At 63.8% G+C, this 112,302-nt stretch carries 109 protein-coding genes and 1 riboswitch (2 of these 110 only partly in view); of the genes, 49 read left to right on the forward strand and 60 right to left on the reverse strand.

What is annotated here, in order from left to right; genetic code table 11:
* Nucleotides 1-894 carry the 3' portion of an aspartate aminotransferase family protein gene (locus tag HTY61_RS02345; RefSeq protein ID WP_175275283.1) on the forward strand. Its footprint begins 492 nt before the window's first position, so 894 of the gene's 1,386 nt are visible here — the last part of the coding sequence; its start codon lies off the left edge, out of view; it ends in the stop codon at nt 892-894.
* A gap of 9 nt (nt 895-903) precedes the next feature.
* On the opposite strand, the gene HTY61_RS02350 is transcribed toward HTY61_RS02345, so the two are convergent.
* A complete protein-coding gene (locus HTY61_RS02350; protein ID WP_175275284.1) occupies nt 904-1,467 on the reverse strand; it encodes a DUF922 domain-containing protein in 564 nt (187 codons plus the stop codon).
* Nucleotides 1,468-1,954: 487 nt separating this feature from the next.
* On the opposite strand from HTY61_RS02350, the gene HTY61_RS02355 reads away from it, so the two are divergent.
* Nucleotides 1,955-3,418 (forward strand): cobyric acid synthase, encoded by a 1,464-nt coding sequence (locus HTY61_RS02355; RefSeq protein ID WP_175275285.1) that lies wholly within the window; start codon nt 1,955-1,957, stop codon nt 3,416-3,418.
* On the opposite strand, the gene HTY61_RS02360 is transcribed toward HTY61_RS02355, so the two are convergent.
* Nucleotides 3,415-4,272, reverse strand: coding sequence for a GGDEF domain-containing protein (locus tag HTY61_RS02360; protein ID WP_175275286.1), 858 nt, complete (start codon nt 4,270-4,272; stop codon nt 3,415-3,417). The genes HTY61_RS02355 and HTY61_RS02360 overlap by 4 nt on opposite strands.
* A gap of 149 nt (nt 4,273-4,421) precedes the next feature.
* A riboswitch (cobalamin riboswitch) is annotated at nt 4,422-4,648 on the forward strand.
* A 106-nt stretch (nt 4,649-4,754) separates the two neighbouring features.
* Here HTY61_RS02360 and cobU point away from each other — a divergent pair.
* Complete coding sequence (gene cobU, locus HTY61_RS02365) at nt 4,755-5,294, forward strand: bifunctional adenosylcobinamide kinase/adenosylcobinamide-phosphate guanylyltransferase (RefSeq protein WP_175275287.1); 540 nt, start codon at nt 4,755-4,757, stop codon at nt 5,292-5,294.
* A gap of 3 nt (nt 5,295-5,297) precedes the next feature.
* Nucleotides 5,298-6,353, forward strand: a complete 1,056-nt coding sequence (gene cobW, locus HTY61_RS02370; protein ID WP_175275288.1) for a cobalamin biosynthesis protein CobW — start codon at nt 5,298-5,300, stop codon at nt 6,351-6,353.
* A 19-nt stretch (nt 6,354-6,372) separates the two neighbouring features.
* On the opposite strand, the gene HTY61_RS02375 is transcribed toward cobW, so the two are convergent.
* Nucleotides 6,373-6,759: a DUF1761 domain-containing protein gene (locus HTY61_RS02375; RefSeq protein WP_175275289.1), complete on the reverse strand. Its 387-nt coding sequence runs from the start codon at nt 6,757-6,759 to the stop codon at nt 6,373-6,375.
* A 100-nt stretch (nt 6,760-6,859) separates the two neighbouring features.
* Between HTY61_RS02375 and cobN the strand changes: the two genes are divergently transcribed.
* The 5 genes from cobN to HTY61_RS02400 all read left to right on the forward strand — a co-directional run bounded on the left by cobN (nt 6,860) and on the right by HTY61_RS02400 (nt 14,139).
* The gene (cobN, locus tag HTY61_RS02380; protein ID WP_175275290.1) at nt 6,860-10,555 is read left to right on the forward strand and encodes a cobaltochelatase subunit CobN; all 3,696 of its coding nucleotides are present in this window, start codon (nt 6,860-6,862) and stop codon (nt 10,553-10,555) included.
* Complete coding sequence (locus HTY61_RS02385) at nt 10,548-10,967, forward strand: GNAT family N-acetyltransferase (protein ID WP_175275291.1); 420 nt, start codon at nt 10,548-10,550, stop codon at nt 10,965-10,967. Before cobN ends, HTY61_RS02385 begins: the two co-directional genes overlap by 8 nt.
* Before the next feature lie 12 nt (nt 10,968-10,979).
* Nucleotides 10,980-11,606, forward strand: a complete 627-nt coding sequence (cobO, locus tag HTY61_RS02390; RefSeq protein WP_175275292.1) for a cob(I)yrinic acid a,c-diamide adenosyltransferase — start codon at nt 10,980-10,982, stop codon at nt 11,604-11,606.
* 151 nt (nt 11,607-11,757) lie between these two features.
* Nucleotides 11,758-13,026, forward strand: a complete 1,269-nt coding sequence (locus HTY61_RS02395) for an NAD(P)/FAD-dependent oxidoreductase (protein WP_246272898.1) — start codon at nt 11,758-11,760, stop codon at nt 13,024-13,026.
* Between the two features lie 147 nt (nt 13,027-13,173).
* Nucleotides 13,174-14,139 carry a hypothetical protein gene (locus HTY61_RS02400; RefSeq protein ID WP_210268621.1) on the forward strand — a complete coding sequence of 322 codons (966 nt, stop codon included), beginning with the start codon at nt 13,174-13,176 and terminating at the stop codon, nt 14,137-14,139.
* Here HTY61_RS02400 and HTY61_RS02405 read toward each other — a convergent pair.
* Complete coding sequence (locus HTY61_RS02405; RefSeq protein ID WP_175275294.1) at nt 14,136-14,921, reverse strand: TSUP family transporter; 786 nt, start codon at nt 14,919-14,921, stop codon at nt 14,136-14,138. The genes HTY61_RS02400 and HTY61_RS02405 overlap by 4 nt on opposite strands.
* A gap of 89 nt (nt 14,922-15,010) precedes the next feature.
* Here HTY61_RS02405 and HTY61_RS02410 point away from each other — a divergent pair, with 89 nt between their 5' ends.
* The 8 genes from HTY61_RS02410 to cobM all read left to right on the forward strand — a co-directional run bounded on the left by HTY61_RS02410 (nt 15,011) and on the right by cobM (nt 22,237).
* Nucleotides 15,011-15,439 carry a tellurite resistance TerB family protein gene (locus tag HTY61_RS02410; protein ID WP_175275295.1) on the forward strand — a complete coding sequence of 143 codons (429 nt, stop codon included), beginning with the start codon at nt 15,011-15,013 and terminating at the stop codon, nt 15,437-15,439.
* A 251-nt stretch (nt 15,440-15,690) separates the two neighbouring features.
* Nucleotides 15,691-15,939: a DUF6732 family protein gene (locus tag HTY61_RS02415; protein WP_175275296.1), complete on the forward strand. Its 249-nt coding sequence runs from the start codon at nt 15,691-15,693 to the stop codon at nt 15,937-15,939.
* A 3-nt stretch (nt 15,940-15,942) separates the two neighbouring features.
* Nucleotides 15,943-17,073, forward strand: a complete 1,131-nt coding sequence (locus tag HTY61_RS02420) for a sirohydrochlorin chelatase (RefSeq protein WP_175275297.1) — start codon at nt 15,943-15,945, stop codon at nt 17,071-17,073.
* Nucleotides 17,074-17,076: 3 nt separating this feature from the next.
* A complete protein-coding gene (locus tag HTY61_RS02425) occupies nt 17,077-17,706 on the forward strand; it encodes a precorrin-8X methylmutase (RefSeq protein ID WP_175275298.1) in 630 nt (209 codons plus the stop codon).
* A complete protein-coding gene (gene cbiE / locus HTY61_RS02430) occupies nt 17,703-18,905 on the forward strand; it encodes a precorrin-6y C5,15-methyltransferase (decarboxylating) subunit CbiE (RefSeq protein ID WP_175275299.1) in 1,203 nt (400 codons plus the stop codon). The genes HTY61_RS02425 and cbiE overlap by 4 nt, the downstream gene beginning before the upstream one ends.
* Nucleotides 18,887-19,642, forward strand: coding sequence for a precorrin-2 C(20)-methyltransferase (gene cobI / locus HTY61_RS02435; protein ID WP_197945354.1), 756 nt, complete (start codon nt 18,887-18,889; stop codon nt 19,640-19,642). Before cbiE ends, cobI begins: the two co-directional genes overlap by 19 nt.
* The gene (gene cobJ, locus HTY61_RS02440; protein WP_175275300.1) at nt 19,632-21,467 is read left to right on the forward strand and encodes a precorrin-3B C(17)-methyltransferase; all 1,836 of its coding nucleotides are present in this window, start codon (nt 19,632-19,634) and stop codon (nt 21,465-21,467) included. Before cobI ends, cobJ begins: the two co-directional genes overlap by 11 nt.
* On the forward strand, nt 21,464-22,237 hold the full coding sequence (gene cobM / locus HTY61_RS02445; RefSeq protein ID WP_175275301.1) for a precorrin-4 C(11)-methyltransferase: 774 nt from the start codon (nt 21,464-21,466) through the stop codon (nt 22,235-22,237). Before cobJ ends, cobM begins: the two co-directional genes overlap by 4 nt.
* A gap of 13 nt (nt 22,238-22,250) precedes the next feature.
* On the opposite strand, the gene HTY61_RS02450 is transcribed toward cobM, so the two are convergent.
* From HTY61_RS02450 to HTY61_RS02465, 4 genes are all read right to left on the reverse strand, one after another.
* The gene (locus HTY61_RS02450) at nt 22,251-23,144 is read right to left on the reverse strand and encodes a DMT family transporter (protein WP_175275302.1); all 894 of its coding nucleotides are present in this window, start codon (nt 23,142-23,144) and stop codon (nt 22,251-22,253) included.
* Between the two features lie 19 nt (nt 23,145-23,163).
* On the reverse strand, nt 23,164-24,363 hold the full coding sequence (locus tag HTY61_RS02455) for a multidrug effflux MFS transporter (protein WP_175275303.1): 1,200 nt from the start codon (nt 24,361-24,363) through the stop codon (nt 23,164-23,166).
* A 202-nt stretch (nt 24,364-24,565) separates the two neighbouring features.
* Nucleotides 24,566-25,240, reverse strand: a complete 675-nt coding sequence (locus HTY61_RS02460) for a cobalt-precorrin-6A reductase (RefSeq protein WP_175275304.1) — start codon at nt 25,238-25,240, stop codon at nt 24,566-24,568.
* A complete protein-coding gene (locus tag HTY61_RS02465) occupies nt 25,237-26,358 on the reverse strand; it encodes a cobalt-precorrin-5B (C(1))-methyltransferase (protein ID WP_175275305.1) in 1,122 nt (373 codons plus the stop codon). Before HTY61_RS02465 ends, HTY61_RS02460 begins: the two co-directional genes overlap by 4 nt.
* 53 nt (nt 26,359-26,411) lie before the next feature.
* Between HTY61_RS02465 and cobA the strand changes: the two genes are divergently transcribed.
* The 4 genes from cobA to cbiB are packed head-to-tail and all read left to right on the forward strand — an operon-like array spanning nt 26,412 to nt 30,557.
* Entirely contained in the window at nt 26,412-27,260 is an 849-nt protein-coding gene (cobA, locus tag HTY61_RS02470; RefSeq protein ID WP_175275306.1) for a uroporphyrinogen-III C-methyltransferase, read from the forward strand.
* The gene (locus HTY61_RS02475) at nt 27,257-28,558 is read left to right on the forward strand and encodes a cobyrinic acid a,c-diamide synthase CobB (RefSeq protein ID WP_175275307.1); all 1,302 of its coding nucleotides are present in this window, start codon (nt 27,257-27,259) and stop codon (nt 28,556-28,558) included. The genes cobA and HTY61_RS02475 overlap by 4 nt, the downstream gene beginning before the upstream one ends.
* Nucleotides 28,555-29,607, forward strand: a complete 1,053-nt coding sequence (cobD, locus tag HTY61_RS02480; RefSeq protein WP_246272899.1) for a threonine-phosphate decarboxylase CobD — start codon at nt 28,555-28,557, stop codon at nt 29,605-29,607. Before HTY61_RS02475 ends, cobD begins: the two co-directional genes overlap by 4 nt.
* Nucleotides 29,574-30,557 carry an adenosylcobinamide-phosphate synthase CbiB gene (gene cbiB / locus HTY61_RS02485; protein WP_175275308.1) on the forward strand — a complete coding sequence of 328 codons (984 nt, stop codon included), beginning with the start codon at nt 29,574-29,576 and terminating at the stop codon, nt 30,555-30,557. Before cobD ends, cbiB begins: the two co-directional genes overlap by 34 nt.
* A gap of 3 nt (nt 30,558-30,560) precedes the next feature.
* On the opposite strand, the gene HTY61_RS02490 is transcribed toward cbiB, so the two are convergent.
* The 6 genes from HTY61_RS02490 to HTY61_RS02515 all read right to left on the reverse strand — a co-directional run bounded on the left by HTY61_RS02490 (nt 30,561) and on the right by HTY61_RS02515 (nt 39,666).
* The gene (locus HTY61_RS02490) at nt 30,561-32,186 is read right to left on the reverse strand and encodes an ABC transporter ATP-binding protein (protein ID WP_175275309.1); all 1,626 of its coding nucleotides are present in this window, start codon (nt 32,184-32,186) and stop codon (nt 30,561-30,563) included.
* Nucleotides 32,183-33,055 (reverse strand): ABC transporter permease, encoded by an 873-nt coding sequence (locus HTY61_RS02495; RefSeq protein ID WP_175275310.1) that lies wholly within the window; start codon nt 33,053-33,055, stop codon nt 32,183-32,185. Before HTY61_RS02495 ends, HTY61_RS02490 begins: the two co-directional genes overlap by 4 nt.
* Before the next feature lie 16 nt (nt 33,056-33,071).
* Nucleotides 33,072-34,016: an ABC transporter permease gene (locus HTY61_RS02500; protein ID WP_175275311.1), complete on the reverse strand. Its 945-nt coding sequence runs from the start codon at nt 34,014-34,016 to the stop codon at nt 33,072-33,074.
* A 77-nt stretch (nt 34,017-34,093) separates the two neighbouring features.
* On the reverse strand, nt 34,094-35,578 hold the full coding sequence (locus HTY61_RS02505; protein ID WP_175275312.1) for an ABC transporter substrate-binding protein: 1,485 nt from the start codon (nt 35,576-35,578) through the stop codon (nt 34,094-34,096).
* Between the two features lie 128 nt (nt 35,579-35,706).
* Nucleotides 35,707-38,040 (reverse strand): methyl-accepting chemotaxis protein, encoded by a 2,334-nt coding sequence (locus HTY61_RS02510; protein ID WP_210268622.1) that lies wholly within the window; start codon nt 38,038-38,040, stop codon nt 35,707-35,709.
* 366 nt (nt 38,041-38,406) lie between these two features.
* Complete coding sequence (locus HTY61_RS02515) at nt 38,407-39,666, reverse strand: acetylornithine deacetylase/succinyl-diaminopimelate desuccinylase family protein (RefSeq protein WP_428978272.1); 1,260 nt, start codon at nt 39,664-39,666, stop codon at nt 38,407-38,409.
* 237 nt (nt 39,667-39,903) lie between these two features.
* Between HTY61_RS02515 and HTY61_RS02520 the strand changes: the two genes are divergently transcribed.
* Entirely contained in the window at nt 39,904-40,731 is an 828-nt protein-coding gene (locus HTY61_RS02520; RefSeq protein WP_175275314.1) for a hypothetical protein, read from the forward strand.
* 251 nt (nt 40,732-40,982) lie between these two features.
* Nucleotides 40,983-41,414, forward strand: a complete 432-nt coding sequence (locus HTY61_RS02525) for a L,D-transpeptidase (RefSeq protein ID WP_175275315.1) — start codon at nt 40,983-40,985, stop codon at nt 41,412-41,414.
* Nucleotides 41,415-41,480: 66 nt separating this feature from the next.
* On the opposite strand, the gene HTY61_RS02530 is transcribed toward HTY61_RS02525, so the two are convergent.
* From HTY61_RS02530 to HTY61_RS02550, 5 genes are read right to left on the reverse strand one after another with little or no spacing between them, the layout of a single operon-like run.
* On the reverse strand, nt 41,481-42,407 hold the full coding sequence (locus tag HTY61_RS02530) for a lipid A biosynthesis lauroyl acyltransferase (RefSeq protein ID WP_175275316.1): 927 nt from the start codon (nt 42,405-42,407) through the stop codon (nt 41,481-41,483).
* 11 nt (nt 42,408-42,418) lie between these two features.
* Complete coding sequence (locus HTY61_RS02535; protein WP_175275317.1) at nt 42,419-43,447, reverse strand: zinc-binding dehydrogenase; 1,029 nt, start codon at nt 43,445-43,447, stop codon at nt 42,419-42,421.
* Nucleotides 43,448-43,483: 36 nt separating this feature from the next.
* Complete coding sequence (locus HTY61_RS02540) at nt 43,484-44,764, reverse strand: beta-ketoacyl-ACP synthase (RefSeq protein WP_428978273.1); 1,281 nt, start codon at nt 44,762-44,764, stop codon at nt 43,484-43,486.
* 2 nt (nt 44,765-44,766) lie between these two features.
* Nucleotides 44,767-45,963 (reverse strand): beta-ketoacyl-ACP synthase, encoded by a 1,197-nt coding sequence (locus HTY61_RS02545; RefSeq protein ID WP_175275319.1) that lies wholly within the window; start codon nt 45,961-45,963, stop codon nt 44,767-44,769.
* Between the two features lie 34 nt (nt 45,964-45,997).
* Entirely contained in the window at nt 45,998-46,279 is a 282-nt protein-coding gene (locus HTY61_RS02550) for an acyl carrier protein (RefSeq protein ID WP_175275320.1), read from the reverse strand.
* Nucleotides 46,280-46,491: 212 nt separating this feature from the next.
* Between HTY61_RS02550 and HTY61_RS02555 the strand changes: the two genes are divergently transcribed.
* Nucleotides 46,492-47,490: an aldose epimerase family protein gene (locus HTY61_RS02555; protein ID WP_175275321.1), complete on the forward strand. Its 999-nt coding sequence runs from the start codon at nt 46,492-46,494 to the stop codon at nt 47,488-47,490.
* Here the strand turns inward: HTY61_RS02555 and HTY61_RS02560 are convergent.
* Nucleotides 47,469-48,428: a sugar kinase gene (locus tag HTY61_RS02560; RefSeq protein ID WP_175275322.1), complete on the reverse strand. Its 960-nt coding sequence runs from the start codon at nt 48,426-48,428 to the stop codon at nt 47,469-47,471. The two genes, HTY61_RS02555 and HTY61_RS02560, sit on opposite strands and share 22 nt — an antisense overlap.
* A 163-nt stretch (nt 48,429-48,591) precedes the next feature.
* On the opposite strand from HTY61_RS02560, the gene phnX reads away from it, so the two are divergent.
* The gene (gene phnX / locus HTY61_RS02565) at nt 48,592-49,425 is read left to right on the forward strand and encodes a phosphonoacetaldehyde hydrolase (protein WP_175275323.1); all 834 of its coding nucleotides are present in this window, start codon (nt 48,592-48,594) and stop codon (nt 49,423-49,425) included.
* Between the two features lie 130 nt (nt 49,426-49,555).
* Nucleotides 49,556-50,263, forward strand: a complete 708-nt coding sequence (locus tag HTY61_RS02570; protein ID WP_175275324.1) for a DUF1045 domain-containing protein — start codon at nt 49,556-49,558, stop codon at nt 50,261-50,263.
* A 3-nt stretch (nt 50,264-50,266) separates the two neighbouring features.
* Here HTY61_RS02570 and HTY61_RS02575 read toward each other — a convergent pair whose 3' ends face one another.
* Nucleotides 50,267-50,464, reverse strand: coding sequence for a hypothetical protein (locus tag HTY61_RS02575; protein WP_197945355.1), 198 nt, complete (start codon nt 50,462-50,464; stop codon nt 50,267-50,269).
* Nucleotides 50,465-50,499: 35 nt separating this feature from the next.
* A complete protein-coding gene (locus tag HTY61_RS02580) occupies nt 50,500-51,654 on the reverse strand; it encodes an aromatic ring-hydroxylating oxygenase subunit alpha (protein ID WP_175275326.1) in 1,155 nt (384 codons plus the stop codon).
* Between the two features lie 205 nt (nt 51,655-51,859).
* Here HTY61_RS02580 and HTY61_RS02585 point away from each other — a divergent pair, with 205 nt between their 5' ends.
* Entirely contained in the window at nt 51,860-53,527 is a 1,668-nt protein-coding gene (locus HTY61_RS02585; RefSeq protein WP_175275327.1) for an ABC transporter permease, read from the forward strand.
* Between the two features lie 48 nt (nt 53,528-53,575).
* On the opposite strand, the gene HTY61_RS02590 is transcribed toward HTY61_RS02585, so the two are convergent.
* The gene (locus tag HTY61_RS02590; protein WP_175275328.1) at nt 53,576-54,598 is read right to left on the reverse strand and encodes a Fe(3+) ABC transporter substrate-binding protein; all 1,023 of its coding nucleotides are present in this window, start codon (nt 54,596-54,598) and stop codon (nt 53,576-53,578) included.
* 160 nt (nt 54,599-54,758) lie between these two features.
* Here HTY61_RS02590 and rirA point away from each other — a divergent pair, with 160 nt between their 5' ends.
* The 4 genes from rirA (at nt 54,759) to glpK (ending at nt 59,576) form a co-directional block, all read left to right on the forward strand.
* Nucleotides 54,759-55,220, forward strand: a complete 462-nt coding sequence (rirA, locus tag HTY61_RS02595; RefSeq protein ID WP_175275329.1) for an iron-responsive transcriptional regulator RirA — start codon at nt 54,759-54,761, stop codon at nt 55,218-55,220.
* Between the two features lie 374 nt (nt 55,221-55,594).
* Nucleotides 55,595-56,374 (forward strand): DUF7507 domain-containing protein, encoded by a 780-nt coding sequence (locus HTY61_RS02600; protein ID WP_175275330.1) that lies wholly within the window; start codon nt 55,595-55,597, stop codon nt 56,372-56,374.
* A 46-nt stretch (nt 56,375-56,420) separates the two neighbouring features.
* Nucleotides 56,421-57,968: a hypothetical protein gene (locus HTY61_RS02605; RefSeq protein ID WP_175275331.1), complete on the forward strand. Its 1,548-nt coding sequence runs from the start codon at nt 56,421-56,423 to the stop codon at nt 57,966-57,968.
* Between the two features lie 111 nt (nt 57,969-58,079).
* Nucleotides 58,080-59,576 (forward strand): glycerol kinase GlpK, encoded by a 1,497-nt coding sequence (glpK, locus tag HTY61_RS02610; RefSeq protein ID WP_175275332.1) that lies wholly within the window; start codon nt 58,080-58,082, stop codon nt 59,574-59,576.
* A gap of 86 nt (nt 59,577-59,662) precedes the next feature.
* Here glpK and HTY61_RS02615 read toward each other — a convergent pair whose 3' ends face one another.
* The 13 genes from HTY61_RS02615 to HTY61_RS02675 all read right to left on the reverse strand — a co-directional run bounded on the left by HTY61_RS02615 (nt 59,663) and on the right by HTY61_RS02675 (nt 67,617).
* Nucleotides 59,663-60,094: a MarR family winged helix-turn-helix transcriptional regulator gene (locus HTY61_RS02615; RefSeq protein ID WP_246272900.1), complete on the reverse strand. Its 432-nt coding sequence runs from the start codon at nt 60,092-60,094 to the stop codon at nt 59,663-59,665.
* A complete protein-coding gene (ureG, locus tag HTY61_RS02620) occupies nt 60,091-60,705 on the reverse strand; it encodes an urease accessory protein UreG (protein WP_175275333.1) in 615 nt (204 codons plus the stop codon). The genes HTY61_RS02615 and ureG overlap by 4 nt, the downstream gene beginning before the upstream one ends.
* Nucleotides 60,702-61,361 carry an urease accessory protein UreF gene (locus HTY61_RS02625; RefSeq protein ID WP_175275334.1) on the reverse strand — a complete coding sequence of 220 codons (660 nt, stop codon included), beginning with the start codon at nt 61,359-61,361 and terminating at the stop codon, nt 60,702-60,704. Before HTY61_RS02625 ends, ureG begins: the two co-directional genes overlap by 4 nt.
* Entirely contained in the window at nt 61,361-61,708 is a 348-nt protein-coding gene (locus HTY61_RS02630; RefSeq protein WP_175275335.1) for an SMR family transporter, read from the reverse strand. Before HTY61_RS02630 ends, HTY61_RS02625 begins: the two co-directional genes overlap by 1 nt.
* A 26-nt stretch (nt 61,709-61,734) precedes the next feature.
* Entirely contained in the window at nt 61,735-62,109 is a 375-nt protein-coding gene (locus HTY61_RS02635; protein WP_343045208.1) for an urease accessory protein UreE, read from the reverse strand.
* A 181-nt stretch (nt 62,110-62,290) separates the two neighbouring features.
* Nucleotides 62,291-62,467: a hypothetical protein gene (locus HTY61_RS02640; protein ID WP_175275337.1), complete on the reverse strand. Its 177-nt coding sequence runs from the start codon at nt 62,465-62,467 to the stop codon at nt 62,291-62,293.
* Between the two features lie 370 nt (nt 62,468-62,837).
* Nucleotides 62,838-63,314 (reverse strand): baeRF12 domain-containing protein, encoded by a 477-nt coding sequence (locus HTY61_RS02645; protein ID WP_175275338.1) that lies wholly within the window; start codon nt 63,312-63,314, stop codon nt 62,838-62,840.
* A gap of 166 nt (nt 63,315-63,480) precedes the next feature.
* A complete protein-coding gene (locus HTY61_RS02650) occupies nt 63,481-64,023 on the reverse strand; it encodes a peroxiredoxin (RefSeq protein WP_175275339.1) in 543 nt (180 codons plus the stop codon).
* A 177-nt stretch (nt 64,024-64,200) separates the two neighbouring features.
* Entirely contained in the window at nt 64,201-65,913 is a 1,713-nt protein-coding gene (ureC, locus tag HTY61_RS02655) for an urease subunit alpha (RefSeq protein ID WP_175275340.1), read from the reverse strand.
* Between the two features lie 15 nt (nt 65,914-65,928).
* Nucleotides 65,929-66,342: a lysozyme inhibitor LprI family protein gene (locus tag HTY61_RS02660; RefSeq protein ID WP_175275341.1), complete on the reverse strand. Its 414-nt coding sequence runs from the start codon at nt 66,340-66,342 to the stop codon at nt 65,929-65,931.
* Complete coding sequence (locus HTY61_RS02665; protein ID WP_175275342.1) at nt 66,339-66,644, reverse strand: urease subunit beta; 306 nt, start codon at nt 66,642-66,644, stop codon at nt 66,339-66,341. The genes HTY61_RS02660 and HTY61_RS02665 overlap by 4 nt, the downstream gene beginning before the upstream one ends.
* Nucleotides 66,645-66,653: 9 nt before the next feature.
* Nucleotides 66,654-67,241: a HupE/UreJ family protein gene (locus tag HTY61_RS02670; protein ID WP_175275343.1), complete on the reverse strand. Its 588-nt coding sequence runs from the start codon at nt 67,239-67,241 to the stop codon at nt 66,654-66,656.
* 73 nt (nt 67,242-67,314) lie between these two features.
* Nucleotides 67,315-67,617 carry an urease subunit gamma gene (locus HTY61_RS02675; RefSeq protein ID WP_175275344.1) on the reverse strand — a complete coding sequence of 101 codons (303 nt, stop codon included), beginning with the start codon at nt 67,615-67,617 and terminating at the stop codon, nt 67,315-67,317.
* A 249-nt stretch (nt 67,618-67,866) separates the two neighbouring features.
* Here HTY61_RS02675 and xylB point away from each other — a divergent pair, with 249 nt between their 5' ends.
* Entirely contained in the window at nt 67,867-69,321 is a 1,455-nt protein-coding gene (xylB, locus tag HTY61_RS02680) for a xylulokinase (protein WP_175275345.1), read from the forward strand.
* Nucleotides 69,318-70,631, forward strand: a complete 1,314-nt coding sequence (xylA, locus tag HTY61_RS02685) for a xylose isomerase (protein WP_175275346.1) — start codon at nt 69,318-69,320, stop codon at nt 70,629-70,631. Before xylB ends, xylA begins: the two co-directional genes overlap by 4 nt.
* A gap of 55 nt (nt 70,632-70,686) precedes the next feature.
* Here the strand turns inward: xylA and HTY61_RS02690 are convergent, their stop codons facing one another.
* Nucleotides 70,687-71,088, reverse strand: coding sequence for a DUF2177 family protein (locus HTY61_RS02690; protein ID WP_175275347.1), 402 nt, complete (start codon nt 71,086-71,088; stop codon nt 70,687-70,689).
* 129 nt (nt 71,089-71,217) lie between these two features.
* Here HTY61_RS02690 and HTY61_RS02695 point away from each other — a divergent pair, with 129 nt between their 5' ends.
* The gene (locus HTY61_RS02695) at nt 71,218-72,543 is read left to right on the forward strand and encodes an FAD-dependent oxidoreductase (RefSeq protein WP_197945356.1); all 1,326 of its coding nucleotides are present in this window, start codon (nt 71,218-71,220) and stop codon (nt 72,541-72,543) included.
* Nucleotides 72,543-73,337, forward strand: a complete 795-nt coding sequence (locus HTY61_RS02700; RefSeq protein WP_246272997.1) for a DUF1365 domain-containing protein — start codon at nt 72,543-72,545, stop codon at nt 73,335-73,337. The genes HTY61_RS02695 and HTY61_RS02700 overlap by 1 nt, the downstream gene beginning before the upstream one ends.
* Before the next feature lie 8 nt (nt 73,338-73,345).
* Here HTY61_RS02700 and HTY61_RS02705 read toward each other — a convergent pair whose 3' ends face one another.
* The 7 genes from HTY61_RS02705 to HTY61_RS02735 form a co-directional block, all read right to left on the reverse strand.
* Nucleotides 73,346-74,122, reverse strand: coding sequence for an SDR family NAD(P)-dependent oxidoreductase (locus HTY61_RS02705; RefSeq protein ID WP_246272901.1), 777 nt, complete (start codon nt 74,120-74,122; stop codon nt 73,346-73,348).
* Between the two features lie 2 nt (nt 74,123-74,124).
* Nucleotides 74,125-74,793, reverse strand: a complete 669-nt coding sequence (locus tag HTY61_RS02710) for a ChrR family anti-sigma-E factor (protein WP_175275350.1) — start codon at nt 74,791-74,793, stop codon at nt 74,125-74,127.
* The gene (locus HTY61_RS02715) at nt 74,790-75,377 is read right to left on the reverse strand and encodes a sigma-70 family RNA polymerase sigma factor (RefSeq protein WP_175275351.1); all 588 of its coding nucleotides are present in this window, start codon (nt 75,375-75,377) and stop codon (nt 74,790-74,792) included. Before HTY61_RS02715 ends, HTY61_RS02710 begins: the two co-directional genes overlap by 4 nt.
* Before the next feature lie 66 nt (nt 75,378-75,443).
* On the reverse strand, nt 75,444-76,583 hold the full coding sequence (locus tag HTY61_RS02720; protein ID WP_175275352.1) for a metal ABC transporter permease: 1,140 nt from the start codon (nt 76,581-76,583) through the stop codon (nt 75,444-75,446).
* Between the two features lie 2 nt (nt 76,584-76,585).
* Complete coding sequence (locus tag HTY61_RS02725) at nt 76,586-77,716, reverse strand: metal ABC transporter permease (RefSeq protein WP_175275353.1); 1,131 nt, start codon at nt 77,714-77,716, stop codon at nt 76,586-76,588.
* Nucleotides 77,716-78,522 carry a metal ABC transporter ATP-binding protein gene (locus HTY61_RS02730; protein WP_175275354.1) on the reverse strand — a complete coding sequence of 269 codons (807 nt, stop codon included), beginning with the start codon at nt 78,520-78,522 and terminating at the stop codon, nt 77,716-77,718. Before HTY61_RS02730 ends, HTY61_RS02725 begins: the two co-directional genes overlap by 1 nt.
* 10 nt (nt 78,523-78,532) lie before the next feature.
* On the reverse strand, nt 78,533-79,516 hold the full coding sequence (locus HTY61_RS02735) for a metal ABC transporter solute-binding protein, Zn/Mn family (RefSeq protein ID WP_175275355.1): 984 nt from the start codon (nt 79,514-79,516) through the stop codon (nt 78,533-78,535).
* Nucleotides 79,517-79,670: 154 nt separating this feature from the next.
* Here HTY61_RS02735 and HTY61_RS02740 point away from each other — a divergent pair, with 154 nt between their 5' ends.
* A complete protein-coding gene (locus tag HTY61_RS02740) occupies nt 79,671-80,429 on the forward strand; it encodes a hydroxypyruvate isomerase family protein (protein WP_175275356.1) in 759 nt (252 codons plus the stop codon).
* On the opposite strand, the gene HTY61_RS02745 is transcribed toward HTY61_RS02740, so the two are convergent.
* The 5 genes from HTY61_RS02745 to paaG are packed head-to-tail and all read right to left on the reverse strand — an operon-like array spanning nt 80,417 to nt 85,604.
* Nucleotides 80,417-82,384: a 3-hydroxyacyl-CoA dehydrogenase NAD-binding domain-containing protein gene (locus tag HTY61_RS02745; protein ID WP_175275357.1), complete on the reverse strand. Its 1,968-nt coding sequence runs from the start codon at nt 82,382-82,384 to the stop codon at nt 80,417-80,419. The genes HTY61_RS02740 and HTY61_RS02745 overlap by 13 nt on opposite strands.
* Nucleotides 82,381-83,010 carry a TetR/AcrR family transcriptional regulator gene (locus tag HTY61_RS02750; RefSeq protein WP_175275358.1) on the reverse strand — a complete coding sequence of 210 codons (630 nt, stop codon included), beginning with the start codon at nt 83,008-83,010 and terminating at the stop codon, nt 82,381-82,383. Before HTY61_RS02750 ends, HTY61_RS02745 begins: the two co-directional genes overlap by 4 nt.
* Nucleotides 83,011-83,017: 7 nt before the next feature.
* Nucleotides 83,018-84,328: a phenylacetate--CoA ligase PaaK gene (gene paaK / locus HTY61_RS02755; protein ID WP_175275359.1), complete on the reverse strand. Its 1,311-nt coding sequence runs from the start codon at nt 84,326-84,328 to the stop codon at nt 83,018-83,020.
* A 44-nt stretch (nt 84,329-84,372) separates the two neighbouring features.
* Nucleotides 84,373-84,807 (reverse strand): hydroxyphenylacetyl-CoA thioesterase PaaI, encoded by a 435-nt coding sequence (gene paaI / locus HTY61_RS02760; protein ID WP_175275360.1) that lies wholly within the window; start codon nt 84,805-84,807, stop codon nt 84,373-84,375.
* A 5-nt stretch (nt 84,808-84,812) separates the two neighbouring features.
* Nucleotides 84,813-85,604 carry a 2-(1,2-epoxy-1,2-dihydrophenyl)acetyl-CoA isomerase PaaG gene (gene paaG, locus HTY61_RS02765; protein WP_175275361.1) on the reverse strand — a complete coding sequence of 264 codons (792 nt, stop codon included), beginning with the start codon at nt 85,602-85,604 and terminating at the stop codon, nt 84,813-84,815.
* Between the two features lie 121 nt (nt 85,605-85,725).
* On the opposite strand from paaG, the gene paaZ reads away from it, so the two are divergent.
* The gene (gene paaZ, locus HTY61_RS02770; protein WP_175275362.1) at nt 85,726-87,765 is read left to right on the forward strand and encodes a phenylacetic acid degradation bifunctional protein PaaZ; all 2,040 of its coding nucleotides are present in this window, start codon (nt 85,726-85,728) and stop codon (nt 87,763-87,765) included.
* A gap of 76 nt (nt 87,766-87,841) precedes the next feature.
* On the forward strand, nt 87,842-88,717 hold the full coding sequence (locus tag HTY61_RS02775; RefSeq protein ID WP_175275363.1) for a PaaX family transcriptional regulator: 876 nt from the start codon (nt 87,842-87,844) through the stop codon (nt 88,715-88,717).
* On the opposite strand, the gene HTY61_RS02780 is transcribed toward HTY61_RS02775, so the two are convergent.
* Nucleotides 88,702-89,118, reverse strand: a complete 417-nt coding sequence (locus HTY61_RS02780) for a PaaI family thioesterase (protein ID WP_175275364.1) — start codon at nt 89,116-89,118, stop codon at nt 88,702-88,704. The two genes, HTY61_RS02775 and HTY61_RS02780, sit on opposite strands and share 16 nt — an antisense overlap.
* A 94-nt stretch (nt 89,119-89,212) precedes the next feature.
* On the opposite strand from HTY61_RS02780, the gene paaA reads away from it, so the two are divergent.
* From paaA to HTY61_RS02810, 6 genes are all read left to right on the forward strand, one after another.
* Entirely contained in the window at nt 89,213-90,208 is a 996-nt protein-coding gene (paaA, locus tag HTY61_RS02785; protein WP_175275365.1) for a 1,2-phenylacetyl-CoA epoxidase subunit PaaA, read from the forward strand.
* A 4-nt stretch (nt 90,209-90,212) separates the two neighbouring features.
* On the forward strand, nt 90,213-90,500 hold the full coding sequence (gene paaB / locus HTY61_RS02790; protein ID WP_175275366.1) for a 1,2-phenylacetyl-CoA epoxidase subunit PaaB: 288 nt from the start codon (nt 90,213-90,215) through the stop codon (nt 90,498-90,500).
* 9 nt (nt 90,501-90,509) lie between these two features.
* On the forward strand, nt 90,510-91,265 hold the full coding sequence (gene paaC, locus HTY61_RS02795) for a 1,2-phenylacetyl-CoA epoxidase subunit PaaC (RefSeq protein WP_246272902.1): 756 nt from the start codon (nt 90,510-90,512) through the stop codon (nt 91,263-91,265).
* Nucleotides 91,259-91,768: a 1,2-phenylacetyl-CoA epoxidase subunit PaaD gene (gene paaD, locus HTY61_RS02800; RefSeq protein WP_175275368.1), complete on the forward strand. Its 510-nt coding sequence runs from the start codon at nt 91,259-91,261 to the stop codon at nt 91,766-91,768. The genes paaC and paaD overlap by 7 nt, the downstream gene beginning before the upstream one ends.
* Before the next feature lie 12 nt (nt 91,769-91,780).
* The gene (gene paaE / locus HTY61_RS02805; protein WP_175275369.1) at nt 91,781-92,857 is read left to right on the forward strand and encodes a 1,2-phenylacetyl-CoA epoxidase subunit PaaE; all 1,077 of its coding nucleotides are present in this window, start codon (nt 91,781-91,783) and stop codon (nt 92,855-92,857) included.
* A 286-nt stretch (nt 92,858-93,143) separates the two neighbouring features.
* Nucleotides 93,144-95,702, forward strand: coding sequence for a bifunctional diguanylate cyclase/phosphodiesterase (locus tag HTY61_RS02810; RefSeq protein WP_246272903.1), 2,559 nt, complete (start codon nt 93,144-93,146; stop codon nt 95,700-95,702).
* A gap of 12 nt (nt 95,703-95,714) precedes the next feature.
* On the opposite strand, the gene minE is transcribed toward HTY61_RS02810, so the two are convergent.
* From minE to minC, 3 genes are read right to left on the reverse strand one after another with little or no spacing between them, the layout of a single operon-like run.
* The gene (minE, locus tag HTY61_RS02815) at nt 95,715-95,981 is read right to left on the reverse strand and encodes a cell division topological specificity factor MinE (protein WP_175275371.1); all 267 of its coding nucleotides are present in this window, start codon (nt 95,979-95,981) and stop codon (nt 95,715-95,717) included.
* Complete coding sequence (gene minD / locus HTY61_RS02820; protein ID WP_175275372.1) at nt 95,978-96,793, reverse strand: septum site-determining protein MinD; 816 nt, start codon at nt 96,791-96,793, stop codon at nt 95,978-95,980. Before minD ends, minE begins: the two co-directional genes overlap by 4 nt.
* Before the next feature lie 35 nt (nt 96,794-96,828).
* Entirely contained in the window at nt 96,829-97,563 is a 735-nt protein-coding gene (minC, locus tag HTY61_RS02825; RefSeq protein WP_175275373.1) for a septum site-determining protein MinC, read from the reverse strand.
* Between the two features lie 180 nt (nt 97,564-97,743).
* On the opposite strand from minC, the gene hmgA reads away from it, so the two are divergent.
* Complete coding sequence (gene hmgA, locus HTY61_RS02830) at nt 97,744-99,099, forward strand: homogentisate 1,2-dioxygenase (RefSeq protein ID WP_175275374.1); 1,356 nt, start codon at nt 97,744-97,746, stop codon at nt 99,097-99,099.
* A gap of 182 nt (nt 99,100-99,281) precedes the next feature.
* A complete protein-coding gene (locus HTY61_RS02835) occupies nt 99,282-100,442 on the forward strand; it encodes a WD40/YVTN/BNR-like repeat-containing protein (protein ID WP_175275375.1) in 1,161 nt (386 codons plus the stop codon).
* 27 nt (nt 100,443-100,469) lie between these two features.
* On the opposite strand, the gene HTY61_RS02840 is transcribed toward HTY61_RS02835, so the two are convergent.
* Together HTY61_RS02840 and HTY61_RS02845 are read right to left on the reverse strand one after the other, a co-directional pair.
* On the reverse strand, nt 100,470-101,483 hold the full coding sequence (locus HTY61_RS02840; protein WP_175275376.1) for a zinc-binding alcohol dehydrogenase family protein: 1,014 nt from the start codon (nt 101,481-101,483) through the stop codon (nt 100,470-100,472).
* A 42-nt stretch (nt 101,484-101,525) separates the two neighbouring features.
* Nucleotides 101,526-102,341, reverse strand: coding sequence for an SDR family NAD(P)-dependent oxidoreductase (locus HTY61_RS02845; protein ID WP_175275377.1), 816 nt, complete (start codon nt 102,339-102,341; stop codon nt 101,526-101,528).
* A gap of 96 nt (nt 102,342-102,437) precedes the next feature.
* Between HTY61_RS02845 and HTY61_RS02850 the strand changes: the two genes are divergently transcribed.
* Complete coding sequence (locus HTY61_RS02850; protein ID WP_175275378.1) at nt 102,438-102,836, forward strand: winged helix-turn-helix transcriptional regulator; 399 nt, start codon at nt 102,438-102,440, stop codon at nt 102,834-102,836.
* Here the strand turns inward: HTY61_RS02850 and HTY61_RS02855 are convergent.
* The 5 genes from HTY61_RS02855 to HTY61_RS02875 all read right to left on the reverse strand — a co-directional run bounded on the left by HTY61_RS02855 (nt 102,833) and on the right by HTY61_RS02875 (nt 110,063).
* Nucleotides 102,833-103,945, reverse strand: coding sequence for an alanine/ornithine racemase family PLP-dependent enzyme (locus HTY61_RS02855; protein WP_175275379.1), 1,113 nt, complete (start codon nt 103,943-103,945; stop codon nt 102,833-102,835). The genes HTY61_RS02850 and HTY61_RS02855 overlap by 4 nt on opposite strands.
* Nucleotides 103,942-105,141: an N-acetyltransferase DgcN family protein gene (locus HTY61_RS02860; protein ID WP_175275380.1), complete on the reverse strand. Its 1,200-nt coding sequence runs from the start codon at nt 105,139-105,141 to the stop codon at nt 103,942-103,944. Before HTY61_RS02860 ends, HTY61_RS02855 begins: the two co-directional genes overlap by 4 nt.
* Before the next feature lie 626 nt (nt 105,142-105,767).
* Nucleotides 105,768-107,420, reverse strand: coding sequence for an FG-GAP repeat domain-containing protein (locus tag HTY61_RS02865; RefSeq protein ID WP_175275381.1), 1,653 nt, complete (start codon nt 107,418-107,420; stop codon nt 105,768-105,770).
* The gene (locus tag HTY61_RS02870; protein WP_175275382.1) at nt 107,417-108,838 is read right to left on the reverse strand and encodes a di-heme oxidoredictase family protein; all 1,422 of its coding nucleotides are present in this window, start codon (nt 108,836-108,838) and stop codon (nt 107,417-107,419) included. Before HTY61_RS02870 ends, HTY61_RS02865 begins: the two co-directional genes overlap by 4 nt.
* Before the next feature lies 1 nt (nt 108,839).
* Entirely contained in the window at nt 108,840-110,063 is a 1,224-nt protein-coding gene (locus tag HTY61_RS02875; RefSeq protein WP_175275383.1) for an ROK family transcriptional regulator, read from the reverse strand.
* Between the two features lie 208 nt (nt 110,064-110,271).
* Here HTY61_RS02875 and xylF point away from each other — a divergent pair, with 208 nt between their 5' ends.
* Both xylF and HTY61_RS02885 read left to right on the forward strand, forming a co-directional pair.
* Nucleotides 110,272-111,306 carry a D-xylose ABC transporter substrate-binding protein gene (xylF, locus tag HTY61_RS02880; protein WP_175275384.1) on the forward strand — a complete coding sequence of 345 codons (1,035 nt, stop codon included), beginning with the start codon at nt 110,272-110,274 and terminating at the stop codon, nt 111,304-111,306.
* Between the two features lie 86 nt (nt 111,307-111,392).
* A protein-coding gene (locus HTY61_RS02885) for a sugar ABC transporter permease (RefSeq protein ID WP_175275385.1) crosses the window boundary here: on the forward strand, nt 111,393-112,302 show its 5' portion. The gene runs 392 nt beyond the window's last position; 910 of the gene's 1,302 nt are visible here — the first part of the coding sequence; its start codon is at nt 111,393-111,395; its stop codon lies off the right edge, out of view.

Genomic DNA, 112,302 nt, shown 5'->3' on the forward strand with positions numbered 1-112,302 from the left:
GGCGGCATGGCGGCGATGCGCGAGCAGCTATACGGCGCCGTGCCGAACATACGCCACGTCATGTGCCCCTACGCATTCGAACTGGCCAATCCCGGCGAGAGCGACCACGATTTCGGCCTGCGTGCGGCGAAGGCGGTCGAGGACGCGATCCTCGAGGCCGGGCCGGAGAATGTCGCCGCCTTCATCGGCGAGCCGATCCAGGGCGCGGGCGGCGTGAAGATCCCGCCGGAGAGCTACTGGCCGGAAATCCAGCGCATCTGCGACAAGCACGACGTGCTGCTGATGCTCGACGAGGTGATCACGGGTTACGGACGCACCGGCGAATGGTTCGCCGCCCAGTCCATGAACATCAAGCCGGATACGATCACCACTGCCAAGGGGCTGACATCGGGCTACCAGCCGCTGTCGGCGCTGCTCGTCGGAGACCGGATCGCCAGCACGCTGGTGGAAAAGGGAGGCGAGTTCTATCACGGCTACACCTATTCCGGACATCCGGTGGCCTGCGCCGTGGCGCTGAAGAACCTGGAGATCATCGAGCGCGAGGGCCTGATCGGGCGCGTGCGCGACGAGACCGGACCCTATCTGCACGAAGCCCTGCAGGCGGGACTCGGCGACCATCCGATGGTCGGCGAGATCCGGACCTTCGGCCTGCTTGCGGCGATCGAGGTGGTGAAGGACCGGGACACGCGCGAGCGCTTCCAGCCCGAAGGCTCGGCGCCGGTCGTCATCCGCGATCACGCGATCGCCAACGGCCTGATGATGCGTGCCGTCATGGACACGATGATCATGTCGCCACCGCTGATCTGGACGAAGGAAACCATCGACATGGCCGTGGACAGGATCCGAAAGGCCTTCGACACGGCGGAGAAGGAACTGCGCCAGGGGCGCCGCTAGAAGGGGGCGTCAGCCGAACAGCTCGGCAAGGCGCTGCTGTTCCTCCTCGTCGAAGGCGAGCTGCTCGCGATTGTGCTCGACCCGGTTGCGCTTCAGCACGCGCTCGGCGGCCTTGTCGAGATCGTCGCATGTTTCCTTCGCGGGAAGGGCCATCAGCTCCTCGCCGATCTTGCGGGCATATTTTTCGGCGATGGCGACATGGACCGCCTCGTGTTCGCGTGCGTAGGCGGAGAGGAACTTCCAGGCGGTGCGCAGTTCGGGATCGGTGGAGGCGCGGGTTCGCCAGCGCGGCAAGGTCACGTTCGCCTCGATGCGGAATTTCGCATCGCGGAAGCGGCACTTGCCGTCACTCTTGTCATAGGAGATGGCGACCGGAACGAACTTTATGGCTGCGGAGGCGAGGGCGTGGCCCTTCAGCGGACCCTTCTCGGCGATCTCGCGATCGAGATCGGCGCCGGTTGTGCCGTTGATGTTGTAATAGGTCGTGGTGATGCGCGGCGCGGTCGATGCGCAGGCGGCCAGGCCGAGCGCGGCGGCGAAAAGAGCGATATGCGTCCAGTGGCGCTTTTGCATGAGTGTGCGGGCCCGGCGGATTTCCTCACTTCATATTCTCGTAGGCCCATATGACGGCGAGTGCCAGTCCCAATTCCTGCCGGGAGCGGTGCCGGGGCATGGCGAGGGCCGGAACGGGCCGTTTTCCGTGCCGGCGCGGGCGCGCAAGGAACGGACGGATTCCGTATTACCCCTGCGTCAGGCGAAAATCGGCATTGTTAATTGAAAAAACTGCGAAATTTAGGTTTGCTTAATGTCTCACTAACCTCGTGGTAACTCCTCCCGCCTATTGTCCATCGCGAGGCGAGCGAGACAACGCCTCCATCTCCGGAGAAGGTACTGCGTACCGGAGTTCGAATTATCCGTCGCTTTTCATGGCGGGCTCCAGTTTCCGGCACAGCCGGAGAACCGCAAGCAGCGCCCGCGCTGCCTGCGGTTTTGGCGTTTGCGGCGCCGTCAGGCGCAATACGGCTTTCCCAAAGGCGATACATGCGGTAGCGGATGGCTCATGTCGAAGGCCATCATGCTGCAGGGAACCGGCTCGGATGTGGGCAAGACCGTGCTCGTCGCGGGCTTGTGCCGGCTGCTCGCCAACCGCGGCCTGACCGTCAGGCCGTTCAAGCCCCAGAACATGTCGAACAATGCCGCGGTCGCCGACGATGGCGGCGAGATCGGCCGGGCGCAATGGCTGCAGGCGCTTGCCTGCCGCACCGCGCCAACGGTGCACATGAACCCGGTCCTGCTCAAGCCGCAAAGCGAGAGCGGCAGCCAGGTCGTGATGCACGGAAAGGTGCGGGGGCAGGCGGGCGGCCGCGACTACCAGAAAATGAAGCCGGACCTGCTGGCCGGCGTGATGGAGAGCTACCGGAGGCTCAGCGCCGAGGCGGACATCGTGGTGGTCGAGGGCGCGGGATCGCCGGCCGAGATCAACCTGCGCGAGGGCGATATTGCCAATATGGGCTTTGCCACGCGGGCGAAGGTTCCGGTGCTCCTGGTCGGCGACATCGACCGCGGCGGCGTGATCGCCTCCCTGGTCGGCACGCACGCCGTGCTCGACGAGACCGACCGTGCGGCGGTGCATGGCTTCATCATCAACAAGTTTCGCGGCGACGTCAGCCTGTTCGACGACGGGCTGGCGGCGATCACGCGTTTCACCGGCTGGCGGTCATTTGGCGTCCTGCCCTGGCTCGGGGACGCGGCGCGGCTGCCGGCGGAGGATTCGGTCGTGCTCGAACGGCTGGCTGCAGGGCAGGACGGCGGGGTCAGGATCGCCGTACCGATGCCGGACCGGATCGCCAATTTTGACGATCTCGACCCGCTGGCGCAGGAGGAGGGGGTGGAGATCGTGTTCGTGAGGCCCGGAGAACGCCTTCCCGAGGATGCGGTGGCGATCGTCATACCCGGTTCCAAATCGACGATTTCCGATCTCGTCCGGTTCCGCGAGAATGGCTGGGACCGCCAGATCCGCGCTCACGTGGCGCGCGGCGGCCATGTCGTCGGTATCTGCGGCGGCTACCAGATGCTGGGCCGCACCGTGCGCGATCCGCTGGGGATCGAGGGCGGCCCGCGCGAGACCGAGGGGCTCGGCCTGCTCGACACCGAGACCGAAATGGCGCCGGAAAAGCGTTTGGAGAACGTGACCGCGCATTCGCCCGTCTTTGGCGTCGACGTGTCCGGATACGAAATTCACCTTGGCGTCACCCGCGGGCCGGACTGCGCCCGACCGGCGCTTGTCGCCGGCGGTGTGCCCGACGGGGCGGTGGCCGTCGGCGGCCGGGTGTTCGGCACCTATCTGCACGGCCTGTTCGACAGCGGGGCGTTTCGTGCGGCCTGGCTGCAGAGCATCGGCGCAGAGTCGTCCGGGAGCGACCATCGCGCAGCCGTCGATGCTGCGCTGGACGCGATCGCCGAGGACATGCAGCGCCATGTCGATATCGAAGGGTTGCTGGAAGTCGCCGGCAAAGCGGGCTAGGCGATGCCGCGGTTCGTGTCTTCCGTCAGCGTCTCAGCACCCGGCTTCGGATTCCGCGGAACGGTGGGCAGGCCGTTGAACTCGCATGTGTTGCGACCGGCGTCCTTGGCCCGGTAGAGCGCGAAGTCCGCACTCCGGTATACGGACGGATAGGCCGCGCCGCGAGGGTAAAGGGCGCCGCCGAGAGACGCGGTGACGCGGATGACGCGGCCCTCGTAGTGACTCGTGCATTCCTCCAGCGCGGACCGGATGCGCTCGGCAGCCCTGACTGCGCCGCTCGCACCGGCGCCGATCAGCAGCACAGCGAATTCCTCGCCGCCAAGCCGCGCCACGTAGTCGCGCTCGAACACGTTGCCCGCAATGCAGACACTCACCATGCGCAGAACGTGATCGCCGGCGGCGTGACCATAGGTGTCGTTGATCGACTTGAAATGATCGATGTCGATGATGATCAGCGCATCTTCGGGGGAGGCGTCATCGCCGGAATCCCGGGCGCGACCGGCAATGATCTCCTCGAACGCGGCCCGGTTGAGAAGGCCGGTCAGGGAGTCGTGGCGTGCCATGTCCTTCAACTGCTCATTGAAGGATACCATGCGAAGCGACATGCGGAAGAACAGTGCAACGATCGGCGCGGACACCAGTATGGCAATGCCGAAGGCGAATGCCCTGACGGACGGCCCGTATGTCTTCGCCAGATCGGGAAAAAAGACCGCAAAAAGCGGGTCGGTCAGGATGACCGCGATGAAAGCGATCACGAGGCACCAAGCGATCGACCTGCGAATCGCTTCCGCCACGCTACGCACTATGAAGATGCGCTCGAGCATATCTGCCAGTCTGGGGTTTCGACTGAGCATTCTTACGCGCTCAACGCCAGATTGCGTACAGCCGAATGCCGTTCCGAAGAGAATCGTATAGGATGTGGTTAAGGTTCGGTGTTGCCGTCCCTTATCCGCACAGGGTTTTAAAACGCGTTAACGCGATTGACTTCCGTCGCCGGCCAAGCCTATGCCTGAGGCGTCATGGTTCCCGTGCCGCGACAACGGCCGGGACGAAAAGGGAATGTGACGGGCGGACCCAACCAGGGCGCCCAAATCACGGCCGACCCCGCGACTGTAGAATGGCGCGGCACCGCAGCTCCGGACGACACGGAGCGCCACTGGAGACATCCGGGAAGGCAGGTGCCGGACGAACGCCATGAGCCAGGAGACCTGCCATGACAGCGAGCCGATGGGGCGGGGTGCCCCCGAACGGACCGGATCTCGAGCCGGATGCGGCGTCAATCGAGAGACCCGGCATCTGAACGGGGCGACCGCCAAGCGAATGCAGGAGTCGTCCGATGCCAAGCGAAACCAGCCATCCCGCCGCGACGGGCGTGACGCTGATCCTCGGCGGCGCGCGATCCGGCAAGTCGGCATTCGGCGAGGGAATGATCGCCGCCAGCGGGCTGGAACCGGTCTATATTGCCACGGGGCAGGTGCATGACGAGGAAATGCGCGCGCGCATCGACCATCACAGGGCACGGCGCGGACCCGAATGGACGACCGTCGAGGAGCCGGACGACCTTGAAGGTGCGCTGGCGCGCGCGACCGGGCAGGAGCGGGCGGTGCTGGTCGACTGCCTGACGCTCTGGGTTACCAATCTCATGATGGCCGAAGCAGATATAGCGGCACGAAGCGCGAGGCTGTGCGCGGCGCTGAAAGACGCGAAGGGACCCGTGGTGCTGATCTCCAACGAGGTCGGACTCGGCATCGTGCCCGACAACAGGATGGCGCGCGAATTCCGCGATCATGCCGGACGCCTGCACCAGGATGTCGCCGGCGTTGCAGACACGGTCTATTTCGTTGCGGCAGGATTGCCGCTGAAGATGAAGGGATAACACATGCAGTCCAAGATTCCCGCCACCGTCATCACCGGCTTTCTCGGCGCCGGCAAGACGACGATGATCCGCAACCTGCTGGAGAACGCGCAGGGGCGCAGGATCGCGCTCATCATCAACGAGTTCGGCGATCTCGGCGTCGATGGCGAGGTACTGAAGGGATGCGGAATCGAGAGCTGCGGCGAGGAGGACATCGTCGAGCTCAACAATGGCTGCATATGCTGCACGGTGGCAGACGATTTCATTCCGACGATGGAACGGTTGCTGGAGCGCGAGGAGCGGCCGGATCACATCGTGATCGAGACGTCGGGGCTGGCACTGCCGCAACCGCTGGTGGCGGCCTTCAACTGGCCGGGCATCAAGACGGCCGTGACGGTGGACGGCGTTGTCACCGTGGTCGACGCGGCGGCTGTGGCGGAAGGCCGCTTCGCCGACGATCACGACCGGCTGGAGGCGCAGCGCGCCGCCGACGAGGCGCTGGACCACGAAAGCCCACTGGAGGAACTGTTCGAGGACCAGATCCGCGCCGCGGACATGGTGGTGCTGAACAAGGCGGACCTGATCGACGCGGCGCGACTGGAGGCGGTGCGCAACAATGTCGCCGGGCAGACCGACCGGCCGCTGAAGATCGTCCACTCCACCCACGGGCGGTTGCCGGCGGACGTGCTGCTCGGGCTGGATTCGGCGACCGAGGACCAGATCGCGCTGCGCAAGTCGCACCACGAGATGGAGCATGAGAACGGTGAGGACCACGATCACCACCACGACGAGTTCGAGAGCTTCGTCGCGGAGACGGGCGCGATTGCGGACACCGACGGTTTCGTCGCCGGGCTCAAGGACATCATCGCGCGGCACGACGTGCTGCGACTGAAGGGTTTCTGCGACGTGCCCGGCAAGCCGATGCGACTGGTGGTGCAGGCCGTCGGCCAGCGCATCGAGACCTATTTCGACCGGCCGTGGCGGTCGGACGAGACGCGCACGACCCGGCTGGTAGTGATCGGCATGCACGACATCGATCAAGCTGCCATCCGCGAGGCGATCGCGGCGGCGTCCCGCTGAGCCGATGGCGGAACCGGTGTCAGAAAATCGCGTGGGCGACGTACATGATTATGGCGGCGACGATCCAGTAGCCGGCCTCGATTGCAATCACGGCGCCGGGCTTCTTCGTGAACATGCCGCCGGAGGCGGCGAGCACGCAGAACGCGGCGAAGGCGAGGACAAGGACCAGAAGGCCGCCGCCGGACAGGGCCACGCCGACGAACCAGGCCAGAAGCAGGAGGCCGACGAACTGGGCCGCCATCGCGCCGAATGGCATGGATTGGGCGGTGCCGAGCTCGATACCGTGGCCCGAGGCCCACGTCCTGCCGAACAGCATCGGCGAGTACCAGAGCCAGCCGGCAAGAAACGCGACAACCGCACCTGCGATGACTGCGAGCCAGCTGACGCCCATCGAGATTTCTTCCATTTTCCCTCTCTATTCAACCCCTTGGTTGAATCAACGCTTAGTCCGGGTATCGTGCGCCAGCAACTCACAAACACGTTACCTGACAGCGGGAGATGAACTGATGCACCTGCTGCTGGCACAGAAGGGGACGGTATCGGACGGTGACGGCGAGGCGATCGATCTCGGCCAGACGCCCGGCGACATCTGCTTCCTTTCGGCTGCGGACACGGAACTGGCAAGCCTTGCCGGTGCGTATCGGGGCGAGGGGCCGTCGCTGCGGCTGGTCAACCTGCTTCAACTGAAACATCCCATGTCCGTCGACACATGGGTGGAGCGAACGGGCCGGCACGCAAAGCTCATTGTCATCCGGATTCTCGGCGGGGCCGGATACTGGCCCTACGGGCTGGAGGCGATCCACGCCGCCGCGGCGGAGCACGGCATCCGGCTTGCCGTTCTGCCGGGCGACGACAAGCCCGATCCGGGCCTTGCCGCCTTCTGCACACTGCCGACCGAGACCTGTGACAGGCTGTGGCGTTTCCTGGTCGAAGGCGGAGCGGAGAATGCGCGCGGCTTTCTCGACGCCTGCGGCGACGTGCTGGCTGGACGCGAGATCGAGGGCGCGGCGGCGCCGCTGCTGAAGGCGGGGGTGTTCGGCACCCCGACAGAGGGCGCGGCCGGTACCGCGGCAATCGTGTTCTACCGGGCGCTGCTGCAATCCGGACAGATGGCGCCGGTGGAGGCGCTGGCCAGGGCGCTCTCCAAGCGCGGTCTCGGCGTGCTGCCGGTTTTCGTGTCCAGCCTGAAGGACCCGGTTTCCGCGGCAACGGTGGAGGCGCTGTTCGACAAGCACCAGCCGGACGTGGCGATCAACCTCACCGGCTTCGCGGTGTCCGCGCCCGGCGCGAACCGCACGCCCACCGTGCTGGAGAAGGGCGGAGCGGTCGTGCTGCAGGCGGTCCTTGCCGGTTCGCCGCGGGAGGCCTGGGATGCTTCCCCGCAGGGCCTCAACGCGCGCGACCTCGCCATGAACGTGGCACTGCCGGAAGTCGACGGCCGGGTGCTGTCGCGGGCAATCTCGTTCAAGAGCGCGAACGCGTGGGACGAGGCGACCGAGTGCAACGTCGTGGCGCACGAGCCGGTGGGCGACCGGACGGAATTCGTGGCCGAGCTGGCGGCGCGATGGGTGCGGCTGAGGCGCAAGCCGGTCGCGGACAGACGGGTCGCCATCGTCCTCGCCAACTACCCGAACCGGGACGGCCGGCTGGCCAACGGGGTTGGGCTGGACACGCCCGCCGGCACCGTCGAGGTGCTGCGCGCGATGGCAAGGGAGGGATTCCCGGTCGGCGAGATTCCTGCCGATGGCGACGCATTGATCGAGCACATGAAGAAGGGACCGACCAATGCGGCTTCGGATGCGCGCGAAATCCGCGAAGCCATTTCCCTGAATCAATACAGGGACTTCCTCGCGACGCTTCCGAAAGCGATTCAGGAGCAGGTCGCGGAACGCTGGGGGGCGCCGGAGAACGATCCGTTCTTTCGCGACGGCGTGTTCGCGCTGCCGCTGTCGCGATTCGGCGATACGCTGGTCGGCATCCAGCCGGCGCGCGGCTACAACATCGATCCGAAGGAAAGCTACCACTCGCCGGACCTGGTGCCGCCGCATGGCTACATCGCCTTCTACGCTTACATGCGAACGGTGGCGGAGGTGGATGCGGTCGTCCACATGGGCAAGCACGGCAACCTGGAATGGCTGCCCGGCAAGGCGCTGGCGCTGTCGGAGACCTGCTGGCCGGAGGCGGTGTTCGGCCCGTTGCCGCATGTCTATCCGTTCATCGTCAACGATCCGGGCGAGGGTACGCAGGCCAAGCGCCGCACCAGCGCCGTCATCATCGATCACCTGACGCCGCCACTGACACGAGCGGAAAGCTACGGGCCGCTGAAGGATCTCGAGGCGCTGGTCGATGAGTATTACGAGGCGTCGGGCGGCGATCCGCGCCGGCTCAAGGTGCTCAAGAGGAGGATTCTCGACCTCGTGCGCGACATCGGACTCGACCATGACGCGGGGATCGCGGAGGACGACGAAACCGATGCCGCGCTGGAAAAGCTGGATGCCTATCTGTGCGACCTGAAGGAAATGCAGATCCGAGACGGGCTGCATATTTTTGGGCTCGCGCCGGAGGGGCGGCTGCTGACCGATCTCGTCACCGCGCTGGCGCGGGTGCCGCGCGGCCTCGGCGATGGCGCGGACAACAGCCTGCAACGGGCGATTGCCGACGATCTCTCGCTGGGTTTCGACCCGCTCGATTGTGCCATGGGCGAGACGTGGAACGGGCCGAGGCCGGAGATGCTCCGGGCGGTTTCCGCCGACCCGTGGCGGACGGCTGGCGACACGGTGGAGCGGATCGAGCTGCTGGCGGCTCAACTCGTCGGCGGCGAGGCGGAATGCCCGTCGGAGTGGGCGCGCACGCGGACGGTTCTGGACGGGATCGACGCGGTATTGCGCCCGTCGGTGGAAGCCTGTGGCGAAGCGGAAATCGACGGGCTGATGGCGGCGCTGGGCGGACGGTTCGTCGAGCCGGGGCCGTCGGGCGCGCCGACGCGCGGACGCCCGGACGTGCTGCCGACGGGGCGCAACTTCTACTCCGTCGACAGCCGCGCCGTGCCGACCGAGACGGCTTGGGAACTGGGACGCAAATCGGCCGAACTGCTGGTCACGCGCCATGTGCAGGATCATGGCGAATGGCCCGTCTCGTTCGGGCTGACGGCATGGGGTACGTCGAACATGCGCACCGGCGGCGACGACATCGCCCAGGCGATGGCGCTGATCGGCGCGAAACCGGTCTGGGACGGCATCTCGCGCCGGGTGACCGGTTTCGAGATCATGCCGGTCGCCAAGCTGGGAAGGCCGCGTGTCGACGTGACGCTCAGGATCTCCGGCTTCTTCCGCGATGCTTTCCCCGAGCAGATCGCCCTGTTCGACCGGGCGGTGCGGGCGGTCGGCGCGCTGGAGGAAGACGAGACGGACAACCCGATCGCGGCGCGAATTCGCGCCGAGGCGGCTCGGTTGGTCGAACAGGGCGAGGACCCCGAGACAGCGGCGCGGCGGGCCGGCTACCGCGTTTTCGGTTCCAAGCCCGGTTCCTACGGGGCGGGGCTGCAGGCGCTGATCGACGAGAAGGGCTGGGCCGACAGGGCGGACCTGGCGGAGGCCTATCTCGTGTGGGGCGGCTATGCCTATGGCGCGCAGGCGGAGGGCAGCGCCGAGCGCGGGCTGTTCGAGGAACGGCTGAAAGGCATTCAGGCAGTGGTTCAGAACCAGGACAACCGCGAGCACGACCTGCTGGATTCCGACGACTACTACCAGTTCGAGGGCGGGATGACGGCTGCGGTCGAGACGCTGAAGGGCGAAATGCCGGTGGTCTATCACAATGACCATTCGCGGCCCGAACGCCCGGTGATCCGCACGCTGGAGGAGGAGATCGGCCGGGTGGTGCGGGCGCGGGTGGTCAACCCGAAATGGATCGCCGGGGTGATGCGGCACGGCTACAAGGGCGCCTTCGAGATGGCGGCGACCGTGGACTACATGTTCGCCTTTGCCGCAACGACGGGAGCGGTGCGCGATCACCATTTCGAGGCGGTTTACCAGGCCTTTCTCGTGGACGAGACGGTGCGTGGCTTCATCGCCGAGAAAAACCCGGACGCGCTGCGCGAAATGGCCGACCGCCTGCGCGAGGCGATCGAGCGGGGACTGTGGACGCCGAAGAGCAATTCGGCGATGTTCGAGTTGAACGAGATGGCGGGAGCCGAACATGGGTGATGTCACAATCGAGGCCGGGACGGGCACGGCGCTGAACGAAACGCTGGAAGCTCTCCTGAATTCCCATGCGGAAGATGCCGGGCTCCCGTTTGTCGTCGACAATTTCTACTGGAAGGCGACGGAAAGCAGCGGAGACGTCATCGGCGGCCTTTCGGCCAAGACGATGCTCGGCTGGCTCTATGTCGAGCTTCTGGCGCTCGCCCCGAATGCGCGTGGCAGTGGTGTCGGCGCAAAGCTGTTGGAAAGGGCAGAAGCCCATGCGCGGGACCTGGGGCTGGCGGGCGTCTATCTCGATACCTACGAGTTCCAGGCGCCGGGATTTTATGCCAAGTGCGGTTACACGGAAATCGGCCGGTTGCCTGCGGCGGATGGTGCGCCGCAGCGCATCTGGTATGCCAAACCACTGGCCTGAAGGAGACGGGCGATGAACGACGAGACGAAGCCGGCAATCGACAGCGAGCGCCATGCCGCCAAGATGGCCAAGAAGAAGGCCGCGCGCGACAAGATCATGGCCACCAAGACCGACGAGAAGGGCCTGATCATTGTCCATACCGGCAAGGGCAAGGGCAAGTCGACCGCGGCCTTCGGGATGATCTTCCGGCATATCGCGCATGGCCGGAAATGCGCCGTGGTGCAGTTCATCAAGGGCGGCATGGAGACCGGGGAGCGCAACCTGATCAAGGAGCGCTTCGCCGACATCTGCTCCTTCTACACGATGGGCGAGGGGTTCACCTGGGAAACGCAAAACCGCGAACGCGATATCGCGATGGCGCAGGCGGCATGGGAAAAGGCCAAGGAACTGATCCGCGACGAGACCAACACCATGGTCCTGCTCGACGAGATCAACATCGCGATCCGCTACGACTATCTGGATGTCAACGAGGTGGTCGAGTTCCTGAAAACCGAAAAGCCTTACATGACGCACGTGGTGCTGACAGGCCGCAACGCGGCGGAGGAACTGATCGAGGTGGCCGACCTCGTGACCGAAATGGAACTGGTCAAGCATCCCTTCCGCTCCGGTATCAAGGCGCAGATCGGCGTCGAATACTGAGACTGCAGGCCAGGTCCCGTTTCGTCCGGCCGCGGTCGCGCGCGGCTGCCTTGTTTGCCGGTAGCAAACGCGTTTTTCCGGTTGCAATCGAGCGACCGGGATTCCAGTCTCGCCCTGCCTGATCAACTGCCGCAGGGAAGGAAAGGCGAAGGTGTCAGACCGGAAAGATGTACTCGTCCTTGGCGCGGGCATGGCGGGGGTCGCAACAGCGATTCATCTGCTCAAGCGCGGCTGCGCCGTCACGCTGGTCGACCGGCGCGGGCCGGGCGAGGAAACCAGTTTCGGCAATGCCGGAATAATCCAGCGCGAAGGCATTCATCCCTACCTGTTTCCGCGCGACCTGCGGTCGGTCGTGGAGGTGGCGCTGAAGTTGCGCACCGATGCCGACTACCAGATATCGTCGCTTCCGGCGGTGGCGCCGTTCCTGTGGCGCTATTTCCTGGCATCGAACCGGGAAACCGCACGGCGGACGCTTGCCGCGAACATACCGATATTCGCGCACTGCCTGGAGGCACACCAGGCGTTGATGGAGGAGGCCGGTTCGTCCGACCTCGTGGCAAAGCGCGGCTGGATCCGGCTTTTCCGCAACGGGGACCCGATTCCCGAGGCGGAGGCGGAAGCCCGCGAACTGCGCGACCTGGGACTCGACGCGGGCATGGTTTCCATGGAGGAACTTGCCTCTCTCGAGCCGGACCTGGATACCACTCGCCTGGAAGGTGCGTTGCACTACCGCGATCCGTGGACCTGCCGCGACCCGGGCGCCCTGGTCAAGTCCTACGCGGCATTGTTCGAGAAGCTGGGCGGGACATTCATCCGCGCCGAGATCACCGGCATCACGAGGCGCGCGGGCAAGTGGGTGGTGACGACCAACGGACCCGAACTTTCCACGGAACTCGTCGCGGTCACGCTCGGGCCCTGGTCGAAACGGTTGCTGGACGAGGCGGGTCTCAAGCTGCCTATGGGCGTCAAGCGCGGCTATCATCAGCATTTCGCACCGTCCGGGAATGCCCGGCTCACGCGGCCCGTGCTCGACACTGAATACGGTTTCGTCCTGGCGCCGATGGAGCGCGGCATCAGGCTGACAAGCGGCGCGGAATTCGCGCGCCAGGATGCGCCGAAGACGCCGAACCAGTTGCGCCGCATCCTGCCGAAGGCGCGCGAACTCTTCCCGCTAGGCGACAGCGTCGACGAGGAACCCTGGCTCGGCGCGCGGCCGGTCTTCCCGGACATGCTGCCGGTCATAGGCGAGGCGCCGGGCATGCCCGGCCTGTGGCTGCATTTCGGCCATGCCCATCATGGTTTCACGCTGGGTCCGGCGACGGGCCAACTGACGGCGCAGCTGATGACGGGCGAGACGCCATATTGCGATCCGGCACCCTATAGCGCGCTGCGTTTCATGCGAGGTCAGGGCGGCAGGTGAGGCCGTTTCCCGGCGCAGAGGCGCCACGGCATGAATGCGCGAAATTGCGGGGGAAATCTTAACCGGACGGTGACCGTGGTCGCGTACCGTCGATTCCAGCGAACCTCATTCGCCGGGACCCTAGCGGACATGAACTTTGTATCTCGAATGAAGAGATCCGGTCTCGAAACGGCGAGCGAGGCCACGCTGGTGTTCGGCGAGTTCCCGCGACTGGACCCCGAGGTTCTGATAACCGGTCTCGCTCCCTTCCTGAATGGCACACCGGTCATTCCGCTCAACGATGAAGCGGCCGACGGAACGGGCTGTATCAAGCTGCAAACACGCGGATGCATCGTCACCGTCACTGCAGGCAGGCGCATCAGGAAAGTATCGGCCTGTTTCGAGGCGCTCGACTGGCCGATGCTGCACAGGACATTTCCCGATGCCGAGAGCGTCCTGCGCGCCCATGACGCGCAGGTGGTCTTGCGCGTCGAGACCGAATACGACGCAGTGGCCAAGGGACTTGGCATGCGATCCGCGAATACAAGCTACGGTCGAAATCTCCTGGCCGGCCAGGCAACCGCCGCCATATGCAGCATCGCCATGCCGGCTGCGATCCACTGGAAGGGCTGCGAGATGCTGTACAGGCCCGACATGTTCCTGAGGGCCATGGAGGCGGAACCTGTCGCCTTGTTCGTGCGCGTGACGCCATTTTCCTCCAACCGGCAAATTGAGGGCGTGCGTGCCATCGGAGCGTCGACGCGCGGTGCGTTCGATCTGCTCGGAAAGGAAGTCGTGCTCGAGGAAGCGCCTGTTCCGGTCGACTGGGTCATGCGCACCCTGCACGGTTTCATTGCCCACTGTCAGAACAATGGTGGCTATCCGGCGCACCAGGCGACCTATGCGACGCCGGATGGCGACGCGATCGTCGTCAGGCATCTCACGTCCACACCGGATATCCCGGAAGACCATATCTCGCTGGAGGTACGCCGGGCGGTCGAACCGGGCTACGAGGCCGCTTCTTCGCGCGGTTTCGATGTCCAGCCCAAGGTGGCCAGGCCGGCGTGGGACGGAAAGGAACGTCGCACAAGGCCGGCCACCGCCAAACCGTTCGGCCGGCGCGGGCTGCGCTAGAATCCGATCCAGACTCGCAGCGGGTGGGCGGGATCGCTCGCCAGTTTCGCGGCGAGCGCCAGACAGACGATCACCAGCAACGGCCTAATCACCCGGGCGCCGCCTTTCATGGCGACGCGGGAACCGAGATTCGCGCCGGCGAATTGCGCCGCGCCCATGAGCAGGCCGGCTTTCCAGTAGACCGCTCCCGCGACGGCAAACAGGACGAGGCCTCCGACATTGGAGGCGAGGTTCAGGAGTTTCGTGTGCGCCGTCGCCTTCAGCAATCCGAAGCCGGCGAGCGCGACAAAGGCGAGCATGAAGAAGGAGCCTGTCCCGGGTCCGAACAGGCCGTCATAGTAGCCGATCAATGGCGGTATCGTCATGGAGAACAGGGCCGGGCGCATTCGCTCGGCGCGGTCGATATCGTCGAGGCCGGGGCGCAACAGGAAATAGGCCGCAATGGCGACAAGCAACAGAGGCAGCACCGCGCCGAAGATTTCGCCCGGCAGGATTGTTGCGGTCAGCGCGCCAAGGATCGAGCCGGCGAAGGCGAGAACGGCCGGGAGAATCTGCTGAGCGAGCCGGACATGACCGTTGCGGGCGTAGCTCCATGTGGCCGACGCCGCGCCGAACATGCCCTGAAGCTTGTTGGTGCCGAGCGCGGTAACGGGCGGCGCCCCGGCGAGCAGCAGCGCCGGGATGGTGATCAGGCCGCCGCCGCCGGCAATCGAATCGACAAAGCCGGCCGCGAATGCGGCGATGACCAGAAGGGCGACGATGTCGGGGGCGAGTTCGAACATTATGCGTATCCTCGGCCGCTAGATCACAGGGACGCGATTTGCGCAAGCGCCGACTCGCTATAGTGTCGGGAGAAACGGAGACGAATTCGATGGTCTTTGCCTGGCTGGATGCCCTGAAATCGCGGCTGGAGAATGAGCGGATGGCCCGGATCGTCGCCGACGATCCGGCCATGACTGCCGAACTGCTGCTGTTGTTCCGTGTCATTCTCGCCGATGGTGCGGTGGAACAGAGCGAACTCGACACGTTCAAGCGGATATGTCGCGACGGGTTCGGCCTCGATCCGGATGCCATGGAAGGTGTCTACCGGTACCTGCAGGACTTCGCCTACGAGACCTCGGCCGAACAGGCCGCGGCGGTGTTCAAGAACTTTCCGCAGGAGCGCCGGCAGGCCTTGCTGGATCACATGATCGCCATCGTGCAGGCGGACAAGGAAATCGACATTCGCGAGGAGCGCTTCCTGACGCGCGTTGCCGACATGCTCGGATTCGACATAAAGCAGGTCTCGAAGTCCGGGTGAGGCCGCGGCGGATACGACCGTCGCATTTTCTCTCCGCAACGTCGCGCTGTGAATTGACCGGGCGCAGCCGGATGCCTAGTGTGCCAGCCGTTATCGGCAGTGCCCCGAACAGTCCGGGGCCGGAAAGGTGTCAATTGCAGCCGACCCAACCAGGGGGCGTCGCAATCGAACTGCCGCAAGGTCCGGACGCCCGCCCGCGGGCGCGCGGCGCATTGGCGATAACCACAATGCGGACCTTGAGGACGAAGACCATGAAAACTGCCATCCGGGTGCCGGCTTTCGGTGCATTCCTGCTGATTTCGTCTCCAGCCCATGCCCATTTCGGCCATGTCGGCGAGGTGGCGGGCCATAGCCATTGGATCGGCCTGGCTGCTGCCGGTGCGGCGACAGCGATCGCGATCGCGGTCTCCGCGCTCGGAAGGAAGAAGGACGCGCAAGCCGAGGATGTCGAGACCGATTCCGAGGACAGCGCGGGCGACGAAACGCCTGCAGAGGCGTAGGACATGGCTATCGGATCAACCGGCGGGACGCGCTACGGAATCATGGTGTGCGGCCACGGCAGCCGCAACCAGAACGCAGTCGGGGAGTTCTCGAAGCTCGCCACCAGGCTGCGCGAGCGCTTTCCGCAATGGCCGGTGGAGTACGGCTATCTCGAATTCGCCAATCCCGTCCTGCACAAGGGGCTGGACGCGTTGAAGGCAAAGGGCGTGGACCGCATCCTCGCCGTGCCGGGCATGCTTTTTGCGGCCGGGCATGCAAAGAACGACATCCCGTCGGTGCTGAACAGCTACCAGGCGAAAAATCCCGACGTCAGAATCGATTACGGGCGAGAGCTCGGAATCGACCTTAAGATGATCCGTGCCGCCGGCGAGCGGGTGCGCGAGGCGCTTGCCGCCTGCGAGACCGACGTGCCGATGGAAGAGACCATGCTGGTCGTGGTCGGGCGCGGCGCATCGGACCCGGACGCCAATTCCAATGTCGCCAAGGTCATGCGCATGCTGTGGGAAGGCATGGGTTTCGGCTGGGGCGAGACGGCCTATTCTGGCGTGACGTTCCCGCTGGTCAAGCCGGCGCTGGAGCATGCCGCCAAGCTCGGCTACCGGCGCATCGTGGTGTTTCCCTATTTCCTGTTCACCGGCGTGCTGGTCAAACGCATCTATGCGCAGACCGACGAGGTGGCGGAGGCGCATCCGGATATCGAGTTCGTCAAGGCGCCCTATCTCAACGACCATGACTTGGTGATCGAGGCATTCGTCGACCGCGTGGGGGAGATCCTCGAAGGCGCGAACAACATGAACTGCCAGATGTGCAAGTATCGCGAGCAGGTGCTCGGCTTCGAAGCGGAGGTCGGGCAGGCGCAGGAAAGCCATCACCACCATGTCGAGGGCGTCGGCGGCGCTCCGGAAAACTGCCCCTGCAACGGCGATTGCGACGGGCGGTGCCGTGACGAGGACTTCTGCAGGGAGCATGGCATCGAATGGACGCCGGTGCATTCGCACGCGCACGACCACGAACATCATCACGGTCATGACCATGACCATGACCATGACCACGGTCATCATCACCACCACCATCCCTATCCGCATGCCGATCACCCGCTCGGGCCGAAGAGCATGGAGAAGGGCAAGGGCTGAGCGATGCTGGACTATGTCCGCGAGCCGGAGGCCATCTACGCCCGGTCGTTCGAGCTGATCGGCGAAATGCCGGAACTGCAAGCCTTGCCGCAGGCTGTCCGGCCGGTGGCGACGCGGATCGTGCATGCCTGCGGGATTCCGGAAATACTCGGCGATCTCCGGTTCTCGGACGACATCGCGGCGGCGGTGCCGGCGGCGCTGGAGGCGGGTGCGGATATTTACTGTGACGTGGATACGCTTCGCCACGGCGTGATGAAGCGGCTGTTGCCGGCCGGTTGCGCGTTGCACTGCGCGATCGGGAACACGGAAACGGCGGTACATGCAAAGGCCAACCGGATGACGCGGGCGGCGGCGCAGATCGACCTGTGGGGCGAGCGGCTGGACGGCCAGATCGTCGCCATCGGCAACGCGCCGACGGCGCTGTTCCGCCTGCTGGAGTATGTCGACGCGGGCGGGGCGAAACCGGCGGCGGTCATCGCGCTTCCCGTCGGTTTCGTGGGAGCGGCGGAATCCAAGGCCGAGCTGGCGGGCAATCCGCGCGGCATTCCCTTCATCACGCTTCTCGGGCGATGGGGCGGGGTCGGCATGACGCAGGCCGCCGTCAACGGGCTGGCCGGAGGGCTGAACACGTGACCGAACCCTGGCTGCATATCATCGGCATCGGCGAGGACGGCATGGCCGGGCTTTCGGCGGAAGCGCGCCGGCTGGTCGAGGAGGCCGAGGTGATCGTCGGCGGCGACCGGCATCACAACCTGGCGCCGAACGTGACGGCGGAGCGCATTGCCTGGCCGTCTCCGTTCGACGCCATGATCGGCGAGATCAGGCGCCAAAAGGGCAGGCGGGTGGTCGTGCTGGTTACGGGCGATCCGCTCTGGTACTCGGTCGGTGCGAAGATACTCAAGGGCATACCGCGCGAGGAAATCGTCTTTCACCCGCAATTGTCGGCCTTCCAGTTCGCATCCTGCCGGATGGGCTGGTCGCTCGCCGATGTCGAGACGCTGACGGTGCACGGACGCGCGGCGGAGCAGATCGTGCCCTGGTTCGCGCCCGGCGTGCGGATGCTGCTGCTGACGAAGGATGCGACTTCGCCGGCCACCGTGGCGAAACTGCTTGTCGACCGCGGCTACGGACCGTCGAAGCTGACCGTGCTGGCGGCGCTGGGCGGGCCGCAGGAGGCCCGGTTCGAGGGCGTGGCGGAAAGCTGGGACCAGGCGGTGCCGGACTTCCACGTGCTGGCGGTCGAATGCGTCGCCGGCCCGAACGCGCAGCTGCTGCCGCGCACGGGGCTGCCGGACGATGCCTTTGTCCATGACGGCAAGATCACCAAGCGCACGGCACGCGCGCTGGCGCTGGCCAAGCTGGTGCCGGTGCGCGACGGCGTGTTGTGGGACATCGGCTGCGGCTGCGGCTCGGTCGCCATCGAGTGGATGCGGGCCGGGCGCGAGGCGCTGGCCATCGGTATCGAGCCGCAGGAAAAGCGCCGCGCGCTGGCGGAAGAAAACGCGCTCAGGCTCGGTACGCCCAAACTGAAGCTGGTGGACGGGACCGCGCCGGAGGCGCTAGGCGGTTTGCCGGAGCCGGATGCGGTGTTCATCGGCGGCGGGATTTCGCGAGTCACCATAGGGGCTTGCATCGATGCGCTGAAGCCGCACGGCAGGCTGGTCGCGCATGCCGTGACGCTGGAGAGCGAGGCGGTTTTGCTGGACATGTATGCCGAGCACGGCGGCGAGTTGCAGCGCATTTCCGTGGAGACGGCAGAACCGGTCGGTCCTTTCAAGGGGTGGAAGCCGTCGATGCCGGTGACCCAATGGGCATGGGTGAAGAAATCGTGACGGGAAAGCTCCACGGGCTGGGCGTCGGGCCGGGCGACCCGGAACTCCTGACGCTCAAGGCACATCGCATCCTGACATCGGCGCCGGTGATCGCCTATCCCGCGCCGGACAGCGGGGGAAGCTTCGCGCGGGCGATCGTCTCCGGATTCCTCAGGCCGGAGCAGACGGAGATCCCGATCATCGTGCCGATGCGGACGGAGCGTTTTCCGGCTGCAGAGGTGTACGACAAGGCAGCGGCCGAGATCGCGGCTCATCTTGATGCCGGTCGCGACGTTGCCGTGCTGTGCGAGGGCGACCCCTTCTTCTACGGATCCTTCATGTACCTGTTCGAGCGGCTGGGCCGGCGGTATCCGACCGAAATCGTGCCGGGCGTTTCCTCGATCATGGCCTCGGCGGCGGCGCTGGGCCGGCCGCTGGCGGCGCGCAACGACGTGCTGACCGTTATCCCCGGCCCACTGCCGGACGGGGAAATGGAAGTGCTGATCGGAGGGGCCGGCGCGGTGGCGATCATGAAGGTCGGCCGGCATTTCGCTCGCATTAGGGCGCTGATCGAGCGGCTCGGCCTGCTGGATGCAGCGGGCTATTGCGAGCGGGTCAGCCTCGCGGAGGAGCGCGTGGTGCCGCTTGCAGCGGTACCCGGCGATACCGCGCCCTATTTTTCCACGATCCTGATCTACAAGGGCGCGGAGGCGTGGATCCACGCGCTTCCCGCCGGAAAGACCGACAATGCCTCCTGAACGCCTGTCCCCGGCAATCGTGATACTGAGCGACGCGGCGATGCCTGTTGCCGAGACGATCCGCAACACCACCGGTGGCGTGATCCATGGCGCGCGCAAGCGCGTGACGGCGCACAAGGACGTGGTGCTGTTCGACGATGCGAAAGCGCATCTGCAAGCGCTGTTTCTGGACCGCGTTCCAATCGTCGCCGTGATGGCGTCCGGCGCGGTGATCCGCATCCTGGCGCCGCTGCTGGCTGCCAAGGCCGACGAGCCGCCGGTTATCGCCGTCGCCGAGGACGGTCATTCGGTGGTACCGCTGCTCGGCGGGCATCACGGTGCAAACGGACTCGCGCAGGATATCGCCTTCGCGCTCGGTGGAATGGCGGCCGTGACGACAGCCGGCGATCTGCGTTTCGGCGTTGCGCTTGATGCGCCCCCGGAGGGCTACGTGCTGGCGAACCCCGCCAATGCGAAAGCCGTCATGGCGGAACTGCTTGCGGGTGCGCGGGCCGTCCTCGACGGCGAGGCCGCGTGGATCACGGGGAGCGGGTTGCCGCTGGCCGGCAATGGCAGTGTTGCGCTCTCGGTGACGGATGAGCGGCGCGAGCCGCACGAGATGGAGCTTGTCTATCATCCCCGGCGCCTGGCGGTCGGCATCGGCTGCGAACGGGGCTGCGATCCGGAGGAAGCCGTGGCGCTTGCGCGCAAGGCGCTGGCGGATGCCGGACTGGCGGAAGATGCGGTCGGCGTCGTCTGTTCGCTCGACCTGAAGGCGGACGAGGCGGCGGTGCACGATGTCGCGGAGCGACTGGGCGTGCCGGCGCGCTTCTTCGATGCCGCCACGCTGGAGGCCGAGACGCCGAGGCTGAAAAATCCTTCCGACACGGTGTTTGCCGAGGTCGGTTGCCACGGCGTTGCCGAAGGCGCGGCATTGGCTGCGGCGGGGCCTGACGGCGAACTGATCGTCGCAAAAAGGAAGAGTTCACGGGCGACGTGCGCCATTGCGCGGGCGCCACAGCCCTTCACGGCGGCAAAGCTGCCTGGGCGTGCCAGGGGAACTCTCCACGTGGTCGGCATCGGGCCCGGATCGGAAGGCTGGCGCTCCCCGGAGGTCAGCCGCATGGTGACGGCATCGACCGATCTTGTCGGCTACTCGCTCTATCTCGATCTGCTCGGGCCGCTGGCTGCCGGCAAGCAGCGGCACGATTTCGACCTCGGCAGGGAAGAGGACCGGGTGCGCCATGCCATGGAACTGGCGGGGCAGGGGCGCGAGGTGGCACTCGTGTGCTCGGGCGATGCCGGCATCTATGCCATGGCGACCCTGGTGTTCGAGCTGCTTGACAAGGGCGGCGTGTCCGACGCAGCGCGGCGCATCGACATAAGGGTCTCGCCGGGCATCTCGGCACTGCAGGCCGCCGCCGCACGCGCCGGGGCGCCGCTGGGGCACGATTTCTGCACGATTTCGCTGTCCGACCTGCTGACGCCCTGGGAGGACATACAGCGGCGCGTCAGGGCGGCGGGCGAGGGCGATTTCGTCGTGGCTTTCTACAACCCGGTATCGAAGAAGCGCCGTACGCAGCTTGCCTGGGCACGCGACGAGTTGCTGAAACATAGGCCGGCCCAAACGCCGGTGATCCTTGCCACCAATCTCGGGCGCGAGGGCGAGCATCTGCGGATCGTGCCGCTGGGGGAACTCGATGTTGATGACGTGGACATGCTGACGGTCGTGGTCGTCGGCTCCTCCGACAGCCGGACTGTCGAAACCGGCGACGGCAAGAGATGGGTCTACACGCCGCGCGGCTATTCCGGGAAGACCGGCACGAAAATGGGAGACGGGCAATGACGGTCCATTTCATTGGAGCCGGGCCGGGCGCCCCGGACCTCATCACCGTGCGCGGATTGCGGCTGATCGAGCGCTGCCCCGTCTGTCTTTACGCCGGTTCGCTGGTGCCGGAGGAAATCGTCAAGGCCGCACCGGCCGATGCGAAGGTGATGGATACCGCGCCGATGCACCTCGACCAGATCGTCGAAGAGATGAAGAAGGCGCACGAAGCCGGGCAGGACGTGGCGCGGGTGCATTCGGGCGATCCATCGATCTATGGCGCGGTGGCCGAGCAGATGCGGCGGCTCGACGCGCTGGGTATCGATTACGACGTGGTGCCGGGCGTGCCGGCCTTCGCGGGTGCCGCGGCTCGGTTGAAAACCGAACTGACCCTGCCGGAGATCGCGCAGACGATCATCGTCACGCGGACCGGCATGAAGGCATCTTCTATGCCCGAGGGCGAGCAATTGGAGGTGCTGGGACAATCCGGCGCGACGCTGGCGATCCACCTCTCGATACGCAATCTCGATTACGTTCGCCGCGCCCTGGAGCCGTATTACGGCGCCGATTGCCCGGTGGTGATCGCCTATCGCGCGACATGGCCGGACGAGCTCTATATCCGCACGACGCTGGCAGAGATGCGCGAAAAGGTGCGCGAGGCGAAGATCACCCGGACAGCGCTGATCTTCGTCGGCAGGGTATTCGGCGAGGTCGATTTCGGCGAGTCCGACCTCTACAACGCCGAGTTTTCCCACGTGCTGCGCAACCGGGGAAAGAAGAAGGCCGGTTAGGGCGGACGGCAGACTAGGCCGCGAAAATCAGCCCGGAACCGGCGATCACCAGCCCCGAGCCGATCCAGGCCATCGCCGCGGGGCGTTCGCGCGTTTTCAGCCAGATGAGCGGCAGGATCCATGCGGGCGTCGTCGCCGACAGGGTGGCGACGATGCCGACCTTGCCGCCGGACAGGCCGAACAGGACCAGCGTCATTCCGATGCCCATGGCAGCGATGCCGGATATCCCGATGATGACGGCGGTTTTCATGGTGAGCTTCGCCTTCGGCTGAACCTGCCTGATGCCGGTTGCCATGAGAAGCGACAGGCAGAGCACCGAGACGCCGACACGCAGGGCCGAAGCGGTTGCCGGATCGACGCCGGTCTCCATCACCGGGCGCGCGATCAGCGATCCGACCGACTGGCACAGGGCAGCGAGGAGACCGAGGGTGATGCCGACGGCAAAGGATCCCTTCACCGATTCCCAGGTGTCGAGCTGCGAGCGGCGCTTGCCGAAGACGATGGCGAGGACGACGCCGGCGAAGACCACGGCAATCCCGAGGATTTTCTGCGCAACGATGGTCTCGCCAAGGAACATCCAGCCAAGGATGGCCGACATCGGAGCGTTGGTGGAAAACAGGATGTTCGTGCGGCGGGGGCCTAGCCGGTTCATTGTCACGAACAGGCAAGTGTCGCCCAGAAAGATGCCGATGAAACCGGACAGAAGGAGCGGCACGACGTGTTCAGCCTGGATGCTTTGCCAGCCGCCGGAAACTGCGATGTAAAGCGCGAGCATGACGAAGACGATGCCCATGCGCACGCGGTTGAAGGCGATCGCGCCCAGTTCGGCGGACGGGCCGGCGGCGATCACCGCCGAAAAGGCCCAGGTCATTGCCGCGGCAAGTGCCGCCAGTTCGTATATGCTCATGCGATCCTTCCCCTGCCGATCAGGCCGCCATGCCTGGACGAGGAGCCGAACGCAGGGTCGCAACCGCAAGGACCAGCGCAGTCGTGGCGCAGAATGCAATGGAAGCGACCATCGGCAGCGACGTGCCGTCGAAGAACGGGCCGGTAGCGACGATCATCAGCCCGCCGGCCAGCATCTGCAGCGTACCGCCAAGCGATGAGGCGAGCCCTGCCTTGTCGCCGTGGTCGTCGAGCGCCATCACCATCACCGGCGCCATGACTAGGCCGAAGAAGGAATTGGTGACGAAAAGCATTGCGATCAGAAGGAACAGCGCATCGAAACCGGCCAGCGTCAGTCCCAGCAGGATCAGCGCCGACACGGCGAAGCCCGTGGTGGCGACCAGTACCATGCGCGCCATCCCGAAACGGTCTCCAAGATTAGGTGCGACCTGCGAAGCACCGAAAAAGCCGATGGCGTTGACCGCGAAAGCGAGGCTGAAACCGACAGGGCTCAGACCGTACTGGCCAGTGTAGACGAACGAGGCCGAGGACAGGAAGACGAAGAAGCTGGCCATGCCGAATCCTCCGATCAGCGTCAGCCCGACGAAGCGCGGATCGCCCAGCAGGTTCCGGATACCCGAAAGCAGGGCACGCGGACGGACCGGGACCCGGCGTTCCGGGGGCAGGGTCTCCGGGAGGCCGAATGCCGTCAGCAGGATCGAAAGCAGGGCGGCAACGGCAAGGAGCTGGAATATCAGCCGCCAGTCGCCAAGCGCGATCAGTCCCGCGCCCGACAGTGGCGCCAGCATGGGCGAGACGGATATCACCAGCATGATCAGCGCCATCATGCGGGTCGCCTGAGTGCCGGTATAGAGATCGCGGACAATCGCGCGCGGCACCACCATGACGGTCGCGGCACCGAGCGCCTGTACCGAACGTCCGGCGACCAGCCAGCCAATCGAGGGAGCGAGTGCGCAAGCAAGCGAACCCGCCATGAATATCCCGAGTCCCACATAGATCGGCCTCTTGCGCCCGACCCAGTCGGCCATGGGGCCGTAGACGAGCTGGGCGATGCCGAAGGCGATGAAATAGGCCGTCAGCGTCGCCTGGGTCGCCGTGACCGAGGTGCCGAAATCTTCCGCGATCGCGGGAAGGGCCGGGAGGTACATGTCGATGGCGAAGGGGCCGACCCAGGCCAGCAGGCCGAGCACGATGGCCGAGCGCAGAAATCCGGGCTGCATGAGAGCCTCCAAGGCGAATGCGGAGATGCGGAAAGCAGGGCAAGCCGAACCGGCCCCGCCGAATCTCCTACTATGTTTGAACGGGCAAAACCAGAGGCCGGGGCGGCTCCTGCTGACAGCCTGTTGGCAGGAGCGCCGGCCGGAATTGCACCCACCGGCGCACCTGTGTCGGTCGCCGCGACGGAATGGCTCCGGTCCCGTGCTACCTGGAAATCATGATGACGGGGAGACCGAGGTCGCGCGCCGCCGCTATCTTGGCATAGGCGCCGCTGCCGCCGGAATTGCGGCAGACGATGTGGGTGATGCGGTATTTCCGCAAGAGCGTAGCCTCCTCGTCCGGGGTCTTGCCGGGCAGGCCAAGGACGAGTTGGTGAGCGGGCAGGGGAAACGGTTCGGTGGGCGGATCGACCACGCGGACGACGAAATGCACGTCCGCGCGGGACGCGAATGGCGCTATGTGCTGGCTGCCGAGCGCCAGCAGAACGCGGGCGCCGGGCGGGATGGCGTCGCGCGCAGCTTCCAGCGTCGCAACCTCGGTCCACAGGTCGCCCGGCTGGCGGTGCCAGGGCGCGCGGATGCGCTCTTCCAGGGGGATGGCGGTCATTTCGGCGGCCATGCGGGCGTTGGCGGATATCTGCCGCGCGAAGGGGTGGGTGGCGTCGATCAGTCGTGTGACGCCTTGTTCGCGCAGGTAGCGGGCCAGGCCGGCGGCGCCGCCGAAGCCGCCGATGCGCAGCTCGCCGGCGACCGGTTTCGGCTCCCTCGTCCGCCCGGCAAGCGACGTTACGACACGCCAGTCCGGATGCCGGCGGACGATCTCTGCGGCCAACTCCGCCGCCTCCCTAGTGCCACCGAGTATAAGGATAGTCTCGGTCATGCGAAGTCGGTCCGCGCAAGGATCTCGCCCTGGCGGTCGGTTATGATCACTTCTACCGCGACCGGGGCGTCGCGCAGCGTCTCCTTCGCCTTGGCACGGGCCATCTCGGCGATCGGCGGGGCAAGGGCAACGCCGTTTTCGCGAGTCAGTTCAAAGACTTCCTTCGCCGTGTTCGCGGAGAGAATCCGGTCGCTCAGATTTCGATTCAAGCCGTTGGCGAGAGCCTGTTCGAGCAGGAAATGCATGTCCACCTGGCTGCGGCCGGAATGAAGGTCCAGCGCGCCTTGCGCCAGCTTCGCCATCTTGGCGAATCCGCCGGCGATGGTGAGCCGGGGCAGGGGATGGGCGCGGAGATATTTGAGCAGGCCGCCGGCAAAGTCGCCCATGTCGAGCAGAGCGAAATCCGGCAGATCGTAAAACCTCTGTGCCGCGGCTTCTGATGTCGATCCAGTGGCACCCAGGACGTGATCGATGCCCGCCGCACGGGCGACATCTATGCCGCGATGGATGGAATGGATCCAGGACGAGCAGGAAAAGGGATGGACAATGCCGGTCGTGCCGAGAATCGATATGCCGCCGACGATACCCAGCCGGGGGTTCCAGGTCCGGCGGGCAATCTCGTCTCCGCCGGGCACGGTGATGGTGATCTCGATGTCGGCCGGAATCCCGTGCCGGGCACAGAGCGCCTCGATCTCGCCCGCCATCATGGTACGCGGCACGGGGTTCACGGCCGGTTCGCCGGGAGGGATCGGCAGGCCGGCCCGCGTCACCATGCCGACGCCGTCGCCGGCGCGAAAGACAATGCCGGTCCCGGGGGCGCCGCGGGTGACACGGGAAATTATGGTCGCGCCATGGGTCACGTCCGGGTCATCGCCGGCATCCTTGACGATTCCGGCTTCCGCGAAGCCGTCGCCGAGAGTTTCGCGTGCCAGTGCGAAGGACGGGGTTTGGCCCTTCGGCAGGACGATGGTGACGGGATCGGGGAACTCCCCGGTCAGAAGCGCGGTCAGGGCCGCCTTCGTCGCTGCGGTCGCGCAGGCGCCGGTGGTCCAGCCGCGACGGAGCGGACCGGACGGCTTGCGGCCTTGCTGTGCGTTTTCGGCTTTGCCCGTGACCATGGTGATCTTATAGGTGACATGACGATTGCGAAAAAGCAGGAAAGACGACGGCATTGAGCGCAGACGGGATCCTTGAAGGTTTGCCGCGTTTCGACGCGGGACAGGTCTGGCTGGTCGGCGCCGGTCCGGGCGATCCGGGCCTGTTGACGCTGCATGCGGTCAACGCGCTGAAACAGGCGGACGTGATCGTGCACGATGCATTGGTCAACGCCGGCTGCCTTGCGCTGGCGCGCGAGGGCGCGTTGCTGGAGTATGCGGGCAAGCGGGGCGGCAAGCCTTCGCCCAGACAGCGCGACATTTCCCTGCGGCTTGTCGAACTGGCCAAGGCCGGCAAGCGCGTTCTGCGGCTCAAGGGCGGCGATCCGTTCGTGTTCGGGCGCGGCGGCGAGGAGGCGCTGACCCTGGTCGAGCACGGCATTCCCTTCCGTATCGTGCCCGGGGTAACCGCGGGCATCGGCGGGCTGGCCTATGCCGGCATCCCGGTGACTCACCGTGACATCAACCACAACGTGACCTTCCTGACCGGGCATGACGCGACCGGCGTGATGCCCGATGCCGTGGACTGGGCCGGCGTGGCGCGCTCTTCGCCGGTGATCGTCATGTACATGGCAATGAAGCATATCGGCACGATCACGTCGCGGCTGATCGCCGAGGGCCGTTCTCCCGACGAGCCGATGGCCTTCGTCTGCAACGCGACGACACCGCAGCAGCAGGTGCTGGAAACGACGCTCGGACGCGCGGAAGAGGACCTGGCGGTGGCCGGGCTGTCGCCGCCGGCCGTCGTGGTGGTGGGCGAGGTGGTCAGGATGCGCGTGGCACTCGACTGGCTCGGTGCGGAAAGCGACGGGCGTGTGCTCAGGACGGATTCGCTGGAACGGCGGACCAGGGACAGATCGGCATGAAGGGCTTTCTCGTTGCCGCCCCGCATTCGGGGTCGGGAAAGACGACGCTGACACTGGGCCTGCTGCGGGCCCTGAGGGATCGCGGCATGGCGCTTGCGCCTGCCAAGGCGGGCCCGGACTACATAGATCCGCAGTTTCACGCCGCTGCGAGCGGCGAAACCTGCATCAATCTCGATCCCTGGGCGATGCGACCGGACCTGATCCGCATTCTCGCGGAGCGGCACGCGTCAGGCGACCGGCTCCTGGCGGTCGAGGGCATGATGGGGCTGTTCGACGCAGCGGCCGACCGGCGCGGCTCGCCTGCGGATCTCGCCGCAATGCTCGGTCTGCCGGTCGTCCTCGTTGTCGACTGTGCCCGAATGGCGCATTCCGTTGCAGCGCTTGTCGAGGGTTTCAACGGGCATCGCGCCGATGTCCTGATTGCCGGAGTGATACTCAACCGGGTCGCCGGTGCCCGGCACGAGGAGATGCTGCGCGAGGCGCTCGAGCCGAGCGGCGTGCCCGTGCTGGGTGCCGTTCGGCAGGACAAGATGCTTGCGCTGCCATCGCGGCATCTCGGGCTGGTACAGGCGACGGAACACGAGCGACTGGAGAGCTTCATAGCGGATGCCGCATTCGCGGTGACGGTGGGCGTCGACCTCGATCAGCTCGCGGCATTGACGACCGTGTCCGGAGACCGGGACGTGAGGGCGGCCGTACCGCGCCTTCCTCCGCTCGGACAGCACATCGCGGTGGCGCGCGATGCCGCCTTCGGCTTCATCTATCCGCACATCCTGCAAGGCTGGCAGCGACAGGGCGCGGAGCTGTCATTCTTCTCGCCTCTTGCTGACGAGGCGCCGGCGGAGGATGCCGATGCGGTCTACCTGCCGGGCGGGTACCCGGAACTCAATGCCGGCAGGATCGTGGCGGCGGGGAATTTCCTTGCCGGCCTGAAGCGTGCCGCGGAGACGGGCAAGCCGGTCTTCGGCGAATGCGGCGGCTACATGGTGCTGGGCGAAGGGCTGATCGATGCCGACGGCGCGCGGCACGAAATGGCGGGTCTTCTCCCCCTCGTCACGTCCTATGCCAGGCAACGCCGCCATCTGGGTTACAGGCGGCTGGCGCCGCTTGCCGCGTCGCCCTGGCAACTGCCCCTGACCGCGCACGAGTTCCATTATTCGACGGTGGTCTCGGAAGGCGAGGGCGAACGGCTGTTCGCCGTGACGGACGCGCGCGGCGCGGCGCTGGACAATGCCGGACTGCGACGTGGCACGGTCTGCGGGTCCTACATGCACATCATCGACAGGGCGGACCCGTGAACGGAATCCGGCATGGCGGAGCGCTCGACCGGGCCATCGCGCGCCACGGCGGGAAACGTGAGGACTGGCTCGATCTCTCGACCGGCATCAACCCCGTTGCCTGGCCGGTGCCCGAACTGACGGCTGATGCGTGGCAGCGTTTGCCCGACGAAGCGCTCGAGTCCGAGTGCATCGAGGCGGCGCGGGCCTACTACCGCGTTCCCGACGAGGCGGGCATCGTCGCCGCGCCGGGCACCCAGGCGATCATCCAGTGGCTCCCGGTGCTCTTGAACTACCTCGACCGGGCGACGATCGTGTCGCCGACCTATGGCGAGTACGAGCAGGTTCTGCGTGCAGCGGGCGTCGGGGTGGAAACGCCGATCGATCTTCCGGATGCGGGCAATATCAATCCGCTTCTGGTGATCGGCCAGCCGAACAATCCCGACGGACGGGTCTGGCCCGAAAGGCAGGTCGCGGAGCTTGCCGGCGGACGGGGCGGTGTGCGCATGGTCGTGGTCGACGAGGCATTTGCCGATGTGGCGCCGGAACATTCGATCGTGCCGCAAACCGGCGGACCGGGGCTTACCGTGCTGCGCTCGTTCGGCAAGTTCTTCGGGCTGGCAGGGGTGCGGCTGGGATTTGCTATCGGCGACAGGGACGTGGTCGACGCGCTCAGGCGGATGATCGGTCCCTGGGCGGTATCCGGCCCGGCGTTGGCAATAGGGGCGCAGGCTATGCGCGATTCGGAATGGATCGCTGCCACGAGGGAAAGGCTGGCCCGGGACAGCGCGCGCCTGGCGGAGATGCTTGAGCGGACCGGCATGCGAATCGCAGGGCGGACGGACCTGTTTGTTCTTGTCGAAATGGACGAAGCGGCGGAAGTGGCCGAAGAACTGGCGAAACGGCGCATTCTCGTGCGTAGTTTCGACAGCAATGCACGATGGTTGCGGTTCGGGATACCCGGCAACGAGCAAGAATTCACAATGCTAGATTCGGTGCTTGCCGCGATTGCCGGAGCGGTGCACTCTCCGGATCAATGTATACTGGGGGCCACTTCACGATCCTGTTGATCGCCATCATCGTCGACCGGCTGGTCGGCGATCCCGATATCTTTTGGCGGCGCATATCACATCCTGTCGCCTGGTTCGGTTACCTCATCGACATTTTCGAGCGGACCTTCAACCTGGAGAGCCATTCGCCGCGTGCGCGCAGGCTGCTCGGCACCTTCGCCATCGTGATCCTGGTTCAGTTTGCCGTCGTGGTGGGACACTGGATGAGGATGGTACTGGACTTCCTGCCGATTGTCGGCGTGATCGCGGAGATCGCCGTTGTTTCGATCCTGATCGCGCAGAAGTCGCTGGCCGATCACGTGTGTGCGGTGGCGGAGGGCCTGCGCGAGAACGGTCTTTCCGGGGGCAGGTCGGCGGTGTCAAGGATCGTCGGGCGCGACCCTGAAACCCTCGACGAATTCGGTGTCTCGCGCGCCGCGATCGAAAGCCTTGCGGAGAATGCCTCAGACGGCGTGATCGCGCCGGTCTTTTGGTACGCGGCCGCCGGCCTGCCCGGCCTGCTCGCCTACAAGATGCTGAATACCGCGGATTCCATGATCGGTCACAGATCCGAGCGCTATCGCTGTTTCGGATGGGCCACGGCGCGGCTGGACGATCTGGCGAACTGGATTCCTGCGCGGCTGACGGGTGTGCTCATCGCGCTGGCCGCGGCGAGCCTCAGGGGACCGGCGCGGGCGAAGCGGGTGATCACGGTCATGTGGCGCGATGCCCGGCTTCACCGGTCCCCGAATGCCGGTTGGCCCGAGGCAGCGATGGCTGCTGCCGTGGGCGTCGCGTTGGGCGGGCCGCGCATTTACGCAGGCGACGTTGCGGACGAACCGTTCATGAACGTTTCCGGCGGTCATTCCGCTGACGCGAAGGATATCGACGGCGCGGTCAGGATGTTCTGGCGGACGATGACCGTGGCGGCGGTAGCGGTTGCCGCCCTGGCGATCTTGCTGTCGATCTGAGGTTCAGGCGCGCAGCCGTCTTTCGATTGCCTTCTGCAAGTCCGGGGCGGCGGTGATCAGGCGACGGGTCACTTCCGATTGCGGACGGTCCAGCACATCCGCGGTCCTGCCCGTCTCGACGATCCTTCCGTGATCCATGACAAGGACATCATGGGTGATCGCCCGAGCTACCGTCAGGTCATGGGTGATGAAGAGGAAGGCGAGGCCGAGGTCGTCGTTCAGTCTGGCGAACAGATCGAGTATCTGGGCGCGGATGGATACATCGAGGGCCGAAACCGGCTCATCGGCGACAACCAGCTTCGGCCGGGTGATGATGGCACGGGCGATGGCGAGGCGCTGGCGCTGTCCGCCCGAAAACTCATGCGGATACTTCGCCGCGTCGGAGGGCTGCATGCCGACCTCGATCAGGGCCTCGGCGATGCGTTCCCGGCGTTCCGGTTTCGTCAGCCTGCGGTCCAGCAGGTGAAGCGGCTCGGCAACCGAGTGGCCGATCTTCTTTCGCGGGTCAAAGGAGCCATAGGGATCCTGGAAGACCACCTGCATCTCGCGGCGGGCAGGGCGAAGCGCGGTTTCGTCCAGCGCGGACGTCTCCATTCCGTCGAAGGTGATCTTTCCGGCGGTCGGCTTGTCCAGGGCCAGGACAAGCCGTGCGAGCGTCGATTTTCCGCAACCTGACTGGCCGACGAGCGCTACCGACTGGCCGGCGCGGACCGAGAACGACACCCGGTCGACGGCCCGAACGGGTTCGGCGCGCGAAAAAAGTCCCCGTCGATGGCCGCGGAAATGACGCGAGACGTTCTCGACCTCGAGCATGCCATGCGCCTCGACGGGTGGCGTTGCCGCGTTTGCCCATGACGGCACGTGGGTCGAGGCTTCCGCCAGTTGGCGGGTATAGGGGTGCTTCTGTTCACGCAGAACTTTCGCCGTCTCCCCGGTTTCCTGTATCTCGCCGCTGCGCAGGATGGCGATGCGGTCGGCCATGTCGGCGACGACGCCCAGGTCGTGGCTTATCAGGACGAGGCCCATCCCATCCTCGGCTACGAGTTCGCGCAGGAGATCGAGTATCTGCGCCTGCAGGACGACGTCGAGCGCGGTTGTCGGCTCATCGGCGATCAGCAGCCCGGGACGGAGTGCACAGGCAATGGCGATGACCACACGCTGCCGCTGGCCTCCCGACAGCTCGTGCGGGTAGCGGGACAGGGGAAAGCGGCTTTCCGGCAGGCCGACGCGGGCGAGGATGTCGCGGGCGCGGGCCTCGGCGTCTGCCCTGTTCGCGCCGGTATGGAAACGGATTCCTTCCGCCACCTGCTCGCCAATGGTCTTGACCGGGTTCAGGGCTGTCATGGGCTCCTGGAAAACCATGCCGATGTCGTCCCCCCGCAGCGCGCACATGCGCTCCTCGGAGGCGGAAAGCAGGTCTTCGCCGTTGAAGGCGATGCGACCGGAGAGCCTCGCTCCATGCGGCAGCAGGCGCATCACCGATTGCGCCGTCATCGACTTGCCCGAGCCGGATTCGCCGACAAGACCGACGACCTCGCCTTCATTCACCGACAGGTCGATGCCCTTCAGGATCTCGTGGCGGCCGATGGTCAGCGACAGGCCGGAAATTTCGAGAACAGGTGTGCTCATCTCTGCCGCCGCAATCTCGGGTCGAGCACGTCGCGCAGCCCGTCCCCCAACAGGTTGAGGCCGAGGACGGTTACAATGATGGCGAGGCCCGGAACGATCGCCATGTGCGGTGCAATCGCCATCATGGTCTGCGCCTCGAACAGCATGCGTCCCCAACTCGGCGCCGGGGGCTGGGTGCCGAGCCCGACATAGGACAGACCGGCTTCGGCGAGGATGCCGAGCGAAAACTGGATCGTGCCCTGCACGAGCAGCAGGTTGGCTATGTTCGGCATAATGTGCTGCGTGGTGATCAGGACGGCGCGCTTTCCGCTGGCGCGGGCGGCGAGGATGAATTCACGCGGCCACAGCGCCAGCGCGCCGCCACGGGCGACCCGGGCAAAAACCGGTATGTTGAATATGCCGATTGCGATGATCGCATTGATCGCCCCGGGACCGAAGATCGCGGTTATCATCACGGCCGACAGAAGCGCGGGAAAGGCGAAGACGATGTCCGACATTCGCATCAGGATCTCGTCAGCAATGCCGCGTTTCGCCGCTGCCCAGCAGCCGAGCGGAACGCCGACGGCCATGCCGATGCCGACGGCGACAAATGCCACGGCGATGGAATTGCGCGACCCCACCATTATCATCGACAGGATGTCCCGACCGAAATGGTCGGTGCCGAGCCAGTGTGCAGCATTCGGCGGCTGCAGCCGGTCGGAGATCGCCAGTTTGGTGACGTCGTAGGGCGTCCAGACGAACGATGCCAATGCGACCGCAACAACGAAGGCGGTGATCATGGCGCCGGCGAGGAAGGACCGGTTTGAAAGCGCCTTTCGCGCGAAGTGGCGCCAGTCCTCGTGTTCGGTCGCGATCAGTTCCGTTTCCATTCCGCCATCCGCCATGTCACCGCCTTCGCAGTCGCGGATCGGCCCACGCATAGGCGAGATCGACGAGGAAATTGACGATCACGACCGTTGCGACCAGCAGCAGGACGACGCTCTCGACGACGATCAGGTCGCGCTGCGTGATCGCCTGGAAGACGAGGCGGCCGAGGCCGGGAAGGTAGAAGACGTTCTCGATGATGATGGTGCCGGCAAGCAGGAAGGCGAATTGCAGGCCGAGGATGGTCAACACCGGTATCAGCGCGTTGCGCAGGGCATGGTGGCGCAGGACGAGGCCGGCAGGCAGACCCTTGGCGCGGGCGGTGCGGATATAATCCTCCCCCAGCACGTCGAGCAGGGAGGAGCGCGTGACGCGGGCAAGGATCGCGGCCTGCGGCAGGGCAAGCGCGATGGCGGGCAGCAGCAGCGATTGTAAACCCGGCCAGAGCCCTGATTGCCAACCGGGAAAGCCGCCGGCAGGCACCAGCCGAAGCGTGACGGCGAAAAGATAGACAAGCAGGATCGCGAACCAGAAATTGGGAATCGCAATGCCGAGCTGGGTGGCGGCCATTATGCCCGCATCGGCTGCCGCTCCGCGCCGGGCGGCGGAGAAGATGCCGACGGGAATGGCAATCGCGGTCGACAGCGCCAGCGCCATCAGTGCCAGTGGCAGCGAGACCACCAGGCGTTCGCGCACCAGATCGATTACCGGGACGGAGTAGGTGTAGGAACGTCCGAAGTCGCCGGTCAGCATGCCGCCGATCCAGGTGAAATAGCGGACGATCACCGGCTCATCGAGACCCATCTGCCGGCGCAGCGCGTCGATCGCGTCCTCGGTGGCGTTCATGCCGAGCATCAGGCGTGCCGGGTCGCCGGGAACGATCTCTAGCACCGCGAAGACGACAACGCTTGCAGCGAACAGCGTGACGAGGACGATGACGGTGCGGCGCAGCAGGTAAGACAGCATGAAAGTGGGCTACCTGTCGTTTCGGCAGGAAAGGTGGCGGGCGCCGACGCCCGCCTTTGGAAAGCGGTGCCTGTGCTTCACTCCTTCCAGCGGACCTCGGTCAGGTCGTTCGCCTGCACGGGCGCATTGGCCCACAGCCCCTCGACTCGGGCATCCCAGATGCCGTGCTTGGCGAGCTGGAACAGAAAGCCGTTGACGGCGTCCTGCGCTATGATTTCCTGGGCCTTGCGCATCAGGGCGTACCGGGCGTCGGTATCGGCGGTCGCGTCGAGCTCTGCCATCACTTCGCCGAAGGCCTTGTTGTGGTAATCGAAGTAGTAGTCCTCACGGGCATAGATGCCGATGTCGTTCGGCTCGGTATGCGAGACAATGGTCAGGTCGTAGTCCTTGGCCTTGAAGACCTGATCGAGCCATTGCGCCCATTCGACCGGGATGATTTCCAGATCAATGCCTATTTCGCGCAACTGCGCGGCAACGATCTCGCCACCGCGGCGTGCATAGGACGGCGGCGGCAGCTTCAGCGTTGCCTCGAAACCGTCGGGATAGCCCGCCTCGGCGAGCAACTGCTTCGCCCTTTCCGGGTCGTAGGGGTAGGTCTCCACCAATTCGACATAGGCCGGATGGTGCGGGGCAAAATGCGAGCCGATCGGCGTGCCGAGGCCGAACATGGCGCCGTCTATGATTGCCTGACGGTCGATGGCATGCGCGATGGCCTGACGCACCTTCAGGTCGTCGAAGGGCGGCTTTCCGTTGTTGGTGGCCAGGATCGTTTCGCCCTCCGTCGAGCCTATGACCACTTCGAAACGCGGGTCGGCCGCGAACTGGGGTATCGCCTCGGGGGCGGGGAAGTTCGGAAAGGCATGGACATCACCGGCGAGAAGGGCAGCCGTCGCTGCGGCCGGATCGGCAATGAAACGGAAAGTCGCCTTGTCGAGCGCGACAGGATCGCCCCAGTAGTCGGGGTTCTTCACGATCGTGACCGCGGAACCCTTGGCCCAGCCGTCGAACATGAAGGGGCCGGTGCCGACTGGCCGTTCCTTGTTGGTTTCCGCAGATTCGGGCGCGACGATCACCGCATCGCCCCAGCCCATGTTCCAGAGGAAGGCGCCAGAAGGCTGTTTCAGCGTGACCCTGACGGTCAGGTCATCGACGGCCTCGACTTCGTCGATTGCCGCGAAGAGACCCTTCTGCGCATTGGTCGAGTCGTCGGCACGGGCGCGGTCCAGCGAGAAGACGACATCGCCGGCATCGAGCGTCGTGCCGTCGTGAAACTTCACGCCGTCATGAAGCCTGAAGGTGTAGGTGAGGCCGTCATCGGACAATGTCCAGCTCTCGGCAAGCGCCGGGCGCACCGAGCCGTCGGGGCCGATGCGGGTCAGTCCCTCGAAGATGTTGGCATAGACGATCTCGTCGATCGCGGCAGCGGCGCCGGCTGTGGGATCGAGGTGCGGCGGTTCGAGCGCGACGCCCAGCGTCAGGTCGGTGCGCGCGGCGAGGGCCGACGTCGTGAGGGCAAGCGCGAACGCGGCGCCGGCCAGAAAGGTCTTCAAACTGGGTTTCATTGCGAGCCTCCCGGTTGTCCGGGACAACTCTAAGCAGTAACCGCCGGGCTTGTCAGCACCGAACCGCATTCACACCGCAATCGCGCCGGCTCCCGCCGCCGGCACGGCGGGGCGTGAAGGACATCGTTTCAGGCGACGTCGCGGATCGTGTCCCCGGCTTCCGCTTCGAGGCGGAAGGCAGCAATGCGTTCGGAAAGGGCACGGGCATCGTTCAGGAGTTCGTCCGTCGCGGAGTTGGTCTCGTCCGCCATGGCCGCATTCTGCTGGGTGTCGCGATCCAGATGGCTCACGGTCGTGCTGATCTCTCGCAAGCCGTCCGCCTGCTCGGTTCCGGCGATTGCAAGCGCCTCCATCTGGTCGGCGATCTCGTCGATGCGCTCCGTTACCCGGGCGATCGTCTCAACCGTTTTCGAAACCAGACCGACACCGGCGCGGACTTCCTCGCCGGATCGTCCGATCAGCTCCTTGATCTCCTTTGCGGCGTCGGCCGACCGGGTCGCGAGTTCGCGAACCTCCTGTGCAACCACCGCGAACCCGTGGCCCGCCTCGCCCGCGCGCGCCGCTTCGACGCCCGCATTCAGGGCAAGCAGGTTGGTCTGAAAGGCGATCTCGTCGATCACGCCGATGATCTGGCCTATCTGGGTTGCCTGCTGCTCTATGCGGTTCATGGCGGCTGCGGCATCCGAAGCGGTGGCGCTGGCGTCCGCACTGTCACGGCGGGCCTCGCCGGCAAGCTGGTCGGTTGTCGTCATGCGTTCGGAACTGGCGGTCACGGTCGCCGAAATCTGCCCGATCGCGGACGCTGCCTCCTCGATCGCCGCCGCCTGGCTTTCCGTGCGTCGCGAGAGCCTGTCGGCGGCGGAATGCAGCTGCGTGCTCCGGTGGTCTATAGACCGGGCATTGTCGCGAATGTGAATCAGCGTTTCGCGCATGCGCTCCATGGAAGCGTTCAGGTTCAGCCGGAGCCGATCGAGCTCGCCGGCAAGCGGCGTGTCTATCGTCGCAGTGAGATCGCCGCCGGCGAGCCTGTCGAGGCTGGAACCGATCGCCTCGACCGCGGCTTCCAGCTCGCTTTGAGCAATCGCCTTCTGGCGGTCGGCCTTCTCCCGCTCCATGGCCGCTGCCTCGCGGGCCCGTTCGCTCTCCTGCTCGACACGGATCTTGTCGATCGCATTGTTCCGGAACACGGCGAGCGCGCGTGCCATCTCTCCGATCTCGTCGCCGCGGTCCTCGCCTTCGACATCTGTCGAAAGGTTTCCGGAAGCAACGTCGCTCATGGCAATTGTCAGGCGGCGAATGGGACCCTTCAGGGCCGCGATCAGGAGCAGGGATGCGAGGGCGCCGAACAGCGTGAAGAAGACGGCGCTGACAATCGAAAGGGCGCGAGCTTCATTCTGCACCTCAGCTGCTCCGCTGCTCTGGCTCCCGGCGAAGGAGACGATATTTGCCCAGGCCTGGTCGATTCTGGCGGCGGCATCGGCGAATGCGGCCTGGCGCGCCTTGAATGCGTTCACGAGGCCACCGGTATTCTCGTGCAGCGCGGAAAGCAGCGGACGAATTTTCTCGATTGGCGCAAGCGTGCCGACGCCATCTCCCACGGAACTGACATATCGGCCGAGGGAGCTGTCGAGGAGATTGAGCTTGATGACCAGCTCGTCCCTGGCCTCCGGGGTCTTGTCGCCAAGCAGTCTCATCGCGGTGACCTGCACGGCATTGATGTTGTCGAAGATGCTCTGCGCGCTCTTTGCGACAAGTTCCGCGAACTTGACCGAATTTTCGAACTCGGCGAAGCGGGCTGTCGCCTTGCGCGCGAATTCCAACGCAATGCCGCGAAGTTGTGTCCCGCCATGCTGCAAGTCATTCGCGTGGCGCTGGATCTGCACGACGACCGCATCGTTGGCCACGCGGCTCTTGCCCAGCTCGATGATCGCTGCAAGATTTTCGGTTATCGTTTCCTTCAGCGCCTGCCTGTCTTCCGGTATGGCGGACTGAAGGCTTTCCAGGGCCTTTTCATAGTCGCCGCTGCGTTGCCCGACGAGGTCCAGCATCGCCCGCGGACCATCCACCATGTTCAGTTCGCTGGCATATCCGGTGATCAGCTCAGCGCCCTCGAACAGATCGTTGGCGGTGAGCAAAAGCGTTCTGGCCTGCTTTTCGATCTTCTTGGTCTCGCGCTGAACGCGGACCGTGTTGCTCACGAGAAGGAGGCGGGCTCCGATCATCTGCGCCACGTCATTCTCGATCGACTCGCTGAGCTGGCGTTCCGTTTCGTGGATGTTCCAAAGTTCCGAGGTCTGCGCCTGCAACTCCGTCACCGTCTTGCGGGCCGCTTCCAGCGCGGTCCGCTCGGCATCGGTGCTGGCGAACCGCATGCTGTCGGTCAGGCGCGCGATCTGGTTCTCGAGACGTTTCATGACAACGTCGCGACGTTCTTCGGTCGCCGTCGCGAGAAAAGCGTTCATTTCAGAATAGGCGCTCTTGAATCCGGAGAGCGATACGATGCTTGCGCTGGTTCCCCCCAACCCCCGGCTGAGCATCGCGCCCGAATACTGGTTTATCAGGGCCAGACTGATAATTCCGCCGATCAGCGGGACAATGAACACAAGGACCTTTGACTGTATGGAGAGACGGGCAATCAGTTTCCGGAAAGGCATTGCGGAACTCGCATGGAGACATTCAGAAGGGGGGACATCGTGTCGGCGGCCCGTGCCGGGGCCCGTTCTGTCACCGTCATGGTGACTGCGACGCTGGCCTCAAGGATCGGCCGGCGAGCTGACGCTGGTCCTACCTTGGGAGAGAATTCTCAAGAATGCGTGAATTTCAGGGGCTCAGGAGCCGGCATACAGCAACTTTTCCAGCGCCAATGCCATCACCTGCGCCGACTGGACCATGTCCTCGATGCCGACCCATTCGTCGGGGCGGTGGGCAAGATCCAGAACGCCGGGGCCGTAGGCGACGCAGTCGTATAGATGACCAAGGCGCGCTATGTGCTTCTGGTCATAGGTGCCGGGCGAGATGACGTAGTCAGGCTCACGATCGAAAATCTGCCGAATGCCATGGGCGACGGCGCTCGCAACCGGCGCGTCCTTTTCGGTCATCAGCGGCATCACCTCCATGATGTCACGTATCTCGTAGTCGAAATTCGGCCGCTGCGCCTTCAGGTCGTCGAGGATCCCGACAACCTCGCCCTTGACGTCGGCTATTGCCTCCTCGAGCAGGAACCGGCGGTCGATCGTGAGCTTGCAGGAGTCCGGCACGTTGGGCGAGGGCAGGCCGGTAAAGTCGTCTGCCTGGCCGCCGCGTACGGAATTGATGTTCATGGTGGAACGGCGCGCTCCTTCCGGAACGACAGGCATGCGGGTCTGCCTGCGGTCGAGGGCCGGGAACAGCTTCTCCTCGAAAGCCGCGAGAAGGGCGCCCATGTGGCGTATCGCGCAATCGCCGAGGAACGGCATCGAGCCATGGGCGATCTCGCCCTTGGTCTCGATTTCCGCCCACCAGACGCCGCGATGGCCGAGGCAGACGCGATCCTTGTTGAGTGGTTCGGGAATGATGACGTGATCGACGCGGGGGTGCGAGAAGTATCCTTTTGCCGCTAGGTAGGCGACGCCTCCGAAACCTCCTGATTCCTCGTCTACCGTGCCGGAAATCTCGATCGCGCCGGGATGGTCCGGATATGCTTCGATGAAGGTCTCGACCGCGATGATGGACGCGGCGAGGCCGCCCTTCATGTCGCAGGCGCCGCGACCGTAGACCCGTCCGTCGCGAATCACTCCCTCGAACGGGTCCATGGTCCAGCCTTCTCCGGGCTCAACGACGTCAATATGCGAGTTGAAATGCACGCAGGAACCGGGGGAGGTGCCTTCCCGACGTGCGACGACATTGATGCGCGGATAGCGGTCGGTATCGCCCGGCTCACCTTCGCCGCGGACATACTCGACCGCAAAACCGGACTTCTTCAACCGTTCGCCGATGAATGCCGCGCAGGGACCGTAGGCGTCTCCGGGTGGATTGACCGTGGGGAACCGGACGAGGTCGCGCGTCAGTTCGGCAAGGTCTCTCCTGCGAGCGGCAATCGATTCCAGCATCCGGTCCATCCGGTCATTGAGGACCAAAACGCTCCCTGCCGCAAGATGTGTCCGTCGTCACGGGCTTACTCAACCCAGTGTTGCAAATCCGCATCAATGTGAAGAACATCACACTGCGAATGCAACCCCGGGTTTATCCGCGGTAGGTGCAGTGCTATATGGGCGCGGGGCATCAAGGACATCGTTGGTTGTTTACTTGGCAGTGGAAGTCTTCCCTGCCTACCGAGGAGGTCGATCTTGAAAGCCCACCTTGTCGTTGCGATAATAGCTGCTTCCGCCGTTCCGGCATATGCAACTGATCAAGTTGCGAATATTGATAATTCGTCCGCCATTACATGTTCCGGCCATGTTGAAGCGTATTACGGCGAACTGGCCGTGGACGATGGTATCGGTCGCGCCGAGGCCAAGTCCCATGGCGGCGATATACGCGCGAATTGCAATTTCCATCAGAGATGGAATGCGCAGGGCGATCTGTTTGTGGATGCCGTAAGCCCTCCCGCCATGTCGGCCATCAAGAATTACGGGGCCGCAGTGCATGTCTACTGGCGGGATCCGTCGACTTTCGCCGCCGGCGGGTTTGCAAGGATCGAACGTTTCGACGAGGTCGGGCCGTTCGATGATAACCCGAGGTATAGTTTCGGCCTGGAGGGGCAGGCCTATCTCGACAGGGTCACGCTCTATGGTCAAGCCTATACAGGTCGACAGTCGTTCGGCGCTACGGCCCTCGATATGGATTTCTGGGGCGTGCGCGGAATGGCACGCTATTTCGCAACCGATAACCTGCGTTTCGAGGGAGAGGTCGGCTACCGGGACATGGGCAATTCGTTCGGTCGGCTGAATACGGTGACGTACGGAGCCGAGGTTGCATACAGGTTCGAAAACACGCCGGTCTCGCTGTTCGGGCGTTATCAATTCGATCACATGACGGATGATCTCGGTATCGAACTCGATACACACAAATATGCTGTGGGTCTGCGTTTGAGTTTCGGCTCGCGGACGCTCCTCGAGGAAGACCGCCATGGCGCCACCATGGATACGCCGCGGATGAACAACTTCATGTACTGATCACAACGGCCGGTTCCGGCATTGGATTGATCGGATGGCCGCGGGGCTTGGCCCGCGGCCTTTTCATTCGCGAAACTCGTCATCTTGGCGGTAGCCGCCGGTTTGCCGTGCGCCGGGTTGTCGGTGTGCGATGCCTCACATCACGCGTGGTAACAACTCGTTACGTTCGGTGTGACAATCTTGTCCCAGGGGCAAGGCGAGATGCCGTCATCATGAACGACGGACGGTCTCGAAGCAGAGGAGTAGCCGGAATGAAACGCGTGTTTGCAACAATCGTTCTCGCGGCGACGGTATTCGTTTCCGGGGCGACGACAAGCCTGGCTAACCGGCTGGTCGCCCATGTGGACATTTCGAGCCAGACCATGACCGTCAAGAAGGACGGCAGGGTGCTGTACAACTGGAAGGTTTCGACGGCGCGCCCGGGATACCGCACGCCAACGGGCCAGTGGAAACCGACGCGAATGCACGAGATGTGGCACTCGCGAAAGTATGACATGTCGCCGATGCCGTATTCGATCTTCTTCTATGGTGGCTACGCCATCCATGGCACGAACTCGGTGAGCAAGCTTGGCAGGCCTGCCTCGCATGGGTGCATTCGCCTGCGTACGGAAAACGCGCGCAAGCTCTACAACCTGACGCGGAAGATCGGTCCGCGGAACATGAAGGTGGTGATCACCAACTGATACCCGGAATTCCGGGCGCGGCAGACTTGCGTCGCGTCCGGTGTCCGTCTGGTGCCGGCGGGCACGTTACGGTTTGCCGATATCCCAGCGGCGGTGGAACCACATCCATTGGTCGGGGTATTCGCGTACCCAGCGCTCCACGATGTCGTTGAGCATTTGCGCGGAGGCGGCGATATCTATCTCGCCGTCATCGGTGCGGGGCAGTTCGATAGCCTCTTCCAGTTCGAGACGGAACCGGCCGCCGGGAAGCCGGACGCAACGTGCGGGGTGAACCGGTCGTTCGAACTGTCGCGCGAGCTTCGGCAGCAGCGGATTGGTCTTCACCGGCCGTCCGAAGAAGGTGCCGAGCATGCCGCGATGAAACTTCTGGTCGACCAGCACGCCGACCGACCCTCCGTCTTCAAGCGCCTTGGCGAGGCCCCAGGCTGCTCCGGCCTTGGAGGGTACCAGGTGCCCCATGGCCGTGCGGCGCGCGGAAAGAAGGCGCTTGGCGATGTATGGGTTGTTGGGTGGACGGAAGAGGGCGGTCACGTTCAGGCCGAATGTTGCGGCGCAGACCGGCAGCAACTCGAAATTTCCGGTATGGGCAGTGAAGAATATGCAGGACGCGTTTTCGGCCTGCAGGCGGCGGAAGATGTCCTCGCCCTTCACCTCGATCAAGCCCGGCTCGTCGGCGTCGGGGTCGAAATCGAACAGTTGCTCGAGGTAGACATACTCGGCACCGAGGCGGAACATGTTGCGCCACATTTGCCGCGCGATCTGCTGGCGTTCCTCCTCGTTCTTTTCGGGAAAGGCGGCGCGCAGATTGTCGAGTGCGATCCGGTGGCGCGAGGAAAACGGGCCAAGCGCTTGTCCGAGCGCGGCGGCGAGTTCGATGGCGGTGCGTGCAGGCAGGAGTCGAGCCAGTGCGAGCAGGGAGAACGTCAGCTGCGCGACCAGCCACAGGCGCAGCCGGGACGTGTGCTTAAGCAGGCGCAGTATCGGCTGGGGCATGACGCGTTCCGTCAACCTACGTTGAGGATGATCTTGCCGAACACGTCGCGGGTTTCCATGCGCTCCAGTGCCTTGTCGATACCGTCGAAATCGACCTCGGTGTCGACCACCGGGCGGACGAGGCCACGTGCCATTTTCTGCATCGCATCGGCCATGTTCTCCATCCGGCAACCGAAGGAGCCAATGATGCGGAACTGTTGCTGGAACAGCATCATCAGGTTCATGTTGGTGGAAACGCCCGATGTCGAGCCGCAGGTGACGAGGCGGCCGCCGCGCTTCAGAGACAGCATCGATCCTGCCCAGGTGTCGGCACCGACATGCTCGAAAACGACGTCAACGCCCTTCTTCTTCGTAAGCTTGCGGACCACTCCCTCGAAGCGGTCCTCACGGTAATTTATTACATGATCGGCGCCCAGTGCCTTCGCGGGTTCGATCTTGGCATCCGAGCCGACCGTGGTGATGACCGTGCAGCCCATCTTCTTGGCCAACTGGATGGCTGCTGAGCCGATTCCCGATCCGCCCGCGTGAACGAGTACCGTCTCGCCGGGCTGGAGCGCGGCATTGTCGAAAAGCATGTGCTCGACGGTGCCGAAGGTGATCGGGGCGAGCGCGGCGCCGGTGGCGTCGACGCCCGGAGGGGCCGGTATGAGGTTGCGCGCCGGCAGGTTGATCAGCTCCTGGGCGAAGCCGTCGAGGTGAAACCCGTGCACGCCTGCGACGTTCTCGCACAGATTGTCTCGGCCCTCGGAGCAGGGGCCGCAAAGGCCACATGTCTGCGCGCCGAATATGGAGACGAGCTGGCCGGGATTGATGCCGGCAACGCCGGGGCCCACAGCCTCGACATGGCCGGCGGCTTCAGCGCCGATGACGAGCGGCATCTTGCGCTTCGCGAAGGCCATGCCGCGCCAGCCCCACACGTCGATGTGATTGAGCGCGACCTTGGCGATGCGCACTGTTACCTCGCCATGGCCTGGAGGAGGAGGGGCAGGCAGATCCACCTCAACGAGTTTGCGGTCTTCCACGAGCTGCAGCGCGCGCATGGCTCTTCCTTCTCGAAATCCGGTTGGTAGGTGGCCTTAAGCGGGTTCCGCCGCGATGACAAGGCAGGTGTTCTGGCCGCCGAAACCGAAGGAGTTGGACAGCACGCGCCTTACATCGGCATTGCGGGCCACGTTGGGCACGACATCGAGTTCGATCGCGGGATCCGGATTGACGTGGTTTATGGTCGGGGGCAGGGTGCCTTCGCGGATAGAAAGGAGCGAGAACACTGCCTCGATGGCCCCTGCCGCAGTCAGCGTGTGGCCGATCATCGACTTGTTGGAAGAGATGGGAACGGAGGCCATTCGCTCGCCGAATACGGTGGACAACGACAGGTATTCCATCTTGTCGTTCTCCGGCGTCGAGGTGCCGTGGGCGTTGACATAGTCGATGTCTTCCGTCGACAGCCCTGCATCGTCGAGCGCGGCGCGTACGGCGGCGATGGCCGGCGATCCGTCCGGCTTGGAACGGGTGCGGTGGAAGTCGTCCGCGCGTTCGCCGCAACCCTCGAGAATGCCGAGAATGGTGGCGCCGCGCGCCTTCGCGCTTTCCAGCGATTCCAGCACCAGGGCGCCCGCGCCCTCGGCCATGACGAAGCCGTCACGGTCCTTCGAGAAGGGCTTCGACGCCTTCTCCGGTTCGTCGTTCTGGGTCGACAGGGCCGACAGCAGCGAGAAGCGGACCAGCGCCTCGGCGGTGACCGAACCGTCGGTGCCCACCGAGATCACCCGGTCAGCCTCGCCGCGGCGGATGGCCTCGACGCCGAGCTGGATCGCGGTGGCGCCGGAAGCGCAGGCGGTCGACAGCGTGACGGGCAGCCCGCGCGTGCCGATCCGCTCCTGGAGCTTCTGGCCGACGGTGCCGAATTGTGTCGCACGGAAGAAATCGGGATTGTCCCGGCTTCGCGCGGCACGAAGCAGGCGGTCGTACCCCGCCTTTCCGTCGTCGCTTGCACGTGCGGCCGCGTCGAGTTCCAGGCGCTGCCACCATTCGAGTTCCACAGGCGGAGCGGCAAGGAAAAGCGGGCCGCCGAAGTCGTTCCCGGGCAAGCCGGCCTCGCCGATCGCCTCCAGCGCGGCAGCCTCCGCCAGCGCGTAGGTCAGGGCAGCGGACCCGGCCTCGACCGGCGTCATGAAGTCCACGGTGCCGGCGATGGTGGTGCGAAGGTGCTCGGTCGGAAAGCGCGTGATCCGGTGAATGCCGGAACGGCCCGCCGTCAGCTTTTCCCAGTTTTCGTCCTTGCCGGCGCCCAGCGGGGAAACGACGCCCGCGCCGGTGATGGCTATAACCGGCCTTCCGGCATGATCGAGATAGCTCATGGTCATGCTCCTTCCGGTCTCGATATGACGGCCATGCCTTCGCCGGCATTGAAGCCAACGGTAAGCACGCCGATCGAGGAGGGCATGTCGGACACGGCCTCGAACGGGGAGCCGAGCGGAGGCAGCGCCTCGCCGCGGCCGAGCGACAGCGCGGCGACGGCCACCGCGAGCGGGAACTGCGCGTCGCGCATGTGGCCGAAGGCGCTGGTGATGCCGCGCACCGGGACGCCCGGGACACCCGCCTGGAGGAACGCCTTCTCGTCGGCCGTCCGCGCGTGACCGCCGGAAGCGGAGGAAACGACCATGCCGACATCCGCGAGGCCTGCTTCGCCGGCGAGCCTCTCAAGCCGCTTCCGGGTCTGTTCCGCGGCGACGGGCCCCTGGTCTGCAACGACCGGGCCGAGTTCGGCATGGATGGTCGCGCCGCGTCCTTCGGCATGTTCCCGGCTTTCCAGCACGAGGAATGCGCCGCCGGAGCCGCTGACGATGCCTCCGCCTTCCAGTGTCTCGCGATCCCACACCGGCGCCCAGCCTCCGCGCGACAGGTGATGGCCAAGCTCGTAGCCCAGCAGCATGTCCGGATGCTCGGTATTGTAGGCGCCACCCACCAGCGCATGGGTGCTCTGGCCGGAGCGGATGCGGGCCGCCGCCGTCTGGACCGCGGAGATGCCCGAACCTTCCTCGCCCATGAAGGTGCGTGACGATCCGGTCACCTTGTGGACAATGGAGATGTTTCCCGCCAGCAGGTTGGAAAGCTGGGCCAGGAAAAGAGTCGGGCGAAGTTCCGTCGTCAGCACCTCGTTGATCGCAATCCCCGGATCGACCGCGCCCTCGGCGACCCGCGACAGGATCATCGTGTCAACGTCGACGTCCCGCTCGCCGCCCGAGGCGGCGACGATCATGTCCATCGAGGCGCACAGGGCTTCGTCGCCCTTTATGCCGGCATCCTCGAGCGCGAGGCCGGCGGTATAGGTGCCGATGCGCTGCCAGGCTTCCATCTGGCGCTGATCGCCGCGACGCGCAATCTGCTGCGACCAGTCGACGTCGGCCAGCGGGTGAATGGTGTAGGGAGCGAAACGTTCGCTGTCGAGCACCGGGGCTTCAAATCCGAGCAGGGCGGACCAGTTCTCTTCCGCGCCTTCGCCGAGCGAGGACAGAATGCCGATTCCCGTTATGACGACGTCGTTTGGATTGGGCATCTAGGCAGTGCTTTTCCGTATTGGGGCCGGGCGTTCAGCCCTGCTTCGCCGCGACGAGACCGTCGATCTTGGCGCAGAGGTTCTTCAGCACGAAGTATTCCTCGGTTGCCACCTTGCCGTCGTTGACGTCCTGCGTCCACTGCTCGAGCGGGATCTTGATGCCGAATTCCTTGTCGATCGCGAAAACGATGTCGAGAAAATCGAGGCTGTCGATGCCGAGATCGTCGATCGTGTGGCTTTCCGGGGTGATCGACTCGCGCTCGATTTCGCTCGTTTCCGCGATGATGTCGGCGACTTTTTCGAATGTGGTTGCCACGCTTCAGTCCTTCGTATGCTCGTGCATCACCAGGCGGACCGATGATGCATCAAATCAAACATTCAGTGTCTTGCGCGCTCTCTAGCGTGTTTGTACGCCAAGGGAAAGGCCGTTGTCTTTCCCGTCTGCGCAACCGTTGCGTGTGAAAAGCGGGGATGCACGGCAGGGAATGCCGCGAGACACTCGGCAAGGACGCAGGACAGGAGCCACGCATGGAAGAATGGGGAGAACTGGCATCCGGCGAAACGGTCGAGCGGGTGACGATATCGGGGGGCGGGCTGACCGCGAAAATCATAACGCGCGGCGCCGCGATACAGGACCTGAGGCTGGAGGGGCATGACGCGCCGCTGGTTCTCGGGTTCGAGAGACTGAGGGATTACGAGTTCCATTCGCCCTATTTCGGCGCGACCGTGGGACGTTTCGCCAATCGCATCGCGGGCGGGCATTTCGTCCTGAACGGGGTCGGCTACCACGTCGACAAGAACGATCACGGGCATTGCCTTCATGGCGGCCGGAAAGGCTTTTCGGAGCGGCTGTGGACCATCGAGGATGCCGGGGAGAGCCACGTCGTCATGCGGATCGAAAGCGCGGACGGCGACATGGGGTTCCCCGGCCACCTCATCGCGCGCTGCCGGTACGAGGTGGCGGACCGGGGGGAGCTGCGTGTCATCCTTACCGCGGAAGCCGATGCCCCGACCGTTTGTTCCATGGCGCATCACAGCTATTTCAACCTGGAGAACGGCGGAGCCGGTCCGGTCACCGGGCACGAGCTCATGATTGCGGCGGACAGCTATTTGCCGGTGGACAACACGTTGATCCCGGTCGGTCCGCCGCAGCCCGTTGCCGGGACAAAATTCGATTTCAGGGAGATGAAACCGATCACCGCATCCGATCCGGCGGCGGCCTACGACCACAATTTCTGCCTCGGCGGCAACGGGCGGGTACGCGAGGTCGCGCAGCTGTGGTCGCCGCGCACTTCGGTGTTGATGAAGGTGCTTACCACCGAGCCCGGCCTGCAATTGTTCACTGCGCCGGGCATGGCCATGACGGTGCCCGGACTGGGCGGACGACGCTACGGTCATCACGCCGGACTGTGCCTTGAAGCGCAGGCCTGGCCGGACGCTCCCAACCGTCCCGACTATCCGAGTGCGACCCTCAATCCGGGCGAGGTACAGGCGCAGCGCACGATCTACATCTTTTCGAAGGCCTGACCGGACAGGATGTCGCCCGGAAAACGCAGATCGGAGAATCCTTCCATCGGGACCAGCGCGCCGTGGTGGCGGATAACGCGACCGGCAACGGAATGGGCGAAAAGGGCGGCCTCCTGCGGCGTGCGCCCGGAAAGACGGGCAGCCAGGTAGGCACCGTTGAAGCTGTCGCCGGCGCCGGTGGTGTCCAGCGGTTCAACCGGCTGGGGCGGTGCGACCGGATGGGCCGCCATGCCGACGGCCACGAGGGCATCCTTGCCGCCGGACTTCACCACGATTTCTCCCGGGCCATGCTGGCGGATCCGTTCCACGGTATCGGCGGGGCTCTCGTCGTCGAACAGCGCCTGCTCGTCGTCGAACGTGGGCAGGACGATCGTCGCAGCGCGGTAGCCGGCGTTCACAGCCGCCCGGGCGGCGTCGCGATTGGGCCAGAGGCGGGGCCGGTAATTCGGGTCGAATGCGATTGCCGTGTCCGCTTCGCGGGCCTTTTCCACGATCGCCAGCATGGCGGATCGCGCATCTTCGTCGAGAATGGCGAGGGTAATGCCGGAGAAGTATACGAGGCCGGCATCGGACAGGCTGGCCGCCAGCGCATCCCGGTCGTCGGCGAGGCGGCGCGCGGCGGCATCGCTGCGCCAATAGGTGAAGGAACGTTCGCCCTTGTCGTCGAGCGAAACCGCATACAGGCCCGGCGCCTTGCCGGGGATGACGGGGCTGTGCGAGATGCCGATTCCGTTGCCGCTCAGAAACGCGATCTGTTCCTGCGAGAACGGGTCGTCTCCGAACGCGGTCACATAGTCGGTCGCAATGTCTTCCGGCAACAGGGCGCGCAGATACCAAAGGGTATTGAGGGTGTCGCCCGCAAATCCCTGTTTCCAGGTCGCGCCATCGCGTCCGGAAAGTTCGATCATGCATTCACCGATGGATGCGATTCGCGTCATGTCTGCTCCGAGGCTGCGGGTAGGTGGCCGACCCTGTCCGGGACAACCGACGTTTTGGAGGCGGGCATTTATCGGTTTTCCGCGTCGGGATTTCAACTGTCGTATGACTGTCATCTGTCGCGGTACAATAGGCTGTTCGGGAGAAGGGTACGGTCGGTCGGGCATGCAGGTGAGGGCGGTCATATTCGGTTGGGCTGGAACGCTGGTGGATTTCGGTGCGCTTGCGCCGGTTCTCTCGATGCAACAGGTCTTTGCCGAGGAGGGCGTTCCCGTGACTGCCAGGGACGTGCGCGCCCACATGGGGCTGGCCAGGCCCGATCACATACGCAGTCTCGCAACGAGGGAGAGCGTTGCGCGCGCCTGGGAAGACGCTCACGCCGGAACGATTTTCGGCGAGAGCGATGCGGAACGCATCCATGCGACCTACCGAGAGGTCAATCGCCGCATGGCCAGCGAGCGCGGGAAGCTGATCGACGGAGTTCTCATGACGTTCGGCTTTTTGCGTGCGCGGGGTGTGCTGATCGGTTCCACGACCGGCTATTCGCGCGACATCATGGAGCACGCTATTGCCGCCGCACGCGCCCAGGGCCTTGAAACCGATGTACTGGTCTGCGCCGACGACGTTCCCGAAGCGCGACCGTCGCCCTTGGCCATGTATCATGCCATGGTAACGCTCGGCGTCTATCCTGCATCAACGGTTGTCAAGGTCGACGATACCGTGCCCGGATTGATGGAAGGGAAGGCTGCCGGCTGCTGGACCGTCGGCATCAGCGAGACGGGGAACGAACTCGGACTCGATGAAAATGCGTTCAGGGTGCTGCCGGCGGGGGAAAGGCTGGAACTGGTGAATGCGGCAGCCAAGCGGCTGACGGATGCCGGAGCGGACTACGTGATCGGATCCGTCGCGGAGCTCCCGGCAATCATCGAGGATATCGAAGACCGACTTGTCGAAGGCGACCGGCCGGCAGTCACGGAGTACGCAGCGTACGCCGCCTGAGCAACGGATTTCCGGCAACTTCCGGTATGGCGGCATGGTCGTGCCGATAGAATCCGCTTTCCTTTTTCGCATGGTTGTCACAAGCAGGGCGTAGCAGGGGCAAACCTGTCGAGAACCGTGATTCGTCATCATGCGCTACGCCATCTATTTCACGCCGCCGCGCGATCATGAACTTGCCCGGGCCGCCTCGACCTGGCTTGGCCGCGACGCCTTTTCCGGTCTCAGCCTGCCACATGTCGAAGGGACGGGGCTGGCGCTCGGCGAGATTGCCTATTTCACCGCCGTGCCTCGGCGCTACGGCTTTCACGCCACGCTGAAGGCGCCGTTCAGGCTCGCGGATGGCGTGAGCGAGGACGAGCTTCTCTCGATGGCCGAACGCTTCAGCCGGGAAAGCGACCCGGTAATCGTGCCACGTGCGACGATATCCAGGCTGGGGGGATTCTTCGCGGTGGTTCCGGAGCAACCCAACACCGCGCTGAACGATTTTGCCGCCCGTGTTGTCGCGTTCTTCGACAAGATGCGCGCGCCGCTTACTGAAGCGGAGTTTCAACGGCGCAATCCGGAGATGCTAACGCGGTCTCAGCTTCGAAACCTGCAGAACTGGGGGTATCCCTACGTATTCGATGATTTCCGCTTTCACATGACCCTGACCGGCCATGTGGACCCGGCGGACCGGCCGCGAATCCGGTCGGCGCTTGAACGCCACTTCAATGCTGTGCTGGAAGGGCCGCTGGCGGTCGACCACCTGGCGGTGTTCGTGGAGCGTGAGCCGGGCGCACCGTTCGAGGTGCACTCGCTTTTCCCGATCGCATCCGGCAAGCGGCGGCGATCGGCCTGACCGCTACTGTCGACCGTATTTCCTGAGTATGCGCTCATAGTGAATGGCGCTGGGAGCGCCATCTTCGAGCGCATGTACGAATGCGTGGGTGTAGAAGAAGCAGGCCCTGTCGACGTCACCCTCCGCGGCAAACCGGTCTGCAGCCTCCCCGTAAAGACGGGCCAGTTCGGCGCGATCATTCGCGGCATGTGCCGCGCTCACCGCCTGTTCCGCTGCATTCGGCGAATGTTTCGCGTTCATCGGTGTGCGAGCCGGGTGGCGACCCATTGGTGAAACAGGTGCGTCGGGCCGTCCATCGCAGGCGAGAATCGACCGCCGTCGAAATGCACCGCATGCCTGCCTCGTTGCATGCCCTCGACAACGAAGATGTCCTCCTCGAATACCGTCTTCCAGAGCTTCGTGTTCCGCTCGCGCAGGGCCGCGTAATCCGGCGTCATCGCGCTCTGCGCATGGTAGTATATCCCGACATGCTCGACGGTGGTGTCCGGGCCGTCCGGCTGCAGCACGATCGCGAATGAGTGGTCACGATGAACGCCGAGCAGGACGTTCGGATAGAGCGCGATGTATTCCGCTGCCGTTTCCCATCTGTCGTCCAGACCCGGAGCGTCCGGAAAGGTTTCGCCGCAATCTCCCTGAAGCCTGCGATAGACCCTCGTTCCCTGCCCGGAAAAGAAGCCCGGCTCCTCGATATGGTAGTGGTCCTCGAGGCGCGAATAGCTGTTCAGGCCCGGATGAACCCAGGGAAGGTGATAGCTCTCGCAATAGTTCTCGACCGCGAGCTTCCAGTTCGTTGCCGCTTCCAGCGTGAAGCACGAGTCGGCACCGGAATGGAAAAGCGGCGTCTCGAACTCCTGCCAGCGACCGATGGCCTTGGCATGCGCTTCCTCGAAGGGCGGGGCCTCGCCGGAGATGTTGACGAACACGACGTCGCGCCAGACATGCGAGCGGACCTCGAACAGGCCAAGTTCGTCGCGGCGGATCGCATCGTGGATGTTGCGGCCGGGCCCGCCGACGTGCGGTGTTGCCTTCAGCGTGCCGTCGAGATCGTAGCACCAGGAATGATAGGGACAGCGTATGGCGCCGCGAATGCGGCCCGGTTCCCTGACAAGGATCATGCCGCGATGGCGGCAGATGTTCTGGAAGACGCGAATCTCGCCATCGCGTCCGCGGATAATCACAAGCGGCTGCCCGAGGAAGTCTATCGGCTTGGCGTCGCTGTTCTCCGGCACATCCCTGGCAAAGCCGATCCCGGTCCAGTTGTCGAAGAAGAGGCTTTGCTTTTCGGTTTCATACCAGTCCGGATCGACATAATGCCGGTTCGAAAGCCCGCGCGCTGCCTCCAGCGGTTCAAGGACGCATGACAGATCGTCATCCACCGGGCGCTGATCCATGCCGGTCTCCCCCTGCTAGCCGCGTTCGCGTGAAAAGCGATCTTGTTGAAGCAGGCCGGCTTTGCCCATGCCGAATTGAGAAATCGGCATGTCCAAACGCGACATCGAAGCGCGTCATAGTCGGGCGGTGCGCAATTGACGCAGAAACCCGTTTGCCATACTCCGAACCGCGCAAGTCCGTCTTGAATGCGCGAAGGCGCCAACCGTGTTCCATTTTCCGCTGAAATCGCTTGCCTGGGTCGGAGCCGGGTTGTGCATCATCCCGATCACCGCCGTAGGTGTGGCTGCTGTAGGGGGCACATTCGAGACATGGTCCGCGCTGTGGGACACGGTCCTGCCGCGCTATATATGGAACACAATACAGCTTTCCCTGATGGTTGCCATCGGCACCGCGGCAATCGGAACGGGGGCGGCCTGGCTCGTGACGATGTGCCGCTTTCCCGGCAGCCGGGTGCTGGAGATCGTGCTGGCGCTGCCGCTCGCCTTTCCCGCCTATGTGCTCGCCTATGCCTATACCGATCTGCTCGATCATCCCGGGGCGGTGCAGACGGCCCTGCGGGCTGTGACCGGCTGGGGACCGCGCGACTACTGGTTTCCCGAGATCCGCTCGCTTCCGGGCGCCGCCCTGATGCTGATTTTCGTGCTTTACCCCTACGTCTACCTTCTTGTCCGTGCCGCCTTTCTGCGCCAGTCGCCGACGGCCTACTTCGCGGCGCGCACGATGGGCCACGGGCCTTGGAGCGCCTTCTTCCGCGTGAGCCTTCCGGTGGCGCGGCCGGCAATCGCCGGGGGCACGATCCTGGCGCTCATGGAAACCATTGCCGATTACGGGACGGTGGCGCATTTCGGCGTGCAGACCTTCGCCACCGGTATCTACCAGGCATGGTTCTCGATGGGCGACCGGGCGGCCGCTTCCCAGCTTGCGTTCTGCCTGATGCTGACGGCACTCTTTCTCGTCGTGCTGGAGGCCCGGCAGCGCGGCGGGGCGAAACATCACCAGGCCGGCAACCGGATAGAGGCCATGACCGTGCACCGTCTTTCCGGCTGGCGGGCGATCGCGGCCATTTTCGCCTGTCTCGTTCCCGTGCTGGCCGGATTCGTCATCCCGATCGTCGTGCTCCTGGAAATGGCGATTTCGTCGGGCCAGAACCCGTTTGCGCCCCGCTATATCGGTTTCGTGCAGAACTCGCTCACCCTGGCGGCCATTGCGGCGGTGCTGACCGTGGTCGGCGCGGTGATCGTCGGCTACCGGGTGCGGCTGGCTCCGGGCAAGGCGGCGACGATCACCAAGACGCTGTCGGGCATCGGCTATGCGCTTCCCGGCTCGGTCATCGCCGTCGGGTTGCTGGTGCCGTTCGCCCGCCTGGACAATGCGGTGGACGCGTTCATGCGTGAGCATTTCGACATCTCGACCGGCCTCGTCTTCACCGGCTCGATCGCGCTTCTTGTCATGACCTATATCGTCCGCTTCATGGCCGCGGCCCTGTCCTCCTTCGACACGGGCATGAGCCAGATCAGGCCGAATGTCGATGCGGTGGCGCGAACGCTGGGCGCCACGACGCTTGTGATGCTTGTGAGGGTGCACCTCCCGCTCATGCGCGCCAGCCTCCTGACAGCCGTGCTAATTGTCTTTGTCGACACGATGAAGGAGTTGCCGGCAACGCTGATACTGCGACCGTTCAACTTCGACACGCTGGCCGTGCAGGCGCATCGCCTGGCATCGGACGAGCGGCTGGCCCAAGCCGCGGTGCCATCGCTTGTCATCGTCGCTTTCGGACTCTTGCCGGTGATATTGCTTTGCAGGACGATCGCGCGGACACAGCAGATGCGGGAGCCGCTTCAACCGCAAATTCCGCTGCCGATCGAGGCATGAAAAAGCCCGGCGTGAGCCGGGCTTCTCCTTCAGCCTCTGAGCGTGGCCCTACTTGAAACCGACCGCGTTGAAGATCGCCTGAGCTTCGGCCTGGAATTCGCCGAGTGCGGACAGGTTCAGGTCGTCGCGTTTGAATTCACCGAGCTTCGTGACCGAAGCAGACAGGCCGACATCTTCGACGACCGGGTATTCGTCATTTCCGGAAGCGAAATATTCCTGCGCCGAATCCGAGGCAAGATATTCCAGAAACTTGATGGCATTCTCGCGGTTGGGTGCATTGGCCAGGACGCCCGCCGCAGAAACGTTGACGTGGGTGCCGTTGCCGTCCTGATCGGGGAAAATCCAGCCAATGCCATCGGCATGATCGGAAAGACCTTCGACCTCGGTGCGCAGCGCCCGTGCGAAGTAATAGGAATTGGCGACCGCAATGTCGCACTCGCCGGAAACAAGGCCTCGCAATTGGTCTGTGTCACCGCCCTGCGGTTCGCGGGCGAGATTGGCCTTCAGACCTGCCGCCCACTCTTCGGCCGCTTCCGGCCCATATTCAGCAATACGTGAGGCCAACAAGGAGAGGTTGTAGATATTTGAACCGGAGCGGATGCAAATCTTCCCCTTGTATTTCGGGTCAGCGAGTTCTGCGTAAGTTTGAGGCGGCTCGTTCACGCGGTCCTTCGCATAGAAGATGAGCCGGGCGCGAGTCGAGAAGCCGAACCAGAGATTGTCCGGATGCTGCAGCTCCGCCGGAATGCGTTCTTCCAGGATTTCGCTTTCGACGGGGGTAAGCAGATCGGCGTCGGCAGCGCGCCAAATGCGCCCGGCATCGACGGTCAGCAGCACGTCGGCTGGGCTGTTGCGACCCTCTGCCTTGAGGCGCTCGATCAACTCGTCCGCATTGCCTTCGATGCGGTTGATGCGAATGCCTGTCAGTTCCTCAAAATCGGAATAGAGTTTCTCGTCGGTGTCGTAGTGTCGCGACGAGTAGAGATTGACCTCCTCCGCTGCAATCGCAGACCCGGCAAAGGCAGCAGATGTGGCGAGAAGGAGGGCGAAAATTGACAAGCGCGGTTTCATGAGACGCTCCCGTTGGGATAGTTTATTATGACAGTCATTGTCATGTTTGCTTGTGGCATTCGCCGTTTCCTGTCAAGAAGAAAGTTGACAAATCGGGTTCGGTTATCTGGAATGATTCCAAACAAGGCGCTATATAGGTGCCCTTAGGAGACGATTCGCCATGCGCCTGACCAAGCAGACCAACTACGCTTTTCGCATCCTGATGTACTGCGCCGCGAATGGCGGCGAACTCAGTCGGGTTGCGGATATTGCCAAGGCCTACACAGTCTCCGAGCCCTTCCTGTTCAAGATTCTGCAGCCTTTGACCGAGGGGGGGCTGCTTGAGACCGTGCGCGGTCGCAACGGTGGCATCCGGCTTGCCCGTCCTGCCGGGGAGATAACGCTGCTTGACGTTATCCGTCTAACCGAGGACAACTTCTCCATGGCGGAGTGCTTCAACGAGGATGTCTCCGGCTGCCCGTTGGTCGACATGTGCAGGTTGTCGGCTGCGTTGCGCGAGGCGCTCAATGCGTTCTTCGCTGTGATGGCCAAATATACGATTGCCGATCTGGCGCGTCCGCATGGCGACATTGGCGTGCTTCTCGGCCTCGATTCTGACGGGACGGCCGCCGTCGCCGTCTAACGGTTACTGACGCTCCCTGCCAGCCTGACTACCGAAACCCCGAACCGGCGATCCCGTCGGAGCGAGGTTTTTCGTGACACCTGCAAAATCTTGCCGGTATGCTCGCTGCGAGCGGATATCGGTGTCGAGTAGTAGTGCAGGGGTATGTCGTCATGGGTGGCATTTCGAAAAATCCGAAGCCGCAACAGGCGGGTAGAGGGAAATTCTTGGAAGCCGATTCTTGTGCTGCGTATTTCCCCATGTTCGTGCGTGCCATTGCAGGAGCGTTTGTCATCTCGCTGGCAGCCGCGGGGCAGGCATTGGCGACAATAGACAACTTGGCGATGGCAAGCGGCAAATATGGTGAAAATCTGGTCCAATCCGAGGCCGCTTTCTTGGAACTTCCGGTAGAACCGGCAAGCGGTGCGCTGTCGGTAGCGTTGGAAGCCGCGCTCGACGTGACCGGAGGCATGGATCCGCAAAATGCAGATGGCGGAGACCAGGTGAAGATTGCGGCCACTGTGAGCAATACCGGGAATATCGCGTTGAGCGATGTGCGGCCCGCAGATTTCGTTGTCATGGTCGGCGGAGTCCGGAGCACCGTTAGTAGTCTCGCTATCATCGAACCGGAAGTACTGGCAGAGATCGGACCCGGCGCGTCCGGCGAGTTCGCCATCACATACGTGCTGAGCGACGAGGATGTGTACCGCGCTGCCGGTACGGAAGATGGACTGGTGGTCCGGGGTTCGGCGACTGCGAGGTGGGCTGTCGGTGAGATCGCGGCCGAATTGGCCGAATATCGGGTACAAGTTCCGGCCAATCCGCGGTTGACGATAGCGAAGGGCGCGGCGATTGCGAAGGCCGAGGGCAATCGCGGCGCCGGTCTCGAGGCCGGCGATATCGTCACCTACACCTACACGGTGACGAATTCCGGCAATGTCGCGATCAGCGACATAACGATCACCGACGAGCATGAAGGCGTCCTGCTGAACTCGGCGGAAGCGGCGAGCATCGACGAGGGGCCGTTTGCGGAGACCGAGAGCGTCGCCGATCCGCTTGGCGTCAGCGCGGACGAGAGCGGCCCGAACGGCGTTTGGGACCTGCTCGGGGCCGGCGGAGCGGTGACGTTCACCTACCGACACACCGTCACCCAGGCGGAATTCGAGGCGCAGTAGAGGTCATGGCAGGAGGCAAGCCATGCCGGCCCGTTCGCAGGATCGAGTGAACAGACCGGATCGTTGCCGGCTGGTCGCGTTCTTGCTGTCGGCGATTGCGTTGCTGGCCTCGGCAGGTCCGGCTTGGGCCGAAATAACCTCCTCCGCCGCCGCCTCAGGCCGCTATCGCGGCGAAAACATCGTCTCGAACCGCGCCGCGTTGTCGATCGAGGTCGAGCCCGCATCTCCGGCGCTCGCCGTGCGGGTCGATGGCAGCTACGACGACGGCGACGGCGTGGCCGGCAAGTCGGTCGGCGATACGGTCCAACTGGATATCACGGTTGAAAACACGGGTGATACAGGCATGGACGGCATCGCGGTGACGCTTGCATTGGAGCAGGACGGCGAGGCACTGGGGCTTGTCGAACCGCCCCGTCTCGTCGCGGGAGACGACAGCAATCCGGGCGTGCTCGACCGCGACGAAACCTGGCACTTCCAGGCGCATTACCCCATCGCGTTTCCCGAATTGCGCCGTTCCGGTCCTATCATTGCAAGCGCAGCAGTGTCGGGTCTTGGAAGCGGCCGCAGCGTGACGGCGTCATCCCAGACCAGCGTGGAGTTGCCGCCATTGCAGGGCATCGATCCGCACCTGATTTCGCTTTCACACGCCGCCACCAGATTGGAGGCGCAACCGGGAGAGCTTGTCGAATACGCGCTGACAGTCGGCAATCGCAGCGATCGCGTACTGGCGGTGCGCCTGTCGGCCCAACTCGGCGACGGGATCGAATACGTGGCGGACGCCGGCGCCGAAGGCGAGGCGCGCCCCGTTCCGTCCGAAGATGGAAGGGGGCTGGATTTCGGCACGGTACAGGTTGCCTCGGCCAGCAGTGTGACCATTCGGTATGCCGGAAGGGTGTCGGGGGATGTCGCGGATGGCTATCGCGTCAACGATGCCGCGATTTCCGATCCGCGTACCGGGCTGCTGCTTGCACCGACGGCGCGGGCAACTGTGGGTACGGGCAGTGTTTCGAGGAGCAATTGCCGGGGCATTGCCGTTCATGTGTTTGATGACAGGAACCGGAATGGCGTTCATGATGCGGGCGAGGCAGGGATTCCGGGCGTTCGAGTGCTTATGGAGGGCGGGCCGACACTGACGACCGGCCCGGACGGGCGCTTCGTCTCGCCTTGCGAACCGGTGTCGCCGCTGGCCTCGGTCGAAATGCGGTTGCTGCTCGACGAACGTACCTTGCCGAAAGGCCATTACGCGACGACCGCCAATCCGGAGCACGTTCGCATCGGGCGCGGCGAAACCGCGCGCATTGCCTTCGGTGCCGCAGCGGCGCGCGTCATCCGTCTCGATCTCAATGCGGCGGCATTTCTCCACGAAAGCAGCAGGCCCGACCAGCGGACGATCGACGGGATCGCCCGTCTGATTTCGATTCTTGGGCAGGAACGGTCGATCCTGCGGCTGACATACCATGCCCATCGCGAGCCCGTGGAACGCGTCGAAAGTCGCTTGGCGGCCGTCCGGAAAACCGTGCTGGACTACTGGACCGCATCGGGCGGCGCCTATGACCTGGATATCGATGCGAGGATCGTGCTCAACGACGGCTGACGAGCAGGATGTTCGTCACGCCGGTTTGCAAAGCGCCCGGCACGGGTTGAAGCGGCTTCTCCGTTCTGCTTCAAATCGACGTCCGAACCCAGCTGAAGGGAGGATAAGGACGTGGGCGGATACATTCTGGCGATCGACCAGGGCACGACATCGTCGCGAGCCATCGTATTCGATGGAGAACAGCGAATCGCCGGAGTGGGGCAGAAGGAGTTCTCGCAGCATTTTCCGAAGTCCGGCTGGGTGGAGCACGACCTCGAGGAAATCTGGGAAAGCGTGGTCGAGACCTGCCGCACAGCGATCGACCGTGCCGGGGTCCGGCCGTCCGACATCGCGGCTATCGGCATCACGAACCAGCGCGAAACAGTCGCCATGTGGGACAGGACGACGGGCAAGCCCGTGCATCGCGCCATCGTCTGGCAGGATCGGCGAACCGCCCCATTGTGCGATGAGTTGAAAGATAAGGGCCACGAGCCTGATTTTACATCGAAAACAGGACTTCTTCTCGATCCTTATTTCTCGGGCACGAAGATTGCCTGGCTGCTTGACAATGTCGAAGGATTGCGCGGGCGCGCCGAGGCGGGCGATCTCGCTTTCGGGACCATAGACAGTTTCCTGATCTGGCGCCTTACGGGCGGTGCACGGCACGTCACCGACGCGACCAATGCATCGCGCACGCTGCTCTACAATATTGCAGAGAACTGCTGGGACGACGACCTGCTGGCGATCCTCAATATCCCTGCATCGATCCTGCCGGACGTGCTCGATTGCGCTGCCGATTTCGGCACCGCGAAGGCGGAAATCCTCGGCGCGGAAATTCCCGTCTGCGGCGTCGCCGGCGACCAGCAGGCGGCGACCATCGGGCAGGCCTGTTTCAAGCCGGGCATGTTCAAGTCGACATATGGCACAGGCTGCTTCGCATTGCTCAACACCGGGTCCGACATGGTCGGCTCGAAAAACCGGATGCTGACGACGATCGCCTACCGCCTGAATGGTGAAACAACCTATGCCCTTGAAGGCTCGATCTTCATGGCAGGCGCTTCGGTGCAATGGTTGCGTGACGGGCTGGGCATCATCGGGAACGCTGCTGAAACCGGCGCGATGGCCGAAAAGGCCGACCCCGAGCAGGATGTCTATCTCGTTCCGGCATTTGTCGGTCTCGGCGCTCCGCACTGGGACGCCAACGCGCGCGGTGCGATGTTCGGCCTGACGCGCGGCACCGGGCCGAACGAGATCGCGAAGGCGACGCTGGAAGCCGTCTGCTACCAGACGCGCGACCTGCTCGAGGCGATGTACGCGGACTGGGGCAGGGATGCCGGTGCCGGAACGACGCTGCGCGTGGACGGCGGCATGGTGGCATCGGACTGGACCATGCAGTGCCTGGCCGACATTCTCGACGCGCCGGTGGACCGGCCGCAGGTGCTCGAAACCACGGCGCTGGGTGCGGCCTGGCTTGCCGGGTCGCATGCCGGTGTATGGCCGGACCGCGGCGGCTTCGCGAAGACATGGGCGCTGGAGAAACGCTTCGAGCCGAAACTGGATGCCGCGGAGCGGGACCGCAAATATGCCGGCTGGAAGGACGCGGTCAAAAGGACGCTAAGCAGGAGCTAGCGGAAATGTGCGGAGACAATCGACCTTCCGCTTATGATTTTCGCCGAATAATTGTACCAAGGTGATGCGCGCCGTGCCCGGGCTCTCTAGGCCGTCAGCTTCTCAAGGATCGACATTGCCTGCGCAACGGTTTGCAACTGGTCCGCACTCAGGCGCTCCAGCATTTCCTCTTCCCGCGCCTTCAGGATGCCGACCAGCTTGTCATACTCCGTCCGTCCGCGGGCGGTCAGGGCGAGATGCTCGATACGTCTGTCCGCGTCGTCGCGGTCGCGACAGAGCCAACGCCGGCTTTCCAAGGCGGCCACCGCCCGCGAAACCTTGGTCTTGTGCAGGCCGGTCCGTTGCACGATCTCGCGGGCAGTCAGCGTCCTGTCCGCCTGTCCGAGATGGGCAAAGACCTTCCATTCCGGGCGCGTCATGCCGTGCTGGTCACGATAAACCGGCTGGAAATGCCGGCTGACGGCATCCGATATGCGGTCAAGCCGGTAGGGCAGGAAAGTTTCGAGTTCGAAGCTCACAGTCCGCCCCGCTTTCTCACGAATTCAACGATATCCTGCGTACCCTTGCCGTGGCGCAGGTCGGCAAAGACGAACGGCCGTCCGGCGCGGCCCTTCTCGGCGTCGGCGCGCATGCGGTCAAGGTCGGCGCCGACATGAGGGGCGAGATCGGTCTTGTTGATGATCAGCAGGTCGGAGCGGGTGATCGCCGGGCCACCCTTGCGAGGAATGTCGTCGCCCTGGCAGACCGAGACGACATAGAGGGACAGGTCGGCGAGATCGGGCGAGAAGGTGGCTGCAAGGTTGTCGCCACCGGACTCGATGAAGACGATATCGAGATCCTGTACGCGTTCGCGCAGCCGCTCGATGGCGCGCAGGTTGATCGATGCATCCTCGCGGATCGCCGTGTGCGGGCAGCCGCCCGTCTCCACGCCCTCGATCCGCTCGGCGGGAAGTGCCTGCATGCGCACGAGCGCCTCGGCGTCCTCGGCGGTGTAGATGTCGTTGGTGACGACGCCGATGGAATAGTCGTTGCGCATCGCCTTGCACAGTTCTGCGGTCAGGGTCGTCTTGCCCGAGCCAACCGGGCCGCCGATACCGACGCGCAGGGGGCCGTTGGGAGAGAGGGTCATGACAGGAACAGCCTCGGTTCGAGCGTTTCGTGTTGCATGGCGGCAATGTCGGCCAAAACCGTGCTCGTGCCAAGGTCATCGAGCGTCGAGGATGCGGCATGCGCGGCTGTCTCGGCTATTGCCGGTTCGAGATCGGCCAGGAGGCTTGCCGCACCACGCTGGCCGGTGATCGACAGGCGGATCGCGGCCTGCAACTGGTTGGAGACGAATGCGTGGAGAAAGGCGGCGAGGCCATCCTCGAGTGCAATACCCTGCAATCCGCAGGCCGTGCCGACCGCGGCGCAAAGGGGGGTGTCGCGCGGGGGCAGCGCGTCCTGCTCAAACCAGCTTTCCGCCGCTTCCAGAAACCCGTTTCCCTGGTCCGTGGTCTCGCGGAGCCGTTCGGCGGATCCAGTCATCGCGCGCGCCAGTTCCGCGATCGACAAGACGGCCTCGCCGTCGCCGGCAGAACGCCAGGCGGCGGCAAAGAACACCGCGTCGTTCCACTGCGGCCCGGCACGGAGAAGGCATTCGAGCCAGTTTCCGAGCGTGTTCCTGTCCATGACGGTTCCGGCCACCGCCGCCTGTTCCAATCCGCTCGAATAGGCATAGCCCCCGGTCGGGAATACCGGCGAGAGCCAGGACATCAGGCGCAGCAGTCCGGCAGTGCTGTCCATCAGTGCGATACCGAACCGGAAAACAGGTTCACGATGACCACCCCGGCAACGATCAGGGCCAGCCCGAATATTGCCGGCAGGTCAAGGCGCTGTCCGAAAACCAGCCAGGCGGCAAGCGTGATCAGCACAATGCCGGTGCCGGACCAAATTGCGTAGACAATGCCGGCGGGTATTACGCGGATCGGGAAGGATAGCAGCCAGAACGAAACCGAATAGGAGACGACGGTAATGAGGCTCGGCCACAGCCGCGTAAAACTCTCCGCGCGCACCAGCGCGGTGGTGCCGATCACCTCCGCCACGATGGCCGCGCCAAGGAGGAGATAGTTGGTGAGCAGGTGTGGATGCATGAGGCGTATCTGCGGATATGTCGGTTTCAATGCTCGTGGCCATGATGGCGGTCATGGCCGTGCGGTGCCCGGGCGTCGCCATAGGCACCGCCCTCAGGGTCGAACGGTGCCCGCGTGTCCGTGACGGTGGCGCCGAGGCCCTCCAGCATGTCGCGGATGACGTGATCGCGGCGAACGAGGATGCGGTCAGGCAGGATCTGTGCGGCGAGATGGCGGTTTCCGATCTGCCAGGCGAGAGCCAGCAGATGGCGGGCATCGCGGCCTCGAACCTCCATCAGGTCTTCAGGTTCGGCCCTGACCTCGATCACCCGACCGTCGTCGAGCACGAGGCCGTCGCCGTGACGAAGCAGGCGCGCCTCGGCCAGGTCGAGCAGGAAATCGATGCCGCTGTCGGAGGTCATTCTCACGCGACGCCGGTGGCGCGCGGTCTCGTCCAGAGTGATGGTATCTGCGGGATGGTCGAAATGACGGGTTACGGAAGATGCAGTCGGCATGGCGGCGATACTACATCGGATCATCCGTCATGTGCCAGCGCGGAAATCGGCAACCGGGAAATGTGGTGCCTGCCGGAGCATGCGGGCTTCAGAGCCGCTTGACCGCAGCGCGAACCGCCGCGTCACGAGTGGTGCCGCGGGCGCGGAAGGCCGATTCCGGGGTGTTGTAGATCCGGTTCACTTCGCGGGCGACGGAGATGGATGCGCCAACACCCGCAATCATGTTGCCAATCGTGGAGATAAGGGTGTGATTTCTTTCAGCCATTGGCCTTGTCCTCGTAGTGCCTTCGAAGATCATAGTGTTTTTGCTGCGTTGCAACAAATGCAGTTTCCGACTGGCAGCCATGAAATTTCGGGGGGGCGAGGCGGAGGAGGCCGCGGCGCAGTCGCGTATGCGCCGGAAGCCGCGGGGCCGGGCCGGTTGCCCGAATACCGCGCTGTCCGGAAAGGGGCGGGGAGGACGGGGTGCGCAAGGGGGAACCGACGCCGTCGCGCGGAGGATGAAGGCAGGCAGTCCGCAGGCCCCTTCGTAATCGCTCAGTCGTCCTTTCCGGACATCGGCCGGCAGTCGCCGAGCATAGCGGCGACCACCGGCCAGAAGGGGCGGGGTGCGAGCGGAAGCCGCATCCCGGGGGCTATGCGAGCACCAGTTTCTCGATCTCGTGGACCGGATGCCCCGTCAAATCCTTGTCCACCTCGCCGATGACCTTGTCGGCAACCTCCTTATGCAGTTCCTTGCGCAAGGTGCCGAGGACGCCCGGGGCGGCGACAAGGACGATTTCACTGAAGCTTCCCTTGTGTGCGTGCTTGTAAAGAATGTCGGCCAATTCCTTGGCAAACCTTTCCTTTTCCAACTTGTGCCAGTCGGTTTCCTGGACCGCGCTGCGGTGTGCGTTGGCACCTGCCGGGGCGGAGCCTTCAGCGCCTCCGCCATCGTTCAGGCGACCGGGCTTGTCCGTCCCCTGTTCGCCGGTTCGCGGATTTTCATGTTCGATTTCCCGGAAGACCGTCAGGTTGGGGAACTTCTCGTCGCCGTCATTGCGGAGGAACAGCGCCTTTTCGCCGTCCGCGATCACCAGCCAGCCCTTGTTCTTGAGTTTCATGTCAGACATCAGGTCCTCCAGTCTTGCGAATTGAAATCACTAACTCGCAGAATGTGGCGGGGTTGAAATTGATCCCGCTCAATTTGCCGTCGGGAACGCGGCAATAGAGGGGCGTCCGAAAAAAAAGCCCCGGCGGGAGGCCGGGGCCGGGGACATTTCGTGCCGGGAGGCGCGATCAGGCCGCGACGGCCTCCTTCTCGTCGAGATTGGCGAGAATGTTCTGCGGCGAGGAGACACCGTAGGGATCGGTCTCGCAGTTGTCGGAGAAACCTTCTTCCTCGAACCATTTCTCGACGACGCCATCGTTGATCACGGCGCCGTAGCGCCAGGAGCGCAGGCCGAAGCCGAGATTGTCCTTGCGGACCAGCATGCCCATCTTGCGGGTGAATTCTCCGGACCCGTCGGGGATCAGCCCGACCTTCTCGATGCCCTGCGCCTTGCCCCATGCATTCATGACGAAGGCGTCATTGACGGAGATGCAGTAGATCTCGTCGATGCCCTTGGCCTTGAACTCGTCGTACAGCTTCTCGAAGTCGGGCAGCTGGTAGGTCGAGCAGGTCGGGGTGAAGGCGCCCGGCAGAGAGAACAGGACGACGCGCTTGCCCTTGAAGTAGTCGTCCGTGGTCTTGTCTTCCCAGCGATACGGATTCGGGCCGCCGACGGACTCGTCGCGGACCCGCGTGCGGAAGGTGACGAAAGGAACTTTCCTGCCGATCATGGTTCACTCCATCTGTCTCGGTTTTCGGGCGGAAGGCACCGTTCACGAAGAGGATGCGGACGGCGCCGACAAGAGAATTTCGGGCCGCAACTAGCAGCATGTGTACATTTTTGTCCAGCCGGATTGCTGCATTGCACATGGAAAATCCGGTGCGTTGCGGTACCCGTGCAGCGGGAGTCAGAACAGGAAGTATCTTTGCGCCATCGGCAGTGTGTCGGCGGGTTCGCAGGTGAGCAATTCCCCGTTGGCGCGAACCTCGTAGGTCTCCGGGTCGACCTCGATATCGGGCGTGGCATCGTTCAGCACCATCGATGCCTTGGAAATGCCGCCGCGGGTATTTTCCACCGCGACCAGTTCCTTGTCGGTCTCGAGCCGGTGGGCAAGGCCATCCTCGATGGCGGCCTTCGAGGTGAATACGACGGAGGAAGCGGTGCGCGCCTTGGCGTAGGCGCCGAACATGTATCGGTAGTGCACAGGCTGCGGCGTGGGAATCGAGGCATTCGGGTCTCCCATCGGCGCGGCGGCGATGGAACCGCCGATCAGGACCATGTCGGGCTTGACGCCGAAGAAGGCGGGGTTCCAGAGCACGAGGTCGGCGCGCTTTCCTGCCTCGATCGAGCCGATTTCCCCTGCCATGCCATGCGCGATGGCCGGGTTTATGGTGTATTTCGCGATGTAGCGACGGACGCGATAATTGTCGTTGTGCCCCTTTTCCTCCGGTAGCCGGCCGCGCTGGCGCTTCATCTTGTCGGCGGTCTGCCATGTGCGGATGATGACCTCGCCGACGCGGCCCATCGCCTGGCTGTCGGAGGCGATGATCGAGAAGGCACCCATGTCGTGAAGAATATCCTCGGCCGCTATGGTCTCCTTGCGGATACGGCTTTCGGCAAAGGACACGTCTTCAGGGATGTTGGCATCGAGATGGTGGCAGACCATCAGCATGTCGAGATGTTCGTCCACCGTGTTGGTCGTGTAGGGACGTGTCGGATTGGTCGAGGAGGGGATGACATTCGGCAGGCCGCAGACCCGGATGATGTCCGGCGCATGACCGCCGCCGGCGCCTTCCGTGTGGAAGGCATGGATGGTGCGGCCCCTTATCGCCTCTATGGTCGATTCCACGAAGCCGGACTCGTTGAGCGTGTCGGTGTGGATCATCACCTGAACGTCGTAGTCGTCGGCAACCGACAGGCAGTTGTCGATGGCCGCGGGCGTGGTGCCCCAGTCCTCGTGCAGCTTAAGCGCGCAGGCGCCGCCGAGGATCATCTCCTTCAGCGGTTCGGGCAGGGAGGCATTGCCCTTGCCCGCAAAGGCGAGGTTCATCGGAAATGCGTCCGCGGCCTGGATCATGCGGGCGATGTGCCAGGAGCCAGGCGTGCAGGTGGTCGCCAGCGTGCCGTGCGCCGGGCCGGTGCCGCCGCCGAGCATGGTGGTCAGCCCGCTCATCAATGCCTCTTCGATCTGCTGCGGGCAAATGTAGTGAATGTGGCTGTCGAAACCGCCAGCGGTCAGGATCTTGCCTTCGCCGGCAATCGCCTCGGTGCCCGGGCCGATGACAATGTCCACTCCCGGCTGCGTATCCGGGTTGCCGGCCTTGCCGATGGCGGCGATGCGGCCGTCCTTCAGGCCGACATCGGCCTTGTAGATGCCGGTATGGTCGACGATCAGCGCGTTGGTGATGACCGTGTCGACCGCCCCCGAGGCGCGTGATGCCTGGCTCTGGCCCATGCCGTCGCGGATGACCTTGCCGCCGCCGAATTTCACTTCCTCGCCATAGACGGTGCGATCCTCCTCGACCTCGATGAAGAGCTCGGTGTCGGCGAGGCGGACCTTGTCGCCGGTGGTCGGCCCGAACATGTCGGCATAGGCGGCACGGGATATCTTGGCGGGCATTTTACAGTCCTTAGGTCAGTATTCCTGCATGAGCTGGAGCAGTTCCTCGGTGCGCTTGCGCGTCATCGAGGCAAGGCATGAATTGATGATCAGCGGCTGTATCGAGCCGCCGGTGAACTGTGCTCCTTCTGCCGCACATTGGCCGTCGCGATAGTCGATCCAGGCGCGCTGGGCCTTCAGCAGGTTTTCCTCGCCATCCGCCTGGTCCGGATAGTATTCGCGGTTCCCCTCGTCGAGGGACTTCATGTATTCGCGGGCCTTCTTCCAGGTGGCATTGAGGGCGCTGTCCGCGGCCTGCCAATCCTGATGGGCGCAGAAGTTCATGCCCTGCTGCGGCAGGTCGTCGGCATTGGAGCAATCCCAGTCCTGCGAGAGGGCCGGGGCAGATGAAAGCCAGACCAAGCCGAGTGCTGAAATGAAACGCTTCATAGTTCTCCCATGATCTCCTTGCGAAAGCCGTATACCTTCCGGTCGCCGCGCAGCGGCACCAACGTCACATCCCGGGACTGGCCGGGTTCGAAACGCACCGCCGTGCCGGCGGCGATGTCGAGGCGCATTCCGCGTGCCTTTTCCCGGTCGAAGGACAGTGCCGGATTGCATTCGGAGAAGTGGTAGTGGGAGCCGACCTGCACCGGTCGGTCGCCGGTATTGGCGACGGTCAGCGTGACCATGGTCGCGCCTTCGTTGAGGGTGATTTCGCCCTCTTCGGTGATGATTTCGCCCGGAATCATGGTGGCCTCCTAGCCCGCAACCGCTAGCGCGACGCCATATGCGGCCGTGGCACCGCCCGCAACGCGCAGTGCCAGGCGTCCATGCGCATTGTCCAGCGATTTCAGCATTGCGATACCCGTACCCGCGCCAACTGCGTGTAGCAGGGCTGTCGCTGCAATGAAGCCGGCACCGAAGGGAAGGGCACCGGCCGCGCCCAGCTCGGAACCATGCGCATAGCCGTGGAACAGCGCAAAAAATCCGGTCACGACCAGCACCAACTCAACGGGAACCGGTGCGGCCAGCGCTATCAGCAGGCCGAACGCGACGATGGAAGCGAGGATCGCCGGCTCCACGAAGGGCAGCGGCGCGCCGGCGAAGGAGGCGGCAAAGCCTGCCGCCATTACCGCCACGAAGGTTACAGGCGCAGCCCAGACGGCCCGGCCGCCGATCATCGCCGCCCATACTCCAACGGCGACCATGGCAAGGATGTGATCGACGCCGTAGAGCGGATGGGAGAAACCGGCGGCGATGGAGCCGTGCTCGCCCGGATCAAGATGCGCGAAGGCGGGCACCGCTGTGGCGAGGAGCAGGGCGGCGGCGGTGGCAATTCTTCTCATGGCGGTGTCCTTTCATGTCATGTGCCGCATGGCGGGGCGTATTCGAAGGCCTGCTCGGCCGGCGGCGGGCCTGTCAGCGGATCGGTTCGTGCACGGTCACCAGCTTGGTGCCGTCCGGAAATGTCGCCTCGACCTGTATGTCGTGGATCATCTCGGGGATGCCTTCCATGACCTGGTCCCGTGTCAGCACATGGGCGCCGGCTTCCATCAGGTCGGCAACGGAGCGTCCGTCGCGCGCGCCCTCAACAACAAAGTCCGTTATCAGCGCTATGGCCTCGGGATGGTTGAGCTTGACGCCGCGCGCCAGCCTCTTTCGCGCAACTTCTGCCGCCATGGCGATCAGCAGCTTGTCCTTTTCCCGTGGTGTCAGGTTCATTTCTTTCCCCGGCGAGGCGACTCAGGATAGGCGCGGATTCGTTGGTTCCCGCGTTCGCTGCATGGTGGAAAAAAAGGCGTGGAAGTGCAAGCTCGTTGTGCAAAAATTTTGCAATGCGATTTGTCGCATATTTTTTGTGCAGGGCGTGCTGCCCATCGCGGGCGCGAATTATTTTACCTCTTGAAGAAATTCGATCGGGCGGTTTAACTGCATTCCGGGCGCATTGTCCGCGCCCGTGGAGGAAGCATCATGTATCTCGGGATCGACCTGGGCACGTCGAGTGTCAAGGCGCTGCTGATGAACGCGGAACAGGCAATCGTCGATTCCGCGTCGGCTCCGGTTGCGTTGTCGCGACCGCATCACGGTTGGTCGGAGCAGGATCCGGCGGACTGGATCGCCGCCACCGAAAGTGCGCTGGCCGAATTGAAGCGGGACCATGCTGAGGCGATGGCCGCTGTTCGGGGCATCGGCCTTTCGGGCCACATGCATGGTGCGACATTGCTCGGCGCCGGTGACGAGGTGCTGCGCCCCTGCATCATGTGGAACGACGTGCGCTCCCATGCCGAGGCGGCCGCGTTGGATGCCGATCCCCGCTTCCGTGCGATCACGGGCAATATCGTCTTTCCCGGATTCACGGCGCCAAAGCTTGCCTGGGTGAAGAACAACGAGCCGGAGATTTTCGACAAGGTCCGCAAGGTGCTGCTGCCAAAGGACTACCTGCGGCTATGGCTGACCGGCGAGCACATTTCCGAGATGTCCGATTCGGCCGGCACAAGCTGGCTCGACACCGGAGCGCGGGCATGGTCGTCCGAATTGCTTGCCGCTACCGATCTTTCCGAAGACAACATGCCGTCACTCGTCGAAGGCTGCGAACCGGGTGGGCGCCTGCGGGCAGACATCGCCTCCCGCTTTGGCATGAGGGCGGGAATCACGGTCGCTGGCGGGGCAGGGGACAATGCCGCCGCAGCCATCGGCATGGGCACGGTTCGCAACGGGCAGGCTTTCGTGTCGCTGGGAACATCAGGCGTGCTGTTTGCTGCCAACAATGCCTATCTGCCGAATGCTGAAAGCGCGGTGCATGCCTTCTGCCACGCGCTGCCGAACACATGGCACCAGATGGGCGTCATCCTGGCGGCGACAGACTCGCTCAACTGGTACGCAAAGATAGCGGGATCGGACCCCGCGACGCTAACCAAGGCGCTGGGCGACAATCCGGGTGCGCCATCGGGTGTGATCTTCCTTCCCTATCTGGGCGGCGAGCGCACGCCGCACAACGATGCGTCGGCCCGCGGCGCCTTCGTCGGCATGGGGCACGAGAGCGGCCGCGACGCGCTGACCCAATCGGTCCTTGAGGGGGTATGCTTCGCGTTCCGCGACTGCCTCGAGGCTCTGCGGGAAGCCGGCACGACGCTGGAGCGCGCGACAGCGGTCGGTGGCGGTTCGCGCTCGGCATACTGGCTGAAACTGATGGCGACCGTTCTCGGCATTCCCGTCGAGGTTCCGGCTGAAGGCGATTTCGGCGCCGCATTCGGAGCCGCCCGGCTAGGCTTCATGGCTGCCGAGGGAGCCGACCCGGCAACCGTCTGCACGCCGCCCGGGATCGAGGCGGTGTACGAACCGAACAGTGAACTCGAACCGGCGTTCGATACCGCCTACCGGCGCTATCGCGCGCTTTATCCAGCCATCAAGGGAGTGATGACATGAGCACCGGCTTTTTCGGCGACGTGACGAAGATCAAGTACGAGGGGCCGGACAGTACCAATCCGCTGGCCTTCCGCCATTACAATCCCGACGAAGTCGTCATGGGCAAGCGTCTCGAGGATCACTTGCGCTTCGCGGTGGCCTATTGGCATTCGTTTGCATGGACCGGCACCGATCCCTTCGGCGGGGATACGTTCCAGCGTCCCTGGTTCCCGGCCGACACGATGGAACTGGCAAAGCAGAAGGCCGATGTCGCATTCGAAATGTTTTCAGCCCTCGGCGTGCCGTTCTATTGCTTCCATGATCAGGACGTGCGGCCGGAAGGCGCCAATTTTGCAGAGAACACGCGCAATCTGGAGGAAATCGTCGACTACCTGGCGGCAAAGCAGGAGGCGACAGGCGTGAAACTCCTGTGGGGCACGGCGAACCTGTTCTCCAATCGTCGCTACATGGCGGGTGCGGCGACCAATCCCGATCCTGAGGTGTTCGCCTTTGCTGCGGCGACGGTGAAAACCTGCATCGACGCCACGCACAAGCTCGGCGGCGCCAACTACGTGCTGTGGGGCGGAAGAGAAGGCTACGAAACCCTGCTGAATACGGACCTGAAGCGCGAGGATGCCCAGCTTGGGCGGTTCCTGAATCTCGTCGTGGAATACAAGCACAAGATCGGCTTCGACGGCACCATACTGATAGAACCGAAGCCGCAAGAGCCGACCAAGCACCAGTACGATTACGATGTTGCCACGGTCTACGGTTTCCTCAAGCGCCACGGGCTGGAAAACGAGGTGAAAGTCAACATCGAGCAGGGGCACGCGACACTGGCCGGGCATTCCTTCGAGCACGAAATCGAGCTGGCGCAGGCGCTCGGCATATTCGGTTCCATCGACATGAACCGCAACGACTACCAATCCGGCTGGGATACCGACCAGTTCCCCAATAATGGGCCTGAAGTCGCACTTGCCTATTATGCCATTCTCAAAGGCGGCGGATTTACCACGGGCGGAACCAATTTCGACGCCAAGCTGCGGCGCCAGTCGCTCGACCCGGAAGACCTGCTGTATGCTCACATCGGCGGCATGGACACGTGCGCGCGAGGCCTGAAGGCCGCCGCGAAGATGCTGGAGGACGGGATACTCACCAGCTTTGTCGAGGAACGTTACAAGGGCTGGGAGCAGGCCGGTGCCAAAGCGATGCTCGGCGGCGAGCGCTCGCTGGAGCAGATTGCCCAGTGGGTCGAGGAATCGGACATCAATCCGGAGCCGAGATCCGGTCGCCAGGAATATCTGGAGAATGTCGTCAACCGCTACGTGTGATGACGTTTCGCCGCCCGCATGCGCGGGCGGCCATTTCTCCTGATTCCGGGTGCCGCTAGGAAAGCATTCGTGCGACGAGATACCCGGCCAGCGCCGCAATGGCGGTCAGGAGAGTGCCCCAGACCATGTCGACCGCGACAACGGAGAGCGGCCAGTTCTTCAGCGTCGCGTAGTTGGTCATGTCATACGTTCCGTAGGCAACCAGTCCGAGCAGCGCTCCCAGCATCATGACCATTCGGGCAGACTCCGCTCTCAGTCCGGGCATGACAGCGAAAACCACAATGCCTACCCCGTACAGAAGATAAAAGCCCGCTGCCATGCCGAGACGAGGCTGCTCGAGGAGGAGGGCGCCGAGCCGGTCGGCGTAGAAGCTGCGTGCGACGCGCGACAGCCATATGTAGTCGATCAGCAGAAACGCGATCATTGTCGCGCCGTAGGCGAGGGCATATTGCAACATGTCATTGCTCCGGTTCCGTCGTTGATACGTTGCCGGGCCCGTGACGGATCACGGCCCGGAAAGATGCGCTTCCGGTGATCCGCGCCGCCGCGTGCGGCGTATCATCCGGAAAGCAACTTCGGACCGCACATGACCAGAATGAAAATTGCCGTCGTCGGGTCGGGCATTGCCGGGCTATCCGCAGCCTGGCTGCTGTCCCGGAAACACAATGTCACCCTCTACGAGGCCAATGACCGATTGGGTGGACACACCAACACCCTCGATGTCGACACGCCGGAAGGCCGGGTTGCCGTCGATACCGGATTTATCGTCTACAACCGGCAGAATTACCCTAACCTGTCGGCCTTGTTCGATCGTCTCGGTGTTGCAACCAACGAAACCGAGATGAGCTTCGCATTTTCGCTCGGGAACGGGGCATATGAGTATTCAGGCTCCGGCGTGCACGGCTTCTTCGGCCAGTGGCGCAATACCGTCTCGCGGCGCCATTGGCGCCTGCTGCGCGATATTTCACGCTTCTTTTCCACCGCGCGGGCGCGTATCGAAACGCTGCCGTCCGACATGTCCTTGGGAGATTTCCTGCATTCCGAGGGGTACAGCCCCTGGTTCGTCACCGATCATATCGTCCCGATGGGCGCGGCGATCTGGTCGACCAATGCCCGGGACATGCTGCGGTTCCCGGCCCGAAGTTTCGTCGATTTCTACGATAATCACGGCATGCTGCAATTCGCACAGCCGGCGTATTGGCGCACGGTGACCGGCGGCAGCCGCAACTATGTGGCCAGGTTGATCGCCGACAGCGACATGGAAATCGTTTCCGGCGCCGCCGTCCGGCGTCTCGTTCGCCATTCCGACTATGTCCTCGTTTGCGACGAACGAGGCGTGTCGCGTCCGTTCGACCATGTCGTGATCGCCAGCCATGCGGACCAGGCGCTTGCCATGCTCGACCGGCCAGACGACGCGGAAGCCAAAATACTCTCCGGTTTCCGCTACCAGGACAATCTGGCGGTCCTGCACCGGGACCGGCGATGGATGCCGCGCCGCCGGCGGCTGTGGTCCAGCTGGAACTACATCGCCTCGGCCGATCCGGGCGAGGGCCTGTGCGTAACCTACTGGATGAACCGCCTCCAGAGGCTCGATACAAAAACCGACCTGTTCGTGACGCTCAATCCGACTGCGCCGATTCACGCCAAGGCGGTGGACGCGGAAATACCCTATCGTCACCCCGTGTTCGATGGGCGTAGCGCACGGGCCCAGCGGGAAATGTGGTCCATACAGGGCAGCCGGCGAACCTGGTTCTGCGGGAGCTATCTCGGATACGGTTTCCACGAGGACGGCATCCAGAGCGGCCTCGCGGTGGCCGAGATGCTCGGCGGCACAAGGAGGCCATGGGATGTCGAAAACGAGTCCGGCCGGCTGTCCCTGCCTGCCGGACGCGGGCTGGAGGCGGCGGAGTGATGCGGCCCGGCGAGGGAATCTACCTTGGCGACGTCGTTCACACGCGCGTACGGACAGTTCACCACAAGCTGCGCTACCGCGTGTTCGCCGTCCTGTTCGATTGCACGACGCTTGACGCGCTGGACAGGCGGCTGCGGCTGTTCTCTCGAAACCGGTTCAACCTGCTTGGCCTGTACGACCGCGACCACGGCGACGGCACGGATATCGCGTCGTATCTCGATGACCTGGCTCGGCAGGCGGGCATGGAGGGAACCGTGTCCCGCTTTCTGATGCTATGCTATCCGCGCGTGCTCGGCTATGCGTTCAATCCGCTGACCGTCTACTACGGACTCGACGACGAGGATCGTGTCTGCCTCGTGGTCTATGAAGTCAACAACACCTTCGGCGAACGCAAGACTTATGTCCTGCCCGCCGCTCAATCCGACAGTGGAACAATCACTCAGTCCTGCGCCAAGCGGCTCCAGGTCTCGCCATTCAATGGCCCGACAGGCACCTACAGTTTTCACCTGACAGTTCCGCTCGAGGAAATCACCGTCGGGGTTGCGTTGCGCGACGAAGAGGGGCCGGTGCTGAAAGCGCATTTTCACGGCCGGCAGGCACCGCTCACCGACGCGGGGCTTTTGCGCGCGGTGGCGCGAACCGGCTGGATGACGGTGAAGGTCACCGCCGGGATTCACTACGAGGCACTGAAGCTCTGGATGAAGGGGCTTCGTTTGCAGCCGCGTACTGTCGCGCCGAAACGGTCCGTCGATTTGGGTGTTCGACCGGAAAACGCGGATTTTCACAACCGCTGAGTGCCGTTTCAGCGCTTGCTTCTTCCCATAACAAACCGCGATACGTACCAGAAGAATACCCGGTTCGGCAGGATGCGGAGCAGCTTGACGGCGCGAACGAAACCGCGGGGGAATATGATTTCGTATTGTCGCTTCTCAAGTCCGTCCAGCAGGGCGCGTGCCGCGGCCGGCGCCGGCATCAGTCCCGGCATCGGGAACGGGTTCTCGCGTGTCATCGGCGTGTCAATGAAGCCGGGATTGACCAGCGAAACGGTAATGCCGAGGGGAGCCAGTTCGCTTTTCAGAGTTTCCGCCAGATTGATCAGGGCCGCCTTGGTCGGGCCGTAGGCCGCCGAACGCGGTAGCCCCCGGTATCCGGCGACGGATGCGACAATGACGATATGACCGCTGCCGCGCTCTCGCATGCGGGGTACCAGCGCCGCGAGCGCGTTGACGACACCCATGTAATTCACCTCGATACCGGCCCGCATTGCCGCGAGGTCGATGTCGGCCCGATCGAGAAGGGTCCAGGTGCCGGCATTAAGGACGGCAAGATCGATCGGACCGGCGTCGCGCTCGATGGCGCCTATGCATTCGGCAACGGCCTGTGCATCGGTTACATCAAGCGGGACGGGATGCAAACGGGGATCCGTGCTGGCCAACTCCTCGAGCTTGTCGGTCGAGCGTGCCGATATGGCGACCGTTTCGACGCGACGAGCCAGCAACATCGCGAGCTCGCGGCCGATCCCGGTACTTGCGCCGGTGATCCACGCTACTTTCCAGGGCGGGGCCCCGCTGCCGGACATGTTCATATTCCGATGAAAGGCTGGAGCAGCCGGCCAAGGAGACCCGCGAAGCGGAGCGGCGTGTCGGTGGCCACGAGGCAAATGCAGGGTTCATCACCCTCGACACATGGCTGATGCTCAACATGTTCATCGAGATCCGCAATGTCGCCGGGACCGAACAGGCCGAGTTCGTCCCGGTAGGCGCCGGACAGGATCAGAGTCATCTCCGATCCGCCATGCCCGTGTTCCGGTACGGCGACCCCCGGGGCGACCCACAGCATGTATAGCGCGGAAGACGTTGCGGTATCTGTCCTGATCACATGTTTCTTAACGCCCGGTGCGATCCGGCGCCAGGGTATGGCGTCGAGTCGGCCTCCGATCTTTCGGTTGAGCGGCGGCGGCAGGTCTCCCACACGCCGTGACGACCTTTTTGCGGCAGGACGCGCGATGTCCGCCTGTCCGCCGGCGCCTTCTATCCGGTTCCACAGGGAACTCAGCGCGTTGGCACCCAGGTCCGCAGGTTCGCAGGCGAACAGCATCTCGCCGCCCAATTCCTCGGCATCATGCGCTGCCTTGCGACATCGGTCGCACATGGCCAGATGCGTCGCGACAACAACGAGAAATGCTTCGTCGAGGTCGCCGCTAGCATAACGGACCAACGTCGCTTCATCGAGATGATGGGCGATACTCATCGTGCTTCTTCCAGTTTCAGTTTCAGTTTTGCGTAGGCGAGGCGCATGCGCGATTTGACCGTGCCAAGCGGCAGCGACAGGCGTTTCGCGATTTCGGTCTGTGCCATGTCGTGCATATATGCCAACTCGATTATCTCGCGTTGTGTGCCGGGCAGATCTACAATGGCATCTGCAACCTTGCTGTTGCGTTCGGTCGTCGCGAGGACCTGTTCCGCGTCCGGCTCCGGAGACTCGAACTCCATTTCCATGATGTCGTCATACGGCCGTGAAGACATGCGCCTGAGCTTGTCGATACGGCTGTTTCGAGCGATCGAAAATATCCATGCGCTTACCGTTCCGCGCCCCGGAGAGAAATAACCGGCCTTGCGCCACACGGCCATGAAGACGTCCTGTACTATGTCTTCAGCCATGGCATGACCGGACCCGCTTTTCAGCATCAGGGCCTTCACACGTGGTCCGAAATGGACGAACAATTCCTCGAATGCGGCGCGGTCGCGCTCGCGAACGCGGATCATGAGGGCTGCAAAGTCCTTTTCGCCGTCCAACTGTCCCAACGTTTTCACCTGCGTAGCGCCGAGCGCCATGTGATCACTTCTCCCTGTAGGCTACGTTATTACGCAGGCGGGAGCCAATCGGATCAGTTGCGCAGGTCAGACGGCTTCCTGACGCCAGGGTTCCAGGATCGCACGGGCTTCGACGCGCCCCCTTTCGGTCAATGCAAGAGCGTCGCCATCGCGGACGACCAGTCCCTGGTCGATGGATTGACGCAAGACGTGACGGGCGCGGGTCTCGTCCCAATGCAGGTGGTCGTGCAGCGCGGCAGCGACGTTCTCTTCATCCTGTGCCGGCCCGCCCTCGTGATTGTAGAGATGGACGGCGAGCGTACGGCACTCGTTGGCGCGCTCGCGGCTACGCCGCCGCACGATCTGGGCGATCATGCCATAGCGCGGGCCGGCCAGGAACGCCGCCAGCAGGAATATGCCGGTCATGACCGCCATCATGCCGCCGATGGAAACGTTGAGCGAAACGGCGAGCCAATAGCCAGCGATGGAGGACATGATCGATATCGCGCAGCCATAGACCAGCATCAGCCAGAGCCGGTCGGTCAGGAGGTATGCCGCCGAGGGCGGAACTATGACGAAGGCAATGAACAGGATGGCGCCGACGGAATCGAAAGCGGCGACAGCGGTGCCGCTCAGTAGCGCAAGCAGGGCGTAGGAAAGGATGCCTGGGGCGAATCCGAGGGCACGGGCCAGCGACCTGTCGAATGTGGCGAGTTTCAATTCCTTGAAGAACAGGATTACGAAGGCAAGGTTTGCCAGCGTCATTGCACCCATCGACAGCAATGCCTGCGGCACCGGGTAACCGGCGATGTCGACCGTATCGAGCCAGACGAAACCGATTTCGCCCAACAGTACGGTGTGCTGGTCGATGTGCACGTTGCGGGCGTAGATGTTGAGCAGCAGCACGCCAATGGAAAACAGCACGGGGAAGACAAGGCCGATGGCCGCGTCGTTCTTTACACGGCGGGTGGATACCAGGAGTTCGGTCAGGAAGACGGTGAAAACGCCGGTCAATGCCGCTCCGACGATTTGCACCGGACCGGACTGCTGTCGCGTCAGCATCCAGACGATCACGATGCCGAACACGATGGAATGGCTGATGGCGTCGGACAACATTGAATTGCCACGCAGCACCAGGAACGTCCCCACGAGACTTGCAGCGGTGCCGACGAGCGCCCCCGTCAACACGATCATCACGGAAGGATTGTCGAAGATGGCCGCGAGCATCGTCATGCCTCCCGCTTGCCGAGTGTCGCCAGGATGCGCTCGGCCTCTGCAATGCCGTCCGGTGTCAGCATCCAGTGCGGCGTTGGCTCCGGTGCATGGACAACGGGCTGCACGAGGCCGCGATCCTGCAGCCTGTGCATGACGGAAACCGTCGCGATACCGTGGTAGGTATCGAGCATTCCCTGTTCGGACGGATAGGCGGAATCCCCGTGATGCGCTGCGAGCCGGTAGAGCGTGGTAAGCACCCGCTGACTGCGCAGGCTGCGGCGGTTCCGGGCGCGACGGATCATCTCCCAGACAATGCCGCGTCCTGGCGCAAACAGCAGGGAAAAGCCGACTGCCGCGGACGCGGCGAGCACAATGAGCGGTCCGGTGGCGAGGCCGCGGCCGAGCGCCGATACGATTGCGCCTGCCATTCCCGAAATCATGCCGATCAGCGCCGAAAGCAGGACCATGACCTCGAGCCGGGAACTCCATTGTCGGGCAGCGACGGCGGGGGCGATGACCATCGCGGCCATCAGCACAACACCCACCATTTGCAGACCGACGACGACGGCGAGGGCGATCATCACCGTGAGCGCGATCTCCAGGACCAGAACGGGAAGGCCGAGCGTGCGGGCGAATACGGGGTCGAAGGTGACGAGCTTGAATTCCTTCCAGAACGCGGCGACCACCGCGAGCGCCGCTGCCGTGATCCCTCCCATGATCCAGAGATCGGAACGCAGGATCGCGGCTGCCTGCCCGAACAGGAAGGAATCGAGGCCGCCCTGGGCGGCGTTGCCGGTGGACTGAATCCATGTGAGCAGAACGACGCCAAGAGCGAAGAAAACACTGAGCGAAATGCCGAGGCCGGCATCGGTCTTCAACCGGCTGTTGCGTGTGAGCAGAAGCATGAACAGGGCCGCCAGAGCACCTGTAATCAGGGCGCCGCCGAGGATGTAGCCGAGATCACGGGTGCCGGCGACGATGAAGCCGAGACATACGCCGGGCAGCGCGGCATGCGATAGAGTGTCGCCGAGCAGGCTTTGCCTGCGCAGGACGGCGAAGGAACCCAGCACGCCGGATATGAGGCCAAGCAAAGCGGCGCCAAGCGCCACGTTGCGGATGGTGTAGTCGGAGAGAAACTCCAGCATCAGCGATTGCCTTCGAGATTGACCACCTTTCCGGCGTCTTCGGGGTCGAGCGTCACGTCCCGTTCCAGCAGGGCAATCTGGCCGCCATAGGCCTTGCGAAGATTCTCCGGCGTGTAAACGTCGGCGACCGGCCCCTGGGCGATGACCCGGACATTCAGGATCAACATCCAGTCGAAATACGAGCGCACGGTCTGGAGGTCGTGGTGAACGACGATCACGGTCTTGCCGTCATCGCGCAGCCTGCGCAGGATACCGACGATGGCGCGTTCCGTTGTCGCGTCGACGCCGGCCATCGGCTCATCAAGGAAGTAGACATCGGCTTCCTGCACCAGTGCGCGGGCGAGGAAGACACGCTGTTGCTGCCCTCCGGACAACTGGCTGATCTGGCGATCGGCAAAATCCTGCATGCCGACCAGCGACAGCGCGTTCATGGCCTTCTCGCGCTCTTTGCGGCCCGGTCTCCGCAGCCAGCCGAGGTGGCCGTAGAGGCCCATCGTGACAACGTCGAGCGCATTGGTCGGGAAATCCCAGTCCACGCTCGATCGCTGCGGGACGTAACCGACGCGGCTGCGGCGGCTTTCATAGGGCAGGCCGTGGATTCGCACGTGGCCCGCGGTGGGCTTCACGAGGCCCAGTATCGACTTGATCAGCGTCGACTTGCCGGCACCATTCGGCCCGACGATTGCCGCCATGACTCCGGGCGGGACATCGAAATCGATGTCCCACAGCACGGGTCTCGCATGGTAGCTGACCGTGAGGTCCTCGACATGGACCGCAAGGTCTGGTTCGTGAAGCTTGTTTGGCAAGGTGCGGCTCCTATTCGCCGACGGGGGAAAGATGCCACTGCTGCGCCCAGCCGGCAAGAGTGGCGGGCAGGGGCGGCGGCGTTCCGCCCAGAGCGCGCGTGATATTGTAAGTGTTCTCGTAGATCATGCCGATATAGGTGCCGCCGGCGGTGCCACGCTCGCCCATGGCATCGGAATAGAGTTCCGCACCGATCTCGATTCTGTGGCCCTGTTGCGCGGCCGCGTCGATGACTGCCTGGATGGTGCGCGGATTGATCGTGCTTTCGACAAAAGCCGCCGGAATTTTGCGTTCTGCCACCATGCGGGCCGTTTCCCGAATGTCGGCGACACCGGCCTCGGACTCCGTGGAAATGCCCTGGATGCCCGCAACTTCCAGGCCATAAGCCCGGCCGAAATAGTTGAAGGCGTCATGCGCCGTGACAAGGATGCGCTGGCCTTCCGGAATGGACGCGATCGCCTCCGCCGCCCACGAGTCGAGCGCGGCAAGCTGTTCGGCATAGGCGTCGGCATTTGCCCGGAACCGGTCCGAACACTCGGGCCGGACCCCGGAGAGTTCGTCGGCGATCACCGGTACCGTTTTCACCCAGAGACCGGGATCCATCCACAGATGGGGATCAATGCCATAGATATCGGCAACGGTGATCAGATCGGACGGCGGGATCGATGCCGGGGAAACGGCGATGGTCGGGGTGCGTTCCGAGAAACGCTCGAGAACGTCTCCAAGCTGGCCTTCCAGCGAGTAGCCCGAATAGAAGATGATATCGGCTGACTGGAGCGTGCGTACGTCCCGGGCCGTCGCCTGGTAGAGATGCGGATCGACGCCCGGTCCCATCAGGGCGGACGAGGCCACGCATTCGCCGCCGACATTGGATACAACATCCGCGATCATGCCCACGGTGGAAACGGCGGTGACAGGTTCCTGCGCCATGACGGAGGTCGGGCCGAACATGGCGGACATGATTGAAGCGGCAATGATTGTTCGACGGAATGGCATTGGGGAGTGTCCTTTGTTGCGTACTTTAGAATGAATATGAAAACGATTTGCAACTGTCAATCCAGTTGCAAATGATTTGCATTTTCATTCTTGTTGCTGGACGACGTCCGATGCCGCGCATAAGCAGGAACAGTCAAGCGAGGGGAGGGATGTCGTGAAGCTGTCGGCCAATCTCGGATTTCTGTGGAGGGAATTGCCGTTGCCCGAGGCGATCCGGGCGGCCAAGCGCGCCGGATTCGACGCGGTGGAATGCCATTTCCCGTTTGACGTGCCGACGGACGAGGCGAGGGCGGCGCTGGACGAAACTGGCCTGCCGATGCTCGGCCTCAACACCCGGCCGGGCGAGGATGGCGAGTTCGGCCTGGCCGCCCTTCCGGACCGCGAGGCGGATGCGCGCGCGGCAATCGAACAGGCTCTCGACTATGCCAAGGCAACCGGCTGTCGGGCAGTTCACGTCATGGCGGGAAAACCCGATGACAGCGCGCGAGCCGATGCCGCCTTTCGCGCCAATCTGTCTCATGCCTGCGAGTTGGCCGGAAACACCACCATCCTGATCGAGCCGATCAACACGCGTGACGTGCCGGGCTACCATCTGGCGACCATCGAGCAGGCGGCGGAAATTGTCTCCGCCCTCGGATATCCCAACCTGAAGATCATGGCAGACTGTTACCACCTCCAGATCATGGGCGGCGATCTTCTCCGGCGCATCGAGAAACATTTGCCGATGATCGGCCATGTCCAGATTGCGGCGGTGCCTTCACGCGGGCGTCCGGACGAGGGGGAGCTGAACTATCCCTGGATCGCTGCCGCGCTCCGCGACATGGGCTATGAAGGCTATTTCGGCGCGGAATACCGACCGGACGGACCGACGGAGGATAGTCTCGGCTGGATGGGCATGCTTCAGTCCCGGTAGCCGGCGGCGAACATCGGCCCGCCTCGGAAACGCGGGAAACCGTAGCCGTGCACCATCGCAACGTCGATGTCCGACGGCTTCAGCGCGATGCCTTCATCCAGAACGGCGCGGGCCTCTGCCTGCATTGAGGCCAGGATACGCTCCATGATTTCTTCCGCCGTGAACGGTTTGCGCGTGAAGCCAAGGCGTGCGCTTTCCTCAAGGATGATCTTCTCGACCGCCGGGTCCGGCTGGCCCGCCTTCGCCCCATCCGCATAGGCGTACCAGCCGGCCGCGGTCTTGCGGCCGAAACGGCCGAGCTCGCAGAGACGGTCTGCGATCCTGGAATAACGTTCATCCGCCGGGCGCGTAGCGGCCCGGCGCTTGCGCATGGCCCAGGCGATGTCGAGACCGGCCATGTCCTGCACGGCATAGATTCCCATGGCGAAGCCGTAGTCGCGCATGGCCGCATCGACGTCCTGCGGCAGCGCTCCTTCTTCGAGAATGAAATCGCATTCGCGGCGATAGGCGGCCATGATGCGGTTGCCTATGAAGCCGTCGCACACACCGGCCAGGACGGGAATTTTCCTCAGCTTCTTCGCCAGCGCAAAGGCTGTGGCCAACGTGGCCGGCGCGGCGGCGTCGGTGCGCACGATCTCCAGCAGCTTCATGATATGGGCGGGCGAGAAGAAATGCAGCCCGACGACGCGGGAGGGGTCCTTCGTTGCATTCGCCAGTTCGTTGACGTCCAGATAGGAGGTGTTGGAAGCGAGAATGGCGTCGGCGCGGCACACGCGATCCAGCTCGGTAAAGACCTCGCGCTTGACGCCCATGTCCTCGAACACGGCCTCGATTACGAGATCGGCGGCGGAAAGCGCATTGTAATTGTCCTGGGCGGAAAAGCGGGACAGCGCGTCCTTCCAGGCGGCGTCGGATAGCAGGCCGCGCTTGCGGCTGCCGTCCAGGATGCCCGCGACGCGTTCCCGGGCCGTTTCGGCTGCCGCTGCATCGCGCTCGGTCAAAACCACGGTCATGCCGGCCAGCAGCATGGCAGCGGCTATGCCCGCTCCCATCGTGCCGCCGCCGACAACCCCGGCAACTCCGAGGCCAAGCGGCTCGACATTCTCGATCTCGGCGGGGCGGCCGGTGTTGCGCTCGGCGAAGAACATGTAGCGCAGCGCCGCGGCCTGTTCGGTGTCGCGCAGGCGCAGAAATCGCGCCCGCTCAGCTGTGAGGGCGTCGGCGACCGGCAGTGTGACGCTGTCGCGCAAAGCATGGAGCGCCTCGACGGGTGACTGTTGTCCGCGTGCCTTGGCGGCGATCCTTTTCTCCTTCTCCGTCCAGAACGATGCGTCCGGCCGGTCGCGCGGCGTCCGCGCCGATGTGGGTTCCGGCTTGCCGGATTGAATCAGTTCTTCGGCGTAAGCCCTTGCTTCAGAAACAAGATCGTTGTTCGAGATGCGGTCGACCAGGCCGATCTCCAATGCCCTGCCGGCACTGACCGGCTTGCCGCCCGTAACCATCTCCATGGCGTTTTCCATCGCGACCAGCCGGGGCAGGCGGACGGTGCCGCCGGCACCGGGAACCAGGCCGAGCGTAACTTCGGGCAGGCCGAGCTTCGCCTTTCCGTCGGCAATGCGGGCATGGCAGGCGAGCGCCAGTTCCAGGCCGCCGCCAAGCGCCGAACCGTGGATTGCGGCTACAACCGGTACACGCGCAGTTTCCACCGCTTGGAGTACGTCCGGCAGGTGAGGTTCTTCCGGTGGCTTGCCGAACTCCCTGATGTCGGCGCCGGCAACGAATGTTCGTCCGGCGCAGGCCAGCACCGCTGCCTGCACGGTATCGTTGGCGTCGATCTCGCGAATGGCATCAAGGATTCCCTGGCGGACCGCCTGCGATGTCGCGTTGACCGGGGGATTGTCGATCAGGACGGTGGCAACGCCGCCATCAACCGAGATGGAAACGGGTGAGGTCATCGGGCAAGCTCCAGCGTGTCGGCCTCGCCCGCGGCGATGCGGTGAAGGCCGCCCAGGATGAAATCGGCCACCAGCCGGGCATAGTCTTCCCTTCCCAGTCCCGTGCCTTCGCGGTGCCACATGTAGAACCAGTTGAGCATGCCGAATGCGGACATGGCGGCGGGCTTCAGCAGTTCCGGCCGCGCGGCGAACAGGTCGGGCGCAGTGGCGCGGATCGTGTCCGCCATGATCGCGACGAGGCGGCGTTGCAGGTCCTTCAGTGTTTGCTGCTGTTCTTTCGGCAAGGCGGACAGTGCATTGAGCTGCACCTTGTGCTCGGCATCGGCATCGCGATAGGCGGCGAGGATCGTTCCTGTCAGCGCGTAGAGACCGCTCTGCGGATCATTGGACGGCGGAACTGCCTCCACCGCTTCAACGAGGTTCGACAGGTGGACATGCACGATGTCGAAAAGAATGGCATCCTTGCTCTCGTAGTAGTGGTAGATCAGCGCCTTGGAGACGCCGCACTCCTTCGCCAGCCGGCTCATGGATGCGCGGTCGTATCCGTTCTCGGCAAAGAAGGCGGCTGCCGTCTTGAGGAGCGCCGCGCGCTTCTCGTCGTGATCCTTGGCGATCGTCCGTGCCAACGTGCAACTACTCCTTCGGCCGGTTGTCCAGGATTCGCTGCGCCTTGCCCTGGCTGCGCGCGACGCCCTCCGGCGTGGTGACGTCGATGCGGGCGGTGATGCCTATAACCTGCTTGATGCGTTCGGCAAGATCGGCAGCGGCCGTTGCGCGTGCGATCTCGTCGGCATGGTCGGCAAGGGCTTCCACATGGACCGTCATCTCGTCCATGCGGCCTTCCCGGGTCAGCTCGATCTGGAAATGCGGGGCAAGGCCCGGAACCTTCAGGAGCTGTTCCTCGATCTGGGTCGGAAAAACGTTGACGCCGCGAATGATCATCATGTCGTCGGAACGGCCGGTGATCTTTTCCATGCGACGCATGGTGCGGGCCGTGCCCGGCAGCAGGCGCGTCAGGTCGCGCGTGCGGTAGCGGATGATCGGAAAGGCTTCCTTGGTCAGCGAGGTGAATACCAGTTCGCCCTGCTCGCCGTCCGGCAGCACCTCGCCGGTCACCGGGTCGATCACCTCGGGATAGAAGTGGTCCTCCCATATATGCAGGCCATCCTTGGTCTCGACGCATTCGTTGGCGACGCCGGGGCCGATCACCTCCGAAAGACCGTAGATGTCGACGGCGTGCATGTCGAAGGCCTGCTCGATCTCCTCGCGCATGGCATTGGTCCAGGGTTCGGCGCCGAAAATGCCGACCTGAAGCGGGCTTTCGCGGGGATCCAGCCCCTGGGCACGATACTCGTCGAGAATCGACAACATGTAGGAAGGCGTGACCATGATGGTCGATGCCTTGAAATCCTCGATGAGCGTGACCTGGCGGGCGGTCATGCCGCCGGAAACCGGGACCACGGTGCAGCCGAGTTTCTCTGCGCCGTAGTGGGCGCCGAGGCCGCCGGTAAACAGGCCGTAGCCATAGGCGACGTGAACGACATCGCCGGGCCGCGTGCCGGAGGCGCGCATCGAGCGGGCGACGACCGTGGCCCAGTTGTCAATGTCGTTGCGTGTATAGCCGACGACGGTCGGCTTGCCGGTCGTGCCGGACGACCCGTGGATGCGCACGACCTGCTCGCGCGGGACGGCGAACATGCCGAAGGGGTAGTTGTCGCGCAGGTCCTGCTTCACGGTAAAGGGAAACCTGGCCAGATCCGACAGGTCCTTCAGATCGTCGGGATGGACGCCGGCCTTGTCGAAGGCTTCGGTGTAGAACGGCACGTTCTCATAGGCATGACGCAGCGACCATTTCATGCGTTCCAGCTGCAGGGCGGCAATCTCGTCGCGCGATGCGATTTCGATCGGGTCGAGCTCGTGGCGTGCCGGTGCGATATCCTTCATTTCTACCTCCTCCCGTGGCGGCGATGCCGCCCGAACTATTGAACTTATTCCTCGCTGAACAGCGTGCCGCTGACCGTTCGTGCCAGTCCGCGAAAAAGGGCAATCACGGTGCCGTCCTGGTTGGTCACGGTCACGTCCCAGGTTCCGGAACGACCCGAGCGGACGACTTCCCGCGCTTCCGCAACGAGCCTGTCGCCGGTTCTCGCCGGCGCGGCAAAGGTGATCGAGTTCGACTGGGCGACCGTGACCTTGTTGTAGCTGTTGCAGGCGAAGGCGAAGGCCGAGTCGGCCAGCGCAAAGATGACGCCGCCATGACAGATGTCATGGCCGTTCGTCTGGCAGTCGCGCACGGTCAGTGACATGGTTGCCGTGCCGGGGCCGACCGCATCGAGCGACATGCCGAACCACTTCGATGCATCGTCGCTTGCCCACATGGCCTCTGCGCTCTTCTCGGCGCGTTCCTGGTCGGTGATCGCCATGACGCTCAGCCCTTTCCGGTGAATTTCGGGGCGCGCTTGTCGAAGAAGGCGATGACGCCTTCCGCATAGTCCGGCGTGCGGCCGGCGCGGCCCTGGTACTCGGCCTCCATCTCCAGGTGGTCATCGAGCGCATTGGCGGATGCCGCGTGGATCAGTTCCTTGGTGAGGGCGTAGCCGACGGTCGGCCCCGCGGCGAAGCTCGCGGCCATTGCGCGGGCTTCCGCCATCAGCTCGCCATCGGGCAGCGCCTTCCATATCAGCCCCCAGTCGGCGGCCCTGGAGGCCGGCAGGGGCTCCCCGGTCAGCGCGAGCGCCTTGGCGCGCGCTTCCCCGAGAAGCCGCGTCAGCATCCAGGAGCCGCCGGCATCCGGGATCAGGCCGATCTTCGCAAAAGCCTGGATGAAGGCGGCGGACTCGGCGGCCAGTACGATATCGCAGGCGAGTGCAATGTTCGCGCCGGCGCCGGCGGCGACGCCGTTGACGGCGCAGACGACGGGCTTCGGCGCATTGCGGATCATGCGTATCAGCGGATTGTAGAAGCGGTTGAGCGTCTCGGAGAGGTCGGGAGCGCCCGTCATCTTGCGCGGATCGCGATCTCCGAGATCCTGGCCGGCACAAAAGCCCTTGCCGTTGCCCGTCAGCAGGATCGCGCGGCAGGTCTCGTCGGCTGCCGCGTCCCCGATGGCAGCGCGCAGGGCAAGGTGCATTTCCTCGTTGAGAGCATTGCGCCGGTCGGGCCGGTTGAGGGTGATCTCCACCCAGCCTTCGTTGCGCTCGATCAGGATTGTGTCGCTCACGCCTTCGCCTCCCACGAATTCGACGCCACGCCGCGCGGCGACCCGGCGGCGAGAAAAGCGTTGCATAAACCGACCGGCCGGTCAATATTGTTTGGAACAGTTCCACCGGGAGGAGAACACCATGACCGCCATGAAGCTGGAGAGCTATGCCGCCGGACAATGGATCGGGCCGGGGCCGGATGCACGGGCGATCGCGTCGGCCGTCACGGGCGAGGAGGTCGCGATCGCGGGATCAGCGCTCGATTTCCAGGCGATGCTCGACCATGCCCGATTTACCGGAGGTCCAAACCTGCGGGCGATGACGTTTCATGATCGCGCCCGCATGCTCAAGGCGCTGGCGATCCACCTCGGAGAGCGCAAGGACAGGCTCTACGAACTGTCGCTGCATGCCGGTTGCACCAAGGCCGACAGCTGGATCGACATAGATGGCGGTATCGGCACGCTATTCGTCTTCGCGTCGAAGGGCAGGCGCGAACTGCCGGATGCGCATGTCTACGTTGACGGCGGGATCGAACAGCTGTCGCGCAACGGCACCTTTCTCGGTCAGCATATCCTGACGCCGCTGCAGGGGGCGGCGGTCCATATCAATGCCTTCAACTTCCCGGTCTGGGGCATGCTGGAGAAACTGGCGCCGACGCTGCTTGCCGGCGTGCCGGCGATCGTCAAGCCGGCGACCGCGACCAGCTATGTGGCGGAAGCCTGTTTCCGCATGATGGTGGAAAGCGGCATCCTGCCCGAAGGCGCCGTGCAGTTCATTGCCGGCGGCACCGGTGACCTGCTCGACCGGCTGACGCCGCAGGATGTGGTTTCGTTCACCGGATCCGCCGCTACGGCGCTGATGTTGCGATCCAGTCCGCACATATTGCAGAACTCGATCCGGTTCATCGCCGAACAGGACAGCCTGAACGCCTCCATATTGGGGCCGGACGCCGGGCCGGGTACGCCGGAATTCGATCTGTTCGTCAAGGAAGTGGTCAGGGAGATGACGGTGAAGGCCGGGCAGAAATGCACGGCAATCCGGCGCATAATCGTACCCCGGGCAGTCGAGGGTGATGTCATAGAGGCGCTGAAGGCGAAGCTCTCGCGGACGGTTGTCGGCGATCCTTCCGCCGAGGGGGTGCGCATGGGGCCGCTGGCCTCGCTCGCGCAGCGGCGGGACGTGCTCGAGAAGGTGGCCGTTATCGGCCAGGAGGCGGAATGCGTCCATGGCGATCCCGACGCGTTTTCCGTCGAAGGGGCGGACGCGAAAAAGGGTGCATTTGTCCCGCCAATGCTGTTCCGCTGCCCCGACCCGGTTGGCGCCGCCAGCATTCACAGCACCGAGGCATTCGGGCCGGTTTCGACGGTCATGGCCTATGACGCTCTCGACGAGGCAGTCGCCCTTGCCAATCGCGGCGGTGGAAGCCTCGTCATGTCACTGATAACGCACGATCCGGACGTGGCGCGCGACGTGGCACGCGGGGCAGGGGCTTGGCATGGTCGCATCTACATCAACGACCGCGATTCCATGGGCGAATCGACCGGTCACGGTTCGCCGCTGCCGCACCTGACCCATGGCGGACCGGGCAGGGCAGGCGGCGGCGAGGAAATGGGCGGTGTCCGCGGCGTGTTCCACTACATGCAGCGTACCTCGGTGCAGGGAAGCCCTAACATGCTTGGCGCGGTGGCGGGCACATTCGTTCCCGGATCGAAGACCTTCGAGACCGACCGCCATCCGTTCACCAAGCCGTTCGAGGAACTGCAGCTCGGCGAGACGCTGCACACGAAACCGCGGACCGTCACGCTGGAGGACATCGAGCACTTCGCCCATTTCACCGGCGACACTTTCTACGCCCACATGGACGAGGACGCGGCAGCCGCGAACCCGTTCTTCCCGGGTCGCGTTGCGCATGGCTATCTGCTTCTGTCGTTTGCCGCGGGGCTTTTCGTCGAGCCGTCGCCCGGCCCGGTGCTGGCCAATGTCGGCCTCGACGGGTTGAAGTTCATGAAACCGGTGTCGCCGGGAGACTCGATTGCCGTGGCACTGACCGTCAAGCGAAAAACGAGACGAACCGACACCTATGGCGAGGTTCGCTGGCATGTCGTTCTGACCAATCAGGACGGGGAGACGGTCGCCGAATACGAGCTGCATACAATGAACGCCTACGCCGGGGCGAGCTGACCGGTGCGCTCCACGATTTGCGGTAGCGTGGATTGAGGGAATATATCCCTCCGGAACAGGCCGATTCGGGGGGGCAATGGACGTCGACATTGAAAAGTGGGATTCGATCATCGCCGGGCTGCAGGGAAAGCAGCGCCTGCGGGTGTGGTCGGTGATCATCACCGTGTTCGGCGATGCCATTGTGCCGCGCGGCGGATCGATCCCGCTGAAGTCGTTGCAGGAAATCCTGGGCCGGCTCGGCATCGAGGCGGGAGCAGTGAGAACCGCGCTGTCGCGGCTGGCGTCCGAAGGATGGGTGATACGCGAGCGCCGCGGCCGGCTCAGCCACTACAGCCTCGACAAGCGGGGGCGGAGCGCCTTCGACGAGGCTACGCAACTGATCTATGCGCCGGGACCGCCGGAATGGGACGGGCGCTGGAGCGTCGCGGTTCCGACGGCGGGCAACGGCGATGCGGGTGCCGAACTCGAAGCGATAGGCTTCGTTTCGCGCGGCGGCACATGGATCAGGCCGGAGGTCAAGGGCGCCAAGCCGTTGCCCGAGCGCCTGGAGCACTACCTCGTTATCCATGATCAACCCGGCATCGCGCCCGTCGATGCGCATAGCTTCTGGTCGCTTGACGCGGTAAGGGCCGCCATCGAGAGCTTTCGCCGGTCGCTCGAACCGCTGGCAGCGGCACTCGATGGTGATTGCGAGCCGGCGCCGCTGGATGCGATCGCGCTGCGAACACTTCTGATCCACGAATGGCGGCGCATTATCTTGCGCTCGCCGGCCCTGCCTGCGGAGCTGTTGCCCTCATCCTGGCCCTGCGGCGACGCTAGGGCGACGCTCAAGGCAATCTACGGCAAGCTCATAGGGCCTAGCGAAGCATGGCTGACCGAGCAGGGCTTGCCTCCGCTCGACGACCCGGACGCCTTTGCCGCCCGGTTCGGAGGCAATCAGTCTTCCAGGTAGGCGAAGGTCAGCATCGCTGTCACCGCGATCTTTTCGCTCCCCGCGGGGACGATCTCGACGCTCGCATAGGCCATCCGCCTGCCGTTCGACAGCACTTTCACCCGTACCTCTGCATCGCCCGGCGGCAGGGGACGCATGAATTTCACCGACAGATCCACGGTCGTGCAGAAGCGGAACCGCCCGTTGACGGCTGCCAATGTTACCACCGCGCAGGTATCGGCAGCGGCAGCGCTTGCCTGGCCGCAGATCACGCCGCCGACATGCACGAGCCCCTTGTTCTCCGGCAGGACGAAACGGCCGCTATCCGGCCCGAATTGCAGCGGCTTCAACCCCAGCGCGACCACCCATGGCGCGAATGCCGATGCGAGTGTCTCCTCCGCTTCCTTCACTCCGAACGACATGCCGTCCCCCTCCTTGTTGTGTTACGGAATATTGCCATGTTATGAGAATTCTGTTACATATTAATCGGCCAATCACAATGCACCGGAGCGAGCGATGTACAGCCAGGGATTGATCGGGGCGCAAACTGAGACCGGGGAGGACGAGGCGTTTCTGGAGCGGTTTCAGGCCCGTATCGATGCCGAGGAAAAGATCGAGCCGACCGATGATATGCCGGAAGGCTACCGTCGTACGTTGATCCGTCAGATTGGCCAGCATGCCCATTCGGAGATCGTCGGCATGCTGCCGGAAGGCAACTGGATCACGCGCGCGCCGACGCTGAAACGCAAGGCCGCTCTTCTTGCCAAGGTCCAGGACGAGGGTGGCCACGGCCTTTATCTCTATTCCGCGGCCGAGACGCTTGGTGTCAGCCGCGAGCAGATGACTGAGGAATTGCTGGCAGGAAAGGCGAAATATTCCTCCATCTTCAACTATCCGACGCTGACCTGGGCCGATATCGGCGCCATTGGCTGGCTGGTCGATGGCGCGGCGATCATGAACCAGATACCGCTTTGCCGGTGCTCCTACGGACCCTATTCGCGGGCGATGATCCGCGTCTGCAAGGAGGAGAGCTTCCACCAGCGGCAGGGCTACGAAATCATGATGACGCTGGCGCGCGGTTCCAGCGAGCAGAAGGAGATGGCGCAGGATGCGCTGAACCGCTGGTGGTGGCCGTCACTGATGATGTTCGGCCCTCACGATACCGACAGCGTGCATGGCGACCAGTCGATGAGGTGGAAGATCAAGCGCTTCTCCAACGACGAGCTGCGCCAGCGCTTTGTCAATGCCACCGTGCCGCAGGCCGAGTTCATCGGTCTGGAGATTCCGGACCCCGACCTGAAGTGGAACGAGGAAAAGCAGGGATACGATTTCGGTCCGATCGACTGGGACGAGTTCTGGCGCGTCGTCCGGGGTAATGGCCCGATGAACCGGGAACGCATCGCCGCGCGTCGCAAGGCACACGAGGAGGGGGCCTGGGTGCGCGAGGCGGCCAACGCCCATGCGGCCAAGCGAAAGGCGCGCGCCGAAGCCAGCAGGATTGCAGCGGAGTAACGACATGAGCAAGGAAACCACGCCCCTTTGGGAAGTATTCATCCGGCCGCGCAACGGCCTTGCCCACCGCCATTGCGGTTCGCTGCACGCGGCGGATGCTGAGATGGCGTTGCAGGCGGCGCGCGACGTCTATACGCGGCGCGGCGAGGGCACATCGATCTGGGTCGTGCCGTCGGCACAGATCACCGCTTCCGATCCCAAGGACAAGGACGCGCTGTTCGAACCGACCGCCGAGAAGATCTACCGTCATCCGACCTTCTACGACATCCCCGACGAAGTCGGGCACATGTAGGAGAGGATGATGAAGGAGGAGCTTTTCGAACTGCTGCTGCGGCTCGCCGACGACCACTTGGTGCTCGGCCATCGCATCTCGGAATGGTGCGGACACGCACCGACGCTGGAGGAGGATCTCGCGCTACCCAACATTGCCCTCGACCTGATCGGACAGGCGCGCTCGCTCTATACCTATGCAGGCGAGATCGAAGGCAAGGGGCGCGACGAGGATCATCTGGCCTATCTCCGTCTTGAGCGCGAATATCGCAACCTGCTGCTGGTGGAACGGCCGAACGGCGATTTCGCGCATACCATTCTGCGCCAGCTCTATTTCTCGGTCTTCATGCAGGCCTGGTGGCGCGAGGCGGTAGCCTCGACGGACGAGACGCTGGCTGCCATTGCCGCGAAGGCCGTCAAGGAATCCGTCTATCACGTGCGTCACGCTGCCGAATGGACGATCCGTCTCGGCGACGGCACCGAGGAGAGCGCCCGCCGAATGGCTGCCGCGGTGGATGCGCTCTACCGCTATACGGGCGAGTTGTTCGAGACCGACCAAGTCACCGACAGCCTGGCAGCCGCTGGCGTTGCGCCGGATCCTGCCTCGCTGAAGGACGAATGGGATCGCACCATCGCCGAGATCTTCGCCGAGGCACGGCTTGAACTGCCGGATCCCCGAACTTGGCAGCAGACGGGTGGCCGCAAGGGCTTCCACGGCGAGGAGATGGGGTACCTTCTTGCCGAACTGCAGTATGTGCAGCGTGCCTATCCGGGGCTGACATGGTAGCCGAAACCGTCCTGGATCACGCCGGTATGCAGGCGAGGGCATGGGAGGCGGCGGCGGCGGTTCCCGACCCGGAAGTGCCGTGCGTCACGGTTGCCGATCTCGGCATTCTGCGCTCGGTCGCAATCGACGATGACGGCGTGGCGGTCGCCAGGGTGACGCCGACCTATTCAGGATGTCCGGCAACACTTGCCATCGAGCTGGCGGTCGAGACCGCATTGCGGGAGGCCGGCTTCGATGCGCGTGTAGAGCGTGTTCTGTCGCCGGCCTGGACCACCGACTGGATCGGAGAGGAGGCCCGCGAGAAGCTGCGCGCCTACGGCATTGCGCCGCCGGCGGAAGCATCGGGCTCGATCCGCTCGCTGTTCGGCGAAACGCAAGTGAGCTGTCCGCGGTGCGGATCGTCCGATACCAGCCGCATCTCCGAATTCGGATCGACGCCATGCAAGGCGCATTACCGCTGCGAGGCTTGTCTCGAACCGTTCGACTACTTCAAGTGCATCTGAGAAGATACGCCCATGTCCTTGCAATTCCATGAACTTTCTGTTGCCGACATTACCCGCGAGACGCCAGATTCGGTCTGTATCGCCTTCGACGTTCCCGATGATCTGCGCAATACGTTCTGCTACAAGCCCGGCCAGCATCTGACATTGCGCGCGAATATTGCGGGCGAGGACGTGCGCCGCTCCTACTCGATCTGCTCGGGTCTCAACGAGGGACGCCTGCGCGTTGGCGTCAAGAAGGTCGATGGCGGCGTTTTCTCGGCGTTCGTGAACGAGAAGTTGAACAAGGGCGACGTCATCCAGGTTCTGCCGCCCCAGGGCCGTTTTGCAGTCGAGGTCAGCGAAAGCGCCGTCCACAACTACCTCATGGTCGCGGCCGGCTCGGGTATCACGCCGATCCTGTCGATGATCCGGTCTACGCTGGAATGCGAGCCATCGAGCGAGGTGACGCTGGTCTACGGCAACCGCGAAACCGGCTCGATCATGTTCCGCGAGGAACTGGAGGACCTGAAGGACCGTTTCCTCGACCGTTTCCGCACGGTGCACATCCTCTCGCGGGAGACGCAGGACGTGCCCCTGTTCAACGGTCGCATAGACGCCGAGCGGTTGGGCAAGCTGGCAGGCGCCGGCCTTATCCAGCCGGCCGAGGCCGACGGCATTTTCATTTGCGGCCCCGGTGAACTGATCGACGAGGCGGCCGGTGCGATCGAACGGCTCGGCGCCGACCGGAAGCGCATCCATTTCGAGCGGTTCACGACCGATGGCCAGCCCCGCCAGGCTTCGAGAGCCACGCGCGAAGCAGCGGAAAGGGGCGTTACGGTCGAAGTCGTGCTCGATGGTGTCTCGAAGAACTTTGCATATGACGATCCGTCAAAGCGGGTGGTCGATGCGGCTGCGGCGAAGGGCATCGAACTTCCGTACTCCTGTGCCGGCGGCATGTGCGCGACATGCCGCTGCAAGGTCGTCGAGGGAACGGCCGAAATGGATGCGAACTATTCCCTTGAACCGTGGGAGACCGAGGCGGGCTATATACTGGCGTGCCAGGCGCGCCCGACTTCGGAAAGGCTTGTACTCGATTTTGACGCCGTGTAACTGACGGCCAGAATCCCCTGCAAAGTGCAAACATCAGTGTGTGCCGCTGTGGTACATCATGGTGCGTTCTCACAGTTGTACCTTAGCTGTTTGTTGTCTTTTCGTAACGTAATGTCGTGTTGATCTGGGTCTTCCGGGCGGGGGGATTCCGGCGCAACGATGTATTTGCAGGGTTTATATGCCTCATTTGTTCCCGTCCCGGGGGAAATTCTTCCGGTCCATTTCGCGCCCGAGTGTAATTGCCGGTGGCATCGCTCTTGCGGTCACAGTGGTGATGGGGCTTTTCGTGGATCAGCAGAATCGCGCGGTGCATCACCAGAGTTCCCGCTCTCATGTCGCCGAACAGCTTGGCATCGTTCGCGCCCGGCTTGAGGGAAGCGTCAATGCCAACATTCAGCTGATACGGGGGCTGGTGGCTGTCATTGCCACGCAACCGGACATGGACCAGGAACGATTCAGCGAAATTGCCAGCGGCCTGCTGGGCGATCACTCCCAGTTGCGCAATATCGCCGCAGCGCCGGGGATGGTGATCAGCATGATGTATCCTCTCGAAGGCAACGAAAAGGCGATAGGCCTCGACTATCGCAAGAACGAATTGCAGCGAGAAGCTGCGCTGCGCGCCGTCGAAACCGGTGACATGGTGCTGGCGGGGCCGGTGGAGCTGCTGCAGGGCGGGCAGGGGTTCATCGGCCGGTTTCCCGTCTTTCTGGAGGTTCCGGGGAACTCCCGAGAACTTTGGGGTCTCGTTTCCGCTGTCGTCGATGCTCCGAGGCTTTATGCGGACAGCGGACTCCTTGCGGACGATCTCCAGATCGACATAGCCATTTCCGGCAAGGATGCCCGGCTCGCGGACAGAACGGCATTCTTCGGAAAAGCGGAGGTTTTCGACAGCCAGCCCGTGCAGTTGCAGGTCTCCCTTCCGAGCGGCAGTTGGCGGATTGCCGCCATCCCGCGGGGTGGCTGGAACGACACGCCGGAAAATGTCTGGCAGGTGCGAGGCATTATCCTGATGGCGAGCATTCTTGTCATCCTTCCGATTTCCGTTGCGGGCTATCTATTCGACCAGCGGAAGGCGCATGTACGCGAACTGAGGTTGCGCCAAAACCAGATGCAGCGCCTGTCCCAGCGGCTCAAGTTGGCCCTCGATACATCCAGGATCGGGGTATGGGAATTCAACCTCGATACGCGGGAATTGAGCTGGGACGCGAGAATGCGGGAGTTGTACGGAATCGACGACGATGCGGACAATGTAGACTTTGATGTCTGGACCGATGCGATCCATCCCGATGACCGGGAACAGGCGCAGGAAGCATTCCGGCATGCCATCGAAACGAGGGGAACCTTCAATTCCGATTTCCGTATTCGGACCGAGGACGGGACGACGCGCTGGATCCGCGCGATAGGCGCCGTGCACAATGATGTCGGTCGGCAAAACTATATAGTCGGTGTCAACTGGGACGTGTCGGCCGATTTCGAACTGAAGATGCGGCTCATGTCCGCGAACCGAAGCACCGAGCTGCGGAATCGCGAACTTGAAGATGCCCGTTCGCAGATGGAGCACAATTCGCTTCACGACAGTCTGACAGGTCTGCCCAACCGGCGATTTCTCGATCAGCGCCTGATGGCAGGCGGAAATGAACCGAAGCCGGCAGCGTTGCTTCATATCGACCTCGACCGGTTCAAGCAGATCAACGATACGTTGGGCCATGCGGCCGGCGACGCCATGCTCGTTCACGCGGCCTCCATTCTGAAGGCGAACACACGCGACACTGATTTTGTCGCACGGGTCGGCGGGGACGAATTCGTCATTGCGACCGTTGCTCCGACCGATGAAGCGCGCCTGTCCTCGCTGGCGAGTCGCATCATCGAAGAAATGCGCCAGCCGGTGGCCTATCAGGACCACACGTGCAGATTTGGTGTCAGTATCGGAATTGCCGTCGCCGACACCAGTGTGAGCGGATATGGCAAGAGACTTCTGGTGGATGCAGACATCGCGCTCTACCGGGCAAAGAGCAACGGCCGCAACCGGTTCGAGTTCTTCTCTTCATCGCTCAAGGCCGAAATCGTGCGCAACAAGCGCGTTGCAGACGACATCCTGGGCGGTCTCGAGGGAAGGGAATTCGTGCCCTGGTTCCAACCCCAGTTCGATGCGGCGACGCTCGAGATCGTCGGCGTGGAGGCGTTGGCGCGGTGGGAGCATCCCAAGGAAGGAATTCTCGCACCGGACGCGTTCATGCGGATTGCTGACGAGCTCAATGTCGTCGCGCTGATCGATCGGACGATTCTTGAGCAGGCATTGTGGGCGTCGACGCGTTGGAAGGCGGCCGGGCTCTCGATCCCGAAAATGTCCGTCAACGTGTCCGCGGGCCGCCTGCATGATGCGGACCTGATGAGCACGCTGGACGGGCTTTCCATCGAACCGGGAACGGTTTCTTTCGAATTGCTGGAATCCATATTCCTCGATGACGAGAACAAGACGATCGCCGGCAATTTCGAGCAGCTGAGAGCGAGGGGAATCGATATCGAGATCGATGACTTCGGTACCGGTTACGCCTCGATCGTCAGCCTTGTTCATCTTCAACCCAAGCGGCTGAAGATCGACCGGCAATTGATAACGCCGATCATCCACTCCGACCGCCAGCGCCGCCTCGTCGCATCCATCATCGATATCGGGCGGTCGCTCGGGATCAATATCGTAGCCGAGGGTGTGGAGACGATGCGGCATGCCGAAATTCTCCGCGATCTCGGCTGCGATGCCCTTCAGGGATATGCCTTCGCGGCACCAATGTCGTCAGGAAGCCTGATCGAGTTCGTCCGCGAGGAACGCTGGCGGCAGGTGGCGTGACGGCGCGGGCGGTCAGGCCGCCCGGCGAGTCGTCCTGTCGAATGGAATCTGGACATCGACCTCGAGCGTCGAGACCTGCAGTCCGCGTTCCAGCTTCACGTAGACCTTGTTGTCGTCGACTTTCACGTGCTTCGAAATGACCGCGAGAATCTCATCCCGCAGGATCGTCACGAGGTCATTGCCGCCGACCGATGCTCGTTCATGGGCGAGGAGCACCTGCAACCGGTCGCGCGCGGTCGTGGCCGTCTTCGGCTTAACGAACAATCGGAAGATATTCATGCCGCCTTCCTTCCGAAGAATTTGCCGAAGAATCCGCGCTTGTCCGTCGGGATGGTGACGGGCACGGTTTCGCCGGTCAGGCGCCGGGCTGCCTCGTAGTAGGCGCGCGCCGTCTCGCTGTTCCTGTCGGCGAGGGTAACCGGCGTCCCAAGGTTCGATGCGCGGAGCACGTCCGTGCTTTCCGGGATGATCCCGAGCAGCGGGATCGACAGGATCTCCAGCACGTCATCGACCTGCAGCATGTCGCCGGCCTCGGCGCGAGACGGATCGTAGCGGGTGAGGAGCAGATGCTTTTCCACGCGTTCGCCGTTTTCCGCCTTCACTGTCTTGGCGTCAAGAAGGCCGATGATGCGGTCGGAATCGCGAACGGAGGAGATTTCCGGATTGGTGACGACGATCGCAATGTCGGCATGGCGCATTGCCAGCGTGGGGCCACGTTCGATGCCTGCCGGGCTGTCGCATATGACCCAGTCAAAGTTCTTTTTCAGCGCGGTGATCACCTGCTCGACGCCCTCGGGGGTCAATTTGTCCTTGTCGCGCGTCTGCGAGGCAGGCAACAGGTAGAGCGTTTCCACACGCTTGTCTCGGATCAGCGCCTGGGCGAGCTTGGCTTCGCCGTGAATGACATTGATCAGGTCATACACAACGCGCCTCTCGGCACCCATCACCAGGTCGAGATTGCGCAGGCCGACATCGAAATCCACCACGACGACCTTGTCGCCGCGCTGCGCCAGCGCTGCGCCTATCGCCGCCGTGGAGGTGGTCTTTCCGACGCCACCCTTGCCGGATGTCACCACGATTGCTTTTCCCATAGAAGTCTCCTTTTCCCGCCGCCGGAGCCGCTGGCTCAGCTCAGTGTTTCCGCCAGAATTGCATCGCCTTCCAGCCAGAACTGCACGCCCTTGCTTCGCAGTCCGGGATCGATGTCCTCGGATGTCTTGTAGTAGCCGCATATCGCGATTAGCTCCGCCTCGAGCTTGCGGCAGAAGATGCGCGCCGAGGTGTTGCCCATGGAGCCGGCTGCCGCACGGCCGCGCAAGGTGCCATAGACATGGATCGAACCGCCCGCGATTACTTCCGCGCCGGATGCCACCGATCCGACGATCGTAATGTCTCCGTCGCATACCAGCGACTGGCCCGAGCGTACCGGCTCGGTAATCAGGGTAGACGGCGCCGGCGGCGGCGCGGGCTCCGCCTTATTGGCAGGAACCTCGGATTCCACATGGTCGATGATCGGCGTTTGCGCGTCCGTGACCTCAATGCCGGTGGCCGGACGACCGCCGCGCATTGCAGGCGGCATGTCGTAGCCGAGCAGCGACGACCGTGCGCCTTCGATGCCCATAACCCGGACCTGCCGTTGGCCCAGTTCGCCGACCAGGTCGCGCAATTGCGGCCGGTCGATTTCGAGGCCCTCGACATTGAGCACGATCGGACGCTGCAGAAAGAAGCCTGCCGAGCGCGCTGCCAGGTCGTCAAGCCGGGCCAGCCAGTCGCTGAACGGCAGCTCGGGGCTGAGTACGAGCGCCAGAAAGGAGCGACCTTTGAGACGGATGGGCTGGGTTGCAGTTAGCACTTCGGTCATCTTGGTGAATATTCCGTTACCCAAGGTCTAGGTTGAACATGGTTAACGAATGGTTACTGCGCGGGGCTTGCGGGAGGATGGAATTTTCGACGCGCGAAAGCATCGATAGAGGCGGGTCGTTGATAGTTACAAATGAAACTATTAGCCTTCCGCACCATATCGGACGCTGAGGAGGATCCCATGCTCGACACCGTCAAGGAAGACCTGAAGTCTTCGGCCGCAACGGCCAATGAATTGCAATACATGCCCGGATTCGGGAATGATTTCGAGACCGAGGCACTGCCCGGCGCGCTGCCGCAGGGCATGAACAGTCCGCAGAAGTGCAATTACGGACTCTACGGAGAACAGCTCTCCGGAACGGCATTCACCGCACCGAGCCACCAGAACGAGCGAACCTGGTGCTACCGCATCCGCCCGTCGGTGAAACATTCGGGCCGCTACGAGAAGATCGAGCTTCCCTACTGGAAATCCGCGCCGCATATCGTCGACGACGTGATCTCGCTCGGCCAGTATCGCTGGGACCCGGTGCCGATGACTGGCGAGAAGCTGACCTGGCTTACCGGCATGCGCACCATGACGACGGCGGGCGATGTCAACACCCAGGTCGGCATGGCGAGCCACATCTATCTCGTCACCGAGTCCATGGTGGACGAATATTTCTATTCCGCAGATTCCGAACTGCTGGTCGTGCCGCAGGAGGGCCGACTGCGCTTCTGCACCGAGCTCGGTATCATCGAAGTCGAGCCGAAGGAGATCGCGCTGATCCCGCGCGGCCTCGTCTACCGGGTCGAGCTGGTGGACGGGCCGGCGCGCGGCTTCGTCTGCGAGAACTACGGCCAGAAATTCGAGTTGCCGGGCAGGGGGCCGATCGGCGCCAACTGCATGGCCAACCGGCGCGACTTCAAGACGCCGGTGGCGTATTACGAGGACCGCGAGGTGCCGTCCGCCCTCACCATCAAGTGGTGCGGGCAGTTCCACCGAACCGAGATCGGCCATTCGCCGCTCGACGTCGTCGCCTGGCACGGCAACTACGCGCCCTGCAAGTACGACATGCGCAACTACTGCCCGATCGGCGCCATCCTGTTCGACCATCCGGACCCGTCGATCTTCACCGTGCTGACCGCGCCGTCCGGCGTGCCGGGCACGGCCAATATCGACTTCGTGCTGTTCCGCGAGCGCTGGATGGTGATGGAGGACACTTTCCGTCCGCCCTGGTACCACAAGAACGTGATGAGCGAGCTGATGGGTAACATCTACGGCCAGTACGATGCGAAGCCACAGGGCTTCGTGCCGGGCGGCATGAGCCTGCACAACATGATGCTGCCGCACGGTCCGGACCGCGAGGCATTCGAGAAGGCATCCAATGCCGATCTCAAGCCGGAAAAGCTCGACAACACGATGAGCTTCATGTTCGAGACCCGCTTCCCGCAGCACCTCACGGAATTCGCCGCGAAGGAAGCGCCGTTGCAGGACGACTATATCGACTGCTGGACGAGCCTCGAGAAGAAGTTCGACGGCACGCCAGGGAAGAAATAGGCGAACGGTTCCCGCGCCATCTCAACTCCTGCATCCAGCAGGCTGAAATTTCTGCATTTTGCGGGCGAGCACTTCGCGGCTCGCCCGTTTCGCATGTCCGCCCCCTCCAGCCGGCAATGCCGGATTGCGTTGAATTCAACTTATTTCCCGCTACACTCTTCCGGTGACGGAGGAGTAGGCAGATGACTGATGGATGCATCACGGTTCTGCTCGGAACCACCAAGGGAGTCTTTCTCCTGGCCAGTGGCGACGATCGCGACCGATGGAAAGTCAGCGGGCCCTTTTGCGATGGTTGGCCGATCAACCACGTCATCGGTGATCCGGAAACAGGGCGGCTCTGGGCTGGCGGCGGCGGCGACTGGCACGGAGCCGGAATCTGGCGTTCCGAAGATGGCGGCGCAAGCTGGGAGCTGACGCGCCTCTCGGGCGGTACCATGGACGAATGGGCAGCCAATGACGAGGATTTCGCGGCGATGATCGGGTGGGCCGGCGAGCCGCTGCCGTTCGAGGGGCAGTTCTCGCAGGTCTGGTCGCTGCACCATGCGCACGGCACGCTCTATGCCGGCACCAAGCCGGCCCGTTTCCTCGCCAGCCGTGACGGCGGCAGAACTTGGGAACATCTGGAGGGGCTCGCCAACCATCCCTCGGCCGACAGCTGGAACCCCGGCGCGGCCGGGCTGACGCTGCACACCGTCGTCTCCGATCCGGTAGACCCGAAGAAGATATGGGTCGGCATATCGGCGGCGGGTGTCTTCGCCACCGAGGACGGGGGAAAGACATGGGAACGGCGCAACCGCCTCTCCAACGCGGGCGCCTGCGACCACCACGACCATCCCGCGGCGCCGCGCGACGGCGAAATCGGGCATTGCGTGCACAACATGATGCGCGCCGCCGGTGACGGGGACCTGCTCTACCAGCAGAACCACCACGGCGTGTGGCGCTCGGCGGATGGCGGGCGAAGCTGGGACGACATCACCGAGGGGTTGCCGTCGACCTTCGGTTTCCCGATCCGCGTCCATCCGCGCGATTCGGAAACGGTCTGGACTGTGCCGCTCAATGGCGACAGCGCGGGCCGCTATCCGCCGGACGCGGCCGCGGCGGTGTGGCGGTCGCGCGACGGTGGCAAGACATGGCAGGACATGCGTTCCGGCCTTCCGCAGGAAGCCTGCTATTTCACCGTGTTGCGCCAGGCGATGGGCGGGGACGGGCGCGATCCCGCCGGCGTCTATTTCGGCACCAACAGCGGTTCGGTCTTTGCCAGTTTCGACGAGGGTGACAATTGGCAAGAGATAGCCCGGCACCTGCCGACGATCCTTGCCGTCGAGGTCATGGACCGGGCGTAGTCGGCGCGCGCGGGGCGCGCCGACAGATCAGAAGCCTTCCAGCACCAGCTTGCCGCGCGCCTTGCCGGTTTCCAGTGTCGCATGGGCGCGCTTGAGGTTTTCGGCGATGATCGTGCCCACGATCTCGGTGGCGGTTGAGCGGATCCTTCCGGCATCCAGAAGCGCCGAAACCTCGTTCAGGATCTCGCCCTGCCGGCCGATGTCGGGGGTCTCGAAGAGCGGCCGGGTGAACATCAGTTCCCAATGCGTCGAGACGGCCTTGGTTTTGAACGGCTTGATGTCCAGCGTCTCGGGATCGTCGATCAGTCCGAAGCGGCCCTGCGGCGCGATCAGTTCGGCGATCTGTTCGATGTAGAGCTCGGTGCGGTTGGTCGAGAACACGTATCCCGGCTGTCCGATGCCCAGCGCCTCGATCTGCGGGGGCAGGGGGCTGGCGTGGTCGATCACGTGGTGGGCGCCCAGTTCGCGCGCCCAGGCCTGCGTTTCGGGACGCGAGGCCGTGGCGATGACGGTCAGGTCGGTCAGGGCGCGCATGAGCTGGATCGCGATAGAGCCGACGCCGCCGGAGCCGCCGATGATGAGGACGGCGGGCGCGGCGCCGGGCACGGGATCGTTCACGCGCAGCCGGTCGAACAGCATTTCGTAGGCGGTCAGGGTGGTCAGCGGCAGCGCGGCGGCCTCGGCGGCCGACACGGATTGCGGCTTGCGGCCGACGATGCGCTCGTCGACGAGGTGGTATTCGGCGTTGGTGCCGGGCCGGTTGATGGCGCCGGCATACCAGACCGTGTCACCCGGCTTGAACGCGGTTGCCCTGTCGCCCGTATCGACAACCTCGCCAACGGCGTCCCAGCCGAGAATGGCCGGGGCATTGCCTTCCGGCGGACGGTTCTGCCGGATCTTGTAGTCCACGGGATTGACCGAGACGGCCTGTACGCGCACGAGCAGGTCATGGCCGGCCGGGGTCGGCCTGTCGGCTTCGAAATCGAAAAGGGCATCGTCCCGGTCGATTGCACCGGGTGTGTTGTAGCCAACGGCTTTCATGGGGGGCTCCTAAATTCGAGGAAAGTGACCGCTGTTCTGCGGTCAGATCGCGACGGACAGCCGCGCGAGTATGTCTTCAATCGCGCTTACGATTGCAGCCGATTTGGCCGGGTCGAGCGCATCCCTGTGGGGCGGGGCAAACCGGCCGGAATCATTGTCGAAGTAACGGCCGGAGGCGGATGCGAAGTCATCCGACAAGGCGGCGCGTACGAGTATCCCGGCCCCGATGCCGATATCGCCTCCGGCGACGCCGAAGCCATCCTTCACCATCTTGGTGCCGAGCATCGAGCCGGGATTGACCGCGACGACCACGGGACCGTCCTCGCCCAGCGACCGCGCCAGTTGGCCGGACCACATGGTCAGCGCGAGCTTGCTCTGCGCATAGGCGTCCATGTCCGACAGCCGGAGGTTGCCGGCGAGCGCGTCCGGATAGACCGGGGACTGCGCCGCAGAGGACAGGTTGACGATCCGGGCGGATGCGCCCAGCAATGGCAGCAGGCGGCGGGTCAGCAGGTAGGGCGCGATGGTGTTGACCGCGAAGCGGACGTCCAGCCCGTCGGGCGTTACCGTTTCCGGCGCCTTGAGGATGCCCGCATTGTTGATCAGCACATCGAGCGAGCCGTGTTTGGCGGCAACCGCCTTGGCGAGCGCCTCGACATCGGCCATGCGCGACAGGTCGGCGACATGGCTCTCCACCTCGCCGCCGCCCGACAGCGCGGAAACCGCCCTGACCGCGTCTTCCAGCTTCGCAGGATTGCGCCCGTGCAGGATGACCACGTGGCCGGCTGTTGCGAGCTTTTTCGCAGTTTCGAGGCCGATGCCGTCCGTCGAACCGGTAATAAGGATGGTCAGCGGCATGTCGCCATCTCCTTTGACATTTTACGTTGGTCACGCGCATATGAGCGGGTAGAAACATATTGGCAAGTACGCACATTTTTTGCCTATAGGTACATTATGGATACTGTAAGAGAAGCCGAGACGGCGGTGGCATCGAGGTTCGATCGCTACGACTGCAACGGGGGGTGCCCGGTCGAAGCCGCGCTGGAGCAGATCGCCGGCAAGTGGAAGGGCATGATCATCTTCCACCTGATGGACGGGACGCTGCGCTTCAACGAGTTGGCGCGGCGCGTCGGCGGCGTCACACAGCGCAGCCTCACGAAACAGCTTCGCGAACTGGAAGCCGACGGCATCGTTCACCGGAAGGTTTACGCCGTTGTGCCGCCTCGGGTGGAATACTCGCTGACCGAAAAGGGCGAGCGCCTGCGCGACGTCATCGAGGCGCTGCGCGACTGGGGCTCGCAATATCGGAAGGCGGGCCAAGGAGCCGCCGCAAGCCCCGGCCACTGCAGCTAGATGGCATATTCGGCGGGTTGAGGCGCAGGTTGAGCGTGCGGGCTTGCGCCATGTTGGATCAGCCGGGTGACAAATGGCGAGGCCATCGACCGGATCAGGGCGCTGTAATTGAGCTGAAACCCTACCTCCGTTCCGATCGGCAGGCGGTTTCGTCCCGTGTCCAGCACGAGGTGATCGCTGCTCGACCCGAGAATCCCGATACCCGGCGGCGGCGTCAGGCCCGCCGGGTCGGTGTCCATCTGTCCCAGGGCCAGGATCGCCTGTGATACCGGCCCGCGATCCGTTGACACGATGGCCGTTCCGAACGCGGCCTCTGCAACCGCGCCTGTCGGCTGCGATGGCTTGATCTTCGACTCGATGACCTCGGCCACCAGCGTGATCGCATCCGTATGAAGGCCCTCGATCGGCTGGCGATGGAGGGGTTCGCAGCCGAGAAGAATGGATTCGCCAAGGCGCAGATTGTTGATCCGGCCCGTGTCGGCCGTGCCGAGTGCCCAGTCGAGGTTGCTTGAATTTCCGCCCGAGACAATGGGGAGAACGGGACCGAAGCTTGCCTCGATCGCATTTGCCAGTTGCGACAATTCCCCCATGTTCCTGGTGTCCGGGACGACGCCGCAGCGGCATGCCAGGTTCGTGCCGATACCCATAAGGGCGATGTTAGGAAAGTCGAGTGTCCGGCGCACGGCATCTTCCAGGTCGGCAGGCATGATGCCTTCGCGAAGGTCGCCGAGTTCGACCATCAGCAACACGCCGTGGACGCGGCCGATGTCCCGCGCGGCCTTTGAAAGTTCCGAGATGACGTCGAGTTCGGTGTTGAGGCTGGTGTTTGCCGTTCTGACCACCAGCGCCGCTTGCCCGATCATCGGCGAGCGGATGAGCGTCATCTGTGCCTTTACTGCCGCACGGCGCATGGTCCGGATATTCTCGATGCGGGAGTCGGCCAGTCCGCTGACGCCGGCGGCCAGCAGTTCCCCGGCGATGTCCGGCAAGCCGAGGAAGGCCTTGGTCACACCCGATACCGAGATGCCGCGCTTGCCGAGCCGGTTCACGAGCACCCGGGCGTTGTGGCGAATTTTGGAGAGATCTATCTCAAGGCGAGGGGAGGTCAATTGGCCCTTGCAGTCAGCTTCATCCTGAGCTGAGGGAAGGAGGTGAGAACCATCTCCACCAAGTGATCGGGGGACTTGGTCAGGGCATCGGTTGCCGGAATGCCAAGCTCGCCTTCATAGGCGATGATCGCCTGGTCGACTTCCGCCGGTGTCATGTTCTCATGGTTGATCGTCAGGCCGATGACCTTGGTGTCGGCAAAGGTCTCGATCAGGTTGATCTCGCTGGCGGGTGTCGGCATCGCCATCTGCTCGAAATCGCAGCGGTTGGCGCGTCCCGGCGCATGCTGGAGCACGACGCCATCGGGACAGCTTCCGCGCAGAATGAAGGATGATGTCGAAAAGGCCGGGTGGCTCAGCGCGCCCTGTCCCTCGATGATGATGATGTCCGGATTTTCGATTTCGAATGCCTCGACGATCGTCGCCTCCAGTTCGCCGCAGCAGAACTGGGAAGGCACCGCGTCCATCGCGATGCCGTAGCGCGCGCCCTGGATCAGTCCCGTCTGGCCGGTTCCGACCATAACCGCATTGATGCCGAGATCGTTCAGCGCGCGGGCCAGGATGGTCGCTGTCGTGCGTTTGCCGATTGCGCAATCGGTGCCGAGCACCGCGATGCGCGGGCAGGTGACTTCGCTGATCCTGCCGCTGAACAGGCGAAGATCCTTCTTGGCGCGGGGCTTGCGGATATCGAGGATGGTAACGTTGTGGGCAAGGCATGCCGCGGCAAACACGGGGTCGTCGTTGAGAAACTCATGCAGGCCGTTGACGATGTTGATGCCGTAGCTCATGGCCTCGATCATGAGTCCGCGTTCATGCGTCGACAGCATGCCGCTCGATGGCGCCATGCCGAAAATGAAATATTCGGGCAGGCTTACCGCCTGCGCCAGGGAATCGTCGAGATCCCTGCAAACGGGTATGCCGTTCGCCGCATCACCGAGCACCTCGCCGGCATCGAGACCGGCCTTCTCGCTGTCGATGACGGAGAGGATCTTGTATTTCTCCGAGTGCCGCACCAGCCCGTTGGCGGTCTTGCCGTCAATGGCGCCGAAATTGCCTTCGCAATAAATGACCGCTGTGTTGGACATTGGCGGCTTGCCGCGCGGGGGAAACGGGACGACAGACCGGGCATCCGGGTCGGAAGCGGGCCGTCCCTTGATACCTGAAGGCGGGCGTTGTTCGAAAAGGGTGTTGGTGGTCATGTAATGTTCCTTGGATGACACATCGCGTCAGCAGCCAGATCGTGCTCGCGGGTCAATTTCGGTTTTGGGCGTAGTTGCGAACGGCGTGGCGGTAGGCCACGTTCGTGGCCGCCGCCACGGTCCGTGCGTTCGCGGATTTCATTGCAAGAGAGCGTCGATTGCTCACCCAAACCACGTTTTGGGCGAAGCGTCCGGATTTGACATCCAGACCGTACGCTCCGAACGGGAGCGTTGGCGTCACGATCATCTCAAGAGCCTGATTGCTCTCAAACCCGCTGTGCCGTTAGCAAGCATCCAGCTTGTTCGAGGCAACGGCTTCACGGACCCTTTGGGCCGGCAGTTTCAGACGTTTTGTATAGAGCGATCTGGCAGGCTTCAATCGGCAAGGAAGCTGCAAAAGAGGTCCGACAGGCACCGGAACCGGTATGCGTTATCGCGTGCAAGTTATCTGTGTAGCATGAAAACACGGAAAGCTTGCATGATTTCTGGCTTTTCCCGCATTAAGTGAGTTTCTCCCGAGCGATACGGGCGGGGCAGGCTACCCCATCCCCGCTACTGTCGTGTCCTCGAGGCTGGCGAGCGTGTCTTCATCCAATGCCGCAAGTGCCTGTTTCGGCAGTGTTTGTTCACTCTACCGGCGGATACCAGTACTGCGCCTGCGTCGCGCCGCGCTCGATCACCACGAAATTGTTGGCGAAGACGCGGAACGGGGCGGACCATTCGCCGTCCGGCCACTGCACGCGGATCTGGGCGCGTTCGGCGACGCCAGTGCCGACATGGATAAAGCCCGACGATCCCGAAGCGTGGCCGCCACCGACCTGGACCCTGCGGGTGCGCGTCTCGTTGCCGGACTTGACCGTGATCGTTGCGCCGATGGCGTTGCGGTTGACGCCCTTTTGCCGCAGCTCGATCTCCAGCCAGTTGCCCATCGGGCGCGCTTCCGACCCGTTGTTCGAGCCGCCGGCATTGCGGAACAGCGAGAGCGGCGCCTCGCGGTTGACCACGGCGAGGTCCAGCATGCCGTCCATGTTGAAGTCGGCGATCGCCGCGCCGCGCCCTCGGCGGGGAAGGGCGATGCCCGCCCGGTCGCCCGCCTCGACGAAACCGCCTTCCGCCTTGCCGAGCAGTAGGTTGTCCGGGTCGTAGGCGGCGAAGTCCTGCATCTGCTCGACATTGCCCTTGGCTATGAAGAGATCGAACCGTCCGTCATTGTTGAAATCCTGGAATTCCGCGTGCCAGCCGGTCGAAGGTTTCAGGTCATCGCCCGTATATGGCCGGTGCGCGGTCGCGCCGTAATCCCAAGCGATATCGCGATAGACCGGACTGTCGGGATCCGCCTCGTCGTCCAGCGTCTGCAAGATCGTGTCGCCCATCGAGGTCACGGCATATTCGGGATATCCATCGGCGTCGAGATCGGCCTCGGCGATACCCATGCCCCAGATCTGCACGCGCCGCCAGCCGTCATTGCGCCGGTAGGGGCGCGGCGGCCGGCCTGCTTGGACGCGCCAGAGCTGCTCCTGTCCCTCGCGGTAATACTGCCGGTCGTTGGCGATCCGGAGATCCGGTTCCCCCGAGCGGTTCCAGTCGGTGAAGATCATCGAAAGGGCGCAATAGCCCGGCGAAAGCGGCAGCGGCTCCGAGTAGTCGGGCGTCTCGGTGTCCTTGAGCGGGCGGATGAAGGCGTTGTCGTGGCAGGTGCCCCAGGGCGACCCGGGGGCCGACCGGTCGACATAGTTGCCGAAGGCCAGTGTCGGGAAGGAAAGCCCCGGCTCGAACGTCGCGGCGAACGCCGTCGTCCAGGCGCGGCCGCCGTCGAAGGCGAACAGCCGGTTCGCCTCCGTGAAGCTGCAGTCCGGCCCGCCCTTGAGGATCATGTTCTCGCCGACGCGCAGTGCGACGAGGTCGCGGAAACCGTCATTGTCGATGTCGAGAGCATAAAACCCGGTGACGCGGTCGCGCGCGGCAGGCGGAAGGGCCTCAGGCCTTTCCTCGAAGCGAAGTTCTCCGCCGATTTTGCTGCGATTTACATAGAGCCGGGCAGGGGCGGTACCGCCGGCGATGGCAAGATCGGGCAGGCGGTCGCCGTTGCAGTCGAAGGCCGATGCGCCGCCGCCGACGAAATATTCCCACGGGCCGGCATAATGGTGGTCTATGCCGGCGGCAAGCGCCTCCTCGACCATGACGGGGACGTCCATCGGCAGGTGTCGCGGAGCTTCTTCGGCGGCAAGCGGTGCCACGTGAACGAGATGGGCGGAAAGCAGAAGAACGGCGCGTCTCATTGCGGAATTACCAGGGTCTTGAGGAAGGCGATCAGGGCGCTGCGGTCTTCCTCCGCGCATTCCACATAGGCGTCGCGGGCCGCGCGCGCCGCACCACCATGGGCGCGGATCACGCCGTCGAGCGTGGTGAAGTCGCCGCGGTGGCCGTAGGGGGAGGTCGAGGCGAGGCCCCACAGTTCGGCGGTCTGGAACTCGTTGCGCTCGACGAAACGCTGGCCGAGCAACTCGTTGCCCAGATCGGCGACCTGCCGGTCGGTGATGACATGGCGCTTCAGGTCGCCGAAGATCGGAATCAGCCACTGTCCCTTCTCGTTGCGCTCCAGCCGGTCGGCCCAATCGCTCAGCGACAGGTCATAGATCGCGCCTTTGATTTCACCTTCCCGCAAAGTGCCCGCCGCGTCATAGGGGCCGGGATCGGAGAATTCGAGACTGTCCAGCGGCAGCGCGCGGACATGGCAGGCATTGCAGCCGATCTCGTCGAACACGGCGCTGCCGCGCGCGGCGGCTTTCCGCCATGCCGGATCGTCGGGAACCTCGATGACAGGCGGGGGCAGGGTGGCCTGCCAGGCGACGAGGGCCGAAATGTCGCCCTCGGTCAATTCGTCCGCGTGACCATCCTCGTCGAAATCGCTTTCACCCGTCCAGCGTTCGCCGAAGCGTTCGACCGCCTGCATGCCGTGATGCTGATTCATGGCGTTGATGGCGAACTGGCGCAGCGAGGTCATCACGCCCTTCTGGCTGAATGGTCGGATGACAAGGTCGGTATCCACCCCCTCGATCCCGGAGAGATCGAGAATGCCGTCCGGCTGAGCCGTGATGTGTCCGAAGAATATGCCCTTGGTTTCAAGTCGCGCGCTGACCGGCTGTCCGGTTTCGCGCGCCTCTTTCAGCGTCCGGGCACGGATCGCGTGCAGGTCGGCGGTCATTTCCCGCGCCAGCAGCTCGACGAGGCCGGCGCCCATCAGGTGATTGGTGTTGCGCTCGTTGGAAAACTGCGGATCGACGGTATCGAAATCCGCGTTCACGAAGCCCTCGTTGACAAAGACATTGACCGTGAAATCGCCCGCGCCTCCGGTCACGGGCTCGCGGTGGCAGCTGGAACAGGCGTTGGAATCGGTCCCAGCGATGCGCTGGAACAGGCTGTCCGGCGGGCGTTTGCGCTTGGTCGGGATGATCGCTTGCGTCGCCATGATGCGTCCCGCGCCATCAAGCTCGGTGAACTTGGCGGTGAACAGTTCTTCGCCCCGCTCGATCAGGTTGAACAGAGCGTCGCGATCGAGGCGCCCTTCAAGCTCCGACTGGTCGACATGGTCGGTGAGGGTGCGTTCTGCCCAGGGGACGTCGTTGGCCGCGGCTGGCAGGCAAGCCGTGGCGACGAGTAGCGCGACGATGGGCGTGGATATGGAGCGCTTCTGCATGTCAATTCTCCGCGGAGCCGAGCACGCGGTCGGCCTGGGCGGCGTCGATTTTCGACAGGGCGCCGATGGCACAACCCTCGAACACGAGCGGCATCTCGTCCACATAGAGGTCGATAGGGATGTCGCGGGCAGCGGCCAGGTTGGAATTGCCCAGCGTTTCGCGCAATGTCGGTTCCATCAGGTCGAAGGCGATCGCGCCGTGGCCCGCAAAGACGACGCGGAACGGATCAACCAGCGCGAAAATGCTGGCCAGGCCCAGCCCCAAGGAACGGCCTGCTGCGGCAAATGCCTCGCGCGCCAGCGGGTTTCCGTCGCGTGCGGCGTTGGCGACGCTGGTGAACTCGCCGGGAGTCACGTGGCTTGCCGGCTTCGCGTCGATCGGCTCCTGGCGGTAGCGGCGCAAGATCGCATAGTCGCCGGCATTGGCCTCGATGCAGCCACGCGAGCCGCAGCGGCACAGTGCACCGCCGACCTTGTACATCATGTGTCCGAATTCCGTACCCGACGATTGCGTGCCGTTGATGATGTCGCCGCGCAGGAACAGGCCCATGCCGACGCCGTGGGCGAGCAATATGGCCGCGAAATTGTCGCTGTAGCGCTCGGGGTCGCGCCAGTTGAGCGCCTTCGCGATCAGGTCGCAGTCGTTGGCCAGACTTGCCGGCACGCCGAATTCCTCTTCGAGCCAATCGGCTACGGGCACATCGGTGAGCGATGTCATCGGCGAACGCAGCATGTTCCGCCCGGCAATGTCAGTCGCGCCCTGCACGCCGACGGCGATACGCGCAACCTGACGGGCGTCGATGCCGCTGGAATCCAGCGTCCGGCGGATGTCGGCGACGAGGCTTTCACGGAACGCTTCCCTCTCGATGTTCGCCATGTCGAGGTCGAACTCGCGGCGTGCGACAACCGAGCCCGCGTAATCGACGATGGCCACGGCGGCAACGCCAATCTTGAGGATCAGCAGAACGGCGTGACGGAACTTCGGGTTGATGGACAGGTCTACGCTCGGCCGGCCCCGGCCTGCGCTGGTGCCATTCTCTCCTCCGCGGGCGATGAGGACGTCCTCGGCGATCAGGTCATTCGAAATCGTGGAGACGGTCGCGGGGCTCAGTCCTGCCTGCAGGGCGATCTCGCCGCGGCTGATTGCCTTGTTGCGCCGCACGATCTGTATGATGCGTAGCCGGTTCCGTCTTCGCATGTCGTCTGAGCGAAGTATTTTTGTCATTGTCCCGGTGCGCCTCCTCACGTGCCGGGTGCAATGCAAGAATTTCATATGCATTGCAACAAGTTGACGTAGCCCGCTTTCATGTTGACATGTTCGCCCATTTGAGTCACGATTTTTTTCGAGGCTCGAATTAAAGGGCTTCTGTCGCGGGGAGGCGCTATGCCCGGCCCGCACTAACAGTTGCATTTCCGTGCATCGGGAGGATTACATGAGAAAGTTTGCAACCGCGCTCCTCGCGGGCGTCGTACTGTCTGCCGGTCTCGCCGGTTCGGCATGGGCCGAAGGCAAGACCATCGGCGTGTCCTGGTCGAACTTCCAGGAAGAACGCTGGAAGACCGACGAAGCCGCCATGAAGGCCGCGATCGAGGCCAATGGCGACACCTACGTTTCCACTGATGCCCAGTCGTCGGCGGCCAAGCAGTTGTCGGACGTGGAGAGCCTGATGGCGCAGGGCGTTGACGCGCTCATCGTTCTCGCCCAGGACAATCAGGCGATCATCCCGGCCGTGCAGGCCGCTGCTGACGAGGGCATTCCCGTCATCGCCTATGACCGCCTGATCGAGGACAGCCGCGCATTCTACCTTACCTTCGACAATGTCGAGGTCGGCCGCATGCAGGCCCGCGCCGTTCTCGCGGCCGCGCCGAAGGGCAATTACGTCATGATCAAGGGTTCGCCCACCGATCCGAACGCCGACTTCCTTCGCGGTGGTCAGCAGGAGGTTCTGCAGGACGCTATCGACAAGGGTGACATCACCATCGTTGGCGAGGCCTATACCGACGGCTGGCTTCCGGCCAATGCCCAGCGCAACATGGAACAGATCCTGACGGCCAACGACAACAAGGTCGATGCCGTGGTCGCTTCCAATGACGGTACTGCCGGTGGTGTCGTTGCCGCGCTTACGGCGCAGGGCATGGAAGGCATTCCGGTGTCCGGCCAGGACGGTGACCATGCCGCCCTGAACCGCGTCGCGAAGGGCACGCAGACGGTCAGCGTCTGGAAGGATGCCCGTGAACTCGGCAAGGCTGCAGGCGAAATCGCTGCCCAGCTGGCCGACGGGACGGACATGGCGGATATCGAGGGCGCGGTGGAATGGACGTCTCCGGCCGGCACGACCATGACCGCCAAGTTCCTCAAGCCGGTTCCGATCACCCAGGACAATCTGAGCGTTGTCGTGGATGCAGGTTGGATCTCCAAGGAAGCACTCTGCCAGGGCGTTTCCGACGGACCGGCTCCCTGTAACTGATCTTTCTGCTCTGTTACAAACCAGCATAAGGCGTTTCCATCCCTCGGGATGGGAACGCCGCGATGTCCCTTACCCGGATTACGGCCATGACCGACACTTCACCTGCGGCAAGCGCGCCGGCAAAACCGCGTAATTTCTTTGCCGCGCTCGAGATAGACAATCGCCTTCTTGGAATGATCGGCGCCTTCGTCGTCATCTGCCTTGTGTTCAATTTCCTGACCGACGGGCGTTTCATGACGCCCCGGAACATATTCAACCTGACGATCCAGACCGCGTCGGTCGCGATCATGGCGACAGGAATGGTATTCGTCATCGTCACGCGGCATATCGACCTGTCCGTCGGCTCGCTGCTCGCGACCTGCTCGGCGGTGATGGCGATGATGCAGACATTGGTCATGCCCGACTGGCTCGGCCTCGGGCTCAACCATCCGGCGACCATGCCGGTTGCCATCCTCGTCGGCATGGCGGCCGGACTGGCGATCGGCGCATTCCATGGCTGGCTGATCGGCTACCTGACGATTCCCGCCTTCATCGTCACGCTCGGCGGTTACCTCGTTTGGCGCAACGTGGCATGGCACCTGACAAAGGGCCAGACGATCGGGCCGCTTGACGAGAACTTCCAGCTGTTCGGTGGCATCAACGGCACGCTTGGCGAGACCTGGAGCTGGGTCTTCGCTGCCATCGCGATCGCCGGATCCCTGTATGCGCTGTGGCAGTCGCGGCGAACCAAGGTCATGCACGAGTTCCCGGTCAAACCCGTCTGGGCGGAAGTCGTGCTCGGAGGCGTCATCGCGGCGGTGATCGTCGGTTTCGTCTACGTGCTCAATTCCTATGAAATACCTGCGGCGCGGCTGCGTCGGATTTACGAGGCGCGCGGCGAGGTGTTGCCGGAGGGAGTCACCCAGGGATACGGCATACCGATCTCGGTGCTGCTGCTGATCCTCATCGCGATCGTGATGACCGTGGTCGCACGGCGCACCCGGCTCGGCCGCTACA

The sequence above is a fragment of the Oricola thermophila genome (assembly GCF_013358405.1).
GTDB classification, from domain to species: domain Bacteria; phylum Pseudomonadota; class Alphaproteobacteria; order Rhizobiales; family Rhizobiaceae; genus Oricola; species Oricola thermophila.

Coding starts and splice junctions, on each gene's coding strand:
- HTY61_RS02535 (WP_175275317.1), bottom strand. CDS start 43,447: ATGCGCGCGCTGCAGCTCGTGGAAGACCGCAAACTCGTTGAGGTGGAT.
- xylB (WP_175275345.1), top strand. CDS start 67,867: ATGTATCTCGGGATCGACCTGGGCACGTCGAGTGTCAAGGCGCTGCTG.
- HTY61_RS02460 (WP_175275304.1), bottom strand. CDS start 25,240: ATGACCGAGACTATCCTTATACTCGGTGGCACTAGGGAGGCGGCGGAG.
- HTY61_RS02710 (WP_175275350.1), bottom strand. CDS start 74,793: ATGAGTATCGCCCATCATCTCGATGAAGCGACGTTGGTCCGTTATGCT.
- cobO (WP_175275292.1), top strand. CDS start 10,980: ATGAACGACGAGACGAAGCCGGCAATCGACAGCGAGCGCCATGCCGCC.
- HTY61_RS02700 (WP_246272997.1), top strand. CDS start 72,543: ATGCGGCCCGGCGAGGGAATCTACCTTGGCGACGTCGTTCACACGCGC.
- cbiB (WP_175275308.1), top strand. CDS start 29,574: ATGTATACTGGGGGCCACTTCACGATCCTGTTGATCGCCATCATCGTC.
- HTY61_RS02650 (WP_175275339.1), bottom strand. CDS start 64,023: ATGATCGGCAGGAAAGTTCCTTTCGTCACCTTCCGCACGCGGGTCCGC.
- HTY61_RS02695 (WP_197945356.1), top strand. CDS start 71,218: ATGACCAGAATGAAAATTGCCGTCGTCGGGTCGGGCATTGCCGGGCTA.
- HTY61_RS02385 (WP_175275291.1), top strand. CDS start 10,548: ATGGGTGATGTCACAATCGAGGCCGGGACGGGCACGGCGCTGAACGAA.
- hmgA (WP_175275374.1), top strand. CDS start 97,744: ATGCTCGACACCGTCAAGGAAGACCTGAAGTCTTCGGCCGCAACGGCC.
- HTY61_RS02475 (WP_175275307.1), top strand. CDS start 27,257: ATGAAGGGCTTTCTCGTTGCCGCCCCGCATTCGGGGTCGGGAAAGACG.
- HTY61_RS02420 (WP_175275297.1), top strand. CDS start 15,943: ATGGCTATCGGATCAACCGGCGGGACGCGCTACGGAATCATGGTGTGC.
- paaA (WP_175275365.1), top strand. CDS start 89,213: ATGTACAGCCAGGGATTGATCGGGGCGCAAACTGAGACCGGGGAGGAC.
- HTY61_RS02490 (WP_175275309.1), bottom strand. CDS start 32,186: ATGAGCACACCTGTTCTCGAAATTTCCGGCCTGTCGCTGACCATCGGC.
- phnX (WP_175275323.1), top strand. CDS start 48,592: ATGCAGGTGAGGGCGGTCATATTCGGTTGGGCTGGAACGCTGGTGGAT.
- paaK (WP_175275359.1), bottom strand. CDS start 84,328: ATGAAGGATATCGCACCGGCACGCCACGAGCTCGACCCGATCGAAATC.
- HTY61_RS02570 (WP_175275324.1), top strand. CDS start 49,556: ATGCGCTACGCCATCTATTTCACGCCGCCGCGCGATCATGAACTTGCC.
- HTY61_RS02505 (WP_175275312.1), bottom strand. CDS start 35,578: ATGAAACCCAGTTTGAAGACCTTTCTGGCCGGCGCCGCGTTCGCGCTT.
- HTY61_RS02675 (WP_175275344.1), bottom strand. CDS start 67,617: ATGAACCTGACACCACGGGAAAAGGACAAGCTGCTGATCGCCATGGCG.
- HTY61_RS02870 (WP_175275382.1), bottom strand. CDS start 108,838: ATGCAGAAGCGCTCCATATCCACGCCCATCGTCGCGCTACTCGTCGCC.
- HTY61_RS02845 (WP_175275377.1), bottom strand. CDS start 102,341: ATGCCGCTGACCATCCTTATTACCGGTTCGACGGACGGCATCGGCCTC.
- paaE (WP_175275369.1), top strand. CDS start 91,781: ATGTCCTTGCAATTCCATGAACTTTCTGTTGCCGACATTACCCGCGAG.
- paaD (WP_175275368.1), top strand. CDS start 91,259: ATGGTAGCCGAAACCGTCCTGGATCACGCCGGTATGCAGGCGAGGGCA.
- HTY61_RS02515 (WP_428978272.1), bottom strand. CDS start 39,666: ATGCTGGAATCGATTGCCGCTCGCAGGAGAGACCTTGCCGAACTGACG.
- HTY61_RS02465 (WP_175275305.1), bottom strand. CDS start 26,358: ATGGTCACGGGCAAAGCCGAAAACGCACAGCAAGGCCGCAAGCCGTCC.
- HTY61_RS02400 (WP_210268621.1), top strand. CDS start 13,174: ATGAAGAGATCCGGTCTCGAAACGGCGAGCGAGGCCACGCTGGTGTTC.
- minC (WP_175275373.1), bottom strand. CDS start 97,563: ATGACCGAAGTGCTAACTGCAACCCAGCCCATCCGTCTCAAAGGTCGC.
- HTY61_RS02690 (WP_175275347.1), bottom strand. CDS start 71,088: ATGTTGCAATATGCCCTCGCCTACGGCGCGACAATGATCGCGTTTCTG.
- HTY61_RS02405 (WP_175275294.1), bottom strand. CDS start 14,921: ATGTTCGAACTCGCCCCCGACATCGTCGCCCTTCTGGTCATCGCCGCA.
- HTY61_RS02625 (WP_175275334.1), bottom strand. CDS start 61,361: ATGGACAGCACTGCCGGACTGCTGCGCCTGATGTCCTGGCTCTCGCCG.
- ureG (WP_175275333.1), bottom strand. CDS start 60,705: ATGACCCTCTCTCCCAACGGCCCCCTGCGCGTCGGTATCGGCGGCCCG.
- HTY61_RS02715 (WP_175275351.1), bottom strand. CDS start 75,377: ATGGCGCTCGGCGCTACGCAGGTGAAAACGTTGGGACAGTTGGACGGC.
- HTY61_RS02495 (WP_175275310.1), bottom strand. CDS start 33,055: ATGGAAACGGAACTGATCGCGACCGAACACGAGGACTGGCGCCACTTC.
- cobI (WP_197945354.1), top strand. CDS start 18,887: ATGGGTGAAGAAATCGTGACGGGAAAGCTCCACGGGCTGGGCGTCGGG.
- HTY61_RS02630 (WP_175275335.1), bottom strand. CDS start 61,708: ATGCATCCACACCTGCTCACCAACTATCTCCTCCTTGGCGCGGCCATC.
- HTY61_RS02875 (WP_175275383.1), bottom strand. CDS start 110,063: ATGACAAAAATACTTCGCTCAGACGACATGCGAAGACGGAACCGGCTA.
- HTY61_RS02735 (WP_175275355.1), bottom strand. CDS start 79,516: ATGCCATTCCGTCGAACAATCATTGCCGCTTCAATCATGTCCGCCATG.
- HTY61_RS02725 (WP_175275353.1), bottom strand. CDS start 77,716: ATGCTGGAGTTTCTCTCCGACTACACCATCCGCAACGTGGCGCTTGGC.
- HTY61_RS02850 (WP_175275378.1), top strand. CDS start 102,438: ATGGATACTGTAAGAGAAGCCGAGACGGCGGTGGCATCGAGGTTCGAT.
- HTY61_RS02745 (WP_175275357.1), bottom strand. CDS start 82,384: ATGACCTCACCCGTTTCCATCTCGGTTGATGGCGGCGTTGCCACCGTC.
- HTY61_RS02510 (WP_210268622.1), bottom strand. CDS start 38,040: ATGAACGCTTTTCTCGCGACGGCGACCGAAGAACGTCGCGACGTTGTC.
- HTY61_RS02415 (WP_175275296.1), top strand. CDS start 15,691: ATGAAAACTGCCATCCGGGTGCCGGCTTTCGGTGCATTCCTGCTGATT.
- HTY61_RS02355 (WP_175275285.1), top strand. CDS start 1,955: ATGTCGAAGGCCATCATGCTGCAGGGAACCGGCTCGGATGTGGGCAAG.
- HTY61_RS02450 (WP_175275302.1), bottom strand. CDS start 23,144: ATGAGCATATACGAACTGGCGGCACTTGCCGCGGCAATGACCTGGGCC.
- HTY61_RS02705 (WP_246272901.1), bottom strand. CDS start 74,122: ATGTCCGGCAGCGGGGCCCCGCCCTGGAAAGTAGCGTGGATCACCGGC.
- HTY61_RS02835 (WP_175275375.1), top strand. CDS start 99,282: ATGACTGATGGATGCATCACGGTTCTGCTCGGAACCACCAAGGGAGTC.
- minD (WP_175275372.1), bottom strand. CDS start 96,793: ATGGGAAAAGCAATCGTGGTGACATCCGGCAAGGGTGGCGTCGGAAAG.
- minE (WP_175275371.1), bottom strand. CDS start 95,981: ATGAATATCTTCCGATTGTTCGTTAAGCCGAAGACGGCCACGACCGCG.
- cobW (WP_175275288.1), top strand. CDS start 5,298: ATGCAGTCCAAGATTCCCGCCACCGTCATCACCGGCTTTCTCGGCGCC.
- cobM (WP_175275301.1), top strand. CDS start 21,464: ATGACGGTCCATTTCATTGGAGCCGGGCCGGGCGCCCCGGACCTCATC.
- HTY61_RS02670 (WP_175275343.1), bottom strand. CDS start 67,241: ATGAGAAGAATTGCCACCGCCGCCGCCCTGCTCCTCGCCACAGCGGTG.
- HTY61_RS02580 (WP_175275326.1), bottom strand. CDS start 51,654: ATGGATCAGCGCCCGGTGGATGACGATCTGTCATGCGTCCTTGAACCG.
- cobJ (WP_175275300.1), top strand. CDS start 19,632: ATGCCTCCTGAACGCCTGTCCCCGGCAATCGTGATACTGAGCGACGCG.
- HTY61_RS02530 (WP_175275316.1), bottom strand. CDS start 42,407: ATGCCCCAGCCGATACTGCGCCTGCTTAAGCACACGTCCCGGCTGCGC.
- HTY61_RS02645 (WP_175275338.1), bottom strand. CDS start 63,314: ATGTCTGACATGAAACTCAAGAACAAGGGCTGGCTGGTGATCGCGGAC.
- HTY61_RS02840 (WP_175275376.1), bottom strand. CDS start 101,483: ATGAAAGCCGTTGGCTACAACACACCCGGTGCAATCGACCGGGACGAT.
- paaZ (WP_175275362.1), top strand. CDS start 85,726: ATGACCGCCATGAAGCTGGAGAGCTATGCCGCCGGACAATGGATCGGG.
- HTY61_RS02540 (WP_428978273.1), bottom strand. CDS start 44,764: ATGAGCTATCTCGATCATGCCGGAAGGCCGGTTATAGCCATCACCGGC.
- HTY61_RS02350 (WP_175275284.1), bottom strand. CDS start 1,467: ATGCAAAAGCGCCACTGGACGCATATCGCTCTTTTCGCCGCCGCGCTC.
- HTY61_RS02410 (WP_175275295.1), top strand. CDS start 15,011: ATGGTCTTTGCCTGGCTGGATGCCCTGAAATCGCGGCTGGAGAATGAG.
- paaB (WP_175275366.1), top strand. CDS start 90,213: ATGAGCAAGGAAACCACGCCCCTTTGGGAAGTATTCATCCGGCCGCGC.
- HTY61_RS02525 (WP_175275315.1), top strand. CDS start 40,983: ATGAAACGCGTGTTTGCAACAATCGTTCTCGCGGCGACGGTATTCGTT.
- HTY61_RS02560 (WP_175275322.1), bottom strand. CDS start 48,428: ATGACGCGAATCGCATCCATCGGTGAATGCATGATCGAACTTTCCGGA.
- cobU (WP_175275287.1), top strand. CDS start 4,755: ATGCCAAGCGAAACCAGCCATCCCGCCGCGACGGGCGTGACGCTGATC.
- HTY61_RS02375 (WP_175275289.1), bottom strand. CDS start 6,759: ATGGAAGAAATCTCGATGGGCGTCAGCTGGCTCGCAGTCATCGCAGGT.
- HTY61_RS02720 (WP_175275352.1), bottom strand. CDS start 76,583: ATGCTCGCGGCCATCTTCGACAATCCTTCCGTGATGATCGTGTTGACG.
- HTY61_RS02555 (WP_175275321.1), top strand. CDS start 46,492: ATGGAAGAATGGGGAGAACTGGCATCCGGCGAAACGGTCGAGCGGGTG.
- HTY61_RS02635 (WP_343045208.1), bottom strand. CDS start 62,109: ATGACCTCCGACAGCGGCATCGATTTCCTGCTCGACCTGGCCGAGGCG.
- paaC (WP_246272902.1), top strand. CDS start 90,510: ATGAAGGAGGAGCTTTTCGAACTGCTGCTGCGGCTCGCCGACGACCAC.
- cobN (WP_175275290.1), top strand. CDS start 6,860: ATGCACCTGCTGCTGGCACAGAAGGGGACGGTATCGGACGGTGACGGC.
- HTY61_RS02455 (WP_175275303.1), bottom strand. CDS start 24,363: ATGCAGCCCGGATTTCTGCGCTCGGCCATCGTGCTCGGCCTGCTGGCC.
- HTY61_RS02545 (WP_175275319.1), bottom strand. CDS start 45,963: ATGCCCAATCCAAACGACGTCGTCATAACGGGAATCGGCATTCTGTCC.
- HTY61_RS02640 (WP_175275337.1), bottom strand. CDS start 62,467: ATGGCTGAAAGAAATCACACCCTTATCTCCACGATTGGCAACATGATT.
- rirA (WP_175275329.1), top strand. CDS start 54,759: ATGCGCCTGACCAAGCAGACCAACTACGCTTTTCGCATCCTGATGTAC.
- HTY61_RS02660 (WP_175275341.1), bottom strand. CDS start 66,342: ATGAAGCGTTTCATTTCAGCACTCGGCTTGGTCTGGCTTTCATCTGCC.
- ureC (WP_175275340.1), bottom strand. CDS start 65,913: ATGCCCGCCAAGATATCCCGTGCCGCCTATGCCGACATGTTCGGGCCG.
- HTY61_RS02860 (WP_175275380.1), bottom strand. CDS start 105,141: ATGACCACCAACACCCTTTTCGAACAACGCCCGCCTTCAGGTATCAAG.
- HTY61_RS02780 (WP_175275364.1), bottom strand. CDS start 89,118: ATGTCGTTCGGAGTGAAGGAAGCGGAGGAGACACTCGCATCGGCATTC.
- HTY61_RS02775 (WP_175275363.1), top strand. CDS start 87,842: ATGGACGTCGACATTGAAAAGTGGGATTCGATCATCGCCGGGCTGCAG.
- paaI (WP_175275360.1), bottom strand. CDS start 84,807: ATGGCGATCACCGACCAGGAACGCGCCGAGAAGAGCGCAGAGGCCATG.
- HTY61_RS02590 (WP_175275328.1), bottom strand. CDS start 54,598: ATGAAACCGCGCTTGTCAATTTTCGCCCTCCTTCTCGCCACATCTGCT.
- xylF (WP_175275384.1), top strand. CDS start 110,272: ATGAGAAAGTTTGCAACCGCGCTCCTCGCGGGCGTCGTACTGTCTGCC.
- HTY61_RS02865 (WP_175275381.1), bottom strand. CDS start 107,420: ATGAGACGCGCCGTTCTTCTGCTTTCCGCCCATCTCGTTCACGTGGCA.
- HTY61_RS02500 (WP_175275311.1), bottom strand. CDS start 34,016: ATGCTGTCTTACCTGCTGCGCCGCACCGTCATCGTCCTCGTCACGCTG.
- xylA (WP_175275346.1), top strand. CDS start 69,318: ATGAGCACCGGCTTTTTCGGCGACGTGACGAAGATCAAGTACGAGGGG.
- HTY61_RS02665 (WP_175275342.1), bottom strand. CDS start 66,644: ATGATTCCGGGCGAAATCATCACCGAAGAGGGCGAAATCACCCTCAAC.
- HTY61_RS02360 (WP_175275286.1), bottom strand. CDS start 4,272: ATGCTCAGTCGAAACCCCAGACTGGCAGATATGCTCGAGCGCATCTTC.
- HTY61_RS02425 (WP_175275298.1), top strand. CDS start 17,077: ATGCTGGACTATGTCCGCGAGCCGGAGGCCATCTACGCCCGGTCGTTC.